Annotated in this window: 93 protein-coding genes and 1 other annotated feature (1 of these 94 running past the window's edge); of the genes, 27 read left to right on the forward strand and 66 right to left on the reverse strand. The window is 55.6% G+C overall.

Going from position 1 to position 115343, the window contains the following annotated elements; translation table 11 throughout:
- The 15 genes from ADN00_RS06950 to ADN00_RS07020 form a co-directional block, all read right to left on the reverse strand.
- Nucleotides 1-127 (reverse strand): GTP-binding protein (locus ADN00_RS06950; protein WP_236691495.1); only part of this gene is annotated, 127 nt, incomplete at its 3' end.
- A 38-nt stretch (nucleotides 128-165) separates the two neighbouring features.
- Nucleotides 166-2238, reverse strand: coding sequence for an elongation factor G (gene fusA / locus ADN00_RS06955; RefSeq protein ID WP_075062243.1), 2073 nt, complete (start codon nucleotides 2236-2238; stop codon nucleotides 166-168).
- Nucleotides 2239-2288: 50 nt separating this feature from the next.
- Complete coding sequence (rpsG, locus tag ADN00_RS06960; protein WP_075062244.1) at nucleotides 2289-2756, reverse strand: 30S ribosomal protein S7; 468 nt, start codon at nucleotides 2754-2756, stop codon at nucleotides 2289-2291.
- A gap of 36 nt (nucleotides 2757-2792) precedes the next feature.
- Nucleotides 2793-3212, reverse strand: coding sequence for a 30S ribosomal protein S12 (gene rpsL, locus ADN00_RS06965; protein ID WP_075062245.1), 420 nt, complete (start codon nucleotides 3210-3212; stop codon nucleotides 2793-2795).
- Nucleotides 3213-3420: 208 nt separating this feature from the next.
- Complete coding sequence (gene rpoB / locus ADN00_RS06970; RefSeq protein ID WP_075062246.1) at nucleotides 3421-7353, reverse strand: DNA-directed RNA polymerase subunit beta; 3933 nt, start codon at nucleotides 7351-7353, stop codon at nucleotides 3421-3423.
- 176 nt (nucleotides 7354-7529) lie between these two features.
- A complete protein-coding gene (locus tag ADN00_RS06975; protein WP_075062247.1) occupies nucleotides 7530-8153 on the reverse strand; it encodes a metallophosphoesterase family protein in 624 nt (207 codons plus the stop codon).
- Nucleotides 8146-8772, reverse strand: a complete 627-nt coding sequence (locus tag ADN00_RS06980; RefSeq protein WP_075062248.1) for an HAD family hydrolase — start codon at nucleotides 8770-8772, stop codon at nucleotides 8146-8148. The genes ADN00_RS06975 and ADN00_RS06980 overlap by 8 nt, the downstream gene beginning before the upstream one ends.
- A 63-nt stretch (nucleotides 8773-8835) precedes the next feature.
- A complete protein-coding gene (locus ADN00_RS06985) occupies nucleotides 8836-9837 on the reverse strand; it encodes a GNAT family N-acetyltransferase (RefSeq protein ID WP_075062249.1) in 1002 nt (333 codons plus the stop codon).
- A gap of 18 nt (nucleotides 9838-9855) precedes the next feature.
- Nucleotides 9856-10746 (reverse strand): GNAT family N-acetyltransferase, encoded by an 891-nt coding sequence (locus ADN00_RS06990; protein ID WP_075062250.1) that lies wholly within the window; start codon nucleotides 10744-10746, stop codon nucleotides 9856-9858.
- A 21-nt stretch (nucleotides 10747-10767) separates the two neighbouring features.
- Entirely contained in the window at nucleotides 10768-11595 is an 828-nt protein-coding gene (locus ADN00_RS06995; protein WP_075062251.1) for an ABC transporter permease, read from the reverse strand.
- 8 nt (nucleotides 11596-11603) lie between these two features.
- A complete protein-coding gene (locus ADN00_RS07000; protein ID WP_075062252.1) occupies nucleotides 11604-12161 on the reverse strand; it encodes a GNAT family N-acetyltransferase in 558 nt (185 codons plus the stop codon).
- On the reverse strand, nucleotides 12158-12700 hold the full coding sequence (locus ADN00_RS07005; RefSeq protein ID WP_075062253.1) for a GNAT family N-acetyltransferase: 543 nt from the start codon (nucleotides 12698-12700) through the stop codon (nucleotides 12158-12160). Before ADN00_RS07005 ends, ADN00_RS07000 begins: the two co-directional genes overlap by 4 nt.
- Nucleotides 12693-13259 carry a GNAT family N-acetyltransferase gene (locus ADN00_RS07010; RefSeq protein WP_075062254.1) on the reverse strand — a complete coding sequence of 189 codons (567 nt, stop codon included), beginning with the start codon at nucleotides 13257-13259 and terminating at the stop codon, nucleotides 12693-12695. The genes ADN00_RS07005 and ADN00_RS07010 overlap by 8 nt, the downstream gene beginning before the upstream one ends.
- The gene (locus tag ADN00_RS07015; RefSeq protein ID WP_201781159.1) at nucleotides 13259-14185 is read right to left on the reverse strand and encodes an ABC transporter ATP-binding protein; all 927 of its coding nucleotides are present in this window, start codon (nucleotides 14183-14185) and stop codon (nucleotides 13259-13261) included. The genes ADN00_RS07010 and ADN00_RS07015 overlap by 1 nt, the downstream gene beginning before the upstream one ends.
- 44 nt (nucleotides 14186-14229) lie before the next feature.
- On the reverse strand, nucleotides 14230-14637 hold the full coding sequence (locus ADN00_RS07020; protein WP_075062255.1) for a recombinase family protein: 408 nt from the start codon (nucleotides 14635-14637) through the stop codon (nucleotides 14230-14232).
- A gap of 478 nt (nucleotides 14638-15115) precedes the next feature.
- Here ADN00_RS07020 and rsmG point away from each other — a divergent pair, with 478 nt between their 5' ends.
- Nucleotides 15116-15835 (forward strand): 16S rRNA (guanine(527)-N(7))-methyltransferase RsmG, encoded by a 720-nt coding sequence (rsmG, locus tag ADN00_RS07025; protein ID WP_075062256.1) that lies wholly within the window; start codon nucleotides 15116-15118, stop codon nucleotides 15833-15835.
- Nucleotides 15836-15854: 19 nt separating this feature from the next.
- On the opposite strand, the gene recF is transcribed toward rsmG, so the two are convergent.
- The 4 genes from recF to ADN00_RS07045 form a co-directional block, all read right to left on the reverse strand.
- Complete coding sequence (gene recF, locus ADN00_RS07030) at nucleotides 15855-17063, reverse strand: DNA replication/repair protein RecF (RefSeq protein ID WP_075062257.1); 1209 nt, start codon at nucleotides 17061-17063, stop codon at nucleotides 15855-15857.
- Nucleotides 17064-17066: 3 nt separating this feature from the next.
- On the reverse strand, nucleotides 17067-17576 hold the full coding sequence (gene def / locus ADN00_RS07035; protein WP_075062258.1) for a peptide deformylase: 510 nt from the start codon (nucleotides 17574-17576) through the stop codon (nucleotides 17067-17069).
- 79 nt (nucleotides 17577-17655) lie between these two features.
- Nucleotides 17656-19356: a cyclic nucleotide-binding domain-containing protein gene (locus ADN00_RS07040; RefSeq protein WP_075062259.1), complete on the reverse strand. Its 1701-nt coding sequence runs from the start codon at nucleotides 19354-19356 to the stop codon at nucleotides 17656-17658.
- A 126-nt stretch (nucleotides 19357-19482) separates the two neighbouring features.
- Nucleotides 19483-21948 (reverse strand): ATP-dependent Clp protease ATP-binding subunit, encoded by a 2466-nt coding sequence (locus tag ADN00_RS07045; protein WP_075062420.1) that lies wholly within the window; start codon nucleotides 21946-21948, stop codon nucleotides 19483-19485.
- A 215-nt stretch (nucleotides 21949-22163) separates the two neighbouring features.
- On the opposite strand from ADN00_RS07045, the gene ADN00_RS07050 reads away from it, so the two are divergent.
- Nucleotides 22164-23156 (forward strand): GNAT family N-acetyltransferase, encoded by a 993-nt coding sequence (locus tag ADN00_RS07050; protein ID WP_075062260.1) that lies wholly within the window; start codon nucleotides 22164-22166, stop codon nucleotides 23154-23156.
- A 53-nt stretch (nucleotides 23157-23209) separates the two neighbouring features.
- On the forward strand, nucleotides 23210-23593 hold the full coding sequence (locus tag ADN00_RS07055) for a phage holin family protein (RefSeq protein ID WP_075062261.1): 384 nt from the start codon (nucleotides 23210-23212) through the stop codon (nucleotides 23591-23593).
- An 80-nt stretch (nucleotides 23594-23673) separates the two neighbouring features.
- Here ADN00_RS07055 and ADN00_RS07060 read toward each other — a convergent pair whose 3' ends face one another.
- Both ADN00_RS07060 and ADN00_RS07065 read right to left on the reverse strand, forming a co-directional pair.
- A complete protein-coding gene (locus ADN00_RS07060) occupies nucleotides 23674-27099 on the reverse strand; it encodes a glycosyltransferase family 39 protein (protein WP_075062262.1) in 3426 nt (1141 codons plus the stop codon).
- A gap of 240 nt (nucleotides 27100-27339) precedes the next feature.
- The gene (locus ADN00_RS07065) at nucleotides 27340-28011 is read right to left on the reverse strand and encodes an NBR1-Ig-like domain-containing protein (RefSeq protein WP_075062263.1); all 672 of its coding nucleotides are present in this window, start codon (nucleotides 28009-28011) and stop codon (nucleotides 27340-27342) included.
- A gap of 133 nt (nucleotides 28012-28144) precedes the next feature.
- On the opposite strand from ADN00_RS07065, the gene ADN00_RS07070 reads away from it, so the two are divergent.
- Entirely contained in the window at nucleotides 28145-29365 is a 1221-nt protein-coding gene (locus ADN00_RS07070; protein ID WP_075062264.1) for an MFS transporter, read from the forward strand.
- Between the two features lie 68 nt (nucleotides 29366-29433).
- Nucleotides 29434-30492, forward strand: a complete 1059-nt coding sequence (locus ADN00_RS07075; RefSeq protein WP_075062265.1) for an HAD hydrolase-like protein — start codon at nucleotides 29434-29436, stop codon at nucleotides 30490-30492.
- A gap of 86 nt (nucleotides 30493-30578) precedes the next feature.
- Here the strand turns inward: ADN00_RS07075 and ADN00_RS07080 are convergent, their stop codons facing one another.
- Entirely contained in the window at nucleotides 30579-32057 is a 1479-nt protein-coding gene (locus ADN00_RS07080) for a serine hydrolase (RefSeq protein ID WP_160317480.1), read from the reverse strand.
- Nucleotides 32058-32314: 257 nt separating this feature from the next.
- Here ADN00_RS07080 and gmd point away from each other — a divergent pair, with 257 nt between their 5' ends.
- Both gmd and ADN00_RS07090 read left to right on the forward strand, forming a co-directional pair.
- Nucleotides 32315-33382 (forward strand): GDP-mannose 4,6-dehydratase, encoded by a 1068-nt coding sequence (gene gmd / locus ADN00_RS07085; protein WP_075062267.1) that lies wholly within the window; start codon nucleotides 32315-32317, stop codon nucleotides 33380-33382.
- Between the two features lie 107 nt (nucleotides 33383-33489).
- Nucleotides 33490-34515 carry an SDR family oxidoreductase gene (locus ADN00_RS07090; RefSeq protein WP_075062268.1) on the forward strand — a complete coding sequence of 342 codons (1026 nt, stop codon included), beginning with the start codon at nucleotides 33490-33492 and terminating at the stop codon, nucleotides 34513-34515.
- Between the two features lie 15 nt (nucleotides 34516-34530).
- Here the strand turns inward: ADN00_RS07090 and mgrA are convergent, their stop codons facing one another.
- Both mgrA and ADN00_RS07100 read right to left on the reverse strand, forming a co-directional pair.
- Nucleotides 34531-35523, reverse strand: a complete 993-nt coding sequence (mgrA, locus tag ADN00_RS07095) for an L-glyceraldehyde 3-phosphate reductase (RefSeq protein ID WP_075062269.1) — start codon at nucleotides 35521-35523, stop codon at nucleotides 34531-34533.
- 121 nt (nucleotides 35524-35644) lie between these two features.
- The gene (locus ADN00_RS07100; protein WP_075062270.1) at nucleotides 35645-36211 is read right to left on the reverse strand and encodes a lytic transglycosylase domain-containing protein; all 567 of its coding nucleotides are present in this window, start codon (nucleotides 36209-36211) and stop codon (nucleotides 35645-35647) included.
- Nucleotides 36212-36343: 132 nt separating this feature from the next.
- Here ADN00_RS07100 and ADN00_RS07105 point away from each other — a divergent pair, with 132 nt between their 5' ends.
- Nucleotides 36344-36766: a cupredoxin domain-containing protein gene (locus tag ADN00_RS07105; RefSeq protein WP_152966284.1), complete on the forward strand. Its 423-nt coding sequence runs from the start codon at nucleotides 36344-36346 to the stop codon at nucleotides 36764-36766.
- A 64-nt stretch (nucleotides 36767-36830) separates the two neighbouring features.
- Here ADN00_RS07105 and ADN00_RS07110 read toward each other — a convergent pair whose 3' ends face one another.
- The 3 genes from ADN00_RS07110 to ADN00_RS07120 form a co-directional block, all read right to left on the reverse strand.
- Nucleotides 36831-37244, reverse strand: coding sequence for a Fur family transcriptional regulator (locus ADN00_RS07110; protein ID WP_075062272.1), 414 nt, complete (start codon nucleotides 37242-37244; stop codon nucleotides 36831-36833).
- A gap of 95 nt (nucleotides 37245-37339) precedes the next feature.
- The gene (locus ADN00_RS07115) at nucleotides 37340-38452 is read right to left on the reverse strand and encodes a M23 family metallopeptidase (RefSeq protein WP_160317481.1); all 1113 of its coding nucleotides are present in this window, start codon (nucleotides 38450-38452) and stop codon (nucleotides 37340-37342) included.
- Between the two features lie 165 nt (nucleotides 38453-38617).
- A complete protein-coding gene (locus tag ADN00_RS07120; protein WP_075062274.1) occupies nucleotides 38618-39070 on the reverse strand; it encodes a tetratricopeptide repeat protein in 453 nt (150 codons plus the stop codon).
- Nucleotides 39071-39335: 265 nt separating this feature from the next.
- On the opposite strand from ADN00_RS07120, the gene mtnP reads away from it, so the two are divergent.
- Both mtnP and ADN00_RS07130 read left to right on the forward strand, forming a co-directional pair.
- Nucleotides 39336-40202, forward strand: a complete 867-nt coding sequence (gene mtnP / locus ADN00_RS07125) for an S-methyl-5'-thioadenosine phosphorylase (RefSeq protein WP_075062275.1) — start codon at nucleotides 39336-39338, stop codon at nucleotides 40200-40202.
- Between the two features lie 17 nt (nucleotides 40203-40219).
- Complete coding sequence (locus ADN00_RS07130) at nucleotides 40220-42865, forward strand: FtsW/RodA/SpoVE family cell cycle protein (protein WP_075062276.1); 2646 nt, start codon at nucleotides 40220-40222, stop codon at nucleotides 42863-42865.
- A gap of 58 nt (nucleotides 42866-42923) precedes the next feature.
- Here ADN00_RS07130 and tyrS read toward each other — a convergent pair whose 3' ends face one another.
- On the reverse strand, nucleotides 42924-44141 hold the full coding sequence (gene tyrS, locus ADN00_RS07135) for a tyrosine--tRNA ligase (RefSeq protein WP_075062277.1): 1218 nt from the start codon (nucleotides 44139-44141) through the stop codon (nucleotides 42924-42926).
- 196 nt (nucleotides 44142-44337) lie between these two features.
- On the opposite strand from tyrS, the gene ADN00_RS07140 reads away from it, so the two are divergent.
- Nucleotides 44338-44841, forward strand: coding sequence for an HNH endonuclease (locus tag ADN00_RS07140; protein WP_075062278.1), 504 nt, complete (start codon nucleotides 44338-44340; stop codon nucleotides 44839-44841).
- Nucleotide 44842: 1 nt separating this feature from the next.
- Here ADN00_RS07140 and ADN00_RS07145 read toward each other — a convergent pair whose 3' ends face one another.
- From ADN00_RS07145 to ADN00_RS07275, 27 genes are all read right to left on the reverse strand, one after another.
- A complete protein-coding gene (locus ADN00_RS07145; protein WP_075062279.1) occupies nucleotides 44843-45598 on the reverse strand; it encodes an MBL fold metallo-hydrolase in 756 nt (251 codons plus the stop codon).
- A 22-nt stretch (nucleotides 45599-45620) separates the two neighbouring features.
- A complete protein-coding gene (locus tag ADN00_RS07150; protein WP_075062280.1) occupies nucleotides 45621-47042 on the reverse strand; it encodes a stage II sporulation protein M in 1422 nt (473 codons plus the stop codon).
- Nucleotides 47043-47046: 4 nt separating this feature from the next.
- Nucleotides 47047-47970, reverse strand: coding sequence for an ABC transporter ATP-binding protein (locus ADN00_RS07155; RefSeq protein ID WP_075062281.1), 924 nt, complete (start codon nucleotides 47968-47970; stop codon nucleotides 47047-47049).
- 70 nt (nucleotides 47971-48040) lie between these two features.
- Nucleotides 48041-48892, reverse strand: a complete 852-nt coding sequence (lgt, locus tag ADN00_RS07160; protein WP_075062282.1) for a prolipoprotein diacylglyceryl transferase — start codon at nucleotides 48890-48892, stop codon at nucleotides 48041-48043.
- 44 nt (nucleotides 48893-48936) lie between these two features.
- A complete protein-coding gene (locus ADN00_RS07165; protein ID WP_160317482.1) occupies nucleotides 48937-49560 on the reverse strand; it encodes a CDP-alcohol phosphatidyltransferase family protein in 624 nt (207 codons plus the stop codon).
- Nucleotides 49561-49622: 62 nt separating this feature from the next.
- The gene (locus ADN00_RS07170) at nucleotides 49623-51812 is read right to left on the reverse strand and encodes a DNA translocase FtsK (RefSeq protein ID WP_075062283.1); all 2190 of its coding nucleotides are present in this window, start codon (nucleotides 51810-51812) and stop codon (nucleotides 49623-49625) included.
- Nucleotides 51809-52756: a S1 RNA-binding domain-containing protein gene (locus tag ADN00_RS07175; RefSeq protein ID WP_075062284.1), complete on the reverse strand. Its 948-nt coding sequence runs from the start codon at nucleotides 52754-52756 to the stop codon at nucleotides 51809-51811. The genes ADN00_RS07170 and ADN00_RS07175 overlap by 4 nt, the downstream gene beginning before the upstream one ends.
- Nucleotides 52757-52850: 94 nt before the next feature.
- A complete protein-coding gene (locus ADN00_RS07180) occupies nucleotides 52851-54761 on the reverse strand; it encodes a histidine kinase N-terminal 7TM domain-containing protein (RefSeq protein WP_075062285.1) in 1911 nt (636 codons plus the stop codon).
- A gap of 14 nt (nucleotides 54762-54775) precedes the next feature.
- On the reverse strand, nucleotides 54776-55315 hold the full coding sequence (locus ADN00_RS07185; protein WP_075062286.1) for a GNAT family N-acetyltransferase: 540 nt from the start codon (nucleotides 55313-55315) through the stop codon (nucleotides 54776-54778).
- Nucleotides 55316-55331: 16 nt separating this feature from the next.
- Entirely contained in the window at nucleotides 55332-56024 is a 693-nt protein-coding gene (locus ADN00_RS07190) for a hypothetical protein (RefSeq protein ID WP_075062287.1), read from the reverse strand.
- Nucleotides 56025-56083: 59 nt separating this feature from the next.
- Nucleotides 56084-56920 (reverse strand): purine-nucleoside phosphorylase, encoded by an 837-nt coding sequence (locus ADN00_RS07195; RefSeq protein ID WP_075062288.1) that lies wholly within the window; start codon nucleotides 56918-56920, stop codon nucleotides 56084-56086.
- A 110-nt stretch (nucleotides 56921-57030) separates the two neighbouring features.
- Nucleotides 57031-58074: a low-specificity L-threonine aldolase gene (gene ltaE, locus ADN00_RS07200; protein ID WP_075062289.1), complete on the reverse strand. Its 1044-nt coding sequence runs from the start codon at nucleotides 58072-58074 to the stop codon at nucleotides 57031-57033.
- A 35-nt stretch (nucleotides 58075-58109) separates the two neighbouring features.
- Entirely contained in the window at nucleotides 58110-59039 is a 930-nt protein-coding gene (locus ADN00_RS07205; RefSeq protein ID WP_201781160.1) for an RluA family pseudouridine synthase, read from the reverse strand.
- Nucleotides 59029-59580, reverse strand: coding sequence for a signal peptidase II (lspA, locus tag ADN00_RS07210; protein WP_160317483.1), 552 nt, complete (start codon nucleotides 59578-59580; stop codon nucleotides 59029-59031). The genes ADN00_RS07205 and lspA overlap by 11 nt, the downstream gene beginning before the upstream one ends.
- A 96-nt stretch (nucleotides 59581-59676) precedes the next feature.
- On the reverse strand, nucleotides 59677-60123 hold the full coding sequence (locus ADN00_RS07215) for a GIY-YIG nuclease family protein (protein WP_160317484.1): 447 nt from the start codon (nucleotides 60121-60123) through the stop codon (nucleotides 59677-59679).
- Nucleotides 60124-60181: 58 nt separating this feature from the next.
- Entirely contained in the window at nucleotides 60182-61264 is a 1083-nt protein-coding gene (locus tag ADN00_RS07220; RefSeq protein ID WP_075062292.1) for a glycosyltransferase family 4 protein, read from the reverse strand.
- A 227-nt stretch (nucleotides 61265-61491) separates the two neighbouring features.
- A complete protein-coding gene (gene ileS / locus ADN00_RS07225; protein ID WP_075062293.1) occupies nucleotides 61492-64641 on the reverse strand; it encodes an isoleucine--tRNA ligase in 3150 nt (1049 codons plus the stop codon).
- Nucleotides 64642-64708: 67 nt separating this feature from the next.
- Nucleotides 64709-64966 (reverse strand) — a binding site (T-box leader).
- A 145-nt stretch (nucleotides 64967-65111) separates the two neighbouring features.
- Nucleotides 65112-66416, reverse strand: a complete 1305-nt coding sequence (locus ADN00_RS07230) for a pyrimidine-nucleoside phosphorylase (protein WP_075062294.1) — start codon at nucleotides 66414-66416, stop codon at nucleotides 65112-65114.
- A 404-nt stretch (nucleotides 66417-66820) separates the two neighbouring features.
- A complete protein-coding gene (gene jag, locus ADN00_RS07235; RefSeq protein ID WP_075062295.1) occupies nucleotides 66821-67576 on the reverse strand; it encodes an RNA-binding cell elongation regulator Jag/EloR in 756 nt (251 codons plus the stop codon).
- A gap of 22 nt (nucleotides 67577-67598) precedes the next feature.
- Nucleotides 67599-68399, reverse strand: coding sequence for a YidC/Oxa1 family membrane protein insertase (locus tag ADN00_RS07240; protein ID WP_075062296.1), 801 nt, complete (start codon nucleotides 68397-68399; stop codon nucleotides 67599-67601).
- A gap of 14 nt (nucleotides 68400-68413) precedes the next feature.
- Complete coding sequence (locus tag ADN00_RS07245) at nucleotides 68414-69478, reverse strand: PQQ-binding-like beta-propeller repeat protein (protein ID WP_082389966.1); 1065 nt, start codon at nucleotides 69476-69478, stop codon at nucleotides 68414-68416.
- A 16-nt stretch (nucleotides 69479-69494) separates the two neighbouring features.
- Nucleotides 69495-69860, reverse strand: a complete 366-nt coding sequence (gene yidD / locus ADN00_RS07250; RefSeq protein WP_201781161.1) for a membrane protein insertion efficiency factor YidD — start codon at nucleotides 69858-69860, stop codon at nucleotides 69495-69497.
- Complete coding sequence (rnpA, locus tag ADN00_RS07255) at nucleotides 69860-70201, reverse strand: ribonuclease P protein component (RefSeq protein ID WP_075062298.1); 342 nt, start codon at nucleotides 70199-70201, stop codon at nucleotides 69860-69862. The genes yidD and rnpA overlap by 1 nt, the downstream gene beginning before the upstream one ends.
- Nucleotides 70202-70264: 63 nt before the next feature.
- Nucleotides 70265-70435 (reverse strand): 50S ribosomal protein L34, encoded by a 171-nt coding sequence (gene rpmH, locus ADN00_RS07260; RefSeq protein WP_075062299.1) that lies wholly within the window; start codon nucleotides 70433-70435, stop codon nucleotides 70265-70267.
- A gap of 103 nt (nucleotides 70436-70538) precedes the next feature.
- A complete protein-coding gene (locus tag ADN00_RS07265; RefSeq protein WP_075062300.1) occupies nucleotides 70539-71213 on the reverse strand; it encodes a potassium channel family protein in 675 nt (224 codons plus the stop codon).
- Between the two features lies 1 nt (nucleotide 71214).
- Entirely contained in the window at nucleotides 71215-71883 is a 669-nt protein-coding gene (locus ADN00_RS07270; protein WP_075062301.1) for a potassium channel family protein, read from the reverse strand.
- Nucleotides 71884-71895: 12 nt separating this feature from the next.
- Nucleotides 71896-73839, reverse strand: a complete 1944-nt coding sequence (locus tag ADN00_RS07275) for an APC family permease (protein WP_082389967.1) — start codon at nucleotides 73837-73839, stop codon at nucleotides 71896-71898.
- A 213-nt stretch (nucleotides 73840-74052) separates the two neighbouring features.
- Here ADN00_RS07275 and ADN00_RS07280 point away from each other — a divergent pair, with 213 nt between their 5' ends.
- A complete protein-coding gene (locus ADN00_RS07280) occupies nucleotides 74053-75012 on the forward strand; it encodes an L-lactate dehydrogenase (RefSeq protein WP_075062302.1) in 960 nt (319 codons plus the stop codon).
- A gap of 72 nt (nucleotides 75013-75084) precedes the next feature.
- Here ADN00_RS07280 and mtaB read toward each other — a convergent pair whose 3' ends face one another.
- The 9 genes from mtaB to ADN00_RS07330 form a co-directional block, all read right to left on the reverse strand.
- Nucleotides 75085-76338 carry a tRNA (N(6)-L-threonylcarbamoyladenosine(37)-C(2))-methylthiotransferase MtaB gene (mtaB, locus tag ADN00_RS07285; protein WP_075062303.1) on the reverse strand — a complete coding sequence of 418 codons (1254 nt, stop codon included), beginning with the start codon at nucleotides 76336-76338 and terminating at the stop codon, nucleotides 75085-75087.
- Between the two features lie 69 nt (nucleotides 76339-76407).
- A complete protein-coding gene (locus ADN00_RS07290) occupies nucleotides 76408-77070 on the reverse strand; it encodes a hypothetical protein (protein ID WP_075062304.1) in 663 nt (220 codons plus the stop codon).
- 19 nt (nucleotides 77071-77089) lie between these two features.
- Nucleotides 77090-78487: a tetratricopeptide repeat protein gene (locus ADN00_RS07295; RefSeq protein WP_075062305.1), complete on the reverse strand. Its 1398-nt coding sequence runs from the start codon at nucleotides 78485-78487 to the stop codon at nucleotides 77090-77092.
- Between the two features lie 24 nt (nucleotides 78488-78511).
- A complete protein-coding gene (locus ADN00_RS07300) occupies nucleotides 78512-79189 on the reverse strand; it encodes a VOC family protein (RefSeq protein ID WP_075062306.1) in 678 nt (225 codons plus the stop codon).
- A 63-nt stretch (nucleotides 79190-79252) separates the two neighbouring features.
- The gene (locus ADN00_RS07305) at nucleotides 79253-79774 is read right to left on the reverse strand and encodes a nitroreductase family protein (protein ID WP_075062307.1); all 522 of its coding nucleotides are present in this window, start codon (nucleotides 79772-79774) and stop codon (nucleotides 79253-79255) included.
- Nucleotides 79775-79978: 204 nt separating this feature from the next.
- Nucleotides 79979-85126 carry a cadherin domain-containing protein gene (locus ADN00_RS07310; RefSeq protein WP_075062308.1) on the reverse strand — a complete coding sequence of 1716 codons (5148 nt, stop codon included), beginning with the start codon at nucleotides 85124-85126 and terminating at the stop codon, nucleotides 79979-79981.
- Between the two features lie 212 nt (nucleotides 85127-85338).
- Entirely contained in the window at nucleotides 85339-86745 is a 1407-nt protein-coding gene (locus tag ADN00_RS07315; protein WP_075062309.1) for a sodium-dependent transporter, read from the reverse strand.
- A 252-nt stretch (nucleotides 86746-86997) separates the two neighbouring features.
- On the reverse strand, nucleotides 86998-87840 hold the full coding sequence (gene proC / locus ADN00_RS07325; protein ID WP_075062311.1) for a pyrroline-5-carboxylate reductase: 843 nt from the start codon (nucleotides 87838-87840) through the stop codon (nucleotides 86998-87000).
- 6 nt (nucleotides 87841-87846) lie between these two features.
- Nucleotides 87847-88749, reverse strand: coding sequence for a class I SAM-dependent methyltransferase (locus ADN00_RS07330; protein WP_075062312.1), 903 nt, complete (start codon nucleotides 88747-88749; stop codon nucleotides 87847-87849).
- Between the two features lie 189 nt (nucleotides 88750-88938).
- Between ADN00_RS07330 and ADN00_RS07335 the strand changes: the two genes are divergently transcribed.
- The 5 genes from ADN00_RS07335 to ADN00_RS07355 all read left to right on the forward strand — a co-directional run bounded on the left by ADN00_RS07335 (nucleotide 88939) and on the right by ADN00_RS07355 (nucleotide 93167).
- Nucleotides 88939-90102, forward strand: a complete 1164-nt coding sequence (locus ADN00_RS07335; RefSeq protein WP_075062313.1) for a MalY/PatB family protein — start codon at nucleotides 88939-88941, stop codon at nucleotides 90100-90102.
- A gap of 30 nt (nucleotides 90103-90132) precedes the next feature.
- Complete coding sequence (locus tag ADN00_RS07340; RefSeq protein WP_075062314.1) at nucleotides 90133-90786, forward strand: YdcF family protein; 654 nt, start codon at nucleotides 90133-90135, stop codon at nucleotides 90784-90786.
- Nucleotides 90787-90908: 122 nt separating this feature from the next.
- On the forward strand, nucleotides 90909-91880 hold the full coding sequence (locus tag ADN00_RS07345; protein ID WP_075062424.1) for a DUF1028 domain-containing protein: 972 nt from the start codon (nucleotides 90909-90911) through the stop codon (nucleotides 91878-91880).
- Nucleotides 91881-91890: 10 nt separating this feature from the next.
- On the forward strand, nucleotides 91891-92895 hold the full coding sequence (locus tag ADN00_RS07350; RefSeq protein ID WP_075062315.1) for a chymotrypsin family serine protease: 1005 nt from the start codon (nucleotides 91891-91893) through the stop codon (nucleotides 92893-92895).
- Nucleotides 92892-93167, forward strand: coding sequence for a hypothetical protein (locus ADN00_RS07355; protein ID WP_075062316.1), 276 nt, complete (start codon nucleotides 92892-92894; stop codon nucleotides 93165-93167). Before ADN00_RS07350 ends, ADN00_RS07355 begins: the two co-directional genes overlap by 4 nt.
- Before the next feature lie 4 nt (nucleotides 93168-93171).
- Here ADN00_RS07355 and ADN00_RS07360 read toward each other — a convergent pair whose 3' ends face one another.
- Nucleotides 93172-93534, reverse strand: a complete 363-nt coding sequence (locus ADN00_RS07360) for an Mth938-like domain-containing protein (protein ID WP_075062317.1) — start codon at nucleotides 93532-93534, stop codon at nucleotides 93172-93174.
- Between the two features lie 123 nt (nucleotides 93535-93657).
- Between ADN00_RS07360 and ADN00_RS07365 the strand changes: the two genes are divergently transcribed.
- The 4 genes from ADN00_RS07365 (at nucleotide 93658) to ADN00_RS07380 (ending at nucleotide 100803) form a co-directional block, all read left to right on the forward strand.
- Nucleotides 93658-94464 carry a polyphosphate kinase 2 family protein gene (locus ADN00_RS07365; RefSeq protein WP_075062318.1) on the forward strand — a complete coding sequence of 269 codons (807 nt, stop codon included), beginning with the start codon at nucleotides 93658-93660 and terminating at the stop codon, nucleotides 94462-94464.
- 298 nt (nucleotides 94465-94762) lie between these two features.
- On the forward strand, nucleotides 94763-98215 hold the full coding sequence (locus ADN00_RS07370; RefSeq protein ID WP_075062319.1) for a response regulator: 3453 nt from the start codon (nucleotides 94763-94765) through the stop codon (nucleotides 98213-98215).
- Nucleotides 98216-98246: 31 nt separating this feature from the next.
- Entirely contained in the window at nucleotides 98247-99782 is a 1536-nt protein-coding gene (locus ADN00_RS07375; protein ID WP_075062320.1) for a YifB family Mg chelatase-like AAA ATPase, read from the forward strand.
- 73 nt (nucleotides 99783-99855) lie between these two features.
- On the forward strand, nucleotides 99856-100803 hold the full coding sequence (locus ADN00_RS07380; RefSeq protein ID WP_075062321.1) for a patatin-like phospholipase family protein: 948 nt from the start codon (nucleotides 99856-99858) through the stop codon (nucleotides 100801-100803).
- Nucleotides 100804-100825: 22 nt separating this feature from the next.
- Here the strand turns inward: ADN00_RS07380 and ADN00_RS07385 are convergent, their stop codons facing one another.
- The gene (locus tag ADN00_RS07385; protein WP_160317485.1) at nucleotides 100826-101044 is read right to left on the reverse strand and encodes a zinc ribbon domain-containing protein; all 219 of its coding nucleotides are present in this window, start codon (nucleotides 101042-101044) and stop codon (nucleotides 100826-100828) included.
- A 198-nt stretch (nucleotides 101045-101242) separates the two neighbouring features.
- On the opposite strand from ADN00_RS07385, the gene ADN00_RS07390 reads away from it, so the two are divergent.
- The 6 genes from ADN00_RS07390 to ADN00_RS07415 all read left to right on the forward strand — a co-directional run.
- Complete coding sequence (locus ADN00_RS07390) at nucleotides 101243-103279, forward strand: hypothetical protein (protein ID WP_075062323.1); 2037 nt, start codon at nucleotides 101243-101245, stop codon at nucleotides 103277-103279.
- A gap of 19 nt (nucleotides 103280-103298) precedes the next feature.
- Nucleotides 103299-105302: a sortase family protein gene (locus ADN00_RS07395; protein WP_075062324.1), complete on the forward strand. Its 2004-nt coding sequence runs from the start codon at nucleotides 103299-103301 to the stop codon at nucleotides 105300-105302.
- Nucleotides 105303-105437: 135 nt separating this feature from the next.
- Complete coding sequence (locus tag ADN00_RS07400) at nucleotides 105438-105923, forward strand: hypothetical protein (protein ID WP_075062325.1); 486 nt, start codon at nucleotides 105438-105440, stop codon at nucleotides 105921-105923.
- 189 nt (nucleotides 105924-106112) lie between these two features.
- Nucleotides 106113-106721 (forward strand): hypothetical protein, encoded by a 609-nt coding sequence (locus ADN00_RS19735; protein WP_152966285.1) that lies wholly within the window; start codon nucleotides 106113-106115, stop codon nucleotides 106719-106721.
- Between the two features lie 85 nt (nucleotides 106722-106806).
- Entirely contained in the window at nucleotides 106807-114204 is a 7398-nt protein-coding gene (locus ADN00_RS07410) for an Ig-like domain-containing protein (protein ID WP_075062327.1), read from the forward strand.
- A 206-nt stretch (nucleotides 114205-114410) separates the two neighbouring features.
- Nucleotides 114411-115343: the 5' portion of a universal stress protein gene (locus ADN00_RS07415; RefSeq protein WP_075062328.1), read on the forward strand. 837 nt of this gene lie beyond the right edge of the window; only the first 933 of its 1770 coding nucleotides appear in the window; its start codon is at nucleotides 114411-114413; its stop codon lies beyond the right edge, outside the window.

The following is a 115343-nucleotide window of genomic DNA, read 5'->3' on the forward strand; positions in this document are numbered from 1 at the left end:
CCGCGCCGCCCAGCATCGCGCAGTACTTGGTGATCGCCGCGGTCAAGGTCGTCTTGCCGTGGTCAATGTGGCCCATGGTGCCCACATTGAGGTGCGGTTTGTTCCGCTCAAATTTCTGCTTCGCCATATGCTCTTATTCTCCCTGAAAATTATTCCTGATAAGTTTTATCGATTGAGGACCTGCTTTGCCACAGCCTCAGATACAGGGGCATAATGATTAAATTCCATCGAGAATACCCCACGGCCCTGTGTTGCAGAGCGCAGCTCCGTTGTATATCCAAACAACTCGGCCAGCGGCACCAGCGCGCGGATCGCCTGGCTGTTACCCTGGCGCATATCCATGCCCTGAATCTCAGCTCGTCGCGAGCTCAACTGGCCTAACACATCCCCAAGATAATCCTGCGGGATGATTACTTCCACCTTCATAATCGGCTCCAGCAAAACCGGTTTGCCCTTCTCAAAACCTTCGCGGAAGGCAAACGCCGAAGCCATCTTAAAGGCCATTTCATTCGAATCAACTTCGTGGTAAGAACCGTCGGTCAGAGTTACCTTCACATCCGTCACCGGGTATCCGGCCAGAATACCGCTCTCAGCCGCTTCATTAATACCTTTTTCAATAGCCGGGATGTATTCCTTCGGAACCGTTCCACCCACAATTTTGTTTTCAAACTGCACGCCATTACCACGTTCCAGGGGCGTCATATCAAACACAACGTGTCCGTACATACCCCGCCCGCCCGATTGTTTAACATAACGGTAGCTGATCTTCTCTACCGGCCGGGTAATCGTTTCGCGGTACGACACGCGCGTGCGGCCAACATTCGCCTGTACGCGGAACTCGCGCAGCATGCGGTCAACCAAAACATCCAGGTGCAGCTCGCCCATGCCAGAAATTACGGTTTGGCCGGTGCTTTCATCCACGTGAACGCGAAAGGTGGGATCTTCTTGCGACAATTTGTACAAAGCGTCACCCATCTTATCCTGGTCGCCAGCCGTCTTCGGCTCAATCGCCACCGAAATCACCGGCTCGGGGAACGAAATGCTTTCCAGAACAATCGGCTTGTCCGAGTCACTGAGGGTGTCGCCCGTGAAGCTGTATTTCAGACCCAAAATGGCGGCAATGTCGCCCGCGCGCACTTCTTCAATATCCTCGCGGCGGTCAGCATACATGCGAATCAGACGTCCAACACGTTCCTTTTTGTCTTTGCCGGGGTTCAGCAATTGGCCGCCCTGTTTAACCACACCCGAGTAAACGCGAATATATGCCAGTCGGCCTACATACGGATCGGTAACAATTTTGAAAACCAGGGCGCTGGCGGGTGCGTCATCGTCAGGATGGCGCTCAATTTCCTCGCCGGTCTTCGCATGCGTGCCCTTCACAGCCGGAACATCCAGCGGCGACGGCAGATAATCCACCACCGCGTCAATCAGCGGCTGAACGCCTTTATTCTTCAAGGAAGAACCACAAAAAACCGCCGTTGCTTTACTGGCAATCACCGCGCGTCGCAGAGCAGCTTTCAGCTCCTCTTCACTGATCGGCTCGTTTTCCAGATATTTAACGATCAAGTCGTCATCCAGCTCAGCAACCTGCTCGATCATTTTTGCGCGCGCTTCTTCGGCTTCCTTCACTAGATCCGCCGGAATGTCGGTTACGATCGGTTCTTTGCCCAGCTCATCCTCAAATAAGATGGCCTTCATCGTCACCAGATCAACCGCACCCTTAAAGGCGGCTTCAAAACCGATGGGGAGCTGCATGGCAATCGGGTTAGCGCCTAAACGATCTTTGATCGACTGAATCGAACCTTCGAATGAAGCGCCAACCCGATCCATTTTGTTGATAAAACAAATACGCGGAACCTTATACCTGTCAGCCTGTCGCCAGACCGTTTCACTCTGTGGCTCCACACCCTGGGTAGCGTCAAAAACCACCACGCCACCATCCAGCACGCGCAGCGATCGCTGCACTTCTGCTGTAAAATCAATATGCCCTGGGGTATCAATCAGGTTAATCTGATACCCTTTCCATTCCGCGCTTACCGCCGCAGATACAATTGTGATGCCTCGCTCGCGCTCTTGCACCATCCAATCGGTTACGGTAGTGCCATCGTCCACCGATCCAATCCGATACGTTTTCCCAGCGTAAAACAAAATACGCTCGGTTGTTGTTGTTTTCCCTGCGTCAATGTGGGCGATAATTCCGATATTTCGGTAACGATCTAAAGCGTACTCTCGAGACATCTCAAACTACCTGTATCAACTTCCTGACTTACGACCTAAGCCTGCTAAGCCTACATGCGGTAATGCGAGAACGCGCGGTTGGCTTCCGCCATCTTGTGCGTTTCTTCGCGTTTTCGAATTGCTGAACCCTGGTTGCTAGCCGCATCCAGAATCTCGGCAGCCAACTTCTCAGCGAAGGATTTCCCGGAGCGTGCCCGTGAGGCATCCAGGATCCAACGCATAGCAAGCGTCATCCGGCGGTGAGAAGGGACTTCCATCGGGACCTGGTAAGTCGCACCGCCAACACGTCGGGGGCGAACTTCCATAATCGGGCCAACGTTCTTTAATGCCGTTTCAAGCACTTCCATCGGCTCTTTACCCGTTTTGGCTTTGACAATATCCATCGCTTCATACATCATAGATGTCGCGCCGCTTTTCTTTCCGTTTTTCATGATCCGATTGATCAAGAAAGAAACCGTCACGCTGTTGAAGCGCACATCGGGAGCAATTTCCCTTTTTTCTGGTTTAGTCCTGCGCATGAATAATTCTCCGTCAATTCCTATTTCACTTCAGGCTTATTTCTTTGCCCGTTTGGTGCCGTATTTCGACCGGGCCTGCTTGCGGTTGTTCACACCAGTGGTGTCCAACGTTCCGCGCACAATATGGTAACGCACGCCAGGCAGGTCTTTCACACGACCACCACGCACCATCACCACGGAGTGCTCCTGCAGGGAATGGCCTTCACCAGGGATGTAAGCCGTTACTTCAATGGTGTTTGACAGGCGCACACGAGCGATTTTCCGCAGAGCTGAGTTCGGTTTCTTGGGGGTCATGGTACGCACAACGGTGCATACACCACGCTTCTGGGGCGCGCCACCCGCCTGACGAACACGGCGCTGCTTCATCGAGTTGTAGGTAAATTGCAGAGCAGGCGCTTTGCTTTTTACCTTTTTGGTCTCACGACCTTTGCGGATCAATTGATTGATCGTTGGCACTTTCTTGCCTCCACTCTAAGATTTACAGCTGCGAATAAAACATTTTTTCCAATAAGTGAGGCCATCATTGTTCCGATGGCCTCGCCTTGGTTCCACATTCCAGGGCTTAACCTCGCCAATTAACGCGCGATGAGCCCACCCTTCTCAGGGCAACGAGAAACGATTATAACATGCGCGCAACCCATCGTCAAGATGCGCGCCTTCTGGCCTACACGACCTCGCCCAGGTCTTTTCCAAGCCCTAGCAAGCCGATATCAATCTTTGGAGGCCGCACTCGTTCTTCATCTTTACCGAAGCGGATCACTTCTCCGCTATCCATCACCGCTTCCACGGCCAGGCCCAGGCTTTGCAATTCTTTTACCAGCACGCGGAACGAAGCCGGCAGGCTGGGTTCTTCAATTTGCTCGCCTTTGACAATTGCCTCATAGGTATTGACACGCCCAACCACGTCGTCCGACTTCACCGTCAGCATTTCCTGTAGGGTGTAGGCCGCGCCGTAAGCTTCCAGCGCCCACACTTCCATTTCACCGAAGCGCTGACCACCAAACTGCGCTTTACCGCCCAGGGGCTGCTGCGTAACCAGGCTGTACGGGCCAGTGGAACGCGCGTGAACTTTATCCTCCACCAGGTGGTGCAGTTTGAGCATGGTCATCACACCCACCGTCACCGGGTTGTCATACGCCTCACCGGTCTTGCCGTCCCACAAAATTTGCTTGCCCAGCACCGGGGTGGGTTTGCCGGTCTCAGTCATATATTTCTCAGCGGCTTCGCGGATTTCATCCAGCGTGGTTCCTGTTACTTCCTGGCCTTCATTCTCCAGCCAAATTTTCAAGCACGCTTGAATCATATTCTGATCCACAGGGCGGATCTGCTCGGCGCCCGCCGGCACATTCTCAAAGTCAAGCATGCTATCCGCATCGTAGCCCTGGTCTTTTAACCATTCACGCAGCACCGAGCGGCGCGCCAGCGCGTCGTTGTCCTTCAGCTCGTACATATCGTAGCCGCGCTCACCTAGCCACTGCTCCACATACAGCATGCGGACTTCATCATCATCACGGAACGCCTCAGGAGTGTAGGCTTCCTGCTCCTTGATCCATTCCCAAGCTGTGTCGGCAACACGCGCCCAGGCATAATCAATCAGCCAGGCCCGCGCCAGTTCTGCTTCGATTTCCAATTCATTCGCGCCGTCAAACACCGGCGTCAGCGCACGGAAACCCAGCCGGTTAGCTGCCCAGCCTAAATGCGCTTCCAGAATCTGACCAATGTTCATACGGCCTGGCACACCCAACGGGTTAAGGATGATATCCACCGGAGTTCCATCTTCCAGGAACGGCATATCTTCCACCGGCACCACACGCGAGACCACACCTTTGTTCCCATGCCGTCCGGCCATCTTATCGCCCGCGGTGATCTTGCGGCGCTGTGCTACAGACACGCGCACCATCATATCCACGCCAGCCGATAGGTCGGCGTTGTCTTCACGCGTGAAAACTTTCACATCCACCACCTTACCGCGCTCGCCGTGCGGCATGCGCAGCGAAGTGTCTTTCACATCACGCGATTTCTCACCGAAAATGGCGCGCAACAGGCGCTCTTCGGGGGTCAGTTCCTTCTCGCCTTTCGGGGTGATCTTGCCGACCAGAATATCATTCGGGCCAACTTCGGCGCCCACACGGATGATACCGTGTTCGTCCAGGTCTTTGATCGCGTCTTCACCCACATTGGGAATGTCGCGGGTAATTTCTTCGGGGCCCAGCTTGGTGTCGCGCGCTTCCACTTCGTGTTTCTCAATGTGCACGGAAGTGAAGCGGTCATCTTGCACCAGACGCTCAGAGATCAAAATCGCGTCTTCAAAGTTGCCGCCTTCCCAGGAAACGAACGCGATGACCACATTCTGGCCCAGGGCCAGCTTGCCATCCACCGTCGAGGAAGAATCGGCCAGAACATCACCGCGTTTTACGCGCTGCCCTTTCACCACCGCCGGGCGCTGGTCAATGCAAGTACTCTGGTTCGAGCGCTGGTACTTGCGCAGTTGATAGGTGCGCAGATCGCCGTTTTCGGTCCGCACCACAATCTTGCGCCCAGTCACCGAGATCACCTCGCCGTCGCCTTCAGCTACCAGCACCTGGCCCGAATCGCGCGCCGCAAACGACTCCATACCCGTCGAAATCAACGGAATATCAGGAGTTACCAGCGGAACCGCCTGCGCCATCATGTTCGAACCCATCAGCGCGCGGTTGGCGTCATCGTGCTCCAGGAAGGGAATCAGCGCCGCGCTGACACCCACAACCTGGTGGGGAGCAATGTCCATATAGTTGATCGCATCTGGCGGGTGAATTTCAAAGTCGGAGTGAACACGGCAGGAAATACGCGTGCGCTCAAATTCGTTATTTCGGTTTAGAAGTGAGTTGGCCTGAGCGATGATGAACTTGTCTTCCGCGTCAGCCGAAAGATACTCTACCTCATCAGACACAAAGGGAACAACAAAGACAAAATCTTTACCCTGGGCTTTGTGCCATTGGACAATCGCCGAAAGAGTATCTTTGGTTACCCGCTCACCTTTTAAGTAGAGCACCTCGCCAGTCTCTTCGTCTTTGATTGTATCGCTGCGCAAAATGCGCCCAACTAAACGCGGGTCGTCAACAGACAATTGCTTGATCACCCGGCGGTAAGGGGTCTCGATGAAGCCATATTCATTCACCCGCGCGTAGTTGCCCAGACGTCCAATCAAACCAATGTTCGGGCCTTCCGGCGTCTCAATGGGGCAGATGCGGCCGTAGTGCGAATGGTGCACATCGCGCACATCGAAACCGGCGCGCTCGCGGCGCAAACCGCCCGGGCCCAGAGCCGAGAGCGTGCGTTTGTGGCGCAGCTCAGCCAGCGGGTTGGTCTGGTCCATAAACTGTGAAAGCTGGCTCGACCCGAAGAACTCGCGCAGCGCAGCTACTACCGGCCGGATGTTGATCAGGCTCACCGGGGTTACCTGGTCCTGATCGCGAATCGACATACGTTCTTTAATCACCCGCTCCATACGGCGCATGCCAATGCGCAGTTTGTTTTGAATCAACTCGCCCACGGTTTTCACGCGGCGGTTGCCCAGATGATCGATGTCGTCTTTGTCAGCCAGGTTGTTATTAATCATAATCATGCGCCGCACCAGGTACACCACATCGTACTTGGTTACATTGCGGCGCGCCATCGGCACTTTGTCCATCAGATCCAGGCGCTGGTTCAGCTTGTACCGGCCAACGTTATCCAGGTCATAATGGCGGTGATCGAACAACTGCTCTTCCAGGAATTCCTTGGCGTTTTCCAGCGTGGCCGGATCGCCTGGGCGCATGCGCTTGAAGAACTCAATCAACGCCGCTTCAGCAATCGTGGTTCCGCCGGTCAGGTCCCAGGGTGGTTCCTGGCGAATGCTCGAGGCGATAAACAGGCGATCCGGGTTGTTGTCCACATCCTGGAACAGCGCCATCAATTCTTCATCGCTGCCATCTTTAATTGGAGAATCGATCATGCCATCATCCACCGCCGCCAGGGCGCGCAAGAAAATGGTGATCGGTACTGTGCGCTTTCGATTGAACTTCAAAATGATGTAATCGTTTTTGCGGGTTTCAAATTCCATCCATGCCCCGCGGTCGGGGATCAACTTCGCCATGGACAGCTTATGACCGGTCGATCGGTCCACCGGCGCTTCAAAGTAAACGCCTGGCGAGCGGATCAACTGCGATACAACCACACGCTCGGTTCCATTGATGATAAACGTACCCTTGTCCGTCATCTCCGGGAAATCGCCCATGAAGATGTCTTGCTTGATCGGTTCGGGGACTTCGGGACCCGCCAGCAGCACCGATACATACAGCGGGCTGGCATAGGTCAGGTCTTTTTCAACGCACTCGTCAATCGAATGTTTCGGCTCCTCAAAGCGGTAAGACAGCCCTTCCGCTTCAGGGAGATCGCAGGGGAAATACAACTTCATTCCCTTGTTGTACGATTCAATGGGTGAAATTTCGTTGAAAAGATCTCGTAAATTATCTTTTTTCAGTCGCTCGAAGGATTCAATCTGGACTTCGATCAGGTCGGGGAGATTGTAAATAACGGGGATACGCGCGTAAGATTTTTCCTGCAATACAGACGCCATGAGCCTCTCCTGATAATAAAAAACCTGGCTGGATTAATAATACCTGACAACACACACAATACGGACAATCATAGCCTGATTGCGCAAAGAGTAATTATAACAAGCAGGAACATTAAGGTCAAGCACCAAAATGGAAAAATTAGGGGGAAATTGGGTTAAATTGTACTACCAAATTTCTATTTGTTGGTTTTCCAGTTTCTCCCTTCCAGAAAAGCGCCATCCAGAGTGATGATCTTCCCTTGGGGGGCCTTTCCCAGCTCAAATTGCAACACCCCTATCGAAGGCCCGCGCCGGTATTTAGGTGAGCTGGCGCAGCCGGGATTAAAGAACCAGCGACCATCCTCAACCATATTTTCAGCCCGGTGTGTGTGGCCAAAAATGAATAGGTCGCAGTCTGGCGCCATTTTCTCCAACGTCTTGCGATAGCGCGCAAAGCGATATCCCTCCAGCGTGTACCAAACCTTATCCCACCAATAATCCAAAAACGTTCCCTGGCCGTGCATTAGCACCCCCCGCGTGCCATTCACCTCAAAGCGATACACATGCGGCAGCTTGCGCCCGTAAAGCCAATCGCGGTTACCCAACACAGCGCGCACCGGCGCGACCTTTGACAACTGCGTTTCGATCTGCTCGTCGCAAATATCACCGGCGTGAAAAATATAATCCACCTTTTCTTGCTGCAGCGTGCTCAGCAAAGCTGGGTGCAATCCAACGACCCGGTCTGGCACATGCGTATCCGCTACGACGCCAATGCGCAGCACGCCTCCATCAGGCAGGTTCAGAATTTCAACATCACTCATCGGCCAGCATAGCTCGCAACTCAGAGATCGTCTGCTCATGGCTCGTAAAGCGAATCCCCCGCAAGCCAACCGCCCGTGCCCCCTCGATATTACCCGGCATATCATCAATGAACACCGCGCGTTTCGCCGGGCAGTTCAAGCGCTCCAGCACCAGCCGGTAAATCTCCGCCTGAGGTTTCATTAAGCCCACATCCGCAGAGAACACAGTGGTGTCAAACACATGGTCAAACGCGAAAGAATAAGCGCGCTCAACAATACTGCGGGTTTCAGACCAGGCGTTGCTCAATAGGCCGGTTTTCAAATCGGGACGCAAGTTTTTAATAAAGGAAATCAATTCCCAATCCATGCGGTCACCAGCCCAAAAAGCGCGCTCAAATGCCTCCAACGCCTGTGGTGAAAGCCGCAGCGCGCGGCTAATCTTCGCGAAGTGATCACGGTAGCTGATTTTACCCACCGAGGCCAGATCAGCGCTTTCACCAGTGAACACCAGATCTTCCAGTTCTAGACGCGTCATACCGAACTGCGCCGCCAGCGCCTCACGCGGGTGGTAGTCTTCCGTGCGCACCAGCACCCCGCCCATATCCCAGATCACCGCCTGGATCGAATGGTTTTCCATCATACGTGCTCCTCCAATCCCCCGATTCTACCCCATTCCATCCATCTGTCAAAGGCGCGCATATACTTATGGCAGCCCGGCTTTCAAATCCATTTCCATGATCTTCAACTGCGAAGTAACCACGAATCCGAGTGACTCATACAAATGCAGCGCGCCGGTAGGATTGCGTACGTTGACCCGCAGCGCCGCCTCGTTGCAGCCTTTTTGGTTAAGAAGCTTCAAGCTATGCCCAATCAGCGCCCGCGCCACGCCGCGCTTGCGCCACTCCCGTAGAGTGGCTATGCGCATCAAATACCCGCGCTCGCGCCTCATCTCGCGGTTTTCCACCGCATCGATGTGGTTGATCACCATTCCCACCATGCGCTCCCCTTCCCAGGCCGCTACACACAATTCCGGGTCAAAATAGCTGCTGCTTTCCCATTCAAGAAAATCCGCTTCATTTTGCCTAAAGAATCCCGGATGATCCAGAAACGCTTCATTGAACAAATTCCACAAGTCGCGCGCGTCGCTGCGCAGCACCGCGCGCGTTTGCAGCCCTTCTGGCAGATCGGTGATGGTAATCTCGTTCAGGTTTGTTCGCGTCATGCTGTACATAAATTCCACCGGCGAAAAACCCGCCGCCTCTAAAAACGCCAACCGCGCTGTCTGCGTGCCCCAAGCGTAGGTGTGCAGCCGGTGTCCCACCTCACTCTGGCCGCTTTCAGCCAAACCAGCGCAGACACCCCGCAGCTGCTCCAGCAGCGCGCTGCCAATCCCGTGCCCGCGCCAGTCTGGCCGCACCAGACCGTCTACGCGGTGTTGCCAGCTTCCACTTTCTTGTTGATAATAATGGCGTACCTCTCCAAACGCCACCAACCGGCCATCCCTTTCCACCAGCACGCTGTCGCGCTGCGGATCAAAATGCTCTCCCGGTTGGTATTCCTTGCTCATTTCCACCAGGTTGGTGACCCAATCGGCTTTATCCGCCTGGCTGGATGCATTAAACACGCTCACCAATTCCGGCAGATCCGCCTCGCCGGTATACGATCGGAAGACCAGCCCATCTTTGTTCGTTTTCCACGTTTCCATACCGATCTCCCAAGCCGCTCACAAGTTTTTTCGGTACATCAATAAGCGGTGGTCCAGTTGAAATCCCAATTCAACATACAGCCCGAAGTCAAACGCGTTTTCGGGCAGGTTTACATCCACATTCACCAACACCTGCTGCAGGCCCCGCGCATGAGAAGCCGCCAGGCCTCGCGAGAGGATCGCGCCCATCATCTCCGGGTCGAGGTGTGTTCCCTCAAGTGGCTCGATCTCCAGGTAACCAATTTCTTTGCCCGGTTGGCAGTGTTCCATCCCATCAGCAAAGAGATGCACCGTCGCGGCTGGAATACCGTTCTGGCGAATTTCCAACAGCTTTGCTTGCTCTCCCTGCTCGTCAGACACCTCCCATCCGGCTGGCATCTCTCGCGCCTGCACGCCGCTCAGGTTCGAATGAATAAACTCAAACCGGTAGCGCCAGATTATGAAGCCGCGGTCTTGCAGCAGCTGGCGGCGGCTGGTCATCACCCCACGCGCGCAGGCATCCAGGCGCGGCTCGGCTTTATGCTCAAGGCGTCGGCAAACTTCCTCAATGTGCTCGCTCAACGCGCTGCCAATTCCACAGCAGCGCCACTCCGGAAGCACATACCCATCCATTTGGTAAATCAGCCCGATCTGTCCCTCGCCTGCCATCGGGCGCAGCTCAGCGTAGGCCACCATGCGCCCGTTCAATTCTGCAGCCACTGATTCTCGGTGATCAACCGCCTGCGCGCCCGTAAGCGGGCGCCAGCCGCAGCTGCGCATCTGGCGTCCCACATCCATACCATCCGCACGGCAGCTGCGCGCGATCACCTCATCAATCTGGCACTTTTCTTCTTCGACGTTCACCGGTCGAAACGTCAGCCCCGGTAAACCCGGGTCTTCTCCTAGAAATTTCCAAATCCCGTTTTTCATAGGTCTCTCTTCCATCTTCCCTTATCCGTTGCGGTGCAGTTTTCCCTTCCGCTTGGCATAATATTCCGCCTGCCGGAAAATCCACAATCCTAATGGGATTAACCCCGCGCCAAACAACAACACCGGCCAGATATTCGGCCACAAGCCGGCTACATCCGTCCCTTCCAGCAGCGCCTTGCGCACGCCATCCAGCACATACGTTGCCGGGCTGAACACCGCCAGCTTTTGCAAGAATCCGGGCAGCACATTAATCGGGTAGTATACACCGGAAATCAGCAGTAGCAGAGCGATAATCACATGCGTCATCTGCGCCCCGCGCTCGGGGAACAGCAACGGCAGCACCGAGGCAATCACGCTGATCCCCACAAAAGAAAAGCTGCCCGCCATCAACATCACCGCGCCGCTGAACAGGTTGGCCTGGCTCAAATCCACGTCGAGGATCATTGAGACCACCGTCAGAATCACGCCGGTGAAAAACATCGCATACGCCATAGAAAAGAGGGTTTGCCCGGAGATATGCGTAATCCGTCGCACCGGCGCCATCAACGTGTACTCAATCGTTCCTTCCCAGCGCTCAACCGAGATCACATCCGTGATCCAATAGAAGATTGTGGAAAGAAAGCGCCACACCAGCGTTCCGATCAGAAGATACAGGACCAGGAAATCGGTGTCCACATTACTGCCTCCACCGATTTGCTCCATGCCCAGGCCAATAAAGCTCACCGCCAGGCTGTCGGCGATGGAATACACCATCCACACCATTTCCCACGACCAGTAACGCCGCACCAGATTGAGGTTGCGTTCCACAAAGGCATACGATGCTCGCAGTTGCAATACCAGAGTTGTCATCCTTCACCTCACACTAAAGCTGTCTGCCAGGAAGCCCACTCTTCTCGCAGCAGCCCGAAAAAGATTAAATCCCAACGCCGCCCATCGCGCTCTAAAAATCCGCGCAGGCGGCCTTCTTCCACAAAACCCATTTTTTCGTAGACATGCAAGGCGCGCAGATTATACTCAAACACGCTCAAGCTGATGCGCTGCAAGCCCAGCACCTCAAAACTGTAGCGCATCAGCACTTTCATCGCCTCGCTGCCGTAGCCGTTGTTCCAGTAAGCGCGATCCCCAATTCCAATGCCCAGCCAGGCGTTGCCAGCAACTGGATCGAACTCACTTAAGTCCACCTGGCCAATTACACGCCCGTCGTCGCGCAAGCAAATATTAAAGACCACGCACGACTGCATGCCATTTTCCAGAAATTCCTTCTGCACATCCGCGCTTAACGGAGTGGTTGGACCGGCCCCCCATAGGTGCATGAACTCACGGTCAAAACTCCAGCGTTCATACAGCCGATGATCTTTCTCATGGTCCGGCATGCGCAGCGTGATACGCCCGCCCTGCAAAAATTTATTGTTCATGCTTCCACCCAGTCATCTCGCAGCAACCCCATCAAGACCAGATCCCAGCGCTTTCCATCCCGGTCCAGCGCCTCACGCTGGCGGCCCTCTTCCACAAACCCGAACTTTTCATACACATGGATGGCGCGCTCGTTGAACGCCGCCACTGCCAGAGAAATCCGCTGCAGGTTCAGGAAAGCAAACCCATGGCGCAGCACCAGACGCGTGGCTTCAGTTCCATAACCGCAGTTCCAGTCTTTTGGATCGCCAATCTCGATGCTCAACCAGCCGTTGCAGGGAAAAGCCCCAAAATCTTCCAGCCCAACCCGCCCCACTAACCGGCCATCTTCCAGGGTATGGATCATCCAGTCCAGCGTGTCCTCTGCCTGGCCCTGCATCCACCCTTCCAATTGCTCTTTGGCAACAATGGTGCTGGCTGCCGCTGAGGAAAGCCGTTTGAAGGCTGTGTTGTAACACCAGCTCTGGTAAATGGGGGCATCCGCATCCAGGTCGGGCGTTGCCAGCCGAATACGCTCGCCCATCCATTGAAATTCAGACATGCTTTCCCTCGCTTTGGTTCCACTCGCTGCGCAGCATGCCGTATTGCAGCAGATCCCAGTACCGGTTAGCGAAAAATGCCATGCGCCGCTGCCGCACCTCTAAAGACATGCCCACTGCTTCGCAGGCCTGCACAGAGCGCGTGTCGTACCCCGGTGTTTCCACGCCAACGCGGTGGAGGTTAAGTTCATCAAAAGCATAGCGCAGACCCAGCCAATAGGCTTCTTGCAGCAGCCCATGGCTATCCGGGTCGCCAATCGCCGCTTCCAGCGCGCCCAGGCGGTGCAACCAGAACACATCATTGATGCGCACAAACCCCACCAATGAGTTGTCTTCGCGTTTTCGCAGCGAGAAGTGATATACCTTATTGCCTTCGCGCATTGCTTTCAACAGCTCTTCATGCCGCTTCTTGACCTCAAAGGCGGTCACCGGACGCAGGGGGAACCCGCGGTACCAGCGCGCGTAACACAAATCATAGCTCCAGGCGGCTTCCAAAACGGCTTCATTTTCCAATTCAAAACCGCCCATCTTCAAATGTTCGCTTTCAAACAGGCTTTCCATTATTCGTTCGCCTCTTCTTCTTTGTTGGCCAATTGCTTACCGGTCAGCGCCAGAAAGACATCCTCCAGGGTTGTTTCGCTTCCGTTTTCGTTGTGCACACGCTTCTTTAAGCCTTGCGGCGTGTCCATTGCCACAATCTTGCCCGCGTCCATAATCGCCACGCGCCCGCACAGGTTTTCCGCTTCCACCATATCGTGGGTCGTGAGCAGAATAGTGGTGCCGTGTTCCTGGCACAATTCGCGCACCACCGCCTGCACTTCGCGCTTCGAGCGGGGGTCCAGGCCGGTGGTTGGTTCATCCAGCAGCAGCAGGCGCGGGTGCGAGAGCAGCGCCCGCGCGATAGCCACTTTTTGCTGCATCCCGCGCGACATTTCTTCCATCGGGTTGTAAATGCTGCGCTTCTCCAACCCCAGGCGGGTCAGGATTTCAACCACCTGTTTGCGGGTTTCTTTGCCGGCCATGCCATACAGCCGTGCCCCATACAGCAGATTTTCCAGCGGGCTCAGTTTCTTAAAAAAGGACGCCTCCACCGAGACCCGGTTGATGAGTGGCTGCACCGCCATTGGCTTGCGCACCACGTCAATATCAAACACGGTGATCTGCCCGCTGTCGGGCAGCAGCAGCGTTGACATCAAACGGATCAAAGTCGACTTTCCGCCGCCGTTAGGCCCCAACACTCCGAAGATCTCACCCTTTTCCACATCAAAAGAAACATGGTCAACCGCCACAATTTCCTTGTCGTGGCTGGCTTTTCCGTTACCGTTTCCCTCCTGGGGCGCGGCTGCGTGGCCGTTACCGTTTCCATGACCATTGCCGTTATTTTCAGGCATTTGAACGTGCTTCAACAACGGCAGCCGCTTCCAGAACGGTTCACCAGGCTTGCCAAATTTCTTGCTTACATCCATTACACGAATCGCGTAGTCCATAAAAACATTCCTCATTAGCCCTTGTGGCTTTGCTCACGGTGGGGCTAAGCCATCACCGGAATAATCCGTTTTCCATCCAGCGGGGAGAGACACCCCCGGCCCAGCACACGCACATCCACATCGGGAAGGTCTTCCGGCAAAACATCCAACCGCACCACAAAGACCCGCTGGAACATTCCCCGGCGTGCGTCAGCTTTCATCTGCTCAAAGGCTTTGCGCTCCGCGCCGCGCTTCCCGCTCACGTCCAGGTACACCGCTGCCAGGTTCTGCCAACCGACCTCATTAGCCAGCAATGCCAGCCCCGCAAAAAGATCGCGCTTGGCTTGCTTGCTGTAAGGTTCGCCCTTTTTCAGCTCTCCACACACATAAAAAGCGAAGGAGTTTGGGGTGCGCGTATTGGGATTGAAATAATCCACTCGATATCCATTCGCTTGCATCAGTACTTCAAACATTCTCGGCCTCCTTGTATTCCACATCCATTCGGAGCCATTCGACGGCGCGTAATGCGCTTCTACAACAATTTCTTGGGTTCGATCCTGTCCAAACATACGCTCACCCTCAGAAAATAAAAAATCAGATTACGGAGGCCCCGCAACCTGATACAATGATCCATACAGAGATCAAAAAAGCCACGGGGCTGGAGTGCTCCCGTGGCTCAAACGTCTTTTACCGTTCTCTTACCAGCGAATAGGCGCACTCCGAGAAGGAATCAGCTGAACACCGCCGCAAACAGCTGCGGCACCAACGGAAGCGGTGTGAATGAAGTTATACATTTCCATCTTCTCGGATTTCCTTTCGTAAGAGTTTTATTAACGCTTTGAGTTTATCACGCATTTTTTAATTCTGTCAAGACCCCAATTTTCATCCAATTCTTAACTTTCCATGTTGATCATGCATGCCACGCGTCGATTCTCAGGTATAATCCACTCGATGATGGAAAATTTCCGCAAAAACATCAAAGACTTATTAGGCGTGCAGCTCTCCGACAGCCAGGTACAGGCCTTCATCACCTATGAGGAACAGCTGTTGGAATACAACGCGCAGTTTAACCTCACCGCCATTCGTGATTCGGAGGGCATCCGCCTCAAGCACTTCATCGATTCGCTATCCTGTCTGTTGGCTTTGCGCGAGAAACCAGTCCCTCCCAGCCGCCTGGTCGATATCGGTACCGGAGCGGGTTTCCCTGGCATTCCTCTCAAAATCCTTTTCCCGGCTATGCAGCTGACCCTGGTTGAATCGGTCGGCAAAAAAGCCCGTTTCTGTGAGCACATGGCGCGCGCCCTGAAACTGGAAAACGTTCTGGTTCTACAGTCCCGCGCCGAAGAGTTGGGGCAAGACCCTGCCCACCGCGAGAAATACGACTGGGCGGTTGCCCGCGCCGTGGCGCAGCTTCCCATCCTGGCCGAATATCTGCTCCCCCTGGTGCGGGTCGGCGGTGGAATGATTGCCCAAAAGGGTGAATCGGGGCCGGCTGAAACCCAATCCGCGCAGAACGCCATTCACATCCTTGGCGGCCGCCTGCATAAATTGATTCCTGTGCAAATTTCCGGGGTAGCCGAAGACCGCTATCTGGTGGTGGTGGATAAAGTAGCCGCCACACCCAAACACCTTCCCCGCCGGGTGGGCATTCCTTCCAAATCCCCCTTATAATCCCTGCTTGTCGGATAACCTAACTCAACACGCTGCCATTCAGATGACTCACCTGTCCCTCGCGGATCGTCCACACCGTGCTCTGACCCAAAAAATCATCCGAAAACAGGTGTAAATCAGTTGTGGTAAGCAGTGCCTGTTCACGCTCCAACAGAAATTCCTGCAGGTCAGTCCTCCGCCGCGGATCCAGCTCGGCCAGAATTTCATCCAGAAGCAGCACCGGCCAATCGCCCGTGCGCGCTTTCAACCATTCCATTTCGGCCAGCTTCAGCGAAAGCAGCAGCGTGCGGATCTGACCGCGCGATCCGTAATCCCCCAGGTCAACCCCGTTGCACAAAAAGCGCAGCTCGTCACGGTGCGGCCCAATGGTTGTTACTCCCCTGGCAATCTCTTCACGCCGCGCCTTCACCAGGCTGCGCCGAAAGCCCGCCTGAAGATCTTCCATTGAGACGTCTTTCAGTACGCCCTCGCCGTCCGGCACGCTTGCCGAGCGGTACGGGTCGTAAGCCGGTTGGAACGCCAGGTTTAACACTTCACTGCCGTTGGTCAGGTGATGGTGAATTTGCCGCGCCAGCCTGCCAATCTCTTCCACTGCCTGTAAGCGCGCCTGCAGCACCTGGCTGCCGTGCTGCACCAGCAAGGCGTCCCAATACGCCAGTTGATCCTGATCGCCGCCGCGCTCGGCCAACAGCTTAAGCAGCGCGTTGCGGCGGGTGATCACCTGCTGGTAATGGCTCAGTGACTGTGCGTACCCCGGAATGCCTTGTGACAGCGCCATATTCAAATAACGTCTGCGCTCATCCGGGCTGCCATCCACAATTTTCGACATCTGCGGCAAAAAGATAACTGCCGTAAAGTTGCCCAGCGCTTTCTGCGCGCTGCGTTTCACCCCGTCCAGCAAAATTTCCTTGCGTACCCGCGCCGCGCTGCCTGCCGTTTGATCCTGAATCACGCGCACTTCCAGGCGGTGCGTCTGGCCCAGTCGCTGGTATTCCGCCACCAGGCGCGCAACAGCCAATGGCTCTGCACCGGCCGATTGAAAATTGATCACCTGCCGGTCTGCGGAGGTCTGAAAAGAGGTAAACACCGCCAGGTAATACACCGCTTCCAGCAGTGTGGTTTTGCCCTGGGCGTTGTCCCCTACCAGCAAAAGAAGCCGCCGGGGTATTTCCATATCCAGGCGGGTAAAAGCGCGGAAATTGCTTAACGACAGGCGGGTTAGATACATAACCTAAACGTCTTCGAATTCTTCCTCTTCTTTGGGCTGCCAGACGCGTGTGGCACGGTCTGTGTATAAAACGCCGTCCAGGTGATCGATTTCATGCTGGAAGATTCTCGCCAACCAGCCCCTCGCTTTGATTTTGATTGGTTTGCCGTGACGGTTCAGCGCTTTGATTTCCACCGATTCATTGCGCTCCACATCACCCACCAAACCGGGAATGGAAAGGCAGCCTTCAATCCCCATAACCGTCTCTTCTGAGCGTTTCACAATTTCCGGGTTGACCACCACGAACAACTTCGGCTTGGCGTCCTCATTCTCTTCATCTTCCGCAAATTCCACCACCACCAGTTGCAGCGATTCAGCAATTTGCGGCGCGGCCAGCCCCACACCGGGAGCTTCGCGCATGGTTTCAACCATGTCATCAATCAGTTTTTGCGTCTCCGGGCCAAAATCGGTCAGTTTGCGCGCTTTGCGGCGTAAAACTGGCTCGGGCACCAGAGCAATCTCACGTATCGTCATCCTACACCTTCCAATACAATTCCATTAAATTTCGGCAGTCTGCCCCGTTGTTAATAAGACCTTCACCGTCGCCTTTATTTTACCGCGATTCTTGCTCTTCGCCACCCATTTGTCCAGCCCGATTTGCCCGCAGACGGTCATACACTTCAATCCAATCGCCAAACCGCTCCGACTCGCTTTGCAGGTCTAACTGGGCTTTCTTGTATTCCTGCTCGGCCATGCGCTTAAAAATCTCCTGCTGCACCTGCGAAGGATTGAACACCTTGTCAAAGGTCAAATCCGTTTCCCCCACCCGGATGGTGACCGTTCCAAAATTCAAAATCAAGCCGATTAAACCCAAGCGTTCAAAAGACACGCTCTGGATATTCCTGAGCGGCGCGGCGCGGCGTTCCTCTTTGCCCAGTGGTTTCTTTTCCACATCCACCACGCTCTCGTCCGTCAGCAGGTAATAATCGTAACGCCAGTCCAGATACTCATACACCCACCAACCGCTGGCGATTAAGCCCAGAAAAAACACCGTCAGCATCACCCCACTCACCGAAAACAAACTGAACGCCCCGGCAATCCGCGCGATCAGAATCGCCAGGAGTGCTAACAGCGCCAGGCTGGGCTTGCCCACTTGTTGAAGCAGAATAAACCAATGCTTGCGGTAGGTAATGGCCCCGCCGCTTTCAAAGCGCAGTTGAAACAGGTTTGCCAGAAAGCGTTGTGTCTCGCTCGGTTGAATCAGCGCTGGCTGCATTTCTTCCTCATCCGCGCCACCCGCTTTGGACTGCGCTGCCTGATCTTCCGGCAGCCCCACCCTCTGCCGCACCATGCCTTCCAAATTGCTCAGCCGCTCGGCTTTGGATGGCCCGGCGCGGTAGCGCGACCATTCAGCTTCCAACACATTCGCCACCAGGTCGGGGTACCGCAGGTCTGGCAGAACAATCAAACCGGCATAGGTGCGCACCACCACGTCCCCATACCCAAAAATCCGGCCTAATTGCGATGTTTTCGTGCTGATTGCCAGAATGGCCTTAATCGGCGACTCGCGCCGGCTGTCGTACAGCAGCACCACCTTTTCCTGGAACAGCACGCGCTGGCTGGTGATAATCGAATAATCATTGCGATAGTCAATCACAATCCAAAAAATCCAGAAGAGCAGCGCGGCAATGGAGCCCAGGCCCAAAATCCAGGCCAGCAACAGGTTTTGTGCGGAAGAAAGCAGCCCAACCACAATTGGCACCCCCAACATTAACCCGAGGCCCGGCAGGGCAAGGTAGAGCAGCATTTTCAACGGGTGTCGCCGCCCCACAAAATAAACCGGCTCGCCCGGATTCAGCCATTCAAAGTTTTTCTGCTGCCACAGGTCAAAACTCTCAGCCAGCAGCATCAGCCCTTCTTCAATCTCTCCTAGCTCTTCAAATAATACCTGCAAGTGATCTTGATCCAGAATCAGCACCTGCGCTTTGCGCACCGACTTCGCCCCCGTACTGAATTCTCTACCCAGCATGGTCTCCAGGCCAAAGACATTGCCCGTGTTCAGCGTCGCCACTAACTCTTCGCGCTCATCTTCGGGGTTCCACACCGTCAACCGCACCCGCCCTGAATAGACAATGCACACCACATCTCCCGGCTCATTTTCCTGGTAGATATAGTCTTCCTGCTCCAGTGACAAGAATCCGAGGTGGTCAATCACCACCTCAATCTGGTCATCGCTCAGCCCCCGAAAAGGGAAGCTGGTTTTTAGCACTTCGTGGATTTTCTCCCGCTCTTGCGCTTCAATTTCAGTCGACATGATATTAGTATATCCCAGCATGAAAAATTGTTAAGACAGTCTGCTTGTTGCAAATATCAGGCCAGCTCATTCACACAAAAAAAGCGCGGGGGGGGAATCCCGCGCTCTGGCTCACACTCAGGTAGACTAATTCTTTTCAGTTTTTTCTTTTCTTTTGCTTTTTTCGCCAGCCTTTGTAAATACGACCTGGTTCTCTTGAACATCCACCCGCACCACATCTCCGCTGTTGAATTCACCCGCCAGCAGTTTGATCGAAAGCGGGCTTTCTACATACTTTTGCAGCGCCCGGCGCAGCGGACGCGCCCCAAAGCTGGGATCGTAACCGGCATTGGCCAGCCAATCGCGGGCGTCTTCGGTCAGCTCCACTTTCAAGCCGTGCTCTTCCAGGCGGTCTTGCACTTCTTTCATCTGCAGGCTGACAATCTCTTTCATCTGGTCCACGCTCAGCGGCGAGAACATAATCGTCTCGTCGATGCGGTTCAAGAACTCCGGACGGAAGGTGCTCTTCAGCGCCTTGTCGATCTTCTCATGCGCCTCGCGGTCTTCATCAGATCCGCCGCGCTGTAAAAAGCCCAGCGTGCCGCCGCGCCGCACAAACTCGGTGCCCAGGTTGCTGGTCATAATCAGCACCGTGTTGCGGAAGTCAACCGTGCGGCCCTGGCCGTCCGTCAGGCGTCCGTCATCGAGAATTTGCAGCAGCGAGTTCCACACTTCGGGGTGCGCTTTTTCAATCTCATCAAACAGGATCACCCGGTACGGGCGCCGCCGCACCGCTTCGGTGAGCTGGCCGCCTTCTTCGTAGCCCACGTAGCCAGGAGGCGCGCCAAACATACGCGACACGGCGTGCTGCTCGCGATATTCGCTCATATCCAAGCGCACCAGCGCGTCTTCATCGCCGAACATAAACTCCGCCAGCGCCTTGGCCAGTTCAGTTTTACCTACGCCCGATGGGCCGATAAAGATGAATGAGCCAATCGGCCGCCGCGGATCTTTTAGCCCGGAGCGCGCGCGCCGGATCGCGTCGGCAATCGCGTTGATTGCTTCTTCCTGCCCGATGATGCGCTCGTGCAGGCGTTCTTCCATGTGCAGCAATCGGTCGGCCTCGGTTTCCATCATCTGGCTCACCGGGATGCCCGTCCACTGCGCCACCACCCGCGCGATATCGTCCACATCTACGAACTCATCCAGCTTGTGCTCCGCTTCCCAGGTATCGCGCTGCTTATTAAATTCTTCCTCAATGCGCAGGCGCTCGGCTTTCATGCGCGCGGCGCGCTCGTAATCACGTTCCAACCCAGCCTGCTCTTCTTCGGCTGCCAGGCGGTCAATTTCGGTTTTTTTGGTTTTCAAATCAGACGGCAGTGAATACAGCGCCACACGCAGCTTGGCTGCCGCCTCATCCATCAGATCAATCGCTTTGTCCGGCAGGTGACGGTCAGTTACATAGCGTGAAGACAGGCGAGCCGCGGCCACCAGCGCCTCATCCGAAAAATGGACTTTATGGTGCGCTTCATAGCGGTCGCGCAAGCCTTTCAGCATCTGGATTGTATCTTCAATCGTCGGTTCGTCCACATACACCGGCGCGAACCGCCGTTCCAGTGCCGAATCTTTCTCAATATATTTATGGTACTCGTCCAGGGTGGTCGCTCCCACGCACTGCAGCTCGCCGCGAGATAGGGCCGGCTTGAGCATATTCGAGGCGTCCATTGCGCCCTGCGCCGCGCCCGCCCCTACCACAGTATGCAATTCATCAATGAAGAGGATAATCTCTCCTTCCGATTTCTGCACCTCTTCCAGCGAGGCCTTCAGGCGCTCTTCAAACTCACCGCGAAAGCGCGAGCCGGCGATCATCGCCCCCAGGTCGAGGGAAATGACCTTCTTGCCGATCAGAATTTCAGGCACATCATTGGCCGCAATCTTTTGCGCCAGGCCTTCCACAATCGCGGTTTTACCCACACCCGCCTCGCCGATCAACACCGGGTTATTCTTTGTGCGCCGTGAAAGCACCTGCATTACGCGCAGAATCTCGGTATCGCGCCCGATCACCGGGTCCAGCTTGCCCTCGCGCGCCAATTTGGTTAAATCGCGCGAGTATTTCTCTAGCGTGCGGTAGCGCGACTCAGCCTGCGGATCGGTTACCCGCTGCCCGCCGCGCAGTTCCACCACCGCGTCATACACACGCTCACGCGTCAAACCCGCCCCCTCCAGCAGACGCGCCGCCGGGGTGTTGCGTTCGGTGAGAATCGCTAAAAAGATATGCTCGGTGGAGATGTATTCATCTTTTAGGCGGCTGGCCTCTTCGTTGGCCAGATCAATCACCCGCTTGACCCGCGGCGTGATGAATATCTGCCCGGCGCCACCGCCAAATATGCTCGCCTTGGGGCTGGTCTTTAATATGTAGTCCAGCCGCTCCGAAATTGCCACCGGGTCTACCTTTAACATTTCCAAAATCTGCGGGACCGCTCCCTGTGGCTGCTCGATTAATGCCAGAAGTATGTGTTCGGTGTCAATTTGATTGTGCCCGTAGCGTTGAATAATTTCTGCTGCGCGCTGAGCGGCTTCTTGGGCACGCTCGGTGAACCGATCAAATCGCATCATAAGAATCCATCCTTGTTGTAATAGACCATGACAGATGCTTATTATAGCATCATCACTCTTAACACTCTACCAGTCGCGCGTAAGAACCGTATTAGAAAGCTTCCCCTGTAGTATAGGCCATCTTCGCCTGCTCTGCCCGCGCCTTTACCGCTATCGTGAGTGATTTTCTTAAACCTGGTTTACAAATGGTAAATGCAAGGTAAAATTTAATAGTGCACATCACTTCCCCTGCAGCTGGCAAACTTCGCTCCTTAAACACCCGCAAAGACCTCTTGCCGGTGGCTGACCTGATTGAATTGTGCTTTGGCCGCCAGATGGATGCCGATGGGTGGAAATATGTCCATACCATCCGCCAGGCAGCCGCCGACCGCAACCAGATCCGCTGGATGCTTGGCGCGGGAGAGCGCATCGCCTACCCGCTTCACGGCTACGTTTGGGAAGAAGACAATCAGATTATTGGCAACCTCAGCATCATTCCCTTTTACAAAAAAGGCGTTTGGCGCTATCTGATCGCCAATGTGGCTGTTCACCCCGAATACCGCCGCCGCGGAATCGCCCGCCAGCTCACCTTGAAAGCCCTCGAACACATCCAATCTCTCGAAGTGGCTTCGGCCTGGCTGCAGGTGCGCGCCGATAACGCAGCTGCCATCCACCTGTACCAAGAACTTGGCTTTTTGGAACGCGCCGTGCGCACCACCTGGCAGCGCGACAGCCTGCTGACCCCCGAAGCGCCCGCTTACCCCGGTTATAAATTTACCGGCCGCGCCCCCCAGGACTGGGAACTTCAACGCCGCTGGCTGAACGAGACCTACCCCCCGGATGTGATCTGGAACCTGCCCCTCGAACCAGAACGCTTCGCCCCGTCGCTCTGGCAAAAATTTGTCCGCCTGCTTAATGCCGAAGATTACCGCCATTGGGCCGTCCGCGGCGGGGGCAAGTTGTTGGGCATTGCCACCTGGCAGGCCAGCACCCTGCATGCCGATTACCTTTGGCTGGCCACCGACCCGCATGAAGAGCAAGAAGCAATCGCCGCTCTGCTCCCCTACATCCGCGGGCATCTGCATAATTACCGGCCGCTCAGCATTAATTACCCGGCGTACCGCGCGGCCAAATCCTTCCAACAGGGCGGCTTTCGTGAATTAAACACCCTCATCTGGATGGAACATCCCCTCGCCTCTTCGTCGCCCTTCGCAACTCTTTCCTGATATTTTCCGTATATATACTAGACTTTAACCGTAGCGACAGGAGGTACGCGCGAATGAAACTGATTCTTCGTCTGGCAATCAATGCCATTGCTCTTTACACCGCCATCTACCTTGTGGACGGCATTGTTCCCCAATCAGAAAATTGGGTCTCTCTCATCTGGCTGGCTCTCATCTTTGGCCTGGTCAACGCCATTCTCAAGCCCGTTCTCACCGTCGCCGGATGCGGGTTCATCATCCTTACCCTCGGCCTGGGAACGCTGATCATCAACACCTTCCTCTTCTGGCTCGCCGGGGTAATTGGGCAGCAGTTTGGCGTGGGCTTCACCGTCACGGGCTTTGGCGCGGCCTTTCTGGGCGCGCTGATCACCAGCGTAGTCAGCTTCATCCTCAGCCAATTCCTCATAGATGACCGCGAGCGCAAGCACAAGCGCGACTGACCACCATAAACAGATGAAAAGCAAAAGGCGAAGCCAGCACAAAACCGGCTTCGCCTTTTCGTTTTGTCAAATTCTGATGATTATTCGGGCAACACAAACCGCAGCAGGCGGTTGTTGACCGCGTCGCTCACCCACACCCGGCCTTCCGCGTCCACCACCACACTGGCGGCCAGAGCGAAACCGTCCACATCCAGGCTGTATTGGCCCCAAGTCCGTTTGAATTCACCCTCCGGGCTGAACTGCACCACCCGGTATCCTTCGGGATCGACCACAAACACATCGCCACCCTTGCCCACTGTCAGATAGGGCTTGTTATCCAGCGACTCACCAAACCAGCCATACATATCAAATTCTTTCAATGGCGTGCTGAGCGTGCCATCGGCAGCCTCTCCAAACACCTGCACGCGCCGGTTCCAGGTATCCGCCAGGTATAAACGGCGCGCCTCGCGGTCAATGGCCAGGCCAACCGGCTCATCAAATTCGCCCAGAGCCAGCCCCTGCGCGCCAAACTGTGCAATGTACTTGCCATTTTGATCGAAAACCACAACGCGCTTGTTGCCCGTATCGGTGATATACACATAACCGTTTGCGTCCACCGCCACATCTCGCGGCCCCCAGAAGGCATCTGGGGCTTCAGCCGTGCCAAAGTAACCCCACATGGTTACAAACTCGCCCTCCGCGGTGAACTTCTGCACGCGGTGATTCCAGGTATCCGCCACATACACCGACCCGTCCGGGGCCACGTCCAGTCCCCACGGCTCATTGAACAAGCCACCCGGTGCTCCACCCGCCTGAATGGCATCGCCAAAACTGCCCCAGGCCTGCAAGAAATCGCCATTGGCATTAAAGCGCTGGATGCGGTGATTGCGCGAGTCGGCTACATACAGGCTGCCGTCCGGCCCAATCGCCATGTCGCGCGGCGCGTTCAGTTGGCCGGGCTCCGTGCCCGCGGTCCCGGCTACCCGGTCGGGGACCAGAGCCACTTGCCCGGCGGTGTATGGGTCTTCCACCACGCTGGGGGTAAATTCGGGCATCGCTCCGTAATTCCACATCTGCGCTAGAATATCCTTGCGTATATAGAAGCGCATCCGCGCGCTGGGCTGCCAGGTGGTAGCCGTCATGCTGGTATTGCCGGTCAAACGAGCATAATCCTTATAATCGCGGTTCAGCCAGATTTTGAAAATCGCCGCGCGCATTTCCGGGTTGCGTAAAGCGTCTCGAATGCGCTCCCAGGTCAGGCCGTAATAATCCTGGTTTGGCCACCAAAGCCGTATGTAATTGAAAGCCACGTAATTGTCTTTGACAATCGGCTCCATCTTATCCATAGAGGCGTCCCCCGCCACAATCAGCGGATAATCCGCAAGGTCGCGGGTTGGCTGATCCTGATACCAGCGGTGATTGGGATAATCGCGCAGATACCACCAGTATGGGTAGAGCATATCGTTGTCGTAGGCCACCATCACATCCAAGCCGCCCGTTGTGCGCTTGGAAATTTCCTCAATTTGCTTGAGAACTTCTTTGGGTCCGGGGGCGGCGTGCGCATATACCAGGTACTCGGTCGCGTAATCGTAATTGATGAACGAGGCCCGGTAGGCGGCCCGCGCGGTCAGCACCGCCAGCAGCGCGAAGAAGGCGTTCGCCGCCAGGCGCAGCACGTCTTTGCCCTGCCAATCCCGCAGCAAATAGGTGATCCCGCCGGCGCTCAACACCGTGCCGGCAAAAGCCAGTAAAAAGGTGTTGGTCGCCTCTAATTGAAACAGCTCATTCCCCTGGAACGGCGGCTGGCTGCCCAATAACTTGCCCATCAGCGCCGCGAAAGCCGCCGAAAATACCGGAATAAGCAATAGCGCCAGCAGACCCTCGCGTTTGAACAGTTGTTTCCACGGCGTCGTTTCGGTCAGATAGCCCAGTCCCCAGCCAGCCGCCAGTAGCAGCGGCAGCGCCACGTGTACAGTCAGCCAGGGCATTTTTTCGCCAGCCATACTGTAGGCCACCAGGCTGGTAACGCTCCAGAACAGCAGCAGGCTTAGGGTTGGCAGGCGCTTGCCAGGCAGGTCCGCGCCAAGAATGTCCGGATGATCCTCAACATTGGCCGCATCTTCGGTTGCTGGAGTCTCCCCAACAGCTTCTTCGACCGCGTCTTCAGAAATGCGCTCTCCCGGTCGGCCCGCGAAGCGGTTATGCCGCACGCCAAAATAAACCGCCAGCAGAGTTCCCAACGCGGCTAAAAATTCATATACCGGCACCTGAAGCGCCGCGTAGTAATACCAGGGCTGGCTGCCCCGTTGCACTTCCTGCTGCGAAAGCCAGTAACCCAGCGCGCCAATCAGACCGGTAAAGAATCCGTTTCCGTTGGTGAAGAAGGTGGTGTAAAAGACGGTGAAAATGGCATAAAACACCACCGCGTTTCCCACCCACAGGCGCGGGCGCCACCACAATCCGATGCCAATGGAAATCAGAGTCATCACCAGCAGCACCGCGCCGGTTTTCACCATCCCCGCCGAAGAGTAATCCAGCGGATCCCAGCCTATCATTTTCACCGGGAACGCGGCCAGTTGCGGCAGGATCAAGGTGCCAACCAGAATCATCAGGTCAAAGGCGCGCAAATCGCGGATGGGTTTCCAGCCCAACTTTTGAACCAGCAGCACCACCCCGATCACAGCCAGGGCCACCGCGCCAATAAACATCAGAATCTCAACGGTAAGACCAACCGCGCCCAGACCACCGGATGCCTCACCCCCCTCGACTGTCTTGACCAGCGAAGCGTTCCACGCCGCCAGACCCAGCGCGCCCAAGAAGAGCGTCAGGGCAATCACCATGAAGGTCAGAAAGCGGTTGCGCGCACGCGTGTCTTCCCAGCGGATGCGCGCCACCCCTTCCAGAAACAACACCCCCGTGAACAGCAGATATTGAGCGGTGTAAATGAAGGCGGTTTCTTTCGTCGCGAAATGCAGCGCGGTAACAATCGAAATCAGGTAGAGCGAGAATTTATCTCCCCGCTCCAGGTAACGCAAGATGCCATAAAGAATCAGCACCCCAAACAGCTCAATGAATGCTTCATTGCGGGTATAGCGCCCATAAAACAACATAAACGGAGAAATCAAGAACAACGCCCCGGCAATGATCGTACCATTCCGCCCCAAATAGCGCCGAAACCCGAACAGCACCGCGGCTACCGCTGCCACGCTGAATATCGCGGCGGGCACCCGCGCGCTGAAATCATTATCGCCCAGCAAGAAGTACGACAGCGTCACCAGGTGAAACTGCATCGGGCCGTGGGTTACCGGATCATGCCGATAACCATTTCCCGTAAACAGTTCCCAAGATGGCACCACATGATTGACTTCATCATGGCTCATCACCCGCGCGCCCAGGTCGTAGAAGCGGCTCACCAGTGCCAGAATCAAAATCAACGCGATCAAAACCGTTTCCACTTTGATTCGCGGCAAAAAAGATATGATCGGGCGGTCAAGCCAGGATGGTGTTTCTTGAATTTCAGTTTCCATGGATCTTTGTTCACTCTCCATTTCAATTAATGGAAATTGGCTGCTTGCAGGTTTGTTCTTCTGACTATACTTGAAAGGATGGGTTAAGGCAAGGTGACCCGCAGAACCTTCAGCAGCTTTTCCATCGCCGCTGCCCTCAACGCCCCTTTTAGCCTTCACCCGGCCTTGCAGCGCGACAAGTTAAAAAAGGCTGCCTGACCGTTGGACATTTCCAGCGGCAGGCAGCTCAGGTTTGAAACCCTATTTCTTAATTTTGAACGGGAAGTAGAATTCCTCAATGAATTGGCCCGAAGCATTATACAAATACCAGCGGGAGATGTAGGTTCCCTCTTCGCCTGGCAAAAAGGCGCGAATGTTGGCTTCCCATTTTTCACCCGGCTTAATTTCGCGGTCCAAAACCACTTCTTTCACCCCCGAAAGCGACTGGCCAGAGACAAACACCCACTTGTAACCCGGTTTCCAGGTAGTGGTGCCGGTGTTGGTAAAGCCCCAAGATAATAAAAATTCCTCGTTGGGCTTAAAGGTCTGGTTGTCACCCGGCTGGTTGTAACCCCAGGTAGCCGCGTCGCCGGTCTGTTTGCCGGGCGCAGGATTAGTGCTGCCAGCACTATAGGTGGGCGCGGAGGTGGCAGTCGCCACCGCGGTGGATTCTCCGCCTGAGCCAACTGGTGGCAGGGTTGGCAGAATTTCGGTTGGTGTAGCCGTTGGGGGAACCGGTGTGGCAGTCGGTTCCGGCGTTTGAGTGGCCGTCGGCATCGCCGCTGCTGTTTCTGTCAGTTGCGCCTGCACCGTTGATGCGGCTTGGGTATAAACTACATTCGGGTCAATTGTGGGTTCGGGCGTTCCAGCGCAGCCAGCTAAAACAAGGGCTGCGGCCATCACGCAAAAAGCGACAATCTTCTGTGTTTTCATCTCTAAAAAGTTTCCTTGCATCCAGTGGATATTCAATTGTAAAATTATACCAACTTTCCAATCTCTTGCGTGAAACCCGCCCGATCCTCCCCGGCATCCATCCCCATCTCGAAATTCGTAAGGAAACTGAACTATGAATCGCTCCAAAACCGCCCGTTACGCCATGTTTGGCATGCTTTACTTTGCCCAAGGAGCCATCCTCAGCTACTTTACCGCCCTTAATTCGCTTTACCTGCTCTCTTTCAATATCAGCATGAGCCAGATCGGACTGATGGGCACCATCGCTATGATCCCTTTTGTCATAAAAATTTTTCTGGGCATGCTCAGCGATAAGGTGAACTTCTTTCATCTCGGTTACCGCCGCCCGTATATCATCATCGGTTTGCTTGTTCAATCGCTCTGCCTTTTCATTGTTCCCTTCATCAACCCCGCCACCCATTTTGGCCTGTTCGCCCTCACCGCCTTCATTTTGATGACCGGTATGGCACTTTACGACACCTGCACCGACGGTCTGGCACTGGACACCACTCCCAAAGAAGAAGAAGGAGCCATTCAAGGCTTCATGGTTGGCGGGCGCGCCCTGGGAGTGGTGATCATCTCCGCCATCATCGGTATTGTTGCCGAGCGATCTTCCTGGACAACCGCATTCAACTCTCTGGCTGTCCTCACCTTGCTGCCGCTTCCGCTGGTTTTGATGGCCAGAGAAACTGAACGCTCCGCCGAGCGCAAGTTTGAATGGAAAGCATTTTCGGCCTTTACTCACCCCTCCGTCATCTCTCTCGCCCTCCTTGGCGCCTTGTATTCCCTCATCACTAACGCTGCCAATCAGATTGTCAACCCTTTCCTGCAAGCCGAGTTCGATATCAGCCTCTCTTCCGCCGGGTTTTTTACCACCATCTGGGGTGTGGGGGTAATCCTGGGCAGCCTGACCGGCGGGCGGCTGATCGACCGGATCGGGCAGCGCCGAGCCGTACATTGGGCCATCGGCATCTCGATTGGATCCATTGCGCTTCTGGCGCTCATTTTCAACCCCACCATGGCCTGGCCGCTGGTGGCCGCTTTTGGTCTGGCCTTCGGCTATTACGAAACAGTTTACTTTGCCATCTCAATGAACAAGAGCGATCCACGTATTGCCGCCTCCATGTTCTCTATCCTCATGGCTATTGCCAATATCGGAACTGGCATCGGACTTTCGCTCAGCGGATCTCTGGTTGATGCTCTCAATTACCGCTGGACGTTTTTCATCATCGCCGGACTGAACTTACTGGCACTACCACTTCTGGGGCTGATCTTTAAACCCGGAGAAGACCGCTCTGCGTCAGAATCACCCTCACCCGCCCACACCACGGAGTAAAAAGGATTCTTCGCTTCACGGATGACCCAAAGCTTGATCCAGTCTTACCCGGCAAAGGAGGCTTCGGCATGACCATTCTTGTCTTTGATTGGGGAAACACCCTGATGCGCGTCTTCCCCGAATACACCGGCCCCATGGTCCATTGGCCGGAAGTCGCTCTCATTCGCGGCGCAGATGACGCCCTTGCTTCTCTCTCTGGCCAATACCGCTTGGTCGTTGCCACCAATGCCCGCGAATCGTCCACTGAACAGGTGCGCGCCGCCTTACAGCGTGTGGACATTGACCGGTATTTCGAACAGGTATTCACCACCCACAACCTGAAGCAGAGCTGCAAACCTGACCCCGAATTCTTCAAAGCCATTGAGAATCAGCTCTCAGCCGCTCCCCACGACCTGCTCATGATCGGCGATGACTACTGCACGGACGTGCTGGGAGCAGTCCAGTGCGGCTGGCAGGCAGTGTGGTTCAATCCCAACCACCAATCCTCTGCCAGCCTTACTCCCTTCCACAGTATCGAAATCGATTCGCTCGCCCACCTGCCAGCCGCGCTCTCCAGGCCAACCCTGCCTTCCGTTCCAACCTGCCTTGGCTGGTTGCAAGAAGAAGGCTCTTCCTCCATGCTGCTCATTCATGTCCAAGTGGTTGCGGCCATCGCCTACCAGCTTGCCATCTGGCTGCGTGCCAACGGTCAAGTGGTCGATCCCATTCTGGCACACCGCGGCGGCCTATTGCATGACCTGGCAAAACTGCTCTCCCTGCGTACCGGCGCCTCCTCTGACGATCACGGACGGCTGGCGGCCCGCCTGCTGACCCAGCGCGAGCAACCAGAACTGGCCGAAATTGCGTACCGCCATCTGCTTTTCTGTCTGATTGATGAAGACCGCCGCCCACAGACCTGGGAGCAGAAAATTGTCTACTTTGCCGACAAGCTGGTAGAAAAATCGCAGCTGGCCTCTCTCGATGAGCGCCTTCAGGGTCTGCGCGAGCGCTATCCGCACCACCAGCAGCAAATAGACGCGGTTATTCCTGCCCTGCTTGAGCTGCAAGACGATATCTGCCAGGCTGCGGACATTCTCCCTTCCGAACTGCTGCCCTGCCTTAACAACGCCCTTCTCGGTGAAGAATAGTTGATAAGACCACAGCTCCCCCACCTCCGTTCAAAAAAGGAAATGGGGGAGCCGTGTTAGTTGTTATCGGAAACGTCGAAAATCCTTTACTCCAGATTGTAGTAATTATAGACCGCACGCGACAGGTTCGCGAAGAGCACATTCGCCGGGTCAAAAACCAACTGCACCGGCTGGTACATAAAGATCACCAGCACATAATCGCCCGCCGGCGAATAGACAATCGCCGCATTGCCCATCGTGTGCAAGTAACCATCATTCTCAATAATCCAGCCGTGCTTGTGCGCGATGCGCGTTCCTTCGGGGATGCCGGCTTTGATCAGCACCGCGATATCGTTCAGGGACAGAAAATCAAGCATTTGCTGGCATTCCGCCTGGCTGACCTGACCCGCGTATGCGGCTGTCAGGGTGCCTCCGCCATTGTTCGCGCACTGATATAAATCATCCATCAACATCCCGAGATCTGCCGGAGTGGTCTGGTTATATACATCCGGCTCGGTGTTGACGTCAGTGCGGGAGTTGGCCGGGGTTGTAAAACGCTGCAGCAGCGGCGCGCCAGGGTAAAAATAGCCCGCGATAAAGGTGTTTGCCAATCCGATCGCCTGCATATCTTCTGTTACCTGGAGCGGCCCCAGATTTAAATCCAAAACATTCTGCATTAATCGATCAGCCGGTCCATTCTCAGACTGCTCAATCATCAAAGCCATCTGATCCAGCACCGTTTGCGGCGTGGGCTCACTCACCCGCCGGAACGTGGAAGTCATTATCGGGATTTTCATTGTGCTGGCAGCCGTAAAGGCAATCCCCGGAGCCAGGTCTTCACCGTTCCGGTATGCGAAGTTCATTTCTTCGCGTGTCTTCAGATCCAGCATGTACATCTCAACCACACCGTCAAAGCCCGATACATCCACAATTTGCTTCAACAACACTTCCAGATTGACCAAAGACGGGCGCGGCGGCTTGACCTGGCTGTATGTAAGGTTAACCACTCGCGCATTTGGCGAGCGCAGCGCGTCTTCAATCAGCACCACCGCCCGGTCCATATCCAGAACAGTGCCGGGGTTGCCACTCTGAAAACTGGTTGTTCCCGGCAGCGGAATGGACGCCTCAGGCGGCTGGTCATAGCGCACCGCAATTTCATTTTTTAAATAGGTGCGCAGCCGCTCTTCCGAGATCGTCGCGCTCAACGGCACCGATTTGGGCGTCGGCAGTTGATTCCACAAATAGTCCCAAAAGGCGCTCCAGAAAGGTTGAGTGATGCGCTGCAAATCCGCGGCCGCCAGCATTTCGTCCAGCTTCAACTCGAACCCTACCACCTGCGGCTTCACTTGAATCACCGCGTCTCCATACCGCAGTTCCACTGGAACGCCATAGGCCTGCACCAGGCGTTCTGCCGCGCTTTCCTGGTTTAATCCGCCTACCGGCACGCCAGCAATCCTCATTCCAGGTGGAAAGGACGAGCGGATGCGACTATATTGCACCAGTTCAAAAACTGTCAAAACCAGCGCCATTAAGATCAGCGCCATAGATAGCCAGCGTAGAATTAAAAGTCCTAATCGACCTCTCACCATTTTCTCCATTTCGCGTTCGTTTGCGTTAGCCGATTCTACCAACAAAAAAGAGTTTCATCAAACCACCGCACTTCCAATTCCAGTCTCTACATGATCACGTGCTTCTCCCTTGAGAATGAGCGAAAACCGAATCGCTTCAAAAGGTTCGCTTGATTGACAGTTTTTTCTGCCGTGGTTATACTTACCTTTGCTTGATCATTGGTCATGCAATCAACTCTAAGGGGGAAGGGTTTGCCCCACATTGGGAGGTTTTTTTGAAAAAAGCGATTATTACCGGCATCACCGGGCAAGACGGTTCGTACCTGGCAGAGATGCTTCTATCCAAAGGATATGAAGTTCACGGCATGATCCGCCGCGCCAGCACGTTTAATACCGGCCGCATTGACCACCTGTATCACGACCCGCATGGTAACGGCGATAAGGTCAACCTTTACCTTCATTATGGTGATCTTTCTGCTCCTCAATCTCTAACCGACCTGGTTTACAACGTCCAGCCCGATGAAGTGTACCACCTTGCCGCCCAGAGCCACGTGCGCGTCAGTTTTGACATGCCCGAATATACCGGCGATGTGACCGGTCTGGGCACGACCCGCATCCTTGAAGCCCTGCGCCGCAGCGGCAGCAAAGCCCGGTTCTACCAGGCTTCCACCAGCGAATTGTTTGGCAGCGCCAACCCGCCCCAAAATGAAGATACGCCCTTCCTGCCGCGCAGTCCGTACGCCGCGGCTAAAATGTACGCCTATTGGATGGTGCGAAATTACCGTGAAGCCTACAACATGTTTGCGACCAACGGTATTCTCTTCAATCACGAATCTCCCCGCCGCGGCGAGACCTTTGTAACCCGCAAAATCACCCGCGCCGCCGCTTCCATTCTGGCCGGCCGCCAAAAAAACCTCTACTTGGGCAACCTCGACTCGAAACGCGACTGGGGATACGCCCCGGAATACGTTGAGGCCATGTATATGCTGATGCAAATCGACCAGCCCGGTGATTTTGTGATTGGCACCGGAGAAGCGCACACCGTCCGCGAGTTTCTGGATGAAGCGTTTGGCTACATCAACCTCGATTGGCACGACTACGTCCACATCGATCCGCGCTACTTCCGCCCCACCGAGGTTGATTACCTCTTGGCAGACCCGACCCGCGCCAACCAGATGGGCTGGAAGCCGCGCGTTACCTTCCGCGGTTTGGTTCGCATTATGATGGACGCCGACCTGGAAGCACTCGGTCTACCCAGCCCCGGCGAGGGTAAACGCATCATTAACGAGCAGTTTGGCGATTGGCACTGCTGGGAACACCAGATTATGACCATGGACCGCTGACCAGCGTGCTGATACGATCACAACCAAACAATCACCGCCTTACCCGGCGGTGATTGTTTACCAGCGGTGGGGTACCTATTCAGACAAAACCGTAAGGGAGATGGATAATGAAAGTTTTATTCATTGGTGGAACCGGCAACATCAGCGCCAGTGTCAGCCGTCTGGCCGTCGAACAGGGCATACAGCTCTACCTGCTCACGCGTGGACAAACCCCCGTCCATATTCCCGGCGCGCGCGTTCTCACCGGAGATATTCAAAACGTCAGCCATGTTCAAGAGCTGCTCTCCGGGCATCAATTTGACGCGGTCGTCAATTGGATCAATTACACCCAGGATCAGGTTGAGCGCGATGTTCATCTTTTTGCTGGCCGCACCCGCCAATACATCTTCATCAGCTCCGCCTCGGCGTACCAGAAGCCCGTTCTCAACCCCATCATCACCGAGCAGACGCCCCTAGAAAATCCTTATTGGGAATATTCGCGCAACAAAATTGCCTGCGAGAATTACCTCATGGACGCATTTCACAACGCGTCTTTCCCGGCTACCATCGTCCGCCCCTCTCACACTTACGACACCATTCTACCGCTTGTGCTGGGCGGAGGCGCTACCTTCACCCTCGCCGACCGCATCTTGCGCGGCCAACCGGTCATCCTCCACGGTGACGGCAGTTCCCTATGGACGCTTACCCACTCTCAAGACTTCGCCCGCGCCTTTCTACGTCTACTGGGCAACACCGCAGCTATCGGTGAGGCTTTTCACATCACTTCGGATGAAAGCCTGACCTGGAATCAAATTTACCTGGCCCTGTCAGAAGCTCTGGGTGTGAAAGCGCGCGTGGTGCATGTGCCGTCTGATTTCATCGCCCGCGTCGTTCCCGACCGCGGCCCCAGCCTGTTGGGCGATAAAGCCTGGAGCGTGATTTTTGATAACACCAAAATAAAACAGTTCGTGCCGGGCTGGCAAGCGGTGATTGCCTTCCGCGATGGCATCCGCGCTACCCTGAACTGGTTCCAAGCCGACGCACGCCGTATGGTCATCGACCCCAAAATCAATCAGGATACAGAGAAGATTCTCGCCGCTTACCGCCGGGCTTATGATGACCCCGAAGAAATCATCTCCGGCTGGCAGCCCTGATCTGAATCTGGCAGGTTAATCCTCCAGAATCCGATCTATCGCCGCCAGCTCTTCCTTACTGAAGATGATGTTTTCCAGGCAAGCCACCACATTATCAATTTGCTCTTTGCGCGACGCGCCGATCAGCGCTGAGGTAATCACCGGGTTTCGCAGCGTCCATGCAATGGCCATCTGCGCGGTTGATTGTCCCCGCGCGCGGGCGATTTCGCGCAGCTTTCTTACTTTTTCAACCTTCTGCTCGCTCACCTGATCCGGTTTCAAAAATCCGTGCGGTTTCGAGGCACGCGAACCTTCTGGAATTCCTTCCAGATATTTATCAGTCAGTAAACCCTGCGCCAGCGGACTGAAAACAATGCAGCCCATGCCTTCTTCTTCCAAGGCACTGGTCAGGCCGTCTTCAATCCAGCGATCAAACATATTGTAGCGCGGCTGGTGAATCAGGCAGGGTGTGCCTAAATCGCGTAAAATGGCCGCCGCTTTACGGGTGTCTTCGGGGGAATAAGAAGAGATGCCCGCGTAGAGCGCCCTTCCGCTGCGCACAATAAAATCCAGCGCGCCCATCGTTTCTTCCAGCGGCGTGTCGAGGTCCGGCCGGTGGGAATAGAAAATATCCACATAGTCCAGGCCCATGCGCTTCAAGCTTTGGTCGGCGCTCGCCACCAGATATTTGCGCGAGCCCCATTCGCCGTACGGGCCGGGCCACATGCGGTATCCGGCCTTGGAAGAGATGATCAACTCATCTCGAAATGGTTTCAAATCCTTCTGCATGATGATGCCAAAAGTCTCCTCAGCCGATCCAGGCGGCGGGCCGTAGTTGTTCGCCAGATCAAAATGGGTAATTCCCAGGTCAAAAGCGCGCAGCACCATGTCCCTGGAGTTTTCAAACGTATCCACACCGCCAAAATTGTGCCACAGACCCAGGCTGATCATCGGCAGCATCAGGCCGCGCTTGCCGCAGCGCCGGTATTCCATCATCGCGTAGCGGTTTTCTTCCGGTTGGTAAACCATGTTTTCCGACCTCCTATTAATAAAGATGGGTTTGAAGTAATTCTATTGTAACCACAAAGCCCTCAGATACAAAAAACCCGGCCGCTAATCATCGGCCGGGCAAACATCGATTCTGGCTTACCTATTGGTAAGAATGGTAAATATTCAGCACGATGTCGGCGTAATAATATCCCACATCTTTGGGGCCGTAGGCTTTTAAGGCATCGCGCTCGTTGCCGTGCTTTTGAATTAACCCAGCCAGCATGCGCGTTCCATAGATGATATTAAATTCAGGCTGAAACAATTCGTCCATCGGTGGGCGGTTGGCAAAACACGGTCCGTTGACACACTGAAAACCAGCCGCAATGCCATCTCGCGGCATCACCTGCATCAGCCCCACCGCCCCACTCTTCGAGTAAGCATCGGCGCTGCCCCCGCTCTCCTGCAAAATGACGGCCGCGATCAGCCGGGCGTCCAGGCCGTGATTGGCCGCTTCGCGCTCAATCCAACCGCACCACTGCCGCACCGACTCCGGGTAGCGCGCAGGCAGGCCACATTCCAAAGTAGATGCTTGCTGCACCTCAGCGGCTGGCTCAGCCTCCGGGGCAGCCTGAACCACATCAGAGGTGTTGAACAGGCTGGCGAACAGCGCCACGCCCAGACACCCCAGCAAAAACCCCGGAATGATCGCCCATCGAATTGAAGTCATACGCACCTACCATTTCTCAACAATAAGGTTGTTCTTATTATAGCATATTTGTTCTATTTTTCAAGAGTTAGTTTCCGGAAAGCCGGTTTGGATGACCTTGCTTATCGTCTCCGCCCTGATTACAATACCTCTATGCCAAACAAAAAACGATTGGGCTTGTTTTGCCTTCTCCTTCTTCTCCTGGCATCCGCCTGCGCGCGTGATCCATACGAACAGGTATCCACCCGCCAGCGAGTATCCATTCAAGACGCCTCCTTCTCCCCGCGCCAGTGGAAAGTGCCTGCCGGGAAGGAGATCAGCTTTGAGGCGCAGAACTTTTCCAGTCGCGACTTGGAATTCTCGATCCTCACCGCCAATATTGAACCACCTCTTCGCCCTCAAGATACGGAAATAATCTGGTTCAGCACTTCTCTGCCTTCTGATCAGAAGGTTCAGTTTTCCTTCCAATCGCCGTCCATGCCCGGCGAATATGATGTGCTTCTCGACTCAACTGCCGCTTCTGGCCAGGAATGGTTGGGGAAACTGGTCGTATATTCCCCCGAAGTACTTCCATAAAAAAAGCCCTTTACGTTGGGCTTTTTCTCATACAAATTCTACGGAGCAGCTGCTTTCCTGTTTTTTAAGAATAGCCCTGCCTGCGGCAGGTGCTGCACACCCCAAAAACCTGCATCCAGTGTTCCTCAATCTGGTAATCTTTCTCGATGCCAATTTGTGCAAAAAAAGACTCCAGATTCTCCCCTTGAAAATACTCATACCGCCCGCAAACGCTGCAAAGCAGCAAATGATGATGTCCCTCTTTGGCAGCAACAAAAGCCTGGCAGCCTTGGTGCTGGTGCACCCGTTGGATCATTCCCAATTCTTCGAGTTTCTCCAGCGTGCGATATACGCTCACCAGCCCCAATTTTCCATAATGCGCCCGCGCAAGGTCAAAAACCTCACACGGCTTCAACACCCGGTCACTGTTAATCACAACCTCCACCACTGCTTCGCGCGCGTCTGTCAACCGGTACCCGTTATCGCGTAGCTTTTGCATCCATACGTCTTTACGCTCGTCCAATTTTTTCCTCAATTATTTTTCGTCATCTGCCATTTCAAAACGCAACCCCACGATGGTCTCAGCAGCCAACCTTATTGCAAAAAATTCCACGGGTTAACCTTGCCGTACTCATCGCTCAGCATTTCAAAATGCAGGTGCGGCCCGCTGGAATTCCCTGTGCTGCCCATTCCGCCGATCAGGTCACCCTGGGTAACGGGTGAGCCGCAGCCCACGGTCAGCGAATCCAGGTGGGCATACAGCGTTTGCCAGCCGTTGCCGTGATCAATCACAATCACATTACCATAACCCCAATCATTCCAGCCCGCGTATACCACCACGCCTGAATCTGCGGCGTAGATTGCGTTTCCACTGCTGCCAGCAATATCAATCCCATAATGATTGGTCTCTGGCGCGTAATCATAGCCCGAGAGATAGCGCTCTACCGATGGCCAGATGAAGGTTCCTCCACCCACCGGCCCATCCATAATCGCGCCGCACGCGCCCGGCCCCATAATGCTGGCCACAGCCGGGTCGCTGCGCGTGATGCGCGGCGCGCTCCATGAGATAAACTCGCGCCGGCCGCCCGGCACAACCAGCCAGGTTCCCGGCTCAATATTGGGGTTCGCCAGGTCGCCCAGGGTTTCCACGTTGAGCTGGTTGCCCGGCCAGTTCAGAATCGCATCAGGAGTAACCCCGTAGAAAGCGGCCACACCGTTTAGGCCGTCTCCACTGTGCCATTCATAATACACCCCATCCACCGGCAGAATATTCAACATCTGCCCGGGGGTCAGCCGGTGCGGATCGTCAGCGAGAATATAATAATTTCCCCACAAAATTGTTTCAGGGCGCAAATTGAACTTTTGGGCAATGCCAAAAATCGTATCGCCTTTTTGCACTTCATATTGAGTTACACTCGAGCGCGGTTTGGCTGGGATATTGGTATGCAAAAGAGTCAGGCGCTCCACTCCCCCAGCCGAAAGCGCTGCGGGCGCGTTCAGGTTCACCGCGATGACCGGCGTGGGCTCTGCCAGCGGGGCTGCCTGCGCCGACCCGCTGATCGATCTCATTTGCCCCTGCAGGTAGAAGTTACGCATTACCCACACAACTAACAAAATCATCACCACCGAGGCCAGGCCGCTGCCCAACCGCAGCGCGGCTTCGCCCAGGCCCATGCGCAGCACACCATCCCAAATGTCGCGCCACATCCGCCTGGGACGCGCGGTTAATTCAGGATCTTCCTTGGAAACTTGGCGATCAATATCTTTAAAAGATGCGGGGGATTCCTGCATACGGTTAAACCTCGCTTGCCATCATAACATAAGCGAGAAAGTCGGTCAAGAAACCTTGATTCTACACGGTCTGCGCTGTGATCACAGCATTCCAATTACCGTAACAATGATCAAAACCACCAGCGCCGCGACCAGCGCGATAAATTTTTTATCGTCCTCCAAAAATCCCGCGACCAGGTCTTTTCCCCGCGCAATCGCGTTGGCTTTCGCCTTCTTTGGCGGCTCGCTCAATGCCAGATAATCACCGTCTTCCTGGCTGCCCCCTCGCAATCCCCCCAGCGCCGCCTCATACGGGTGTGCCTGCTCCGCTTCCATCTCTTCCAGTCTTTGCGTCGCCGCCTCATCTTGTGGCGACAAGATCAAAATTTGCCGCAGGCAGCGCACCTTTTCCTTTTCATCCTGATACGCGTCTGCCAGCATACGCCAGGCTTCCAGATTCTGCGGCTCTTCCAGAACAATCTTCTCTAAAGATTCCACGGCTGTATCAAAATCACCCACCTGCACCAAACGTCTGATTAACTCCAAATCTGCCATCGATACCCCTCTCTTTTTCCGGTCGGCCTGCCGCCGCTCGGGCAAATTGGTTAAGCTAATAAAGATATACAATGATTATAGGCCAATCCCCACCAGCGCAACCCATTTATTAACCATATTTTCGTTTGACTGCGATCATCTGATTCCTGTCAACTTGTTCAGACCCTTTTTTACGTGCCTCGCCGCTCAATTAGAATTGTCGCGCCTACCATCCTGTGCTATGATTCAAAACGAACTAACCTGAAGGAAAAGAACGGAGAAAATCATGACCGCTCAACCCATCCTGGCTGTCATCGGTGGTTCAGGCCTTTATCAATTTGAAGGTCTGCAAGACGTTGAAACCATCGAAGTGGATACCCCCTACGGGAAACCCAGCTCCCCCATCGTCATGGGCACCCTGGCCGGAAAAACGGTTGCGTTTTTGGCCCGCCACGGCATCGGCCATTTCATCTCCCCTACCGAGGTCAACTACCGCGCCAACATTTACGCCCTCAAGTCCATTGGCGCCCGCCGGATTGTCAGCATCAGCGCCTGCGGCTCCCTGCGCGAAGATTACGCCCCCGGGCACATCGTCATCCCCGACCAGCTCATCGACTTCACCCGCGACCGCAAGCGCTCTTTCTTTGAGAACGGCCTGGTTGCCCACATCAGCCCCGCGGATCCCTTCTGTAATGAAATCTCCACCGAAATCTACCAGGCGGTCATTCAGACCAGCGCCGTCTGCCACCTGGGCGGATCATTCATCACCATTGAAGGGCCGCGTTTTTCCACCAAAGGCGAGTCCAACCTCTTCCGTGCCTGGGGCATCTCCATCATCGGCATGACCACCTCACCCGAGGCTTTCCTCGCCCGCGAAGCCGAAATGTGTTACGGTGTTTTGGCCCATGTAACCGACTATGACGTCTGGCATACTTCCGAAGCCCCTGTTTCGGTGGAAATGGTTGTCCGCACCCTGCAAGAGAATACTCATCACGCCCAGGAAGCCATCCACAACCTGGTCAGCGCCCTGCCTGAAGATTTTGACTGCAAATGCTCGCGCGCCCTGGCCAACGCCCTGATGACCAATCCTCCGGCTATTCCCGCTGGCACGCGCCAGCAGTTGGGCTGGCTGATAGATAAATACCTCGCCTGAGAAAAGCGCCGGTTACTTTGAATCCCATTTTTCCCGCGTCTCTGTCTCCCAAAGACCGCCAGCAAAGCCGTTTGCTCTCGCTGACAGCGCTATTCTTGCTGCTCTATGCGGCCATCCTCACCCTTTCTCCAGCGGTCCGCCAGCGCCAGTGGCCGGCCGACCTGCACTGGCAGCATTGGGCCGGTGTGGCCATCTGGTTGCTCGGTTTCGCGCTCACCCACCGCCAGGTTTGCCGCCACCTACCCGACCGCGATCCTTACCTTTTGCCAGTCGTTGCCACCCTCAGCGGATGGGGGCTGCTAACCATTTACCGGCTCATCCCCTCTTTTGGCTACCGCCAGACCATCTGGCTGGCCATCGCCCTGGGCTTGCTCAACTTTGCCTTGCGCGTCCCCAACCTCCTGGATATGCTGCGCCGCTACAAATACGTCTGGCTGGTCAGCGGGCTGCTGCTGACGGCCTTCACCATCCTGATCGGCACCTATCCCTCCGGCGAAGGCCCAACCTTGTGGCTGAACTTCCAGCTTTTCTTCATACAGCCCTCCGAACCGCTGAAGCTGCTGGTGGTCATTTACCTGGCCGCCTACCTGGCCGATAACCTGCCGGTGAGCTTCAGTCTGGCACGGCTGCTCGCCCCCACAACCGTGCTGGTTGGCGCGGCGCTGGCCATTTTTTCCGTCCAGCGCGACCTCGGCACAGCCTCCCTATTCATCTTGCTTTACTTCGGTGTCATTTTTCTGGCCTCTGGCCGCCGCCGCATTCTGCTCGCCGGAGCAGCGATCCTTTTGATCGCGGCTATTGCCGGTTATTTCATCTTTGATGTCATCCGCTTACGGTTCGACGCCTGGCTCAATCCCTGGCTCGACCCCACCGGCCGATCCTATCAAATCGTGCAGTCTATCCTCGGCATTGCCGCCGGCGGTTTGATCGGCCGCGGACCCGGACTGGGCAGCCCTTCGGTGATCCCCGTAGCCATCTCCGATTTTATCTTCGCCGCCATCGCTGAAGAAACCGGACTGCTCGGCATCATCGCCCTCCTTACCCTGATTGGTCTTCTGGTCAGCCGCGGATTTCGCGTTGCCTTACGCGCCCGCAGCCTTTGGCTGCGTTACCTCTCAGCCGGTCTTGTGATCGAGCTGGCTCTCCAGTCAATTCTGATTATTGGCGGCAACACCCGCCTGCTGCCCCTCACCGGGGTTACCTTGCCCTTCGTCTCGTATGGCGGATCTTCCCTCATATCTTCCTTCGCGGCTCTTTTCCTCCTCCTCTTGATCAGCAATGAGGACGAAGATTTCGATCCCGCCCCCGTGCAAGACCCGTTCGCCTACCAGCTCATCTTCGGTGGGCTTCTCGCCTCACTGGCTTTGCTGGCGCTCATCAGCGGATGGTGGGCTGTCATTCGCCGCACAGATTTACTCACCCGCGCCGACAATCCCCGCCCGGCCATCGACGATTATTACGTTCCGCGTGGCAAAATGCTCGACCGCAATAACCGCGTCATTGTCTCCACCGCTGGAAAAGCGGGCGCCTACACCCGTCAAGTCTCCATTTCTTCGCTGGGCCCGGTGGTTGGGTATTCTCATCCCCTGCTGGGGCAAGCCGGCCTCGAGGCCTCGCTTAATGATTACCTGCGCGGCTTGCAGGGCAGTCCCGCCGCCCTGATTTTCAAAGATGATCTGCTCTACGGACAGCATCCCGCCGGTCTGGACGTGCGTCTGACCCTAGACCAGGAGCTGCAGCGAAGCGCGGACGAATCCCTGCAGGGGCATGTGGGCAGCCTGGTGCTGCTCAACGCGCACAGCGGCGAAGTGCTCGCTTTGTCTTCATCCCCCAACTACGACCCCAACCGCATTGAAGAAGATCTGCAATCCTGGCTGGCCGATTCTAACGCGCCCCTGCTCAACCGCGCCGTGCAAGGCCAATACCCGCCCGGAACCGCTCTGGCGCCCTTCCTCTACGCCCACGCCATCCAAAAAAACCTGCTTCCCGATCTGCCGTTTTCACAGGCGGTGTCTTTCAACCAGCAGTCCTGGATGTGCTCCTTGCCAGTAACGCCCCCGCTCACCTGGCCCAAAGCGGTTGCAGCCGGCTGCCCGGCCGCCATACAGGCGCTCGGGCAGACCTTCAACCCCTCCGATTGGCTCGCCTTGTACCAATCGGCCGGATTTGGCGAAACGCCTGATCTGCGCCTGCCAGCCGCGCCGACAGCCAGTCTGTCTGTGGATTCATTTTCCAACACCGATCCGGCACAGATCGCCCTCGGGCAAAGCGGCATCAACGTCAGCCCGATGCAGATGGCCCTGGCAGTCGCAGCCTTCTCCACCGACGGTCCCCGTCCCATCCCGCTGATTGCCGCCGCGGTCAACACCCCCGCTCAGGGCTGGGTGGTTCTAACTTCAGACACCCCCACCGTCACCTTGCCGCAGTCCTCGCGCGCCGCCGTCCGGGACCTGACCGTAGAGAGCAAGCCCTATTGGCAGGTAGTTGCCTCTGCCCAGGCCGCGAAAAAGAAGCTCACCTGGTACCTGGCGGGCACCACCCCCGAATGGCCCAACACCTCCCTGGCCCTGGTCATCTTGTTGGAAGAAGACAACCCGCGTCTGGCAAAAACCATTGGCGAGCAGCTCATCGAGAAAACCCTCAATCTCACCCAAACGGAATAAAAAAACAGGCGGCCCGTGTAGGGCTGCCTGTTCATGTTGTCATCGCTCGCTGCGCGGGCTATTTTTCGATAATGCGCACATAATTGCGCTTGCCAACCTGCAACACGCCCGCATGCGGCACTGCCGCGCGCGCGTCGGTCAGCACTTCGCCGTCCAGTTTCACACCTTTCTGATCAATCAAGCGGCGCGCCTGGCTTTTGCTCTCCGCCATACCCGTCGCCACCAGCAAGTCAGCCAGCGGCATGGCAGCGTCCAGGCCAAATTCCGCCATTTCTTCTGGAACGTCGCCTTTCTGGAACAAGCGCACAAACGCCTCTTGCGCGTCGTTGGCCGCCTCGTCGCTGTAGAACGCCGAGGTGATTTCCCATGCCAGCTTCATCTTCGCGTCTCGCGGGTGCAGCGTGCCTTCTTTGAGCGCGCTTTCCATCGCGTGGATCACATCCGGCGTCCAGCGGGTCACCAGGCGCGAATACTGCGGCATGGCAGCATCTGGAATGCTCATCACCTTTCCATACATATCCTCTGGTCCGGTCAAAATCGGAATATGGTTCCCCAGCGATTTGCTCATCTTGACCGTTCCATCGGTGCCTGGCAAAATGCCCAGAATGATGGCAATATTCGGTTTGGCGTCCAGGTAGGTCATAATCTTGCGCGCGGCAGTAACAATATTGAACAACTGGTCCGTACCGCCGATCTGCACGTCTGCTTTCAGCGCATAAGCATCATACCCCTGCATAATCGAATAGAACAGCTCGTGCATGTACAACGCGTCGCCTTTATCCCAGCGCTTGCGGAAGTTCTCGCGGGTTAAAAACTGCTGGATGGTAAAGTTGGAAGACAGCTTGATTAAGTCTTCAAACGTCAGCTTAGAGAGCCATTCCGCGTTAAAGGCAATTCTGGTTTTGTCCTTCTCTAGAATGCGGTAGGCCTGTTCGGCGTAAGTGCGCGCGTTTTCAGCTACCTGCTCGGCGGTGAGTTGCGGGCGTAAAACATCTTTGTCCGACGGATCGCCGATCAGTGAGGTGAAATTCCCCACCAGGAAAACCACATCGTGTCCCAATTCCTGGAACTGGCGCATCTTGCGCATGGGAACGGTGTGCCCCAGGTGCAGGTCCGCGGTGCGGGGATCAAACCCGCAGTAAACGCGCAGCGGGCGTCCTTCTTTTTGCGCTTCCACCAGCCGCTCGCGTAGCTCGCGCGTCATTGCCGTTTTCAGGTTGTCGTCACCGTATTCGGTACCCTGCATCAAGTATTCGACTTGCTCATCAATATTCATACATGCCTCCACAATGATCCGGCAGGTTCAACCGCGAACAGGCCATCCGCTGCCTCCCCGAATTATACTGGAAAAACGCCATCCCCGTGCCTGGCTTGCAGAGCAGATTTTCTCCCATTTTGATTAACCGCGCTCTAACCCGCTGTTAATTCCTCAGGGGACAATTATTTGCTATAATCCTACCAATGGAGTAGGTATGCACGAATCAGTGCTGGTTTTGAATGCCAATTTTGAGCCGATCAATATTTGCTCCACCCGCCGGGCGGTCAGCCTGATGCTCGCCGAAAAAGCTTCGCTGATCGCCAATGGCCGCGGTTATATTCGCACGGCCCGCCTCAAAATCCCCGCTCCGTCCGTCATCCGCCTCGCCCACATGGTTCACCGCCCGCGCCCTCATCTCCGGCTGACCCGCCGTGAGGTGTTGCGCCGCGACAATTTCACCTGCCAGTACTGCGGCCGGCGCGCCGAGGAACTGACCATCGATCACATCATCCCGCGCCGCCTGGGCGGGCGCCTGACCTGGGACAATGTGGTTACCGCCTGCGCTCCCTGCAACCATAAAAAGGGCGGCAAAACCCTTGAAGAAGCCGGTATGCGCCTCCTGCGGCAGCCCAAAGAGCCCCCATCCAGCGCGGAATATCGCTTTGGGCGCAGTGGAGCCTCTTTTGTTGAATGGGAACCGTTTTTACAGGGCTGGTAGCTCAGTCCGCGAAAAGGATCTCTTCCCGCTCTTTGGCCAGACGCACTTCCCCGCTGAAATATTGACTGGCTTTCTCAACCCACTCTTGCTCGCTCACATCCGGGTAATGGACCAGGTACAGACGCTTAACCCCCGCTTTTTGTGCTGTTTCACCCGCTTTTTCCGGCGAGGTGTGCCCCACGCCATACCCGCCAGCCTCGTGCAGCAGCACGTCTGCGCGCGCTGCCAGCCGCGCAACTTCCTCGCATGGCTGCGTATCGCACGAATAGGCGAACGAAGCCCCGCTTTTCAAGAAGTCCACCCGCAGCCCCATGGTTGGGATCAGGTGCCGCACCGGTGAGGCCGTAACGCGCAAATGGTCATCTCCCAGCACCGGCGCGTTCTCCCGCTCGCTCACCGCGATAAACTCCACCGGGTAAAAATTCGGCCAGCTTTCCCAATCGAAGAGCTGCAGCAGGCGCTTGAACTTCTCCAGCGTATCTTCCAACCCATAAACCCGCAGACGATCTTTTCGACCTTTCAACCACATCACCATCAGCAAATATGGCGCGCCCGAGACATGGTCGGGGTGAAAGTGTGTCAGCACCAGGTCGGTTAAGGTCATAAAATCGAGTCCCACCCGCGGCAGGTGCGCCACCGGGTTGGTGGCGCAGTCGATTAACATTCTGCGCTCCCCGCACTCCAGCCAGAAATGCGTATTTTCACGATCATGGTCTGGCACGGCAGCCGCCGTCCCCAACAGGATCAGTTTCCCCATCCTTTACCTCGTATCTCACACCTTATAAGAATGCCTTCAAAATTTGCGGAGTCACCCAGGACTCTACCGCCGCGGCAATCAACAGCAAGGGCGCTACCACCCCCACCATTACCCGCAGCCAGCGCGCCAGGCTGATCAGCCACACCTCGCCCACCGTTTTCTCCGCGTTGGGTGTGGCCTGAAGAATGCCCATTTGCAGCACAGCCGCGCTGCCAATGATCACCGCCGGAATCTCCAACACCCCATGCGGAATCAGAAACATCAGGTACGTCTCTAGCGGCAAGCCGTTCATGGTCAGCAGAGCGCCCAAATAGCCTGCCACACCCAGCGAAGCCAGCAGCGGCAGCGTTCCCAAAATCCCCACCGAGAACACCCCCAGCAGCATGGCCAGGATCATCACGCGCACATTTTGCCACCAGATGCCCATCACCGGCCCAAAGCCAAACAACGGGAAGATCTCTGTCAGCAGTTCCATCCTGTCCGGAAGATCGGTGAACGTCTCGCCGCCCAAAGAAATATAAAAAGTATTCACCATTCGCGCGCCGACCCACACCCCAGCCGCTCCGATGACCAGCATGGCCAGCATCGAAAAGCGCAGTTCGCGCAAGCTTTCTGGGATCACACGCCCGAACCATTCCCAGACAGTCCTGGCGTTCCCGCCAAACGCATTCCAAAACGTTCGCCACATCCATTTGACGTTGAGAACATCAATCTCCCTGCCGAGCAGTTCCTCACGCTGGAAGTGCGCCAGTCCCACCCGCATCAACAGAAAGGTCAGAATAACCAGCCCTCCAACCACCCACCACAATGCGGTGTAATCTCCCCAGAACATCACCACGCTTTCCCCCTGGATTAAGAACGCCACCGGTATGACGATGAAGCTGGCCAATAGATTGGTTGCCCGCACCGAGGTAGCCTGTGAAGACACCACCACCGCCCCGCTCACCATCACCACTGCCTGCACTGTGGTCAGCGCAAAGATTTGGATCAGCATCGGCAGTTCGGGCAGTGGCACTCCTTTGCTGGCCAACCCGATCAGGTAAACCGCCATCCCCAAAAAACTGGCCGTCAGTGGCGGAACCACCGACGAGAGCAGTTTGCCAAGGTAAAGCTGCCAGTCTTCCAGCGGAGTGTTGAGCAGCGGCTCAATGCTGCCGCGTTCTTTTTCACCCACAAACGTTTCGAGGGCAATCACCAGCGAAACTGAAATGGGAAAGAAACCCACAATCATCAGCAGAAACGGCACCAGCCGCTCGCCAATCACCGAGGCTCCGTATTGGCTGACAAAATCCAGCATTTGTTGGGCGGTGAAATTCATCAGAAATGGAAAAAAGACGGTCAAAAACAGCACCGGCAGAATAATGCGCCAGTCACGCAGTTGATCGCGCACTTCACGGCGCGTGATCACCAGAGCCGGCCGAATTTTCTGCAGCAGTTCTTGCATGGTTCTAATCCTCTTTTGCCAGCCGCACAGCTTCAATATAGGCGCTTTCCAGGCTGTGCGGCACCTCCTGGAAGGAGATCACGTCCAACTGGTCCGCCAACAGACTACGCAGCAAGGCCGGGTTGGTGTTTTGCGGATCGCGAATTTGAAACCGCAGCCGGTATCCTTCCCGCAGGGTCAAGCTCACCCCTTCCGGCAAGCTGCCCTGCCAGCCGTCCACATGCCTGGAAAGCATCGCTTCAAATTGGGTCGGCCCCAGAAGCTGCTGCTTCAACTCGTTCAATTCCCCCCAGCGGATAATTCTCCCCTTACGGATGATTGCCACCTGGTCCGCCAATTCCTCAGCTTCAGCCAGGTTGTGCGTGCATAACACAATGGTGCGGTCTGCCGAGCGCAGGCTGCTGATCGCGTCGCGCACCATGCGCGCGCTTTCCGGGTCCATCGCCGAGGTGGGCTCATCCAGCAGTAAAACCGGTGGTTGGTGTAAAAGCGCGCGCGCCAGAGATAATTTCTGGCGCATGCCTTTGGAATAACTGCTTAATCGCTTTTTTCGGTCTTCGGCTAGCCCAAACCGCTCCAACAATTCCAGGCTTCGCCGGCCACTGTGATTGCGTTCCAACCCATACAACTGTCCAAAAAAATCCAGGTATTCATCGGCGTTCATCCGCCCGTACAAGCCGTGCTGCTCGGTCAGAACTCCCACCACCGAGCGCACCTGACGCGCTTCTTTCACCACATCGTATCCCGCTACCCGCGCCATGCCGCGCGTGGGCCGCAGAATGGACGTCAGCATGCGCACCGTGGTGGTTTTCCCGGCCCCGTTAGGGCCTAGCAATACCAGCACGTTTCCCTGCGGTACGTCCAGGTTCACCCCATCCACCGCGACAAATTGGTCAAACTGCTTGGTCAGGTTTTCAGCAAAGATCATGACCTGTTGTCCTTCCCGGGTGTTTGCCGCCCGGGGTTTTTACTCCAGCCTGACAACACTGCAAAAAGGGTCAGGCCTCTGCCTGCGATTCTTCTTCACTGCCGCCCGACTTCTCTGCCGATGTTTTGCCGCCCAGGCGATGCCGCAAGAACAGCGCCAGCGCGCTCCCCAACGCCACAACCGCCATCAGCGTCTGGTTGGCGTTGATTGTGCCAATGCTTGAGGCATCCAGCCGCAGATATTCCAGCAGAAAGCGCCCCACCGGGTAGACAATCAGGTACGTCAGCAAAATATCGCCCGGCTTCAACCGTCCGGCAAATTTTTTGCCAATCCACAGCAGCAGGCCCATATTCATCAAGTTCCAGAGGAATTCATACAGAAACAGCGGATGATAGCGCGCCACATCCATATACTCCGGCAGGCGGTGGGCCTCATCAATGGATATCGCCCACGGCAAATTGGAAGGGGCGCCGTACAGTTCCTGGTTCACAAAGTTTCCCCAGCGGCCAATCGCCTGAGCCAGCGCCAGTCCGGGCGCCACAATATCGCCAAAATCACCAAAGCGGATATTGTGCCGCTTGCAGTAAACATACACGGCTACCATTCCCCCCATCACCGCCCCAGGGATTCCCAGTCCACCTCTCCAGATTTTCAGAATCTCAATCGGGTTTTGGAAATAATAGGAGGTGGTCAGCCCAGCTGCCTGCATCGAATCGGGCGGCGTGAAAACGTGCCACAACCGCGCTCCGATGATCCCAGTGATCAAAATGTAAGGCAGCGCGTCCCAAATAAATTCAGAATCCATGTTGCGCTTTTTGGCCTCGCGCTCGGCCATAAAGGCCGCCAGCACCGTGCCAAACATGATGATCACACCGTACCAATGAACAAATAATGGACCGATGGAAAAACCTTCTCTAACCATAATGATTGAATAATTCCTTTCAAAAAGAGGGTTCTGTTACTCGCCTAGAGATTCATCGTCTCATGCGCCTGTTTGCGCACCGACCAGATGCGCTGCACCGCCGTGAAATTGGCCAGAACAGCGATAATTCCCAGACCGTATATCGAAAGATTGAAGATCAAGGAAGGGATAAGGATAATATAGCGTTCCACCCGAGAAAGCAAACCGATCTTGCCGTCAAAACCCAGCGTCTCAGCCCGCGCCCGCGTGTACGACACCATCACCGACCCGGCCGCCGCCAGGTATACCAGCCCGCAGCCCAGCCAGTTATTCTGGTTCAAAAAGTAAACCAGCAGCCCGCCAAACAAAACCAGTTCCGAGTATCGGTCCGTTACCGAGTCGATGAACGCCCCAAATTTGCTCGGCTCGCCGCGCAGGCGCGCCATCGCGCCGTCCAGCGCGTCTACCGGCGCCATCACCAGAATCAGCAGCCCGCCCCAGGTAACCTCTCCCTGCGCGATGAGATACGCCGCTGCCGTGTGGCCAATCAACCCGGAAAGGGTTACCGTGTTCGGCTTCAGTCCCAACCGGTTCAAGAAGGCAGCGATTGGATCGATCACATTCTTAAACACTACTCTTAAGAAATCCGTAAACGTCTTTACTTTTGCGTCTTTGATTGCTTGTTCCACGATGCGCACCAATTATTCAAAATAGAAATGGATGAATTCAACGACACGATGACTGTGGTTTTTTATTCGGGGTCTTCTTCGATTTCATCTTCATTGTAATCGATATTTCTCTGTTCTTCGCCATCATCTTTGCTCACCAGCACTTCCCGCTCGCGGCCGCCTCCCTGGCTGGGGCCTACCACACCCAGTTCTTCCAGTTCGTCGATCAAACGCGCCGCGCGTGGGTAGCCCACCCGCAGCCGCCGCTGCAGCATCGACGCGCTCGCCCGCCGTTCTTCTTTAACAATTCGGATCGCCCGCTCCACCAGGTCGTCCTGGCCTTCGCTCTGCGCCGCGGATTCAATCATTTCCTCCCACGGAGCCGGTTCCACCTCGCCATTCATGTGCTGCTGCCAGTACTCAATCACCTTCTCAATCTCGTTGTCAGACACCATCACACCTTGCGCGCGCAGCGGCGTACCCGCCTCAGGGTCCAGGAAAAGCATATCGCCGTTGCCCAGCAGGCTTTCTGCGCCGTTGGCGTCCAGAATCACCCGCGAATCAATCGAAGAGGCCACATTAAACGCGATGCGCGCCGGGAAGTTGGCCTTGATCAGGCCGGTGACCACGTCTGTGCTGGGTCGCTGGGTAGCCACAATCAGGTGAATACCTGTGGCGCGTGCCAGCTGCGCCAGGCGCACCAGCGCGTGTTCGGTCTGGTCGGGCGCAGACATCATCAGGTCTGCCAACTCATCAATCAGAATCACCACCCGCGGCAGAGCGTTCTCGCCGCGCCGGGCGGCTCTTTCATTGTACGAATCAATATCGCGCGTCTTGGCGGCTTCCAGCAGGCGGTAGCGCCGGTCCATCTCAGCCAGCGCCCATTTTAACACGCCCAGCATGCGTTCGGGTTCCGTTTCCACCTTATTGTACAAGTGTGGAAGCCCATTGAAACGCACCAATTCCACCATCTTGGGGTCCAGCATCGCCAGTTTCAAGGTTTCCGGCGAATTGTTCATCACCAAACAGACCGTGATAGCCGCGATGCACACCGATTTGCCCGACCCGGTTGTTCCGGCGATCAGCAAATGCGGCATGCGCGACAGATCGCCAACTACCGGCTGTCCGGAGACATCTCTACCCAGCGCCAGCGCCAACGGCGAGCGCATCTTCAAGAACGGGCGCGACTCAAGCAAGTTGCGCAGCCGCACGATGCTCGGATCGGCATTCGGCACTTCCACCCCAACAAAAGCCTGCCCGGGAACCGGCGCTTCAATTCGCAGCCGCTCCGCCGAAAGCGCCAGCGCCAGATCGCGGTGCAGGTTGGCAATCTGCGCCACACGCACCTTCTGCCGCACCATCTCGCCATCCGGGTTGGTTTTTTCCACAAAACCCGGCTCCACCGCGAACTGGGTGACCGTCGGTCCCTGCCGGAAACCCACCACCCGCGCCGGAATTCCAAAATCGGCCAGCGCTTTTTCAATCCGCCGCGCCGTATCGTGAATATTGGTTTCGTCAGCTTTTACGGTCTTGTCCGGCAGCACCAGGTCCAACGGCGGCAGACCGTCACCGCGTTTCAATTCAGCGTGGCCTTTTGGCTCAGGGGATTTTCTGGCTTTGCGCGCCGGCGTGCCCTTTTGATCCATAGGAGCAGAAGCCACAGATTCGGCGGCCTGCCCTTCGCTTTCCAACGGTTCATCCTCCAGCAAGCGGTCCAGCAGGTTTCCAACCAGGCCGGTTAATCCCAATCCGCTCACCGCCAGCACCACGGTGATGCCACCCCACAAAATGGTGCTGATTGGCGCAGGCAGAAAACGGTCCACAATTTCCGCCAATCCCCAGCCAATGAATCCACCGTCCAGTCCCTGTGATGCCCGCTGCAGCGATTGACCACCCAACGCAGAAAAGAACGCCATCAGGCTGAACATCAGACCTTCCAGCACAATAATCCGCTTCAGCGGAAAGGCCACCGATTTCTCGTTATTGGCCAGAATCAGCAAAACGCCCGCCAATCCCAGGAAAAACACCACCGCGAAGGCACCCCAGCCCATCCAGGTACGGATGAATCTCACCCACACCGAGACCAGCGTGCCTTCGGTAAAGTCCAGCAGCGCCATGAAGGTGATGATAGCCGCCACAACAAGCAAAAGTCCAATCGTGTCTGCCGTGTAGCGGCGTCCGCGAATGGACTGATCACTCTTCTTCGGATGGGAATGCCCCGCCTCTGGCGAGAAGGAATGATATGAATTCGATTTTCTGGAGTTACCGCTCATTCAATATCCACCAGACCCAACCCCAGCCTTCTGCGTTCAGAATCAATATGCAGGATTTCAACCCGCACCACCTGACCCGGCCGGAAGGCGTGATTGAGGTCCTTATGATCCGTTCCCAGATTCATGGAAGAGATGTGCACCAGGCCCTCAACGCCCTCATCCAGCCGGGCGAAAACGCCGTAGCGCTTGATCGCGGTGATGGTGGCGCGCACTTCATCTCCAGAATGGTAGTTTTCCACCAGCTTTTCCCACGGGTTGGGGCACAGGCGCTTCAAGCTGAGTGCCACACGCACGTTCTCTTCAGATACCTGTAACACCAGCGCGCTGACGGTCTGGTTGACCTTCAACACTTCTGAGGGATGATTAACCCGCCCCCAGGAGAGTTCGGACACATGAATCAAACCTTCCACACCGCCCAGGTCTACAAACGCGCCAAAGTCGGTTACGTTGGTTACCGTGCCAGTCACCACATCATCCGCTTTCAGTGACTTGAACAACTGCTTGCGCTGGCCTTCCCCTGCCAATGCTGCCCGCTCCGAGAAGACAATGCGTTCCATCGTCGGCTCGCATTCAATAATTTTCAACTGCATCGAACAGCCTAAATAATGCGCCAGCCGTTCGCGGCGTTCGCTTTCATCATCAATGGAGGCCATTTCTACCAGATGCGATACCGGAACAAAGCCTTGAATCCCCTGCCCATTGACCAGCAAGCCCCCTCGATTGAAGGCGTAAACCTTCAGCACGACAATCTCATCATTGTCGTAGATTTTTTTCGCCTTTATCCAATCTACACTCGTCTCTTCAACCGGTGTCAGCTCTGCCGCTGCGGTACTTTCATGGCTATGGTTATGATCCTGCTCATCATCGGCTAATACGGAAGCCCACCATCCTTCATCTACTTGTGAGAAGTTCTTGTCGACCGAGCTTTCATCTTTTACCACCATTCGATATCCTCCCCTGCTGAGACGATAATGCTTACGGGTAATTCACCATTTGTATATTATCTCAATTAATGAAAAATTAATCAAGAACTACCTGTTAATCCGCTGTCAAGCCATCCTGGTGGGCTTCATCTTCCATCTCCAGGATCGCTTTGGCCACCTCTTCAACTGCCACGCGTTGCTTTCGATATAAGTCCGCTTCCGACATCGCCAATCGCATGGCGACTTCTCGAACTTTCTTTCCTTCCAAAAATTTCAGCTCAAGTATATTATACAGAATCCACTCACCGGTAAACCTGCGTTCTCCCTCAGGTTTCAGTCTTTCGATGGCGGTCTTTAAAATGGATCGCAAAGCGTTGGCCGCGTTGCCGTCATGTTCTTGCAGTGCCGACTCAACAATCTTCAACTTCAGCAAGGGATTTTCGGTCAGTTTTGGGCCGCCCCAATAGTGGGTCAGGGCGTCCTTCACCCACTGGCTCATATCAGCCGGCACCTGAGAATCATTTTCCATCAGCATATCCGGCTCCACCGAATATCGGCCCACGGCCCGCACGGCCTGTAAATAATCCATTTCAGGCCGCAAAAGCTGCAGGCTTTGCAAATACCCTTCCTGGGCTTTGCGGTCTTTCAACGCCAATTCCGCACGGTGCGTCAGCCTGCTAATCGAGGTGATTTGTTCTGGCTCCAACACCTGTCCGCCAGTGCGAGAAATGCCGATTAACCCGATGAGATGGAAACTGCCATCCCCATCTTCCACAATCGGGATCAGCGTATCGCCGCCCCATTGGAACCACTCGTTATGATTACCGTTCTCCGCCAGCACTTGGTAAAGCTGCCGCGGGGCAGCTTCACCCACATCTGTTTTACCTACAGAAACAAACTGGTCCACTTCCGCGCCGCTAAATACGGCCGCGTACGCCCCTGGTGATTGAAGCTGGTCACAAACCGCCGCCAGCAACATCTCCAAAAATTGCTTTAAATCGCTACGCGTCATCAGGCGGTCTTCCAAAGCCCGCAGCATGTTCATCTCGCGATCATCCTGATCGAGAAACAACCATTTCGCCCCAAACGGCCCAAAAATGGTGATCAGGTGCTCAAGCAGCAGGATCGAAGCCGCCATCACCACCGGCACAAAGCCTGTGTAGGTCGCGCCAAACGCCTCACCAACCCGCCGGGTCACCGTCACCAGGCCCAGGGTAATGCTGGCAGTGATCGGGCCGCGCATAATCCACTTGATCAGCCGTTCTTTGATCACCCGGTCTGGCCAGGAGACGCCAAAAAACGCCACCGCGTACGCCATCAGAATAATCAAAACGCCCACCAGCGCCGCGATAAAAATCGTAACACTCCAAAAAATCACCGGGTGCCGCGCAGCTATATCGGAGCCAAACAGAAGGAAGGGAAACGAGCCAATCGCCGGGGCTGCCGAACCAATCATCAGATAGCGGATACGCCGCCGGCTGGTGGGGGTTTTGGTGCGCTGGTAAGCCCGCACCAGCAGCCATAAAGAAATCACCATCATCCCCAGGTAATACAGCGAAAACAAGTCGGTCAACACGTTGGCCTGGAAGAAGGGCGCCGGCTGCGCGGTGAGATTGATGTCTCCAAACAGTAGATTAAAGGGCAGGGTCATCAGGCAAGCCAGCGAAATGGAATACACCACCACGATCATCAGGCGCCGCCGCCCCCGGCTCGGCTTGCCGGTGGTGGCCAGCAGCGCGTCAGAAAATTGCAGGTATGCCGCCGGCAGCAGAATAATGCCAACCCACTGCAGTTTCAGCCAAAAAGAGATGATTTCGGGTGTTCCGGCCTGCATGCCAATTGCCTCAGCCGTAAACACAATCACCACGCACAGCATGATGATCGCGAAAGACCGGGCAACGCGGTCTCGCAGGTTAAAAGAAAGCGCATACAGCAGCAGCGAAAATGCGGTAATAGCGACGCCAGCGGTTAGAATCTCGCTGACAGCCTTGAGAATGGACAATACCCCCTGAAAACTACCCGACATGCAACCGGTCCTCTTTAGCGCGCATACCGCGCGAAAAACAACGCGATGTCTTGGTTGGCGTAGTAATGATCATTAAATCCACAGAATTCATACCCCAGCTTATTCGCCATTTGAATTGCCGGATGATTCTTTGACTGCATCGCCAGCACCACGCGGCGCAAATTGCGCTGCACTGCCCAGTGCTGGGCTGCCAGGAGCAAGGCGCTGGCAATTCCTTTTCGGCGCACCTTTTCTTTCACCACCACATCGGTAATCCACACCGTGCTGGCCGAGAACTGGTCTTCCAGGCGCATGTACCCCACCGGCACGCTTTCCATCGTTGCCGTTAGCCAGGTTTGTTTCTGCGGCCACAACTGCTGGGTCAGCTCTGCCGCGCGCGGATATTCCACCCGCACCGAGCGGGGCAGCCGCACCTCGCGAAAGCCAATCGAAATCTGCCCTTCTTCGATCAGGCGTTCCATTTGCCAGACGTATTGGGTTGTGTAGCTGTGTTCTAAATGCAATAAGACCGGTAAATCGGCCGCCACGGTTGGACGAATTTCAATTTCAGGCATACTCTGCTCCCAAAGATTACGGTAATACAATCCTCACGGAGGTAACACATACTGGCTGGGGATTGTTTTGTCCATCCATCACAACCAGACGCAAAAAATAATCACCCGGCACCAACTGATCGGTGTTCCAGGTAGCTGTCTGCTCGGTTTCGCTGCTCTGGTTTCCCGCCGCAATGGTCGTCCAAACATCACTTCCCGGCTGCCCATATTCGTATTTATAAAACCCCAGGTTATCCAGGTTGACAATAAACTTCAGCGTAACAGAGCCGGAGAGCACTTCCGCCCCCTCCAGCGGCTCAATCCATTCAATCCGACCTGCCTGGCAGCCCTCGGTCAGCGGAAGGTTGGCCATATTGGGAACCAGCGTTGCTTGCGCCGCGCCTTCCGCCACTGCTTCAGACGGCAAGGTTGGGGTGGCAGTCGCCAGCAGATCCAGGGTGGGCGTGGGCAGTAAGCTGGTAGCGGGCAGCGCCGGGCTGACAAACGAGATCAGCACAAACTCGCTCAACGCCAGCAGCGCCGCCAGCGCCAAAACGCTCAACGCCGTGCCCAGCCGCCGCTGAGACGCCTCACGCTCCATACCAAAAACAGACGTGCGCCATTCATTCCAGGCCACAATCACTTTGCGGATATACAGCAGCCCCACGCCCCCCAGCATTGCGTAGATCCAGATCTCAAATTTTTCAAGAAAAGCGATTAATTCTTTCATGCCACGCACACAGCATCAGGCCGCCCGGCTACAAAGGCCAGGTTTTGTGCCAAACCGGCTTACAGATTTTCAAGCACACCCAGGAAGATATCTTTGATCTTGGGAGCAATGATGTGGCCGGCCTCCAAAACCTCTTCATGCGTGGTCATGGTACTGCCATCCAGGTTGGCTTTATTGCTAATTCCAGAAATACCCAACACCCGCATTTTACCGTGTCTGGCAACGATCACTTCAGGAACGGTGGACATTCCCACCGCGTCGGTTCCAATCCCCTTCAGATAGCGCAGCTCGGCCGGCGACTCAAACGAAGGCCCGGCTAAAATTGTGTATACGCCCTCATGCAGGCGGATGCCGTTCTTCTTTGCCGCGCCGCGCGCCAGGTCACACAATTCCCGGTCATAGGGCTGGCTCATATCGGGGAAGCGCTCGCCAAACACATCCAGGTTCGGTCCGCGCAGCGGGCTCAACCCGCCCATCCCGATCAGGTTAATGTGATCCACAATCAACATCACATCACCGGGCGCGTAGTCCTGGTTCACCGCCCCGGCGGCGTTGGTAACAAAAAGCGTGTTCACGCCCATGCGATTCATCACCCGCACCGGAAAGGTTACCTGGGCCATACTATAGCCCTCGTAATAGTGCGAGCGGCCTTGCATCACCAACACTTCTTTACCCGCCAGCGTGCCAATCACCAGCCGGCCCATGTGCCCCTGCACCGTGGATTTCGGCCAGTTGGGAATTTCCTCGGCCGGGATAATATCCGCGTTATCAATCGCGTTCGCCAGGTCGTTCAGGCCGGAGCCTAAAATCATCGCCAGTTTCGGGCGGTATTGGGTGCGCGCCTCGATGGTCTTTACGGCTTCGTCAATCTGCTCTAAAGTGATATATTCGGACATGGTTTCCTCCATCGAGCCAGGTTTTTATTAATAATATTCAGGAAAAAGAGCCTTCCAATTCAACCCAAAATTGCGTTCGGAAAGCATCTACCAACATTATATCAGAACTGTTAAACAGAAAGCGCCTGGCGGAACGCCTGAGCGGTGGCCTTCACGTCCGCGTCGCTGATCCAATAATGCAGCACCAGGCGGAACTGCCGCGCCCCGGTGGGGCTGGCCAGCACACCCAGCGATTTCAGCCGTCCGGCAATTTCACCTGCCGATCCTTGAATCGACTCATCCAGGTTCACAAATACCATATTGGTCGCGTGCGCTTTCTTTTCCACCCGCAGTCCATCCACGCTCGCCAGTAGATCGCCTAACTCCGCCGCCCGCCGGTGATCCTCCCCCAGGCGCAGGGTCATCTTTTCCAGCGCGATGATCCCCGCCGCCGCCAGAATGCCGGCCTGCCGCATACCGCCGCCCAGCATTTTTCGCAGCCGCAGAGCCTGCTGGATGAACGGTTTGCTGCCGCACAGCACCGAACCCACTGGCGCGCAAAGACCCTTGCTCAGGCAAAACGTAACCGAATCGAACGGCTGTGCCAGTTCGGCCGCCGCCACACCCAATTCGGTCTCGGCATTAAAAATCCGCGCCCCATCCAGGTGCATTTTTAGGCCGTTGGCATCCGCGATCTCTTTCACCGCCAGCATAAACTCCACCGGCACGGCTACCCCGCCGCAGCGATTATGCGTGTTCTCCAGCACAATCAGGCGGCTGGTTGGGTAATGCGGGTTATTCGCATCGCGAACTGCCAGGCGAATATCTTCCAGCGCGATGGTGCCGTCTGGCAGGTTAGGCAGGGTGTGCGGGTGCACGCCCCCCAGCGCCGCCACACCACCCGCCTCAAACAGAAAGGTGTGCGCCAGGCTGCCCATGATCACTTCATCGCCGCGCCCGCAGTGCGCCAGCACGCCGATCAGGTTGCCCATTGTGCCCGAAGGCACAAACAAACCGGCTTCTTTGCCCAATCGCTCCGCCGACATCGCCTGCAGGCGTTGCACAGTCGGGTCTTCACCATAAACATCATCACCCACCACGGCCTCAACCATCACGGCGCGCATTTCAGCTGTAGGCTGGGTTACCGTGTCTGAACGTAAATCAATCCATTGCATGGCTATACTTCCTCTTTTCATCGGAAATGGGATTTCTATCGCTCCGCGTGCAGCAGATCCAACACTTTTTGCAAATCAGCCGGCAGTGGTGCCTCAAAGGTCCGCTGGCTTTTTTCACCCGGCAGTTGGATCGTGAGCCGCTGGGCGTGTAAGAACTGGCGGCGGATGGGCAGCGATACCTTGCGGTGACCATAAATACCATCGCCCACAATCGGACAGCCCAAAAAGGCCATATGCAGGCGAATCTGGTGCGTGCGCCCGGTCAGCAGGTTCACTTCCAGCAACGTGTGTTTCTCAAAACTCTCCAGGGTGCGGTACTCGGTGAACGCTTCGCGCCCTTTTCCCGGGGGCAGAATGGCCATTTGCTTGCGGTGCGCAGGGTCACGCCCAATCGGCGCTTCGATTCGCCCGCTTGGAGTTGGCGGCGCCCCATCCACCAGCGCCAAATAGACCTTCTTCAGCGAGCGCTGTTTGAAACGGCTTTGCAGCCATTGATGAGCCTTATCATTTTTGGCGATCAACAACAAACCGGACGTGTCTTTATCCAAGCGGTGAACAATCCCCGGGCGCTGCACCCCGCCCACGCCTTCCATTTCTGGCGCGTGCGCCAGGGCCGCGTGCACCACCGTGCCGCTGCTGTGCCCCGCTGCCGGGTGCACCACCATGCCCGCTGGTTTATTAATCACCAGCAGGTCATCGTTTTCAAAAATAACGTCCAAGGGAATCGATTCAGGAATCAAATTGCTCGGTTCTGGGGCTGGCACACGCATGTTCACCTGCTGGCCGCGCTCCAGCGCGTAGCCGGTTTTCGTGATCACTTTGTCATCCACCGTAACCAGGCCGCCTTCAATCAAGGCCTGGATGCGCGAGCGCGAGAGTTCGGTATGGCTGCGCGCCAGAAATTTATCCAGGCGTTCGCTTTCCTCTTCATCGAAGCGAAAGATCACTTCAATCTCATTGTTCAATGGACGCATCTCCCTGAACAGCCGCGTCCGCCGGGTCCTCTTGTTTCACCTGGCCTGCGGATTGTTTTTGCGCGGCGCGCTCCTGCAGATACATACTCAACAGCAGCACACCCACGCCCACGGTAATACTCGAATCGGCCACGTTAAACACCGGGAAGGTGCCTACGGAGACGAAATCGGTTACATGCCCAATCGTCAGGCGGTCAATTAAATTGCCCATCGCTCCGCCCAATTGCAAACCCAGCGCCAGCCGCAGACCCCACTCCTCGCGTGGAACCCGCGGGTAATAGAAAATTATCGCCCCGGCAATGACAAACGCCAGCACGGTGAAAACCATTCCCAGGCCCTGAAACATACCGAACGCCGAGCCGGTGTTGTACCAGTGCACGATTCTGGCATAAGGCGTTAGCCACGGCCAGGGCGACCACATTTCCCCCAATTCCAGCGAGGCGCGCACCAACGACTTGGTCCATTGGTCCAGTCCGATCACACTGCCGGAAATCAGTAACAAAACCAGATAATCTCTGATACTTCGCTTCAAAACAGCCTCCAGTCAACTTTCTATCCCCCAATTCTACCCGATATTTCTTAAATCATTCAAAAACCCGGCATCCAACCGACTTTATCGGTCTGTAGCCTACAAGTTTGAGAGAAGAAACATCACCGTCATGCGGGCATCCAAATCTTCCAGCACGATAACTTTTTCTCCACAGAAAAACAAATGCGCCGGGCACCCCGCCCGGCAGTCGCTGGCCCCCAAACCAGCCGCGGGAACGTCCCACCCCCTTTCTTCGGACGCGCGCCGGCTCCAGATGCACTCGTATGGTTCTTCCCCCTCCGCATACCCCACCGCGATCACCCGCATCCCTTGCAGCACGGCGTCAATATGCCAGTGCGCCTTTTTCTCGCTGCGCAAATGCCGGCCTACCCGCCCGCGGATGCCCCCACTGCCTTTCGCGCTGCCAAAATAGACATAATACCCCGCCGGGAAGTTCACCCACCCCAGCTTTCCCACCCGCAGGTTGGCGTCTGCCGGGTTTTCAAACAATAGGACATAACTGCCGCGCGCGGGCGGCAGATTCATGGTTACTTCCACTGTGGTTCTGGCTTTTTTCGCCTCATCCGCCCCCATCCGGCAGCCCTCATTCCTCGCTCAATGCCTGCAAGAACTGGCGGATCTTTTCCGCGCCGGTTTGCCAGGTGGGAAAGGCGTCAAAATGAGCACGCGCCGCCAGGCTCACCTGCTCCAGGCGGTGGCGGTTTTCTGCCAGACCCTCAATCAAAGAGGCCAGCGCGCCCTGGTTATCCGGCTGGATCAAATACCCATTTTCGCCATGCTGAATAATCTCGCTCGCAGCCCCGGCGGTGGTCGCCACCGGAATTACGCCGTACCCCATTGCCTCCAGATAAATAATGCCAAACCCTTCATAACTGGAAGGCACCACCATCAGGTGACTTGTCCGCAGCGTCTCCATCACATCCCCGTCGTCCACCTGCCCGCGGAAGAGAACCCGCTTGGTCAACCCCAGCGTGCGCGACAAATGCTGCATCTCACCCGAATAGAGCGGGTCAGCATCCAGCCGGCCAATCACGTCCAGCGTCCAGTTGGTTTCTTTGATGCTCGCCACCGCGTGCAACAGCGTGTGCAGCCCCTTACGCGGAATCAGATTGCCCAAAAACACAATCCGCAGCGGACCGGGCGTATGCGCGCGCTGCGAAATCTCTTCCAGGCGAATGCCTTTCCCAAGCCGGTCCCCGCCCGGATAAGCGATTACATGCCGGGTTGGCCCGCCCATTAACGCCTGCACCGCCACACTGGTGGTGCGGCTGTTGTATACAAACGCATCCACCGACTTCAAATAAGCGCGCTCCACCCGCTGGTAGACCCAGTGCTCCAGCGTGGAATGAACTTCATTGCTGCGCAGGTGATGCACTATGGAAACAATCGGATAGCAGGCCTGTTTCTTTATCCAGCGGTTGACCAGAAACAGCGAAGGGTGATTCAGCTCGTCTTGCAGCAGCACATCCACTTCCAGATTGGCCAACCTCTGGATCAGTTTGCGGTCCAGATTCTCTAACAACCGCAGCGGATAATCCCGCCACGGCATCGAGATCACCTCCACCACATCACCCTGGGCAGTTAAATAGTCCACCAACTGGCGGTCATAAATGTACCCACCCGATAAATTGGCCAGCTCTCCATAAATCATTAATCCAATGCGCACAGCAGCTCTCCGTTATACCCGTATCCATCTCACCCGGCGATCAGCACCTCCCAAATCGCGCGGTTCTACTTCCATTCTAGCGGCATCCATTCCCCATCACAAGCCGCCCATCCAAGCATGCAGACCGAATCCTGCTTCCAACCACTCCGGAATACCCATTGGGCAAGAGACAATAATCCCCTGCCGCGCAGAAACCTCGGCAGGGGACTAACCGTTCACAAAACCAGTCAGGCTTTCTTGAGCGCCACGGTCAGCTTTTGCTGGTCAAACTGGTCTTCCATCACAGGCGTGCCTTCCGGCAAGCTGCCGGCGCGCAGGTTCACGGCCAGCGTTTCGGCCATGATGTACTCTTTGAAAGCTTCCACGGCGGTTTGCAGGCCGGGCGAAGCCTGGTAAACGACTTCAATCCGGTCTGAAATTTCCAACTCAGCCTTCTTGCGCAGGTCTTGCACACGGCGCACAAATTCGCGCGCCAGGCCTTCATTCACCAGATCGGGCGTCAGGTCGGTAACCAGAGCGGCCAGGTACGCGCCCTCGTTGGCCACTGTGTAGCCTTCCCGCGCCATGGCGCGCACTTCCACTTCTTCCGGCAGCAGATCAAACGTCTGGCCGTCCACTTCAACAGTGACCGGCAGGTTATCCAGCAGACTGCGCGCCGCGTCGTCCGCGCGTAGAGCCATCACCGCCTGCCGGATGGCCGGGAACAACTTGCCGTATTTCTGCCCCAACTGCTTGGGCAGCGGGTTCAGCGTGTAAGAAACCGCCTCGGCGGCTGCATCCAGCACTCGCACGGCTTTCACGTTCAGCTCGTCCATCAACAAATCGGCATGCTGCATCACCGCGTTGCGTTCGTCCGCGCTACCCAGCGAGAACGCCGCTTCGGCCAGCGGCTGGCGCACCTTCATATTGGCCTTGTTGCGTGCCGCGTGCCCCACCGACACCAGCTTCATCACCAGGGTCATTTCCCGGTTCAACTTCTCGTCCACCCAATCCGGGTTGTATTCCGGCCAGGCAGCCAGATGAACTGAAGCGGGCGCGCCGCTTTCCACGCTGCGCACCAAATTCTGGTAAAGTTCCTCCGCCATAAACGGCATAGTCGGGGCCAGCAGCTTGCTGATCGTAGCCAGCGCCTCATACAGTGTGGCGTACGCTGCGTATTTATCCCCATCCGACTCGCTCTTCCAGAAACGGCGGCGCGAGCGGCGCAGGTACCAATTGGAAAGCTGGTCAACAAAGGTTTCAATCGGCCGGGTTGCGCCCAGCACATCATAATTTTCCAGCGCGTTGCTCACATCGCGGGTCAGGGTGTGCAGCGCCGAAAGCAGCCAGCGATCCAGCGCGCTGTACTCTGGCGTTACTCCGGCCTGCGGCTGCCAGCCGTCCAGATTGGCGTACGTTACAAAGAAGGAATACGTATTCCACAACGTAAGCGTGAAATTGCGCACCACTTCCGACACCAAATCCGCCGAGAAGCGCCGCTCCTGCCCTGGCGGGCTGGCGGTGTACAGATACCAACGCATTGCGTCCGCGCCGTTCTGGTTGATCACATCCCACGGCTCCACCACATTCCCGCGCGATTTGGACATCTTCTGTCCTTCCGCGTCCAAAATCAGGCCCAGGCAGATGACGTTTTTGAAGCACTCCGAGTCGAACAGCAGCGTGCTGATGGCGTGCAGCGAATAGAACCAGCCGCGTGTCTGATCCACGGCCTCACAGATGAAGTCAGCCGGGAACTGGTTCTTGAAGGTTTCCATATTTTCAAACGGGTAGTGCCATTGGCTCACCGGCATCGCGCCAGAATCAAACCACACATCAATCAGCTCCGGCACACGCCGCATCGTTCCGCCACACTCGGCACATTTCCAGCTCAGCCGGTCCACATGTGGGCGGTGCAGGTCGGATTTGCTCAAATCATAACCGACCTTCTCCGAAAGCTCGGCCACCGAGCCAATGCAGTGTTGTGAATGGCAATTGTCGCATTCCCACACGGGCAGCGGCGTTCCCCAGTAGCGCTCGCGCCCCAGCGCCCAGTCGATATTGTTCTCCAGCCAATTGCCAAAACGGCCGTTCTTAATATGTCCGGGGTACCAGTTGATCTTCTCATTCAGCGCCACCAGGCGGTCTTTCAACTGGCTGGTGCGGATGTACCAGGTAGGCCGCGCGTAGTACAGCAGCGGGGTGTCGCAGCGCCAGCAGAACGGGTAGGTGTGGGTGATGCGCCCCACCCGGAACATCAGCCCGCGCTGCACCAGATCCTCGATGATCAACGGATCGGCGTCTTTGACAAACAGGCCCGCCCACGGGCGCACTTCCGAGCGGAAGGTGCCGTCGTCGGTAACGGTCATAATCACCGGCAGGTCCCATTCCAACGCCAGTGACATATCTTCAGCGCCAAACGCGGGCGCAGTATGTACCAGGCCGGTGCCGTCTTCCACCGACACATAATCGGCTAAAGCCACAAAGTGCGCCGGTTTATCGGAGGGGATGAAGGTAAAGAGCGGTTTGTACTTTAACCCTTTCAGGTCTTTGCCCTTCATTTCCTTCAGCACCGTCACCGGCTCCTCGCCAAACACCTTTTCCACCAGGTTCTTGGCCAGGATCAGCTTCTCACTCCCGCCTTCTTCCAGCGCGCGCTCCACCTGCACATAGTCCACTTCCGGGCCAGCCGCCACCGCCACATTGGCCGGCAGCGTCCAGGGTGTGGTCGTCCACACCAGCAGCGACGTGTCTGGATAATCAACCAGCGGCATGCGCACATAGATCGAGGGATCTTCGGCTTCATCGTAGCCTTGCGCCACCTCATGGTCAGAGAGCGGCGTGCCGCAGCGCGGGCAATAAGGCACCACTTTGAAACCCTGGTACAGCAGACCCTTCTCCCAGAAGTTTTTCAGAATCCACCAGTTGGTTTCGATATATTCGTTTTTGTAGGTGATGTAGGCTGTATCCAGGTCTACCCAAAAAGCGATGCGCTCCGTCAACCGCTCCCACTCTTTAATGTAATGAAAAGCCGACTCGCGGCACAGCTCGTTAAAGCGGTCGATGCCGTAATCTTCGATTTGCTGTTTGTTGGTGAATCCCAGGCTTTTTTCCACGCCAATCTCCACTGGCAGGCCGTGCGTATCCCAGCCTCCCCGCCGCGAGACGTGATACCCTTTCATCGTCTTGTAGCGTGGGAAGATATCCTTAAACGCGCGCGCCAGCACATGGTGCACACCGGGCTTGCCGTTGGCGGTTGGTGGCCCTTCAAAAAACACATACTCCGGCCCGCCTTCCCGCTGCCGCATTGATTCATGGAAAATATCATGCGACTTCCAGAAGCGCAGCACGCCCTCTTCCATCAAGTTCACGTTGAGCTTTGAAGAAACTGGTTTGAACATCCTACCTCCTCCATCAATAACGAATCATGGCGTTAACTGATCGGTTAAAAACAAAATTCTCGTCCCGGTCAGGGACGAGAGAAATTCTCCCGCGGTACCACCCTGGTTCTCAGACAATCTGAGCGCTCTGTCGGGCGCATCGTTTATGGCGATAGGCCCGCGCCCTGCTAACGGAAGGCGCATCCGGCGCACCTACTGACAGTTCCCTGTGTTCAGCTTGCGGCTCCGGAAGGATTTTCAGCCTGTCGCTTCGACCCGGCTCACACCAACCCCGGGCTCGCTGGCGAAACAGAGTAGGCTTACTCGTTTCCATCATCGCTTTTGATGGCCCGATTATCCCATAAAAACCGCAAAAAATCAACGCGTCAGGATATTCTGCCTACACAGCTCAGGCGTAAGGAAGATGAAGGGTGGGGTTAGCCGCGTCACCTTCTTCGGCATACAACCCCACCCCACGATTTTGCCTATGATTACTCAATCACGCCGTAAAACAGCGGCAGCGGCTCGCACGCTTCACTGCCAACCACAAACGCGCCCTTCACCCGCTCCACCGCCGCGGAGAGCTTCGCCTCATCATTGGCGTGAACGCTGGCCAGCTCCTCACCTTGCTTCACCGCGTCGCCCACCTTGCAATGCACCACAATCCCCACCGCGTGATCCACCGGGTCACCCTTTCGGGCGCGCCCCGCGCCCAGCTCCACCGACGTCTCACCGATCTCCCGCGCGTTGATCTGCTGCACAAAACCATCCTGGCTGGCTGTGATTGTCTCCACCAGGCTGGCCTGGGGCAGCTTTTCCGGGTGATCCACATAACTCACGTCTCCGCCCTGCGCCGCTACCAGTTTTTTGAACATCTCCAACGCGCTGCCATCGGCAATCGAACGCTCGCACATCTCCCGCGCATCATCCAGCGTCTCGGCCCGCTTCGCCATCAGCAGCATGTAACTGGAAACCACCAGGCAGTGCTCCATAAAGTCATCCGGCCCCTCGCCGTGCAGCGCGTCAATCGCCTCTTTCACTTCCAGCGCATTGCCCACCGCGAATCCTAGCGGCTGGTTCATGTCCGAAATCATGCCAATCACTTTGCGCCCGCTCAGCTTGCCGATCGCCACCATCAGTTCAGCCAGTTTGCGCGCGTCTTCCTCGGTCTCCATAAACGCGCCCACGCCGGTTTTCACATCCAGCAGAATGGCGTTCGCCCCCGCGGCGATCTTCTTGCTCATCACCGACGAAGCAATCAGCGGCATCGAAGGCACCGTGCCGGTTACATCTCGCAGCGCGTACAGCTTGCCATCGGCCGGGGCCAGGTCCGCGCTCTGGCCAGAAAGCACAATGCCCACCTCTTTCAACTGGCGCACAAACTCATCACGCGTCAGGTCTACACGGTAACCGGGAATCGATTCCATCTTGTCCAGCGTGCCCCCGCTGAATCCCAATCCCCGACCAGACATTTTTCCCACCGGCAGCCCGCAAGCCGCCACAATCGGGGCTACCACCAGGGTGGTTTTATCCCCCACCCCACCGGTCGAGTGCTTGTCTACCACCGTGTCGACCACATGACTGAAATCCAGCATCTCACCCGAGCGCACCATAGCCAGCGTCAGGTCAGTGGTTTCCTGATCCGTCATGCCGTTGAGCAAAACTGCCATCGCCCAGGCGGCTACCTGGTAATCGGGAATTTCATTCTTACTGAACCCGCTCACAAAAAAATCGATTTCCTCGCGGGTTAATACTTCGTGGTCGCGCTTCTTGATAATGATGTCCACAGCTCGCATGGTTTCACCTCTTCAATGTTTGCCACCTTCTTCACAAAAAGGTGGAAAAAGTAGATTCATCACCCCTTCGGCTGACTTGACCGCGCCCCCCCTTTACTTCTCTGGTCCATTAAGAAGCGGCGTCACAACAAAGCAGTCAGCGGAACGGATTAACGAAATTATACCTGACTCCCCCTTAAGAACACCATTTCTCCATCCCGAATCTGGCCGCTGATCGTGGTGCGCGCAGCACACTCCGAAATTTTCAGGTTTTGAAGCGGATTGGGCGTTTCCTTGCCTGATCCGCGCTTTTTCTTCCATCAAAAAGCAGCCGGACCATCTCTCCTTAAAGGCATGAGGCGTTCTTTCCAGCTTTGTCTAGAAAGAACGCCTCAACCTCTCTTGCGAGATGTCCTGCGGAATGATTAGTTCTTTTTGATGAAGATCGACACCTTGCGGTAAGGCTCTTCACCCACGCTTTGCGTGGTAACCTTCGGATGATTGCGCAGTTCCAGGTGAATCAGCCGGCGCTCATTCGCGGGCATCGGCTCCAGAATCTGCCGCCGGTTGGTATGAATGGCCTGGTCGGCCATCCGGCGCGCCAGCTGGCGCAGCTGCCGCTCGCGGCGGCTGCGGTAGCCCTGAATGTCAATTACTAACGGCACCCAGCGTCCCAACTGCTTGCCAACAATCAGGTTGGCGATATACTGCAAGGCATTCAAAGTTTCTGAGCGTCGGCCGATCAGGATGCTCAGATCCTTTCCTTGCACATCCACCAGCAGCACGGGCTCTTCGCCTTCTTCCTGCTCCTGGTACATCGCCTTCACCTGAGCGTGGACTTTCATCCTCGTCAACAGGTCTTCCACTACCTTCTTGGAAACAGCAAGGGCCTCGTCGGTAACTTCCGATTCTGGTTCTTCGTACTCATCTTCCTCGATTTCCGGTTCGGCGGCAGGTTTGCTTTTGACCGGCTGTGCGGCTTTGGGCTCTTGCTCCAAAACCTTTATGCTCAAACGCACGCGCGCCTGCCTTCCGCCCAACCCGAAGATGCCCTTACTGCCCGCGTCAAGAACTTCAACCTCCATCGATTCGACGGGCAAACCCAATTGGGCCGCCCCGTTTTGAACAGCTTCTTCAACGGTTGGTGCAATGATCTCCAGAGTGGTTTTTTCTTGACTCATTTTTTTGCCTCTACTTGTCGAATTAAGACCGGCCTTTTGTTTGATTTGCAGCCGCCGTGGCTTTTTGCCCCGGAAGAATGTTCTTCCAGTTGGCTTTTCCCATCAACGCGTACTGCAAAATACCAATCAAATTGGAAACAACAAAGTACAGTGCCAGCCCCGATGCCAGCGTCAGCGCCAGGTAACCCATCAAGAAAGGCATATACAGCGACATCATGTTCGACATCATCGCTGCCTGGTCATTTTGACCGGGGGTTGTCGGTGGCTGCAAAACTTTCGACTGGATATACGTGGTCACGACCACAATAACTGCCAGCACCGGAATACCGAAATTCAGGCCCGGAATCAGCAGCCGCTCGGGTTGGCCCAGGTCCATCCATAAGAACGTGTTGTTCAACGGAACAATTTCAGACACCTTCAACAGCGCCGGGCTGATCAGTTTGGTCAGATTCAGCAGCTCAATCGGCGTGTTGGCCAGCGCGCGGATCACGGCCTGGTACAAACCAATGATGATCGGGAACTGGATCAGCGTCGGCAGACAGGAGGCCATCGGGTTGACACCCAGCTCTTTGTACAGCTTCATCTGTTCCTGCGCCAGCTTTTCTTTATCATTGGCGTATTTTTTCTGCGCTTCCTGCCAGCGTTTGTCTTCATTCAATTTCGTCATCGCCGTCGAGCCTTTGATCTGCTGAACTGTCAAAGGATGCGTCAGCAAGCGAATCAAAATCGTGAAGAGCATGATGGCAACGCCAAAGTTGCCCACCAGCTGGTAAATAAAGAGCAGCACATTAATAAAAGGGCTGATAATTAACGTATCCCACATATCTCAAATCCTCGCTATTTCTTCTCCGGCTGGAATGCCCACCGTTGATTGCCCCCAAAATCAACTGCAACCACAATCGCGTCGCCTTCATTCACACCCACCAGGATATACTGGTCAGTTATTTTTGGGCTGCCATAAAGTTTACCATTAATCAACAGCGACCACAGCGGGCTGCCGTCAAAACCAAAAGCTTTCAGGCCGGATTGTTCCGTAGCAAACACCACCCCGTTCTCCAATATGCCTGCCGCTCCAATCACCTGGCCGGCGTTTTCCACCTTCCAGAACTGCGCGCCGGTTTTCGCGTCCAAGCCGTACAGGGTGCCTCTTAAGTCGCCAAAAAAGACCACGCCGTCATGCACCACCGGCTGCGCCCAGACCTCGCCAGTGGTGGCGAATCGCCACAGGTCTTTTCCAGTTTCCGCATCGACAGCCACCACTTCACTGCCAATGGTGCCAACATACAAAACACCATCAGCCAGGGTGGGGCTGCCAACTATCGAACCGCCCATATCGCTTTCCCATTTCAGACTGCCGTCATTCAGCGCCAGCGCGTACAGGTAATGGTCCATGGAAGCCAGGTAAACCACATCGCCATCGCTGATGGGCTGAGACCATAAAGCCTGCCGTGCCTCAAACTTCCACTTCAGCGCGCCCTGCAAATCCAGCGCGTAGAGGTTATGATCAGCGTTAGGGGCCAGGATCATATCGTCCAGCAGCAGCGGGCTGCCCACATAGCGGCTCTTGGCTCCATTGAAAGCCCATTTAATCGCAGCGGTGTCAGGGCTGAGCGCGGTGAGCGAATTGGCATAATCGCCTGCCAGCAGCAAGCCCTCTGCGTATGCCGGTGCGGCAAAAAATGCCCGGCGGGCATTGGGTTCTTCCGGGTACCGCCAGATCAGGCTGCCATCAGCTTCTTTCAGCGCATACACCTCGGTATTATAGGCCACAAAGATGGTATCCTCATCTATCGAAACCCCCGGCCAACTGGTAGCGCCGATCACTCGTCCGCCTCCACAGCCGCTCAACAGCGCCCCTATCATCAGGATGGAAATTACGATCAGTAGTTTCTTTGGTTTCATTCTTACTCTTTACTCTTCATGATTCATGAATTTTGTGTTCCGGGCAGCGATCGAATTTGCTCAGCACCGGAAACGCCTCACAGGCGCTATCGGGCACCGGATCGTATCCTCCGGCGTTAAATGGATTACAGCGCAACACCCGCCACACTGCCATCAACCCTCCCACAATCGCCCCATGCTTATAGATCGATTGGTATCCATAATGCGAGCAAGATGGGTAAAAACGGCAGGTATTGGCCGGCAGCGCGGGTGAGATCAATTTCTGATACCCACGTATGAAGGCGAGCGCAACCCACCTCAAACTTGTCTTGAGGTTAAACGGCAAATCCCTCAAACGGGGCTCGTTCGGGTAATCAGAAGGCAAATAATTGAAACTGCCCATTAATTTCTTGTCAACAATCCGGCACGCATCAGAAGCTCTGAAACCGCCTTGCGCAAATCGTCAAAACTGGCGTCAACAATGGGTTTTCGTGCCAACAAAATCACATCGGTATTAGCCTGAAGTGCAGGCAGCAGTTCGTCCATCACTGCCCGCAAACGCCGCTTCACCCGGTTGCGGTTGACCGCATTCCCTACGGTGTGGCTGGCTGAAATCCCGATTTTAATACCGCCTTGTTCAACCGGGTCAACAATCAATACAATAAGCGGGTGGGCATAGGATTTACCTGTCCGCCTCACCCGCTTAAAATCAGTAGATCGTCTCAGGCGAAACTCTCGCTTCACCTTTCATCCCGTCTCACAATCATATTGCGGTACGATTCCCAACCTACCATCTGGCGATACAGGCTACCAGCGCAGACGTTTTGTGTGGTTGTTGGACTTAGTCGTCAGATGATGGCGACCTTTCAGGCGGCGGCGTTTCAATACGTCACGCCCCTCAGACGTGGCCATACGCGCGCGGAAGCCGTGAACGCGAATGCGGCGTCGAATTTTGGGTTGGTAAGTCCGTTTCGGCATACTTCATCCTTTCAATCAATAGATTGATAATAAACTCTGTAATTGAGACACCAAATTATATCAGCATCATCCGGTGTGGTCAATCGTCAATCCGTTTAATTTTTTACTCATCTTCGCGTGCGCGCAGCAGTTCGGCCAGGCGGTTTGCCCCAGCCTGGTCGGTGATTGCCAAAATTTCATCACCGGCTTCCAGAACCGTTACCCCGCGCGGAACCGTTACCTCACCTTTGCGAATCACTGCCGCGATGACGCAGTGATCGGTCAGCCCTAGGTTCATAATTGAAACCCCCACGGCTTGCGCCCGCGGCGGGATCTTTTCTTCAATCAGCGAATAGTTGCCGCGCCGCAGCTTCATCAGCGTGATCATGTCTCCCATCGACATCTCTTCCTGCAAAATCTTCGACATGATGTCGGCCTGGTTGATCGCTACATCCACTTTGAACATATCATTAAACAGCCACGCATGGTTGGGGTCGTTCACCCGCGCCACCGTGCGCGGCACATGATAGCGCGTGCGCGCCTCATAACACATTGCCAGGTTCAGCTCATCCATCGCAGTGCAGGCAGCCACCACATTTGCCTTTTGAATACCGGCTGCTTCCAGCACCTTCGGGTCAAGCACTTTTCCCTCAAAAATGGTTTCCGTTGGCAGTTCGCGATGCAGGCGCGAGAGTACTGCAGGCCGGTCTTCCACAACATGCACTTGATAATCTTGCGCCAGTAAAGAGCGCGTCAATTGCGCCCCCAGGCGTCCGCCGCCAGCAACGATAACGAACATCTTACGCCTCCACTTTCTTCAGGCTTTCCACCCGGTTTCGGAAAGCGCTGATCCCATCAAAACTCGCGCTGAGCAGCAACACATCCCCACTCTCCAGGCGAAAATCCTGCTCAGGGTGCGACGCTTTGCCCGCCCGCGTGACCGAGACAATCATCGCGCCCTCAATGTCCTGCATCAACTCCAACAGACACCGCCCGGCAATTTCACGCGGCACCGCGAACTCATACACCTCAATTTCGCCGTTCCCGGCCGAAAACACGGTGCGAATTTCCGAATGGTAAAGCATCTCCTCCACCCGCTGCGCACCCCAACTGGTCGAGCTGATCACCTGGATGCCAAAGTCTTCAAACAGGCCGCGCAGATCGGGGTCATAATTCCGAGCAACCACAGTATCAATATGATAAACCTCTCGGGTGGTGTGCCCAACCACCAGGTTCAGCGCGTCGCAATTGGTGACCAGCGCTACCGCCGAAGCCTTTTCCAGCCCCGCGCGGTAGAGCACATCTTCATTCAGCGCGTCGCCTTCCACCATGCGCCCCTCAAAACCGGCGGGCAGGTTTTCAAAAGACGCGCCTACTTTATCCACCACCGTTACTTCGTGATGGCGCTGGTACAGGCGGTTTGCCAGTTCCGCGCCTAATCGCCCGCATCCTACCACTACGACTTTCATCGTTTCCTCGCTTTATTCACCTAATTGATATGGAACTTCTGTGATCACGATATTTTTCTGAAATAATAGTTCTTTTCGCAAAGTATCCGCGGTCCGTTGATGCAATAATTGCGTCGCTTTTCCCCTTGCTATAAACTGGGGAACCACTATGGTCAATAATTCATTCGGCTGCATATTTTTTGCAATCTCTTCAATATATTCCAAAAGTGGTTCAACAAACAGCCGATATGGAGAATCCAGCACCACAAGTCGCACTCCATCCCCCCAAATTTCCCACTTCTTCTGGATCCGTTGAGATTCTTCTGGATCTATGGTGACATGGACAGCGGTAACATCATCCGTTATCATCCGCGCATATCGAAGCGCAGTTAATGAACCTCGGTGAACGCCTCCCACTGTCAAAATCACTCTGTGCCTGCGTATTTTTGGTGGAACATTATAATTTGTAAGGGAAAGCCTGCTGGCAACTCTTTTATAATGAAAGTGAATTGCATAGAAAATACTAACCAATATGGGGGTAAGAATGATAACAATCCAGGCCCCATCGAGAAATTTCGTAATTCCAAATACCATCATTACCAAAAAGGTAACGAGAGCTCCAAAACCATTGATGACCAGCTTATATTGCCAGCCGTTTTCAAAGCGAAGAGTTGAACCCTTTTCGACCCGTTCTTCTCCAGGCTGCAGATGTCCGACTTTCCACCACCGCCTCGCCATGCCAAACTGGGACAAAGTAAAACTAAGGAACACACCAATCGCATACAACGGGATCAAATTTGTAACGCTCGCCTGGAAGATGATGATCAGCAGACTGGCGATCACAGAAAGCGACACGATACCGTATGAATAAACCAACCTGCTTCCGCGAAATGTCATTTGGCGCGGCAGGAAACCATCTCCAGCATGCAACGCGCTCAATCGAGGGAAATCAGCAAAGGCTGTGTTTGCTGCCATGACAAGGATAACGGTCGTAGCCACGATACCGGCAATATACATCACGCCACGCCCTTCATAAATCGTCCGCATCATTTGGGAAATAACAGTTTCCGATTCAGAGGGCAAAGCGCCGATATTGTAGGATAAAAAGGTGATACCTAATAACAAACTTCCCAAGATAAATGCCATGATAATCAACGTCTGACCGGCATTTTTGCTTCTCGGCTCTCTAAATGCTGTAATCCCATTAGAAATCGCTTCCACACCCGTTACCGCAGCCGTTCCATTGGAGAATGCGCGCAAGATTAAAAAGAAAGTAATCGGATGTGCCGCGTGTATCATTTCAATCTCAGGAGGGTTAATTACTGGCATTAAGGAACCGGTAAAATACTTGAGCAGCCCAAGAATGACCGTGGTGTACATCATGATGATAAAAAAGTAGGTCGGAATAGAGAAAACGATACCCGATTCCTTCACACCGCGTAAATTAATAACCATAATGAACATCACCAATGCCACCGCAATCCAAACCCGATATGGAAACAATGTTGGCGCTGCTGACACAATTTGAGCCACACCAGAGGAAATCGAAACGGCTACGGTGAGAATATAATCCATGAGCAGAGCGGCCCCTGCAGTTTGAGCAGGCAATTCGCCCAGATTGTCTCGTGCAACAATATAAGCGCCGCCACCGCCGGGATAAGCATGGATGGTTTGCTCATATGAAAAAGTCAGAATTGTTAATAAAATAACAATTCCGAATGAAAGGGGAATGGAAAAATGGAAAGCCCCAGCGCCCGCCAGCGCCAGAATGACCATCATCTCCTGGGTCGCGTAAGCCGTTGAGCTCAACGCGTCGGAGGCAAACACAGCCAGGCCAATCGCTTTGCCAATCGTCTGGTGCGGAGCATCCGCGGTTGGCAAAGGCCGCCCAATCAGCCAGGTGCGCCAATCGCGCTTGGGCTCATGCCCTGATGCGCGATGCACCACCGTACTGCCACTATTCTCATTAATATTCATAAGATTTCACCACCAATACGAACGGATCGTTCCACGAACGATTTCGCCATTTCCGATCATAAATACTATTATAATAAATTCACTGGTCAGGAATCCAAAACCTGGAAAAAATCGACCTGAAATATACACCTAATCGGCTCGTTTTGGAAGGTGGATCAGACCAACGGTTGTGAAATACCGGCTGGAATCAAACAACAAACAGGAGAACATCAGATGAATGTATCCACTCACAATCCCACCCGTGTCGCGATCATTGGCACGGGCAACGTGGGGGCAACGTTTGCCTATGCCCTGATGTTAAGCGGCCTGGCCGCCGAAATCGTCCTCATCGACGTGAATAAATCCAAGGCCCAGGGTGAGGCCATGGACCTCAATCACGCGGTCCCGCTCGCCCACCCCACCCGCATCTGGTCGGGAACCTACGAAGACTGCGCCGGCGCTGTCCTCACGGTGGTCACAGCCGGCGCCGCTCAAAAACCGGGCGAAACCCGCCTGGACCTGGTTCAGCGCAACACAGCGATCTTCCGCTCCATCATCCCCGAAATTGTCAAATACAACCCCGATGGCCTGATTCTCATCGCCACCAACCCGGTGGATATTCTCACTTACGTTTCCTGGAAGCTCTCTGGCCTGCCCAAAAAGCGCGTGATCGGGTCAGGAACCATTCTGGACACCGCCCGCTTCCGCTACCTGTTGAGCGAGCACTTTGACGTCGATCCGCGCAGCGTGCACGCCTATATCGTCGGTGAGCACGGCGACAGCGAAGTGCCGGTCTGGTCGCTGGCCAACATTGCCGGCATGCGCCTGCCCATGTTCTGCGCGGCCAACGGCATGTCCTGTCAGGACGATGCCCTCGACCATATTTTCCAGCAAACCCGCGACGCCGCCTACGAAATCATCGAGCGCAAAGGTTCCACGTATTATGCCATCGGGACTGGCCTGGTGCGCATCGCTGAGGCGATCATTCGCGATCAGAGCACCGTTCTCTCCATTTCCTCTTACATTGAAGACTATTACGGCATTGACGACGTGTACATTTCGCTGCCCACCATTGTAGACCGCGGCGGCGCCGAGCGCACCCTGCGATTGGAACTCAGCAACGAAGAAATCGCCGGGCTTCAAAATTCAGCCAAGGTGCTCAAAGAGATTATCAGCCAGTTGAATTTGGGTTAAGGTTTATCACCCCCATCGCGAAAAATAAAGACCTCCATAATAAGAGGAGGTCTTTTGCATTTCTATCTTTGATTACTCAATCTCGCCGTATAAGTCCCCGCCGTTCTTACGAATAATCTTCACCCGCGAAACCTCATTCCACAAATTTTGAGATGAAGCCGAGCATACCTTCAAATAGTTCCCCGACAACCCCTTGAGGCTGCCGTCCTCACTCTGATCTTCCCACAGCACATCCAGGCTGCGCCCGATGAACTGCTGCGCGTACGCGCCTTCCATCTCCGCGAACAGCTTGCGCAGCCGCTGGCTGCGTTCCTTTTTCACCTGGCTCTCGATCTGATCGGGATAGTTGGCAGCTGGTGTACCCGCCCGCGGCGAAAAGGCGAAAACGTGCCCGCCCGCGAAGCTCATCTCCCGCGCGAAGGCCAGGCTCTCCTCAAAATCCTCATCCGTCTCACCCGGAAAGCCTACAATCATATCGGTTGTGATCGCCATCTCCGGCGCGTATCGCCGCGCGTTATTGACCAACAGGCGAAAATTATCCGGGGTAATCTTGCGCGCCATGCGTTTTAGCGTGCGCGCGCAGCCCGACTGCAAGGGCAAATGCAAATGCGCGCACAACCGCGGATTTTGCCACAACCGAAAAAACTCCTCATCCAGGTCCCACGGCTCCAGCGAAGACAGTCTCAGCCGCGCAATGGATGTCTCCTGCAAGATCAATTCAACCAGGTCTTTCAGGTGTTGCTGTTCGGCGAAGTCTTGCCCCCAAGAGCCCAAATGCACCCCCGTCAGCACGGCTTCTTTCGCGCCCCCAGCTGCCGCCGCGCGGACTTCTGCCAACACTTCCTCAGAGGTCACACTGCGCGCAGCTCCGCGCGCGATGCGCGTAACGCAGTACGTGCAGAAGTTATTGCAGCCGTCCTGAACTTTGATAAACGCCCGCGTGCGCCTTCGCCCGCCGGGCAGCGGTTGGCGCGATTCGGGTTCAAACACATGCTCGCGCCCCACCACCAGCGACACTAACTGGTCTTTCTGCAAATTGCTCACCACCCGGCTCACACCCGGCATGGCCGCGGCTTCATCCGGTGAGAGCGTTGCCCAACAGCCGGTTACCACCAGCTGGGCGTTGCCCGCGTGCGTGGCGTGGCGGATGGCCTTGCGCGAATCCGCGGACGCCCTGGCGGTGACTGCGCAGGTATTCACCACCACCAGGTCAGCCTCGCTGACCTCACCGGTAATTTCATAGCCCTCCGCCCGGAATTGAGCGGCAATTTTTTCGATTTCACTCTGGTTCAGCCGGCAGCCGACCGTATCCACAAACACTTTCATGCTTAACCATTAATCCATTTCTGTCTGGCGTTGCGCCTCTATTGTACCGCCAATTTGTGCCGCGTCGGCTCAGGGCTGTAGCGCCTTAAAATCGTCAAAGAAAATCTCCACGCCCCCCTCCTCATACCCCCCGGCAATCAGCCCCACGTCACCCTTGCTGAAATCGGCGTCCTCCGCCACCAACAGAATGGTGTCATTAACAAACAACGCCAATGAAGAGCCCAGGCACACCGCGCGCAGTCGATTTCCCGCCGTTCCCTGCTTAATCAAATCGCTGTACTGCATCGTTTCCCCGCTGATCAGGCTCCGCGCGCCGTCTTTCACTTTGATAATGCCCGCGTAGCCGTCGCTGCTCACCAGCAGTGCGTAGAAATTTTCCGCGTCCTGGTAGCGGCAAACCATGCCAAAATCATTGTTATCGGTCCCGCTCAATTTGACCGCGCTGACGTACAGGTCCACGTCCTGAAATGAACGGTGTGCCCGCGTGATGTAATCCCGGTTGGCGTCTTTCACTCGCAGCAACAGTCCCCCTCCGGTATAAGCCGCAGAGGAAGTTTCCTTTTCCCAGGTGTCCCAACCGCTGCGCGGATCAGAAAAGTCGTCTGCCAGCAGCTCGCCGCCGCGCTCAACCGGCTCTTTGGAGGCCATGCCAAACCCAAGCGGCTGGCAGGCAGCAAGCACGACTCCCAGTATGATAAAAACCCCAATAAGAGCCAGTTTTCGTCGCGTCATCACATCCGGGTTTCCCTTTCTATGGTTTCAAGAGTCTCTCGGCGTTCGCGCGCATGTCCTCCCCCTCTGGCAGCTCCTCGATCACAAGCATCAGGTGATAGGCAGCATCTGCGCGCCGGTTTAACAGCAAGTATAACTGCCCCAGGTGGTAATGTGCAGGCAAATAATCGGCCTGCAGCCGCAGCGCCTGGTGAAAAAACCGCTCCGCGCTGGTGGTATCACCCTGCTTCATCAACAGCCAGCCCATTAAGTCCTGCGATTCGGGGTCTTGTTCATCCAGCAGAATCAAATTGCGCGCCGCCGGGATACCCACAGTCTGAATTCCAACCGAGGTATTCCCCGTGAAGCGCACCAGCGATTTGGCAATCTCGGAGTCGCGCGGAGCGATAGCCACAGCTTGCGTGTAATGCTCCAACGCCGAGCTGATCCGCCCCAGGTCGGCCAGCGTTTCGGCAATTTCCACCTGCCAACGCCCCTCGTAGGGCTGCAGGCGGGCTGCTTCTTGCAGGTATCCCAGCGCGATCTCAGGCTGTCCGGACTGCCGGTAACGCAGCCCCAGCAGCACCTTAATCTCCGCCGAGGTGGGGTTCAACGCCTGCGCCCGCTCAAACGCATCCCAACCATCTCCGCCGGTCTGAAATATCGCTTCACCCAGCAGCGCCCACGCCTCAGCAGACGCCCCCTCCAGCTCCACCGCCTGTTCCAGCAGCCCTCGCGCTGCGTCCCACTCGCCGAATCTGGCCAGCACGCTGGCCAGGCGCATCTTCTGGTAGGCGAGGTCGCGCTCCGCGGGCAGCGCCTGAATGGCTGCCGTCAGCGCGTCAGCCGCCTGCGGTGAGTAACTGCGCCCGGTTTGCAGGCTGTCCAGCAGATTGGCCGGCTCTTCCCCGGCCCCCAGGCGCAGCACCGCCCAGGTGTAGGCCGCTTCCGCGCTTTCAGGGCGCGCCTGCCGCCAGTCCTCCACAAGCTGCAGCGCCTCATCGAAGCGGCCCTCTTCGCGCAGCAGGCCAACCGCCTGCCGAAAAGCGCTCTCAGATGCACGTCCCCGATGAATTTCATCCAACCACAAAGCCAGCGCCTTCTCGCGGTTTCCCAACCTTAAATACGAAGCAGCCAGCGCTTCTTTCCCCCTTGCCGAAAGGAACGTGCTTTTTTCCCAGGCTTCCACAGCCCGCTGGTCATCGCCGGTTTGCGCCCGCAAAAACCCTACCTGCTCCCAAAGTTGGGCGCGCCAGGGTTCACGCGCCAGCGCTTGTTCCAGGCCGTATGCCTGATCCTGTGGGCTGGCGTCGGGCTGCGTCTGCGCGGCGAGGCTCTGCTGAATCGCGACCGGTGTTGGCTGGATTTGCAGCGCCACAAGCAGACAAAGCGGTAAGATAATCCGCGCTGCCAGGGCAAAAGAGATTCGTTCTTGCATCAGGGTAAACCGACCATCCGGTCTCTAGGTGTGTGAATCGAGAATATAGGGCAGCCCGTTGGGAATCCAGCGCCGGTTCACGTTCCCCTTCATCCGAAGAATAATCGTGTGCGGCCGAGCCGGCAGGTTGATCGGAATCCAACCCCGCCCGCTCACGCTCACAATCAACAGGCCTTCTTCATCTCCCATTGCCGCAAAATCCTCGCTGGGCTCCTGGTAATAAGGAATCTCCATTAACACATTCAACTGCTCGCAAAAACGCTTGACACTGGGGACCACCAGCCCCACTTCGCTCACGCGCAGCAGGGAAGTCTGGTTAAACGCTTTCTTGCGCGCACTCTTCACCGCCGCCCCGCGCGCGATTAATTCCACCACGTTACCGCCCGCGTCGGTGAAGTAATAGGCCTTCGCGTTCCAGGCCTGATGCTCGACCAATGTCTTCCCCTGAAACGGCAAAATAGGCACGCGGCTCGCCAGCCATGCACCCGCTTCGTAAATCTGGTTGGGGGGAATTTCAATCGCGAAATGGTAGCTGGAAGCTTGATCGCCCGTGAACTGTTTGAAGGTGAGTTCAGTGGCCCCGATTTGAAAGCTGGTCTGCTCACTTTCAGCGCGCGTGGCCACCAGACCCATAATCTCAGTGTAAAAGGTGGTGATCGCCTGTACATCCCGTGTTTCCAGCGTTAAGGATTCAAACCGCATGCTAATTTACCGTTTCTTCCAAACCGTTCATCACCCGGCTGGCTAAGATTGTTGACCGAACCATCACGATGCTTTCGGATTGCCATATTTCTGCCAGTGCACCTTGCTCTCATCATACTGGGTGCGCGGTTCTTTTTCTTCCGCCGGGTATCCAAAGTACGCCATTCCCATGGGTGTTACGTCTTTGGGCAGGCCTAAAATTTTGGCCACCCCCTGCTCAAACAGGTGAACGGGATGAATACCCACCCAAACGCTGCCCAGGCCCATCTCCACCGCGGCCACCAGCATATTTTCCATCGCCGCGCTGCAATCTTGCACCCAGAACCGTCGCGCGGCAATCGAGTTGGGCTTTCCACACACAATCACCGCGGCCGGCGCGTTAAACCGGGCCAGGATCAACACTCGCTTCAGTTCAGCCAGCACCTGCGCGTCGGTAACGACAACAAACTCCCACGGGCGCGCGTTCGTCGCCGAGGGAGCTGCCATGGCCGCTTTCAGCAGATGCAGCAAATCCGCATCGCTGACCGGCTGCTCTGTAAATTTGCGAATGCTGCGCCGTTTCAAAATCGCTTCAAATGCATTCATTCACGCACCAGCATCCTTTCAGTTGCTCAATTTTACCAGCACTGATCTTCACTATTATATGGCTTTCTATGGCAAAAATTACTTTTCAGGCCCGCCCAACCCTGTTAAAACTCCGCTTGTTAACCAATATTTAACATAATACCGCCACCATTTACGGGAGCGGTATGGGGGGCATATCCTTTTTCTCCGCGATGAAGTCTGCGGTTACTCGGCTTCCACAGCGGCCAACGCAGCCCTCACCACGCTTCGCCACCGGTATTCATCCCGGTTGGGGTCATACCCCTGGCAGGTGATTAACGTCAACCAGGCGCTGTCTTCATGCCGGAGAACAGACAGGTTTTTTGGCGAAACAAAAGCTTCAACCGACTGCACCATGTAGGTATAGCGCATTCCAAAGGCGTGAACGACAATCGTATCGCCCCATTTCAGCCCGCTCAGCCCCACCAGCACACCCGGTTTTCCGTTCGCGTCGTAAACGTGCCCGGTGAGCACGCTGTTGCCTTCCAGCCCAGGGAACGCGCTGCCTTCCAGCCAGCCCAACTGATTCGCCAGCCAGCTTACATCCCAGGTTCCATCTGACGTGGGTACGCCTAACACGGCCGTCTTGACCTTAAGAGCTGGAATTTCCACCCACACCTGGTCCAATTCTGAGTAGGCCTTCAGTGCCGGCTGCGGCCCTGGCTGACTGAGACGATCGGGGGGAAAACCGGTGGAGGGCAGAATTTGCACATCGGTTTCCTCCTGATCGCGGATAAACAGCTCAAACAGGGAAAACTGGACAGAGTTGGCACAAATTTGGTTTGGCTGGCTGCCAGGATAGGTTTGCAGCAATTGCCAGGGGCCGCCAGCGTGCGAAGTTCCGATCACAAACTTCGAAAGGTCACCCCCAACCAGCTCCAATTCCGCCGGACCAACCAGAAAACAAACCGGAATGCCGTCGCCGGTCAATTCGCTGACTGGTTGATTATCGTATTGAATTTCCAGGTCAATGGCCGCGTACAGGCGCACCGAAGTGTTGGGCGGCAGGGCTGGCCCGGCAGTGGGCGCGTTGTTGATGACAACCAGGCTGCCTGAGGGAAAATCGCTGTCATTGGTCTGCGCCACCCACGGGCTGAAGCGGAAGACATCCACCGCGCTGACTGAGGGCGTTCCCGAAGTCGCCGTCACGCGCACATCATAAACGAAATCCGATACATCCACCGGCGGAACACCGCTGAAGGTGCGCGTGTCCGGGTCAAACATCATCCAACCCGGCAGCGCCGATCCGTCTGCCAGGTCTGCGCTGTAGGTAATTGGATCACCGTTGGAGTCAATGAAGGTGTTCTCGGCAAACTGGAAGATCCACGGCTCACCTCGCCGGCCTGCCTGGTCGGGAATGAAATTCGCCACAGACGGAGCTACGTCCTGGTCAATTCCCAAATGAAACACCGTGGAAGCCTCGCCGCCTTTCCCATCCAGCGCGGTCACCCGCACGTTGATCAGGCCAACATCCCCGGCGCCCGGCGTGCCAGAAAAAGTACGGCTGTCCGCGTCAAAGCTCAACCATGAGGGCAGCGCGCCGCCCCCGTCCAGGCTGGCCTGGTAAGCCAATCCATCACCGTCGCGATCGGCGAAAGTGTCCCGTGAAAAAGTGGTACTAAAGGAGAAACCCGCTCGCCCGCTGCTGTTCGGAATGGGGTTCACCACAACCGGGTTATGATTCTCTGGCAAAGCCTGAATAACCAGTTGGTACACATCCGCAACCGACCCGCCATGACCGTCGCTGGCGGTCACGCGCACATCCAGCGTCCCGGCTTGCATCAACGTTCCCGAAAGTGTATTGGTTGCGGGGTCAAAACTTAACCAACCCGGCAGCGCCGTGCCACCCAATAAATCCACCGCAAGGGTCAGCTCGTCTCCATCGGGGTCGCTGAACGTGCCCGCCGGAACGACAAACTCATACACCTCACCCGCATTGCGTTCCTGGTCGGAGAGAGGGCTGTCTACAATGGGAGCGTCATTGGCATTGGCCACCGAAATGCTGAACGAGCCTACCACACTGGCAGCCGGCGATCCGTTGTCTGTGGCTTGAATACAAATAGGGTAATTGGCCTTTTCTTCATAATTCAAAACGACCGCGGTGCGCAGTTCATTCCCGCTGATCGTAAACGCCTCCAGATCGCTGTCTGAGCATGCGCCGCCATCCGTGGTCAGCGCGTAAGTCACCGTCTGACCGGCGTCACTTTCCGTGGTGGAAATCAGTCCAACCAGGCTTCCCGCGGCAAGGTTTTCCGCGACGGTGGTGGAAGAGAGCGCCAGATCCGCAGGCGCTTCATTCACATCTAAAACTTCAATGGTAAAGGGCCGGTCAGTGCTGGTTGCCGGAGATCCGTCATCGCTGACCCGCACGCAAATGGAATAGGACGATTTGCTCTCAAAATTGAACACATTCGCCGATTTCAACCGGTCTCCAGCAATGGTGAACGCGCCGTTATCCACGCCGCTGCACGCGCCGCCCGCATCCACCAGCGAAAAGCCAAGCGTCTGTCCGCTGTCCACATCCGCGGCGCTGAAAACCCCGATCTCTGTTCCGGCAGGCTGATTCTCAGATATCGACGCCGCGGAAAGGCTCAGATCATACGGGGTTTCATTCACATCCAAAACAGAGATGGTGAACTGCCGGTCGAAAGATAAACTGCCGCTGTCCGTACTCCGCACGCAGATGGTATAGCTATTCTTTACTTCGTAATTAAAGGACAGCGTTGTTTTCAGGCTGGCGCCGGTGATGGTGAAAGCCGCGTTATCCGCCCCGCTGCACGCGCCCCCAGGGTTTTCCAAAGTATATGTGTGTGCATCCCCATCATCGGGATCGCTGGTTGAAAGGCTGCCAATTGTGGCGCCAACTGGTTGGTTTTCATTCAAACTGGCTGCCGATAGCGTCAGGTTGGTTGGCGCTTCGTTTACGTCTCCAACGCTAATGGTGAAAGATTGTTCCCGGCTTAACACCGGATCACCGTTATCGGTGGCGCGCACGCAAACCGCATAGCTGCTCTGGACTTCATGGTCAAACACTTCTGAGGAGAATAAATCATCCCCGCTGACCGTAAAAGAACCGTTCCCACTGCCATCACATCCGCTGACCGCATCAGCCAGCACAAATTGGTGCGTTTGACCTTCGTCCGGGTCATTGGCCGAAAGGCTACCAACCAGCGAATTGGCTGCGCTGTTTTCCGCAAGCGAGTCATTGGAAAGCACGATTGCGCTGGCAACCTCATTCACATCTTCCACCTGAATGGAAAACGCCTGGTATACGCTGCCGCCTCCACTGTCCTGACTTTTCACGCAAATTGAATAACTGTTTTTCACCTCATAGTTGAATACCGCGTTAGAGAACAACCCACCCGCGTTGATCGTGAATGAAGCATTATCGCTGCCGGCACATTCTGTGCCCGAAGCGGCCAGCGAGTAGGTAAAGGTTTCGCCCGCATCCGGGTCCGTCGTGGAAAAGATACCCACCGCCGTTCCACTGGCCTGGTTCTCGTCAATCGTGGCAGCCGATAGGCCGATGGCTGTCGGGCTTTCATTGGTGTTGGTGATGGCAATGGTCAATTGCTGGTCCAGGCTCATTGCTGGCGAACCGTTGTCCGTGGAGCGCACGCAAATCGTGTAACTGCTCTTCGTTTCATAATCAAACACCGCCGCCGAGCGCAGTGAACTCCCTGTCAGCGAAAAAGAGGTGTTATCCACTCCGCTGCAAGCCCCGCCCGGGTTCACCAGGGTATAGGTGTGTGTCTGCGCGCCATCCGGGTCGCTGGTGGTCAAACTGCCTACCAGCGTTCCCGCTGCGGCTCCTTCCTGCAGGCTGGCCGGCGTCAGGGTAACGCCAGAAGGCGCGTCATTGCCATTAATGATCGAAACTGTGATCGCCTTTTCGAACCACAGGTTGTGCGAGTCCGTTGTTCTCACCCGCACCTGGTAAGTGCTTTTCGTCTCATAATCCAGCACCGCCGCAGTGATCAGGTTGCTTCCAGAGATAGAGAAAGAAGCGTTATCCTCGCTCCCCGTGCCGGTCACCAGCGAATAGGTGAACGTGTCGCCCGCGTCCAGATCGCTGCTGGATAAGGCGCCTGCCACAGATCCAGCCGCGCTGTTTTCACTCAGGCTGGCTGGCGTAAAGGTAATATTCGTTGGCCGGTTGAAAAACACCGCGCACGAAGTATTGTTCGAATAATCATAATAACCAGGGGTTGTATCGGCTCCCGTGCCTGGCGCTGCCGGGCCGGGGCAGTCTCCGGGGCCAAAACCGCATTTTCCGCTTCCAGCCGCGCCGCCGGTGGCAGTGTTGCCGCTGAACGTAACTCCCGTGTCGATGCACAGTTCGCCGCCATTAAAGATGGCGCTACCCAACCCGGCACCGCCGCCGCCCCCCGCGCCTCCAAAAATGGTCGCGGCAGAACCGCCCGCGCCGCCTGTAACGCTGTTATTGGTCAAGGTGACGTTTTTCAAGCCCAGTGCCCCGCCTTCGGCGATGAACACCGCGTCGCCCAGCGCGCCGCCCCCGCCGCCACCGCTGAAGCCATACTCTTTCGGCCCGGAACCACCGTTTCCTCCGCCAAAGCCGGCCACACCCCCGGCAGCCGTTCCGGAGCTACCCCCGCCGCCGCCGCCAAAACCGCCCGTGCCGCCCTGGTCAGAATCGGCTCCTCCGCCAACGCCGCCGCCGCCGAACTGCGCGCTCACGCCAGAGGCGCCGCCCGCGCCGCCGCCCGCACCGCCGTAGTATCCATCACCTTCAACCGAGTTGCCACCATTTCCCCCGCTGGCCTGGTTATTATTGAAAACCACGTTCGTGGCGGTCACGCCGGCTCCACTGGCAATATAAACCGCACCGCCCAAGCCAGAAACCGTACCGGGCGTCTGGCCTGCCGCGTTGGAACCCTGAATCTTGCCATTGGCGATGGTCAAATTATTCAGGCGCAGCTTGCCCGCCGAAACATAGAAGATTCGCGTGGTCCCTCCCCCACTGATGGTCAGGTTCGCCGTACCCGGCCCATTAAGGGTTACCTCTTTGGTGATCTCAATCTGGCTGGTCAGGGTGATGGTTGCCGGAGTTGTGAGGCTGAAGCTGATCGTGTCTCCGTCAGCCGCGTCGGCAATCGCCTGGCGCAGTGTGCCCGCCCCGCTGTTAGCTGTGGAGGTAACCGTCAGGGTGGCGGCTTGCGCCTCCCCGTTGGGGATCAAGCCAATACTGCCGGCCGCCATCACCACCGCGAGAAGAATTCGCAGTCCATTAAATTGGTAGATCAATCCAAAAAATGAGGGGGGCGCAGCCGGTTTTTTCGCTGCTGCGCGTTGCGGATTGGAGTAAGCCATCGGTAACGCTCCTTGTTGCAAACTTCAAAGAACCAAAATGAGAAACGGCTAATCTATTATATAAATAACTGATCCAGAATAAACTCTTCTTATGGGTCGATTTCGCGTTATTTAACTTTTCAATTCTGTAATTGCATCCATGTCAGGCAGTCATAAAACGAAACGCCCCCGCAGTTTCGCGGGGGCGTTGATCTTTCCACATTTCTGTCAGGCTAAATAATCGACAGCCCGCGCAGCAGAACCAGGATGAGCAGAACGGGGGTTACAAATTTAATGACCACGTAGAAAGCCTTCACAACCCACTCATTCTTCAAGGCGCCAGAATTAGTCAACGCGTCCACAATCCTGTCTTTGCCCCACACCCAACCGGCAAAGAGAGCGATGAACAGACCGCCCACCGGCAGCAGAATATTCGAGGTGGTGTAATCGAACAGATCAAAGAACGTGAAGCCAAAGACTTTCACATCTGCCAGGGTGCTGCTCGAAAGTGCTGCGGTTGAACCGATCAGCGCCAGCAGAACCACGGTGATCACCGTCGCTACCGGGCGCGAGATATGCATCTTCTCATTGATGAATGCCACCGGCACTTCCAACAGGGAAAGCATCGCGCCTGTGGCCGCGATCCCAGCCAGAATGAAGAACAATACCATAAAGATATTGCCCAACGGCATCGAAGCAAACACCGCCGGAATGGTGATGAACAGCAGCGAAGGGCCCGCGTCCACTTCAAAGCCAAACGCGAAGACCGCCGGGAAAATCGCGATGCCCGCAAGCATCGAGACCAGCAGGTCGGCCAGCATCACTTTGGTGGCCGTACCGGGAATATTCTGCTCCTCACGGAAATAAGAACCGTAGGTAATCATCGTGCCCATGCCAGTCGACAGTTTGAAGAAAGCCAGTCCCATCGCCACCAGCACGGTGGTCCAGGTTACTTTGCTGAAGTCGGGCTGCAGCAAGAAGCGCAAACCTTCTCCCGCGCCTTCCAGCGTCAGGCTGCGAATGCCAATCGCCACCAGCAGCAAAAACAGAATGGGCATCAGGCGTTTGGTCGTCGCTTCAATGCCTTTGGATACACCCATCATCAAAATCGCGCCGATCACAACCAGCACAACCCACTGCCACAATAGGGACTGCATCGGATTCGTAATCAGGTCAACGAAAGCCTGCGAAGTGACCGCCGGGTCCGTCGATAAAAACCCGCCAACCACCGATTTATAAATATAAGCGAAAACCCAGCCCGCCACTTCGGTATAAAAAGCCATAATCAAAAAGGCAGCCAATACACCCGCCGCGCCGGCCAGCCACCAGGGTTGTTTCTTGGGGGCCAGTTCGCGCAGCGTTGAAATTGCGTCTTTTCGCGCCTTGCGGCCCAGCATTTGCTCGGTGATCATCACCGGCAAACCCACCAACAGCGTGCTGATTAAATAAACAATGATAAATGCCGCACCGCCATTTTGACCGGTGATCGAAGGGAACTTCCAGATATTCCCCAACCCCACCGCCGAGCCGAGGGTAGCCGCGATGACACCCAGGGCTGTGGTAAAGCCGTCGCGCTGTTTTCCGCCAGACGCGGCAGCATCTTTTGCTTTACCACTTTCCAATTCATGCTCCAATTCCATTGAATACTTCCTCCATTCCTTCCTTTTTTGTTGAGGCAGCCTGCCTGGCTGCCCACTGGCATGACTTTGCCTGAAGAACAGGCAATAAATACACGTGAAAGCTGACGCGATCCCACGCGCCAGCCTGCTCATCCGGCATTATAATCCAAACCTGAACATCCGTGAACATCTCAGTTAATAAATCATTAATAATAATGACTCCCACGAACAGCTAATGGGAGTCATCCTGTCAATTTGCGTCTACCAGTGATCTTACATATTTTCGGGCATCTGGCTGTTGCGGCCTTTGCCCAATTCCACACAGCGCTCATACGCCGCCCAAACCGCCCGAGAAATCGCTGTGCGGAACCCCGCCTTCTCCAGGTAATACAGCGCCGCCGCAGATGTTCCCGCCGGTGAGGTGACTTCATTGCGCAGTTCGGCGGGGTGATGCCGCTTTTTATCAAAATAATTCACCGACCCGCGGATCGTTTGCATCACCAGCTCTTCTGAGATGCGCCGCGAAAAACCCAGGTGAACACCCGCGTCAATCATCGCTTCCATAAATAAGAACACATACGCCGGCCCCGATCCAGAGAGCGCCGTGGCCATATCCAGGTAGCTTTCGTCATCCACATACACTTCTTCTCCCAGCGCCGAAAGCACCATGCGGGCCAGCTCACGCTGCCGGTCATTCACCGCCGCCGAATCGGTCCACACCGTGATTCCTTCGCCAATCTGCGCCGGTGTGTTGGGCATTGCCCGTACTACAGCATCGTGCGCCAACCCTCGGCTGATCATTTCAATCGTCACCCCGGCGACAATGGAGAAAACCAGTGCGTCTTGCGGAATGCAGCCGTGCAGATCGGCCAGCACCTGGTTAATCGTCTGCGGTTTGACGGAAAGGATCACTACACCCGCGCTTTTGACCGCTTCTTTATTGTCATGGATGGAATGAACCCCATATCGTTCGCCAATTTCCTTGCCCCGATCAATCAGCGGACCCGAAGCGTAAATTTGCTTTGGCGTTTTCAACCCGTTGCGCAGCAATCCCGCGATGATCGCCTCGCCCATTGCGCCTGGTCCGATGACTGCGATATTCGGATATTCATTCATCTTCCTTTACCTGCCTTCTTTATAAGAGTTATTCCGCCAGCGGGCAAACATCGCCGTCGAAAGCAGCCTGCCCGCGCTCTTTTCTTCTAATACAACTTCACCTGCGCTGGTCTGCCCTTCCCAGGCCTTCATCATTTCATCCACCGCGTAATGCAGGGTCAGCGCCGAGGCTTTCACCGAATACGCCGTCAGCACCACAAACAACGCCTCTTTCGACATCACCTGCTGACAGGCTGCCAGCAGCTCTGGGATCAGTTTGTAAAACTCCCACACCTCTCCCTTCGGCCCGCGGCCAAACTTCGGCGGATCCAGAATCAACCCCTCATACGCGCTCCCACGCCGCGCTTCACGCTGCACAAATTTCAGCGCATCATCCACCAGCCAGCGCACCGGAAAATGCTCCAAACCGCTTAGGGTCTGATTTTCTTTCGCCCATAAAATCGCCTTGCGCGAGGCGTCCACGTGCGTTACGTCTGCCCCCGCTCTGGCCGCGCTGAGGGTTGCCATGCCAGTGTAACCAAACAGGTTCAACACCCGCACCGGCCGCCGCGCCGCTTTGATCTGATCTTCAACCCAGTCCCACTGGCTGGCCTGCTCCGGGAACAAGCCCAGATGCCGCGATCCGCTCAACTGCGCCCAGCACTTCAATCCCTTATAGTCCACTTGCCAGCGCTCCGGCAGGTTTTTTAACGCCTTCCAGTGCCCGCCGTGCTCCTCACCCGTGCTGATGAAAAGCCCATCCGCCTGTTCCCAGGCTTTTTCGGGCAGGGCTTTTTTCCAAATGGCCTCGGCTTCCGGGCGCGCCAGCACCACCTTACCAAAACGTTCCAGCTTCATTCCATCGCCGCTGTCCAACAGCTCATAAGAGCGCCAATCTGGCGATGCGCAAATTTCAATCACAGGTTTCATTCTTAAATTTAACCATTCTTTTGGGGAACTTGCACTCTATATTGTGGTAAGTATATCAGTTTTCAGGCGAACTGGTTCCGGCCAATTCTTCACCTTCTGAGGATGACAGCGCAAAGCGCTCTATGAACCGGCCTTGACAGATGGGGTTATAATGGGCGGAACAACACTTCAGTTCATAAAGGATTCAACATGCCTGGATATTTCGACAACACCCCCGAACGCCGCTCAACCAACAGCATTAAATGGAAAGCCTACGACAAAGATGTTTTGCCACTATGGGTTGCCGATATGGACTTTCTCTCTCCCCCCGCGGTGATTGAAGCCCTGCGCCAGCGTGTTGAACACGGCATCTTTGGTTACACCTACGAACCCCAGGAACTCCGCGACCTGATCGTTGCCCGCCTGAAAAACCTTTATAACTGGGAAATCAAACCCGAAGATATCGTCTTCCTGCCCGGTGTGATTAATGGCTTCAACCTGGCCTGCCGCATGATCGCCCGCCAGCATCCCAACAGCCAGGTTATCGTCCAGCCGCCCATTTACCCGCCCTTCCTGGTTGCCGCCGAGCATAACGACTTACACCGTCTCGACATCCCCCTTGTGGATACCGGCAGCGGTTATTACGAAATCGACTTTGAGGCTTTTGAACAGGCCATCACTCCCCAGGCAAAGCTCTTCATCCTCTGCAATCCTCACAACCCGGTTGGGCGCGTTTTCACCCGCGCCGAGCTTACCCGCCTGGCCGAGATTTGCGAGCGGCACGATGTCCTTATTTGCTCCGATGAAATCCACTGCGACCTGATCTTCAGCGGCCAGCAGCATATTCCGGTTGCCTCACTCAGCCCCGAGATCGCCAGCCGCACCATCACCCTCATGGCTCCCAGCAAAACCTACAACATCGCCGGTCTCGAAGGCTCCTTCGCCGTCATTTCTGACCCCGAAACGCGCCACGCTTATGAGAAAGCCCGCGCCGGTCTCACCGGGCATATTAATTTATTAGGCGTTACCGCGGCCATTGCCGCCTACCAGGACGGGCAAAGCTGGCTCAGCGAACTTCTCGCCTACCTTGAATCCAACCGCGACTTCCTGGCCAGCTATATTCAGCAAAACCTGCCCGGCATCAGCATGTTCTCACCCGAGGGCACCTACCTGGCATGGATCAACTGCCGCGAGGCGCGCATTCCCGGCAATCCGCAAAGATTCTTCCTGGAAAACGCCCGCGTTGCCATGAACAACGGTGATGACTTTGGGATTGGCGGCCAGGGCTTTGTGCGCCTCAATTTTGGCACCTCGCAGGCCATTTTGCGGGATGCTCTGGAGAGAATGCGAACCGCGTTGTCGCAGCTTGACTAGCTCTGGGCAACACACAAAAGAAAGGAAAACATGCACCCTACCCCTCCTGCCAAAGGGAACGGCTCTGCCAAATCTTGTTTTAAACTGGTCGGCACAGGCAGTCTGCTCCTGGCCCTGCCCTTCCTTATTTACGCAGTCCTTTGGGCAGCCGGCGCGCTCCTCGTCGTAGCAGACCCGCAGAAAAAAGTGGATGCCGCCGTGGCTTTGAGCGGCGGCGAGTTGGACCGCATAAGCGAAGCGGCCCGCCTGTATACCGACCAGACAGTGCGCTGGGTAATCATCACCGACACCGGCGAAGAGCTGCCCCAGCTCGGCTCCGATTACACCACCTTGCTCAAAAACGAAGCCCGAAAATTGGGCGTCCCCGAAGACGCCATCCTCGTCACCGAAAAGCAGGTCGCCAGCACCATTGACGAAGCCGCCGCCGTGCGCCAGCTTCTGCAGAAAAATGACTTCGATTCATGCATCGTCATTACCGATCCCTTCCATACCTTCCGCACCCGCCTCAAATTCCGCCAGGCCTTCGATGAAACCGGGCTTACCGTGCGCGTCCGTCCCGTGCGCGGACACTGGTACCACGCCACCACCTGGATGTTCTCAGCCCGCGGTTGGCAGGCAACCGTTACCGAGTACATCAAAATCTTTGGCTACGCCCTCGGCTTCACCGACAACATTCTCCAATAGCCCGCGCCATTTCCATTTCACTCTGCATAAAAAATGTGGGCAAACACTTGCCCCGTAGCCATTGTCTTCATACAATGAAGGTAGATTTATCCATCATTCAATTCCCCAAGCGAGGCCAGTTCATGAACAACCGCAAATCAGGATCCCCCTCCCCCGCTTACCCGCGTTTTCCCTTCGCGCACACCTTCTCCATCGTCGCCCGCGACCCCGAAACCGGAGAAATGGGCGCGGCGGTTCAATCGCATTGGTTCTCTACCGGATCACTGGTCATATGGGCTGAAGCAGGCGTTGGGGCGGTAGCCACACAAGCCATGGTCGATCCCTCTTACGGCCCCCTGGGATTGGAGTTGATGTTCACCGGAATCTCCGCTCCCACCGCCCTCGCCAACCTGCTCGCGCAAGACGTCCGCAAAGAGATTCGCCAGGTTGCCATGGTCGATGCGCGTGGAAGAGTTGGGGCGCATACCGGCATTCAATGCATTGCTGAAGCCGGGCACGTTACCGGAGACGGTTTTTCTGTTCAAGCCAACATGATGCTCAACAACACTGTCTGGCATGCCATGGCCGAAGCCTTCCGCGCCTCCACCGGCCGCCTTGCAGATCGCATGATCCTCGCCCTGCAGGCCGCCCAGGAAGCTGGCGGTGATATCCGCGGGCAACAAAGCGCTGCCATGATCGTGGTCAAAGCCCAGTCCAGCAGCAAACCCTGGAACGACACCCTCATCGACCTGCGCGTTGAAGACCATCCCCGGCCGATTGAAGAACTGCAGCGGCTGCTCACGGTTCAAGACGCGTATGAATGGATGAATAAGGGCGATGAGTTTATGGCCAGAAATGAGGTCGACAAAGCCTTAAGCGCCTATCAAAAAGCCAACTCCATGGCCCCTCATCTGATTGAGCTGCCCTTCTGGAACGCTGTTACCCTGGCCGATATGGACCGGGTCGAAGAAGCCTTACCGTTATTCGAGCAAGTATTTAACGCGGACCCCAACTGGGCTGAACTATTGAAACGACTGCCCCCTGCCGGGTTGCTCAAAGACGATCCTATCATGCTCGCCCGCATCCTTTCGGTTCTCTCTAAAAACACAAGTTGAAAGGTGACCCATGGAACAGGCTGAAATTCTTCAAATTCAGGAAACATATAAAGAATCGCTGCTCTCGTTCCCGCAAGTTGTAGGTGTTGGCACCGGTTACAAAGTAACCCGCGGCCAGCTCACCGACCGGTTGTGCATTGTCGCTTTGGTAAAGACCAAACTTCCCAAATCTAGCCTTCTCCCCCAGCAAATCATTCCTCGCGAAATTGACGGCGCGGCCACCGACGTGTTGGAAGTCGGCGAGATCCGCGCTTTTCAAAACCGCACCGACATGTGGCGGCCCGCCCCCGGTGGCGTCAGTATCGGACACTTCCGCATCACTGCTGGCACATTGGGCTGTGTGGTGCGTGACCGCCAGACCGGAACCCGTCTGATCCTATCCAACAATCATGTTCTGGCCAACAGCAATTCGGCTGAACTGGGCGACCCCATTTTGCAGCCCGGCCCCGCCGATGGTGGCACCGTGAAAGACCACACCATCGCTGAATTGGCGCGCTTCATCCCCATTCAATTCAATGAAAGCGACAGCACCTGCTCCTTTGCCAACGCCGTTACCGATATTCTGAACGGCTTGGCCGGATTGTTTGGGTCGCATCACCGCCTTACTGCCCGCAAATACGATACGGAAGCGCGCAACCTGGTGGATGCCGCTCTGGCCCGCCCGCTCAATGACGCTGACATTCTCGATACCATCCTGGAAATCGGTGAAATTGACGGCACCCTCGTCCCCGAATTGGGCATGCCGGTGCGGAAATCCGGCCGCACCACCGGGTTCACCACCGGCCAGATCACTGTGGTCAATGCCACCGTGTCTGTCAATTACATGGAAAACCGTATCGCCCGCTTTGAAGAACAGATTGTTACCACCCCCTTCTCACAGGGCGGCGATTCCGGCTCATTGGTAGTGCACGGCGACCAGCCAAAAGCGGTTGGGCTGCTTTTCGCCGGCTCCAACCAGACGACAATTTTTAACCCCATTCAGCACGTTCTGGATTTACTTGAGATAGATTTATGACCGCTCAAACAGACCTGGAAGAGGCTCGCCAGCGCGCCGAAAAAGTCAAACAGCAGTTTGAAGACCAACTGATGAGCAAAGCCAATGTGGTCGGCGTTGGCGTCGGTTTCCGGCGCCAACGTTCCACCTGGACGCATGAAATTGCCATTGTTGTCATGGTTTCACAAAAAATCCCCCTTCACCTGCTCCCCGCCAACGACCGCCTGCCCACCGAAATTGACGGTGTGCCGGTAGACGTGCAAGAAGTTGGCAGCTTCCAAATCCAATCCTGATGGACTAACAGGTCAGGTGAAAAACACCGATCACCTTGCCATCCATCTGATTCCACAGTTCTATTGCCGCACCAATGGGCACCATAGTTACGTCGCAGCCTTTGCTCTTGAAGTAATCAATCGCGTCATCAGATAAGCGACACTTGCCAAACTGCCCGCCGCCAAACAGGACTTGTTCCGCCCCTTGTTCGTAGATGAATTCCGCTTCTGCTAGAGAGAGAAGATGGGATGTGCCATAGACAGCCTTGGAAAGATGCTTTCTGCGCCGTTCTATTGAGCCATCCAGCCGGATGATGATATCGTGCGTGTACTGCGTCCCACCCACAACAATTTCACCAAAAGCAGCCGAGTCAATCTTCGGTTTCATACCTCTCCTTCCCGGTTATTGGATTGCAGAAAAAAATAACCTGTTCGTATTCATACTGTACGATACTTTAATTGACAGTACAATAACAACAAGCCTGTCTCAAAACCAGAAAGAGGAGGAGTGATGCCAACATTTAATCCCGTGAAGCCCGGCGAGAAAATTGACCTGTCCAAACTCGATCCCGCGGATTCAAGTTTTTTTGAAGAGGGAAAGAAAGAAGGCAAAAAACAGCTTACCAAGCTCACCGAAAAATTGGAAATCTTGCAAGAATTATTTTACGCGCATGGCAAACACCGGCTGCTGATCGTGCTGCAGGCCATGGATACCGGCGGCAAAGATGGGGTTATCCGCCATGTTTTTGAGGGCGTAAATCCGCAGGGCGTTTCGGTGGCTAACTTTAAAGTGCCCACCCCCGAAGAACTCTCCCACGACTATCTGTGGCGCATCCACAAACAAACACCCTCGGCCGGCGAGATCGTCATCTTCAACCGCAGCCATTATGAAGACGTTCTGGTGGTGCGGGTGAAGAATATGGTCGACAAACACGTCTGGTCGCGCCGCTTTGATCAAATCAATGCCTTTGAAAAAATGCTCAGCGAAGAAGGTACCATCATTCTAAAATTCTTTTTGCACATCAGCAAAGATGAGCAAAAACAGCGCCTCCAGGAACGCCTCGACGACCCCTCCAAACATTGGAAATTCAACCCCGGCGATCTGAAAGACCGCGCGCTGTGGGATGAATACATGCACGCCTATGAGGATGTGCTTAGCCGCACCAGCACCGCCTGGGCACCCTGGTATATCATCCCTTCGGACCGCAAATGGCTGCGCAGTCTCATTATCGCGGACATTCTGGTCAAAACACTCGAAGGCCTCAACATGACCTTGCCAGACCGTACCGAAGAGTTAAGCCATATCACCATCGAATGAATCGGATCACCCGGGCGGCCGCATAAACCGCCCGGTTTTTATACCTCCACCCTAGTCTCCAGGATTGCCCGGTATATAAATAGTCTATTTATGGTTGAAATAATCTAATTTGATTTTAAGTACAAAACCACACAATCGGGTAGAATCATGCCTGCGCCTGCGCGCCTTCTTTTTATGGCTGATTTCACTTTCAATTTACGCTTGTTTTATTGAGTATGGCGCGCATTTTATTGATAATGGAAGTGTTCGTGTTCTACGCGCTTTCTTCCTACCAAAATAACACGACCTGGAATTTACAGTGAAACAACAGTGGAAAACGTTCTTAACCTGGTTAATTCCCCTGACGCTATTATTAGTACTGATCATGGGGGCATTTTCCATTTTACAATCCCAGAATAATCAGCAATTAATCAAGAATGAAGAGCTTAATCTGGTAAAAGCCCAGGTCAGCACCATTCAGAGCGATTTTTCCACCGTCCTGTCAGACCTTCAATTTTTAGCTGAAAGAACGGAAGTGCATTTGCGCCGCCGCCCGGCCATCCCCGAATTTCTCACCGATATGGCTCTTGAGTACCAGTCCTTTGTGCAGTACAAAGGCACATACAGTCAGGTGCGGTACATTAACGAAGAAGGCCGAGAAATTGTTCATATCGCTTTTATCGATGGCAAACCCAAAGTTATCCCCTCCGAAAACCTGCAGGATATGCACGGCCGCTATTTCTTTGCCGAATCGCTCAGTATGGAGCGCGGCCAGGTGTTTATCTCATCATTTGACTTGTATCAGGATAAAGACCCCAACGGCTCCTCCGCTGACCCCGCCATGCGCTTTGGCACCCCCATCTTCGACAAATTTGGGGTGAAACGCGGAGTCATCGTGATGGATTACATTGGAGATTCCTTGCTCAAAGAGCATAACCGCCTTGACCAATCTTCTGGCAGTAATTTGATGCTCGTCGATTCACACGGCTATTGGATCATCAATCCGGAAGAGCATAATCGCTGGGGCGGATCGCTCACCGGCCAGCAGGCATACACCTTTTCCACCAAATACCCTACAGCCTGGGCGCAGATTAAAGAGCAGCCCAACGGTCAAATTTCCACGTCCGATGGTCTGTTTACCTTTCAGCGCATCTATCCCCTCCGCCCTGCCGCCTCGAGCCGTCCTTCCTCAGACGAATCGGCGTCATCAGATGAAGAATTCTATTGGATCTCCATCAGTTTCATCCCCAAAGAGAATTTGACCCAGCGCGCCAGCCTTCCTTTACAGAAATTGGCTTACAGCTTTATCGGCCTTTGGGCAGCGGTGATTTTGTTTTCGGGTATGGTTACGTTCTTCACGAAGGAACGGGAAAGACTGGTGGTGGAACTCAACCAGCTTTCGCGCAGCAACCAGCTCCTGCTCGAATCAGCCGGACAGGGCATCTTTGGAATGGACGCCAGCGGAAAAATTACCTTTGTCAACCCCACGGCTGCATGCCTGCTCCAGCGCGAGCCTGAAGAGCTGATCGGCAAGAACCCACACGAAGTCTTCCATTTCCAATCGCAATTTGGCGATTTGTACAACAATGAACTGTGCAGCATGTGCATTACCCGCCTCGACGGCACGCCAACCTCCGGCGAAAACGAACACTTCTGGAGAAAAGACGGCTCGCGTTTCCCCATTCAATTTAGCAGCAATCCGGTGTGGGACGCCGATTTTATCACCGGGTCCGTGGTGGTTTTTGATGATATCACCGCGCGCAAGCGGGTAGAGGCCGAGCTGCGCGCCGCGAAAGATGAAGCCGAATCGGCCGTTCGCGCCAAGTCCGAATTCCTGGCCACCATGAGCCATGAGATCCGCACGCCCATGAACGGCGTCATCGGCATGACCAGCCTGCTGGCTCAAACTCAGCTCAGCAAAGAGCAGCAGGAATATGTCGACACCATTCGCGTCAGCGGTGAAACTCTGCTCACGCTCATCAACGACATCCTCGACTTCTCCAAAATCGATTCCGGCAAGCTCGACCTGGAAAATCAGCCCTTTGACCTGGTCGCCTGCGTGGAAGAAGTGATTGACCTCCTGGCCCCCAAAGCCAGCTCGAAAGACCTGGAAGTCATCTCGTATATCGAACCCGACGTCCCCCATTTCATCTTTGGCGATGTTACCCGCTTGCGTCAGGTTTTGGTCAACCTCATCTCCAACGCCATTAAATTCACAGACAGCGGTGAGGTCTTCATCTCGGTGGAACAGCTTAAAGACAACCCGGATATGCTCCACTTCTCAGTGCGCGACACCGGCATTGGCATCTCTACCGAACAACGCAAGCGCCTGTTCAAATCCTTCTCCCAGGCCGACAGTTCCACAACCCGCAAATATGGCGGCACGGGGTTGGGCCTTGTCATTTCCCAGCGCCTCACTCACCTCATGGGCGGCAGCATGTGGGTGGAAAGCAATATTGGCGAAGGTTCCATCTTCCACTTCACCATCCACGCCAAAGCCGTCGACCCCAAATCAATGCCCGGCGAATCGATGAAATCGATCCTGCCTGGCAAACACGTTCTCATCGTGGATGATAACCAGACCAATCGCCGCATTCTTGAGCTGCAATGCAAAAACTGGGGTCTCATTCCCACCTCGGTCTCCTCCGCAGAAGAAGCACTCAAACTGGTCGAAAAATCCGTCCACTTTGATATTGGCCTGATCGACATGTCGATGCCGGGCATGGACGGTGTTCAGCTTGCCCATCAAATCCGCATGCGCCTCAAAGACGCTGTCTTCCCGCTGGTGATGATCAGCTCGCTGGGCCGCAATCAAGAAAGCAAAACCATCCCGCTCAATCTCTTTACCACTTTCTTGAGCAAACCAGTGAAACAATCGGTGCTCTACAACGCCATCCTGCAGAGCGTATCCGAAACACACATCCCGGTCCATCACATACACAACACCACTTCCAGCGAACTGGATGCCAACCTGGCAGAGAAGATTCCCCTGCGCATTCTGGTCGCCGAAGACAATCCCGTCAACCAGAAGCTCGCCCAACGGATTTTGGAGAAAATGGGTTATCAATCGGACCTGGTTGCCAACGGGTTGGAGGCCATTGAAGCTGTGCACCGCCAGCACTATGACCTCATCCTCATGGACGTGCAAATGCCCGAAATGGACGGCCTGGACGCCACCCGAGAAATTATCCGCGAGTTTGGCCAGCAACACCGCCCGCGCATCGTCGCCATGACGGCCAACGCCATGCGAGGAGACCGCGAAGCCTGCCTCACCGCCGGCATGGATGACTATATCAGCAAGCCCATCCGCCTCGCCGAATTGCAAGAAATTCTCATCCGCTGGGGAGATCAAAACTTCATCGATACAACCCCTTCAGAAACGCAATCTGCTATGGTCCCTCCCGACGTATTCAACCCCGACACCCTGCAAATGCTGCAAAAGTTGGGTCATTCGGCTTATCAGGAGCTGATTAAGATCTACCTCAGCGAATCCAATCTGCTGGTTGAGCGCATTCACTCCGCTCTGGCCGAACAAGATCTGCTTACCATCAGCCGGTTGGCGCACAATCTCCACGGCTCCAGCATCAATATGGGGCTGGATCAGGTTGCCGGCATCGCCCGCGGCCTGGAAAATGCCGCCGCCCATGCCCAGTCTGCCGATCTCGAATCATTTATCAAGGACCTGGATTTTCACTACCGTAAAGCCGCACAATTCCTCCTGCAGGAAATCGAACCCTCAGGCGCCCCGTCTTCTTCTCTGTCTTTGAATTGACATTTCTCTCTCGCGCCTCTATACTAAAACCATGCTCGCCCGCGTCAACTCCTGCGCCGTCATCGGATTGGAAGGCACCATCATCGAAGTCGAGGTCGACACCAACCCCGGGCTGCCTGTGATGGTCATTGTCGGCCTACCCGATACCGCCGTGCAAGAAAGCCGCGAGCGCGTTCAATCGGCCATTAAAAACGCCGGGCTGGTCTATCCGCGCAAGCGCGTAACCGTCAACCTGGCGCCCGCCTCAGTCCGCAAAGAAGGCCCCTCTTACGACCTTCCCATTGCCCTGGGCGTGCTGGCAGCCACCCAACAAATACCCCTCCCCGCCCTGGAAAATACCCTCGTCATCGGCGAATTATCGCTCGACGGCAGCCTTCGCCATGTGCGCGGCGTGCTGCCCATGGCAGCCATTGCCCGCGAGCAGGGCTTTCAGCGTGTCATCGTCCCCGAAATGGACGCCCGCGAAGCCGCTCTTATTCCTGGGCTCAGCGTCATCCCGGCCGCCTCCCTCGGCGATATCGTCCGCTTTCTCACCAACCAGACCCCCATTGCCCCCTTTCCGCCGGTCGACCTGTCTGAAGTGCCGCCTGGCCTGGTGCAAACCGACTTTTCCGAAATCAAAGGTCAGGAGCACGTCAAGCGCGCCCTCGAAATTGCCGCTGCTGGCGGGCACAACTTATTGATGGTTGGGCCGCCCGGCGCCGGCAAAACCCTGCTAGCCCGCGCCCTGCCAGCCATCTTACCGGGCATGAGCATTGAAGAGGCGCTGGATGTAACCCGCGTCTATTCTGTTGCCGACCAGCTCCCCGGTGACCTGCCGCTCATCCGCACGCGACCTTTCCGCGCCCCCCACCACACCATTTCTCACGCGGGGTTGATCGGCGGCGGCAACTGGCCCCACCCCGGCGAAGTCTCGCTGGCCCACCGCGGCGTGCTCTTTCTCGACGAGCTGCCTGAGTTCAACCGCCGCGTTCTCGAGGTGATGCGCCAGCCGCTGGAGGATAAAGTGGTAACCATCAGTCGCGCCCAGGGATCGCTCACCTTCCCGGCCAGCTTCATGCTCATCGCGGCCATGAACCCCTGCCCGTGCGGCTACTATGGCGACAACCTCAAGCCCTGCACCTGTTCTCCGTCTACCATCACCAAGTACCAGAAGCGCATCTCCGGCCCGCTGCTCGACCGGATTGATATTCACATCACCGTACCCCGTGTGGAATTTGATAAACTCTCCGCCAACCGCCAGAGCGAATCCTCCAGCACCGTTCGCCAGCGCGTAGAGAGTGCCCGCGCCTTGCAAACCCGCCGCTTCGCCGGCAGCGACGGCGTCACCCCCATCTACTGCAACGCCGACATGCGCCCTGCCGAAGTGCGCCAGCACTGCGCCCTCGATGAAACCGGCCAAAACCTCATGCGCACCGCCATGAGCCAGCTCCAGCTTTCTGCCCGCGCCTTTCACCGCGTGCTCAAACTCGCCCGCACCATCGCCGACCTGGCAGCCAGCCCCAGCATCTTACCCCAGCACCTCGCCGAAGCCCTTCAATACCGGCCGCGCCTCGAAGACCAGTAGTCTGCGTAACAAAAAATTCCCAAATTCGTCTACAATAGAGAAACGACAAAAATCCTCACTCATCCGAGAAAATATGAAACCGTTTCGCAAGCATGTTGCCATCGCCATCGATGGTGGCGGAATCCGTGGATTGATTGTTACCAAGGCCCTCGCCGTGCTCGAGGCCGAGTTGGGCCGCCCCTTGCACGAAATCATTGAAATGGCCGTCGGCACCTCCACCGGGTCCATTATCTCTGCCGGTCTGGGCGCGGGTATGAGCGCCAGCCGCATGGTAGAGCTTTACCTGCAAATGGGCAGCACCATCTTTCCCCGCTCCTGGCGCAGCCGCCTCTGGCCGCTTACCCGCTGCCGCTACCCCGCCGAACCGTTGCAGTCCTCCCTTGAGCAAACCTTCGGTGCGTTTCAAATGTCCGACTTTTGGAATCACCGCCCGCCAATTGACGTGGTCATCACCACCTTCGATCTGGTAACCAACCACACCTGTTTTGTCAAACCGTGGAAACCCGAATACGCCAGCTGGCCTGTGGTGAAGGCCGTGCAGGCTTCTTGCACGGTGCCCACCTACTTCCCTGTGGTAGAGAACCGGTACATAGACGGCGGCGTGGGAGCCTATTCCAACCCCTGCTACCTCGCGGCCTATGAAGCGCTGATTTGCCTGGGATGGAATCCTGCCGAGACTACCCTCATCAGCCTGGGCACCGGTCGCGAACCGCGCTCATTCCAAACCCACACAGCCAGGCGCTTTTGGCCCTGGCAGTGGCTTAACCCCATTCTGGGCGCCTTTTTGCAGTCAGCCGACGACCAGCAGGTGCACCTGGTGCAAACCTTTTTTGATCAGATCGATTTTCGCCGTTTTCAGGTTGATCTGCTAACCCCCTTCCCCATGGATGACACTTCCCGTCCCGAAGAGCTTCTGCGCTACGGGGAAACCCTCGGCAGAATGATCCTCGCGGACCAGATCGACGACGCCCAAAAAATCATCCCGCAAAAACTAATTTCCACCGGCAGCCCGCGACCTTAGCGCCGCTAACGGACGGCCAGGATTAATGGAGCAATTGAAACATCACGAAAAGGATCACCGCCGCGCCGCCGAAAACACCAATCAAAGTAAGCCAGAGCGGCCAGTGGTTCTTTTCAGTTTGCATTGGCCGTTCCGGGCGGGCAATCAGCTCGCGCCCGCAATAATAACAAAACGGCGCGCCGCTTGGAATGGGCCTTCCGCAGTATTTGCAAGGTTGGTTGTCGGGCTGTTGTTCATCCATGCCCGCCATTATAGAACAGTTACTTTTTTTATGCGTTAATTACTGAAATTAAACCTGAATTAAATGGCGGCCCCGCAAGCATGGAATATCATTTATGATAAGTTCATTCTTTCTTGCGATCATTACAGGTTCTGAGAGTATAATTATGCGTAGGTATTTTTTCCTATCATTCTTATCGGGTGCGTCATTGGGGGGCTTGTGAGTCTGCACAACCGTACCACCGCTCGTCCGGTCTGGAAATATCTCTTCGCGGCCTTTTGGGTATGGGTCTTTTTTTCATTGACCATAGTCGGTCTCAACCCCGTCCTCGCACAGGATGGCGGCGGGGATGGTGAAGGCCAGGGCGAAGGCGACCGTGTAAAAACCATCGAGCGCGTTTTCACGCAGTATACCTGGCAAATGAGCAATAAAGACGGTAAAGCGGTCTGCCGGGTTGTCATCACGCACGACGGCATACCCACCCGAATGGAAGCCCTCGGCCAGTGCGAAAAAGAACTCTTCCCTGCAACCGCAACCCCAACCGCCATTCAGCCTACAACCACAGCCACACCCGGCGCTTTCGCCACCCCGACCTTGCCGCCTTCCACTGAGCCGGTAGATATTGACGAACTGCTTGAAGACGTCTATTGGACGCTGCTCAAGACCGAAACGATCAAGCGCGTTGAAAAAGTGGTCATTCCGCCCATTATCATCGATCTCCAGGCGCCCAACCAGCCCGTCACCGAGCCCTATGTAACCATCCGCGCCTTCGAGCCCAACCGCGATTACGAGATCACCGGCATTCAGGGCATGGTCGATGGCAATCCATTTTCTTGCAGCCAGGCGGCCTGCGATATCTACCTCTTGCGCGATTCGCAAATCACCTATTGGGCCACTTCCACCTTCGGAGACGAAAGCCCGCACATCTCCGCCACCGTCCGCCTCAGCAAAATTCAAGATTTTTACAGCGTGGCCGTCACCAGCCGCAGCCTGTATTACCGCTATATCGATGTCGGCCTGGACGCCTGGAAAGGCGTCTCGCAGGGCAGCGCTCCTTCGTGGACCTTCCTGCCGCAAAGCCCGGCACAACTCTATATCAATAAAGCGCTGCACCTGCTTGCCTCAAAATTAATCGCCATCGGCATTGTCGACACCCGTGACTGCCCCAACGGCGGCCTGATGTACAATGGCGCGCCCAACGCCTGTGGGATCGAAAAAGCCCAGCTCAACTCCGAAACCTGGCAGAACCGCTTCGACAACGTGATCTGGAATGCTTCCCGCGACACCGGCGTGCCCGCCCGGCTGATCAAGGCTATTGTCGAGCAGGAAACCCAGTTTTGGCCGGAGCGCTCGCGCCCCAATATTTATGACGAATTTGGCCTGGCACAGCTCAACGAACTCGGCGCCGATGTCTCTTTGCGCTGGAATCAGGACCTTTACAAGCGCGTTTGCTCTGCCATTTTTGTCGACTGCCCCGAATATTACGCCAGTCTTTCCACTTTTTCACAGGCCATGGTGCGCGGCGCCTTGCTGCAACTGGTTGATTCCAACTGCCCCACCTGCCAATACGGGATCGACCTTAACAAGGCCGAGGAAAGCATTTACATTCTGGCCGACTCGTTGAAAGCCAATGCCTACCAGACCGGCTATATTTTTACAGAACGCGGCCTGCAAGCATCCTATGAAGACATGTGGCGCTTCACCGTACTCTCTTATCACGCCGGGTATAACTGTCTGGAATATGGTGTCGCCACCTCCTCCCTCTACCAGGAGCCCATTACCTGGCCCAACGTTTCCCGCCATGTATATTGTGAAGGTGCTAGCGAATATGTGGACAGCGTCTGGCAAAAACTGGCCGCTTTCGACCAGTTCCACCCCCCCGCCGTCGAGTCAAACGCCAAAATCTACTTCCCCACACAAACGCCCATGCCCACCGCCACCGCCAACCCCGGCCTGGTCAACGGCGGCATTCATGTCATTCTTTTTGTGGACAAAAACAACAATCTCCGTATGGATGAAGGCGAGCGCGTCTCAGGCGAATCCATTCAGGTGGAGCTGGATGATGGAGAGAAATATTCGGCCAGAACCGAAAATGGAGAAGCGCATTTCTACTTCCAAAATAAACTGGTTGGCCAAACAGGCACCGCCAGCGCCACAAGCCTTTACCAGAGCTTTAACTTCGTCATTCCCAAATCCGGTGAAGTGCTCATCGTCTTCCGCATTCAACCGCCTCCCGTGCCCAACCGGTTACCCTAATTAAGGAGGAAAACTTGTCATGGCTTCTGACAATCCTTCCACTGAAGACGAATGGATCGAAGACAGTAATTCTTCATTTGATATGCTCGACCCGCAGCCGCTGATCGACGACCATGATTCCGATTCCGAAAATCCCTATCAGATTCCAGACGAAGAACCTGCTTTTCGCGCTGGGTTTGAGTGGCAAGAAGAAGACTCTCCCCAGGTCGCCCCGCCAGTTGTGGAGAATCCGCTCAAAAGAGCCTTCAAATCCCTGACCAATCTCTTGTTCAAAGACACAGAAGACATTGGCCGCCAATCCTCCCCCTCAACCCTTTCAATCGAAGAAATAAACTCCACTCCTGACGCAGGTTTTGAGCAACACGCAGAGGATGAAGAAACCCTGGACCGCTTATCGTCTTCAGTCCAGATTCCCGCCAGCAGTTCTGAAACCGATTTCTGGAACATGAAGCGGAAAACCGGCCAGCTGACCCTTGAAGACACACCCCTCGATGATGCTGGCATTCCCATTTCAGAAATGCAGCGCCGGCTCACCGGCGAGCTGCCCGATGTGGAAGATCTGCCCGCGGTATCCTCACAGGCTTCCGACAGCGGTGTTCCCCAGGGTGATGATCTGCGCCAGTTTCTTGCACAATTGGAATCTGAATCTGCGCCTGAGCAGCCCCCATCCCCCCTGCCGGCCAGTCGTTGGGGGCAAATTGAGCCGCCCGCAGCTGTTCCCTTCAGGCAGCCAGAGCCAAATGAAGCAGAAAGCGATGTGGATGACCTTCTCTTTGGAACCGCCCTGCGCTTTGGCAACGTTCCGGATTTTTCCGAAGAGCATGCAGACCTGCATCAGCCATCGGAAGAAGCATCCAATCCTTATGCAGTCGATGATGACCTCACCGATTCAACAGTCTTCTTATCCGATGCCGAAACCATCCCCCCAGAGCCTTTCAAAGAGGATGAACAAGACGATCCCGGAAGCCGGTTGAGAGACCTGCGCTCGCATTTCGGATCAGCAGATTCATCCGAAGAGTCTGCCGAAGATCTTTTTGGTTTCTTCCCCGGTGAACTGCAAAGCCATTCCCCTGTTTTTTCGTTTCTCGAAGAAGAGCCTCAGCCCGCCGATTCCGCGCCAAAAGAAGAGCAAGACGATTATTACCCGCCCTTTGCTGGAGATGAGGACGCCAAAGACAATTTCTTTGATAACATTCGCCGGCGGGCTTTATTTGAACCCGAAGAAGAACCCGCCTCGGTCTTTAATCAATATGTAGAAGATCAACCACCCGGCTTTGCTGAACCCCCGGTAAATGATGAGCCAACTTTATATTTCTACCCAGAACAGGAGGAATCTCCATCACCCCTCGACCTGGAAATGGACACCCGCCAGTTCCTCATGGGGGACCAGACCGCTCACCAGAACACCACCCGCTTCCTTGAAGACCTGGCTGCCGCAGACCGTGAAGACGCGCCGCAAATTCAACCCGAAGAAATTAAGGTTTCTGAAATCAAGCCCAAACATGGGCTGGGTCGCATAGATCTCAACTCGCGCGAGTTTCTCATCGTCGCGGCCAGCCTGGTTGGCATCATCATCATCGCCGTGGCCACAATTTTGTTGACTCGCAATCTTACCCAGATTCGCTTGCCAGTCTTTTCTCTCCCCGCGGCCGCGCAAGCAGATGGCGTGTACCCGGTGGGCATGAAACTGCCTGGCGGTTGGTATTTTGACCTGCAGCCCTCTTATATGGAGAACGGCGAATGGAAACCCCAGGCCGCCGAATGGCTGGAAGGCAGCGCCATCCGCCGCGTTATCGCTGTCCCCTGGAATGCCCAGACCGAAGCTGTTGTTAAGACGTTCACAACTGATGATAAAATCCAGTTGTTCATGAGCAATGAGGACATCTTTGCCTACAGGGTATCCGAGGTAAAACAGGTGCCAGAAGACGACACCAGCGTGCTTACAGCAACCAAGCCTTCCATTGTCATCATTCTTTACCAGCCCAAAGCTCAGCAGCGATGGGTTGTCATCGCCGAGCAGTGATCAATTACGGGAAGATCAAGGAAATCCATTCTTATCGGTTATGTTACCTTTAAGGTACAATAGGAGCAGACGCTTGAAATTTACAGATTAGTGATCAATTTGGTGATCAACGCAGCCGCTTAGAGGATAGCCTTTATGACAGACATGTTGGTCAAGCTTTACCGTTTGCGTTACGACTATGGGTTTATCGAAAAATTGGAAGCAGAGGATATTCGAATTAGCAAACCCGATCATAACCAGGTAAAGCCACTTCTCCAATGGATTAGCGGTAATTTTTGCCAGGAAGCAGCTGAACAAGCCAGCCTGGCTTTTTTGTCATCCCCTGCATGCGGTTTTGTTGCCAGCCAAATAACAACCGATGACCCGCTTGGATACGCTTGTTACGACGCCACCGGCCTGGGATTCTTTGGTCCCATCGGCATTTTGCCTGGCTACCGCGACCGCGGGATCAGTCGCGCCTTGGTTCTCTCTTGCCTTTTCGACATGAAAATGCGCGGTTATGGCTACGCCATCATCGGCAATGTGGGCCCCACACGTTTCTACGAAGACATCATTAAAGAAGTCGCCGTTCCAGATAACAACCCCCATAACACGCTGGGCGACGCGCTTTCTCTCAATTAAATTTTATTTCCCAAAAAATACTGTTTCCAATCCAAATCAGCAATTAGCTGATTATTCTGTTTTTATACTGGTAATTTTATTATAACCATATCGCTTATTGATAAACACCTGCGACCCTTCTATAATACAAACAAGGGAGGATCCGATGAATTTCTTCGCACTCAAAAAAGATAGTAAAGTAGAGCCGCTATGAAAAATCGAAATATTCTGTTTGGCGGTATTTTGGGGATCCTGGCCGGATTATTTGCCGTCTTTATCGTCAATGCACTGGCTTCCAATCCCACAGGGCAGATGAGAGAATTTGTTACCCGTACCCCTACCCTTATCTCCTCGGCCACACAACAATCCGTTGCTGTCATTGCCACATCAGACGGACAGCCGCTTGAATCGGGTGGGCTGATCGCCACGCCACGCTTCTTCCACCCAACCAATACACCAGGGGGTTCTTTGTTTAATCCTACGCCTACACGTTTCAAAACCTTTACCCCCACCTGGCGCCCTGGCAGCACATTAGTGGTCGACAACCTGACTGCCACAGCGCCCATCCCCGTCAGTGGATCTTCAAGCACGCCGGTCAAACCGCCCACCAGCGCGCCCACTTCGCGCCCAACGCAGCCGCCTGCGCCCACCAATCCGCCGCCTACCCAGGCCCCACCTCCCAAGCCAACCCCGGTGCCGACCAAACCCCCCGTCATGCCTACTGCGGTTCCAACGGCACCTCCACCACCACCTCCTCCGCCAGAGCCTACCTCCGAGCCAGAGGGGCCTCCATCTCCGCAGCCCACACCCGAAGGGTAATTGGATCTGGCAGGTCGATGATCACCCGACTAACCCCACTGCAATCGAGATTGCAGTGGCTGTATGTTTTGATAGGGGAACACGAATGATGAAAACTCTATTGTTATATTTCAAGCCTATATTCGCAATCTGGTTAGCGGTTGGTCCTCTGGTCAATCCAATCGGTTACAACCCGCAGCCTACCGCCGGCTGTTTGCTGTGCCTGAAAACCAACAACGCCCCCCTTTTTGCCGCACCCACAGTCCAACCCGATGCCTACACTGCTGGTGAAAATACCCAATTGGTGGTAGATGTTTCCAGCGGGGTGCTCTCCAATGATTCAGATGAAGATGTTGATCCTTTATCCGCCGTCCTGGGAACGGATGTCACCCACGGCGTCCTCAACCTGACCTCTGACGGCTCTTTCACATACGACCCAGACACCGATTTTACGGGAAGTGATTCGTTTACTTATTTTGCGTTTGACGGATTTGATTATTCGGCAGAAACCACAGTGACTATCACTGTGAACGCTACACCATCCGCCGATGCTGACACGTACACCGTCCTTGAAAATGTTACCCTCAATCAATCCGCGCCCGGCGTGCTTTCCAACGACACTGATCCCGAATCAGACTCGCTAACCGCCACACTGGTTGATGATGTGACCCAGGGTTCCCTGACCTTCAATGAAGACGGTTCCTTTTCCTACACTCCCCCGGCCAACACCCATGGATCAGCCACGTTTACCTACTCCGTCACCGACAGCTACAGCACTTCGGACAGCGCGTTGGTAACGCTTAATATCAACGGCGCCCCCGACACAACCGCCGATTCGTACGAAACTGATGAAGACCAGCCGTTAACCGTCAGCGCACCGGGGGTGCTTTCCAATGATACCGATCCGGAATCTGAGCCGCTGACGGCCGTGCTAAATCAGAATGTTCAGCATGGCACACTTAGCCTGAATGCCAATGGCTCGTTCACCTACACCCCTACCAGCGGCTACAGCGGCTCTGACCAGTTCAGTTACTATGCCAATGATGGTCATCAAAACTCCCCCAGCACCACAGTGACCATCACCGTCACCGCCGCCAATGACGCGCTGGTGGCCGTCAATGACGCGTATACCACCGCCGAGGACACCCTGCTCTCCGTCACCGCTCCCGGGGTGCTGACCAATGATACCGATGTGGACGGCAACCCGCTCACCGCCATCCTGGTCGATGACGCTCTTCACGGCACGCTGAGTCTGAATGCCAACGGTTCCTTCACCTACGACCCGGACGACAACTATACCGGCGCGGACTCCTTCACCTACAAGGCCAACGACGGCGCTCTTGACTCTGCCGCCGCCACGGTAACCATCACCGTCACCGCTGCCAACGACGCGCCCGTGGCCGTGAATGATTCCCACTCTACCGCCGAGGACACTCTGCTCTCCGTCGCCGCTCCTGGCGTGCTGTCCAATGACACCGATATTGACGGCAACCCGCTCACTGCCATCCTGGTCGATGACGCTCTTCACGGCACGCTAAGTTTGAATGCCAACGGTTCCTTCACCTACGACCCGGACGACAACTATACCGGCTCGGACTCCTTCACCTACAAGGCCAACGACGGCGCTCTTGACTCCAACACCGCAACAGTGACCATCACCGTCACCGCTGCCAACGACGCGCCCGTGGCGGTCAACGACTCGCATACCACCCCCGAAGACACGCTGCTCTCCGTCGCCGCTCCTGGCGTGCTGTCCAATGACACCGATATTGACGGCAACCCGCTCACCGCCATCCTGGTCGATGACGCTCTTCACGGCACGCTAAGTCTGAATGCCAACGGTTCCTTCACCTACGACCCGGACGACAATTACACCGGCTCGGATTCCTTCACCTACAAGGCCAACGATGGCACGCTTGACTCCAACACCGCAACCGTAACCATCACCGTCACCGCCGCCAACGACGCGCCCGTGGCGGTGAATGACAGCTATTCAACTCCAGAAGACACCACCTTGAATGTGTTGGTTGCCAACAGTATTCTCAAGAATGACAGCGACCCCGACGGCGATGAACTCAGTGCGATTCTGGTCAGCGATGTCTCCAACGGCACGCTAAGTCTGAATGCCAACGGTTCCTTCACCTACGACCCCGACGACAACTACACCGGCTCGGATTCCTTCACCTACAAGGCCAACGATGGCGCTCTTGACTCTGCCGCCGCCACGGTAACCATCACCATCACCGCCGCCAACGACGCGCCCGTGGCCGTGAATGATTCCCACTCTACCGCCGAGGACACGCTGCTCTCCGTCGCCGCTCCTGGCGTGCTGTCCAATGACACCGATCCTGACGGCGACAGCCTTACCGCCATCCTGGTCGATGACGCTCTTCACGGCACGCTGGCCCTAAGCTCGAACGGCTCTTTCACCTACGACCCCGACGACAACTATACCGGCTCGGATTCCTTCACCTACAAGGCCAACGACGGCGCCACTGATTCTGCAAACGCAACTGTTACCATCACCATCACCGCCGCCAACGACGCGCCGGTGGCCGTCAATGACAACTATTCAACTCCAGAAGACACCACCTTGAATGTGCTGGTGGCGAACAGTGTTTTGAAGAACGACACCGATATTGACGGCAACCCGCTTACCGCCATCCTGGTCGATGACGCTCTTCACGGCACGCTAAGTCTGAATGCCAACGGTTCCTTCACCTACGACCCCGACGACAACTACACCGGCTCGGATTCCTTCACCTACAAGGCCAACGATGGCACGCTTGACTCCAACATCGCCACGGTGACCATCACCGTCACTGCCGCCAATGACGCGCCCGTGGCGGTGAATGATTCCCACTCTACCGCCGAGGACACCCTGCTCTCCGTCACCGCTCCCGGGGTGCTGACCAACGACACCGATCCTGACGGCGACAGCCTTACCGCCATCCTGGTCGATGACGCTCTTCACGGTACGCTAAGTCTGAATGCCAACGGTTCCTTCACCTACGACCCGGACGACAATTACACCGGCGCGGACTCCTTCACCTACAAGGCCAACGATGGCACGCTTGACTCCAACATCGCCACGGTGACCATCACCGTCACTGCCGCCAATGACGCGCCCGTGGCGGTGAATGATTCCCACTCTACCGCCGAGGACACGCTGCTCTCCGTCGCCGCTCCTGGCGTGCTGTCCAATGACACCGATATTGACGGCAACCCGCTTACCGCCATCCTGGTCGATGACGCTCTTCACGGCACGCTAAGTCTGAATGCCAACGGTTCCTTCACCTACAACCCCGACGACAATTACACCGGCGCGGACTCCTTCACCTACAAGGCCAACGACGGCGCTCTTGACTCTGCCGCCGCCACGGTGACCATCACCGTCACCGCTGCTAATGACGCGCCGGTGGCCGTCAATGACAGCTATTCAACTCCAGAAGACACCACCTTGAATGTGTTGGTTGCCAACAGTATTTTGAAGAACGACACCGACCCCGACGGCGATGAACTCAGTGCGATTCTGGTCAGCGATGTTTCCAACGGCACGCTGACTCTCAATGCGGACGGTTCCTTCACCTACGACCCGGACGACAACTACACCGGCTCGGATTCCTTCACCTACAAGGCCAACGACGGCACTCTTGACTCTGCCGCCGCCACGGTGACCATCACCGTCACCGCGGCCAATGACGCGCCGGTGGCCGTCAATGACAGCTATTCAACTCCAGAAGACACCACCTTGAATGTGCTGGTGGCGAACAGTGTTTTGAAGAACGACACCGATCCTGACGGCGACAGCCTTACCGCCATCCTGGTCGATGACGCTCTTCACGGTACGCTAAGTCTGAATGCCAACGGTTCCTTCACCTACGACCCCGACGACAACTATACCGGCTCGGATTCCTTCACCTACAAGGCTAACGACGGCGCTCTTGACTCTGCCGCCACCACGGTAACCATCACCGTCACCGCCGCCAACGACGCGCCCGTGGCCGTCAATGACAGCTATTCAACTCCAGAAGACACCACCTTGAATGTGTTGGTTGCCAACAGTATTCTCAAGAATGACAGCGACCCCGACGGCGATGAACTCAGTGCGATTCTGGTCAGCGATGTTTCCAACGGCACGCTGACTCTCAATGCGGACGGTTCCTTCACCTACGACCCGGACGACAATTACACCGGCTCGGATTCCTTCACCTACAAGGCCAACGACGGCACGCTTGACTCCAACACCGCAACAGTGACCATCACCGTCACCGCCGCCAACGACGCGCCCGTGGCCGTCAATGACAGCTATTCAACTCCAGAAGACACCACCCTGAATGTGTTGGTTGCCAACAGTATTTTGAAGAACGACAGCGACCCCGACGGCGATGAACTCAGTGCGATTCTGGTCAGCGATGTTTCCAACGGCACGCTGACTCTCAACGCCAATGGCTCCTTCACCTACGACCCCGACGACAATTACACCGGCTCGGATTCCTTCACCTACAAGGCCAACGACGGCGCTCTTGACTCCACGCCTGCCACGGTAACCATCACCGTCACCGCCGCTAACGACGCACCGGTGGCCGTCAACGACTCGCATACCACCGCCGAGGACACTCTGCTCACCGTCGCCGCTCCCGGGGTGCTGACCAATGACACCGATGTGGACGGCGACCCGCTCACTGCTATCCTGGTCTCGGATGTCTCCAACGGCACGCTGACCCTCAATGCCAACGGCTCCTTCACCTACGACCCGGATGACAACTATAACGGCTCCGACTCCTTCACCTACAAGGCCAACGACGGCGCTCTTGACTCCAACATCGCCACGGTAACCATCACCGTCACCGCCGCCAACGACGCGCCCGTGGCCGTCAATGACAGCTATTCAACTCCAGAAGACACCACCTTGAATGTGTTGGTTGCCAACAGTATTCTCAAGAATGACAGCGACCCCGACGGCGATGAACTCAGTGCGATTCTGGTCGATGACGCTGCGCACGGTACGCTGGCCCTAAGCTCGAACGGCTCTTTCACCTACGACCCCGACGACAATTACACCGGCTCGGATTCCTTCACCTACAAGGCCAACGACGGCGCTCTTGACTCTGCCGCCGCCACGGTGACCATCACCGTCACCGCTGCCAACGACGCGCCCGTGGCCGTCAATGACAGCTATTCAACTCCAGAAGACACCACCTTGAATGTGCTGGTGGCGAACAGTGTTTTGAAGAACGACACCGATCCTGACGGCGACAGCCTCACCGCCATCCTGGTCGATGACGCTGCCCACGGCACGCTGAGTCTGAATGCCAACGGTTCCTTCACCTACGACCCCGACGACAACTATAACGGCTCCGACTCCTTCACCTACAAGGCCAACGACGGCGCTCTTGACTCCAACATCGCCACGGTAACCATCACCGTCACCGCCGCCAATGATGCGCCCGTGGCCGTGAATGATTCCCACTCTACCGCCGAGGACACTCTGCTCTCCGTCGCCGCTCCTGGCGTGCTGTCCAATGACACCGATATTGACGGCAACCCGCTCACTGCCATCCTGGTCGATGACGCTCTTCACGGCACGCTAAGTCTGAATGCCAACGGTTCCTTCACCTACGACCCGGACGACAATTACACCGGCTCGGATTCCTTCACCTACAAGGCCAACGACGGCGCTCTTGACTCTGCCGCCGCCACGGTAACCATTACGGTTACGGCAGTGAATGACGCGCCGGTGGCCGTCAATGATTCGCATTCCACTCCCGAGGACACCCTGCTCTCCGTCGCCGCTCCTGGCGTGCTGTCCAATGACACCGATATTGACGGCAACCCGCTCACTGCCATCCTGGTCTCAAATGTCTCCCACGGCACGCTGACCCTCAATGCGGATGGTTCTTTCACCTACGACCCGGACGACAACTACACCGGCTCGGATTCCTTCACCTACAAGGCCAACGACGGCACCGCTGATTCTACAAACGCAACCGTTACGATCACCACCACAGCGGTAAATGACCCGCCGGCGGCGGTTGACGACAGTTTTACAACAGCGGAAGACTCAGCATTAATCGTCACCGAACCGGGTGTATTACAAAATGATTCGGACATCGATTTAGATCCATTGATGGTTGTACTCGACATCACAACCGCTCACGGCACCCTGGCGCTGGATACAGATGGGTCCTTTATCTACATGCCCGCCAGCGATTACAACGGCACCGACACCTTTACCTATCATGTCAATGACGGCACCGCGAACTCTGCCATCGCCACCGTCACAATTACGATTACTCCGGTGAACGACGCCCCCAAAGCCTACAACGAAGCATTTAGCACCCTGGAAGATACGATCCTTGAGGTTGCCGCGCCAGGCATTCTGACCAATGACACCGACGTAGACGAAAATCCACTTACCGCCATATTGGGGACAACAACTACCAATGGAACACTTACCCTCAATCCGAACGGCAGTTTCACGTATCAACCCAATCTGAATTACACTGGCACCGATTCCTTTACCTACACCGTCAGCGATGGAACGGTCAGCTCTACTACGGCCACAGCCACCATCACCATCACCCCCGTCAACGACGCCCCGGTTGGCGTTGCCGACAGCCATGTCCTGCTTGAAGATAATACGCTCACGGTTGCTGCCCCGGGCATTCTCGGAAATGACACCGATACTGAGGGCAACACCCTCACTGCGATACTCAACCAAAGCGTCAATCACGGCACACTGACCCTCAACGCCAATGGATCATTTAGCTACACACCCACCGCTAATTACAACGGCAGCGATTCTTTCTCATACCGCGCTTATGACGGAGCCTTATACAGCGCCATTACCACGGTGAGCCTTACCATTACCGCGGTCAATGACGCTCCTGTCGCGAGCGCCGATTCGTATGTTGCCAGTCTCGGCAGTGTTCTCACCATAGATGCCCCCGGCGTACTGGATAATGACACCGACGTTGAGAATGACAACCTCACAGCCCGCCTGCTCACTCCTCCCGCCAAAGGCGAACTGGAATTCCATTCTGATGGCTCCTTCGTCTACACTACCGACCCCAACTCCTTCACCCCCGCTACCTTTACCTATGAGGCTTTCGACGGAGATAAGGCCTCCACCAGCACCACGGTCACCATCCAGATCATTTCCGGCGCGGTGATTGGTGTCAATTGGATTCAGCCCACCACCAACTCCCAAGTTTATTCAGCTGAAGATGAACTCATTCAACTCGAGGTTGAAATCACCAACTGCACCAGCGGCTGCAGCGCACGCTTCTTCCGCTGGGACCCGCAAGTGAGCAATTTTGTGGATATCCACATCGACGACACCGCGCCTTACCAGGCCACCATCCATTCCAAAAATATCTCGCCTGGCTGGAATGAATTTGATGTGGTTGCCTTTGATGGTGAAGGACACGCCTCCCAACGCCGCCATATCTGGATCTGGCGAGACTACTGGAATTATATGCCCATGCCCACCATGCAGTAATGTGTTCCCCCATTGCTGCTCGCGGCGGCCGCTATTCTGGCGACCGCCGCGATCTTTTTATGCCAGTTTCTATATTCCACGTAACAGTCCACAAGAAGTTACCGCCATCCGAACATTTGGTTAAAAAACATTCCCATCCCGGCTTTTTCGCATAAAATAACAAATGGACTCTATTTCGCTCTACAGGTTATTTGCAAGGAACAGCCGTGACCAACTCAACCAGCCTCAAGCAAAACATGGACCATTCCAGCGCCTATTCCGACTTTATCCGCGCTCATCGCAAAGCCGGCCTGCAATCGATTCTCTCTTCCCTCACTGGCCGCTCCAATGAGCTGCTTGCTTATAACGAAGTACTCGGCAAGCTGCAAACCCAGGGGCAGGTCGACCGCGGTTTGAAAGAAATCCCCCTGGCGGCGATCATTGGGAGCGTGGGGCGCTATAACGATTTCGACCGCAATTTTCTCCCCCGCCACATCTCCGACCAGAGCCGCTGGTCTAAAGTCAGAATGGCGATGGAATCCATGGAAGGCGTGCCTCCCATTGACGTGTATCAAATTGGCAACGCGTATTTCGTCAAAGACGGCAACCACCGCGTTTCGGTGGCCCGCGAATTGGGGCACGAATTCATTGAGGCGTATGTGGTTGAAGTTAGAACCCGTGTGCCCCTCAACGCCGACACTCGCCCGGATGATCTCATTCTCAAAGCCGAATATGCCTCCTTTCTCGAAAAAACCGGGGTTGATCGTATTGTCCCTGAGACGGACTTCAACGTTACAGTTCCAGGCGGGTATAACCAACTGGCCGAACATATTTCGGTGCATCAATATTTCATGGGTATCGACCTGCAGCGTCCTGTCTCCCTGGAAGAAGCCGTCCGCCACTGGTATGAGACGCTCTACTCTCCCGTAATCGACGTCATTAAAGGGGAAGGCATCCTGCGTGAATTTCCCAACCGCACCGAGACTGACCTTTACCTCTGGCTGACCCAATACCAGGCTGAACTGCAAGAAGAACTTGGCTGGCGGGTTGACCAGCAAAAAGCCGCTCTCACCCTGAAAGAACGCTTTAGCAGCGGCTTTCAGAAAACGCGAAGCCGGATCTGGTCGCGTCTTCGCGCCTGGCTCGTCCCTATGGGTTTC

This window comes from Ornatilinea apprima (assembly GCF_001306115.1).
In the GTDB taxonomy this organism is placed as follows: domain Bacteria; phylum Chloroflexota; class Anaerolineae; order Anaerolineales; family Anaerolineaceae; genus Ornatilinea; species Ornatilinea apprima.

What these genes read in the sequence shown, in the direction of transcription:
- ADN00_RS07365 (WP_075062318.1), top strand. Translation starts at nt 93,658, where the DNA reads ATGCCAACATTTAATCCCGTGAAGCCCGGCGAGAAAATTGACCTGTCC.
- ADN00_RS07290 (WP_075062304.1), bottom strand. Translation starts at nt 77,070, where the DNA reads ATGACGCGACGAAAACTGGCTCTTATTGGGGTTTTTATCATACTGGGA.
- yidD (WP_201781161.1), bottom strand. Translation starts at nt 69,860, where the DNA reads ATGGGCAGTTTCAATTATTTGCCTTCTGATTACCCGAACGAGCCCCGT.
- rsmG (WP_075062256.1), top strand. Translation starts at nt 15,116, where the DNA reads ATGATGGAAAATTTCCGCAAAAACATCAAAGACTTATTAGGCGTGCAG.
- ADN00_RS19735 (WP_152966285.1), top strand. Translation starts at nt 106,113, where the DNA reads ATGAAAAATCGAAATATTCTGTTTGGCGGTATTTTGGGGATCCTGGCC.
- ADN00_RS07305 (WP_075062307.1), bottom strand. Translation starts at nt 79,774, where the DNA reads ATGAATGCATTTGAAGCGATTTTGAAACGGCGCAGCATTCGCAAATTT.
- recF (WP_075062257.1), bottom strand. Translation starts at nt 17,063, where the DNA reads ATGTATCTAACCCGCCTGTCGTTAAGCAATTTCCGCGCTTTTACCCGC.
- mgrA (WP_075062269.1), bottom strand. Translation starts at nt 35,523, where the DNA reads ATGGTTTACCAACCGGAAGAAAACCGCTACGCGATGATGGAATACCGG.
- ADN00_RS07005 (WP_075062253.1), bottom strand. Translation starts at nt 12,700, where the DNA reads ATGTCTGAATTTCAATGGATGGGCGAGCGTATTCGGCTGGCAACGCCC.
- ADN00_RS07060 (WP_075062262.1), bottom strand. Translation starts at nt 27,099, where the DNA reads ATGGAAACTGAAATTCAAGAAACACCATCCTGGCTTGACCGCCCGATC.
- ADN00_RS07075 (WP_075062265.1), top strand. Translation starts at nt 29,434, where the DNA reads ATGACCATTCTTGTCTTTGATTGGGGAAACACCCTGATGCGCGTCTTC.
- ADN00_RS06975 (WP_075062247.1), bottom strand. Translation starts at nt 8,153, where the DNA reads ATGAGTGATGTTGAAATTCTGAACCTGCCTGATGGAGGCGTGCTGCGC.
- ADN00_RS07015 (WP_201781159.1), bottom strand. Translation starts at nt 14,185, where the DNA reads ATGGACTACGCGATTCGTGTAATGGATGTAAGCAAGAAATTTGGCAAG.
- ADN00_RS07170 (WP_075062283.1), bottom strand. Translation starts at nt 51,812, where the DNA reads ATGAGCGGTAACTCCAGAAAATCGAATTCATATCATTCCTTCTCGCCA.
- ADN00_RS07105 (WP_152966284.1), top strand. Translation starts at nt 36,344, where the DNA reads ATGCCAAACAAAAAACGATTGGGCTTGTTTTGCCTTCTCCTTCTTCTC.
- ADN00_RS07375 (WP_075062320.1), top strand. Translation starts at nt 98,247, where the DNA reads ATGCTCGCCCGCGTCAACTCCTGCGCCGTCATCGGATTGGAAGGCACC.
- ADN00_RS07155 (WP_075062281.1), bottom strand. Translation starts at nt 47,970, where the DNA reads ATGATCTTTGCTGAAAACCTGACCAAGCAGTTTGACCAATTTGTCGCG.
- ADN00_RS07385 (WP_160317485.1), bottom strand. Translation starts at nt 101,044, where the DNA reads ATGGATGAACAACAGCCCGACAACCAACCTTGCAAATACTGCGGAAGG.
- rpsG (WP_075062244.1), bottom strand. Translation starts at nt 2,756, where the DNA reads ATGCGCAGGACTAAACCAGAAAAAAGGGAAATTGCTCCCGATGTGCGC.
- mtnP (WP_075062275.1), top strand. Translation starts at nt 39,336, where the DNA reads ATGACCGCTCAACCCATCCTGGCTGTCATCGGTGGTTCAGGCCTTTAT.
- ADN00_RS06995 (WP_075062251.1), bottom strand. Translation starts at nt 11,595, where the DNA reads ATGACAACTCTGGTATTGCAACTGCGAGCATCGTATGCCTTTGTGGAA.
- ADN00_RS07340 (WP_075062314.1), top strand. Translation starts at nt 90,133, where the DNA reads ATGCACCCTACCCCTCCTGCCAAAGGGAACGGCTCTGCCAAATCTTGT.
- ADN00_RS07335 (WP_075062313.1), top strand. Translation starts at nt 88,939, where the DNA reads ATGCCTGGATATTTCGACAACACCCCCGAACGCCGCTCAACCAACAGC.
- ADN00_RS07300 (WP_075062306.1), bottom strand. Translation starts at nt 79,189, where the DNA reads ATGCGGTTTGAATCCTTAACGCTGGAAACACGGGATGTACAGGCGATC.
- jag (WP_075062295.1), bottom strand. Translation starts at nt 67,576, where the DNA reads ATGAGTCAAGAAAAAACCACTCTGGAGATCATTGCACCAACCGTTGAA.
- ADN00_RS07090 (WP_075062268.1), top strand. Translation starts at nt 33,490, where the DNA reads ATGAAAGTTTTATTCATTGGTGGAACCGGCAACATCAGCGCCAGTGTC.
- ADN00_RS07040 (WP_075062259.1), bottom strand. Translation starts at nt 19,356, where the DNA reads ATGTCGACTGAAATTGAAGCGCAAGAGCGGGAGAAAATCCACGAAGTG.
- ADN00_RS07185 (WP_075062286.1), bottom strand. Translation starts at nt 55,315, where the DNA reads ATGCCTGAAATTGAAATTCGTCCAACCGTGGCGGCCGATTTACCGGTC.
- ADN00_RS07175 (WP_075062284.1), bottom strand. Translation starts at nt 52,756, where the DNA reads ATGGTGGTAAAAGATGAAAGCTCGGTCGACAAGAACTTCTCACAAGTA.
- ADN00_RS07180 (WP_075062285.1), bottom strand. Translation starts at nt 54,761, where the DNA reads ATGTCGGGTAGTTTTCAGGGGGTATTGTCCATTCTCAAGGCTGTCAGC.
- ADN00_RS07120 (WP_075062274.1), bottom strand. Translation starts at nt 39,070, where the DNA reads ATGGCAGATTTGGAGTTAATCAGACGTTTGGTGCAGGTGGGTGATTTT.
- ADN00_RS07400 (WP_075062325.1), top strand. Translation starts at nt 105,438, where the DNA reads ATGACAGACATGTTGGTCAAGCTTTACCGTTTGCGTTACGACTATGGG.
- ADN00_RS07010 (WP_075062254.1), bottom strand. Translation starts at nt 13,259, where the DNA reads ATGGAAAGCCTGTTTGAAAGCGAACATTTGAAGATGGGCGGTTTTGAA.
- ADN00_RS06990 (WP_075062250.1), bottom strand. Translation starts at nt 10,746, where the DNA reads ATGAAAAACGGGATTTGGAAATTTCTAGGAGAAGACCCGGGTTTACCG.
- ADN00_RS07360 (WP_075062317.1), bottom strand. Translation starts at nt 93,534, where the DNA reads ATGAAACCGAAGATTGACTCGGCTGCTTTTGGTGAAATTGTTGTGGGT.
- ADN00_RS07380 (WP_075062321.1), top strand. Translation starts at nt 99,856, where the DNA reads ATGAAACCGTTTCGCAAGCATGTTGCCATCGCCATCGATGGTGGCGGA.
- tyrS (WP_075062277.1), bottom strand. Translation starts at nt 44,141, where the DNA reads ATGAATATTGATGAGCAAGTCGAATACTTGATGCAGGGTACCGAATAC.
- ADN00_RS07355 (WP_075062316.1), top strand. Translation starts at nt 92,892, where the DNA reads ATGACCGCTCAAACAGACCTGGAAGAGGCTCGCCAGCGCGCCGAAAAA.
- ADN00_RS07245 (WP_082389966.1), bottom strand. Translation starts at nt 69,478, where the DNA reads ATGAAACCAAAGAAACTACTGATCGTAATTTCCATCCTGATGATAGGG.
- ADN00_RS07265 (WP_075062300.1), bottom strand. Translation starts at nt 71,213, where the DNA reads ATGTTCGTTATCGTTGCTGGCGGCGGACGCCTGGGGGCGCAATTGACG.
- ADN00_RS07395 (WP_075062324.1), top strand. Translation starts at nt 103,299, where the DNA reads ATGGCTTCTGACAATCCTTCCACTGAAGACGAATGGATCGAAGACAGT.
- ADN00_RS07345 (WP_075062424.1), top strand. Translation starts at nt 90,909, where the DNA reads ATGAACAACCGCAAATCAGGATCCCCCTCCCCCGCTTACCCGCGTTTT.
- fusA (WP_075062243.1), bottom strand. Translation starts at nt 2,238, where the DNA reads ATGTCTCGAGAGTACGCTTTAGATCGTTACCGAAATATCGGAATTATC.
- ADN00_RS07020 (WP_075062255.1), bottom strand. Translation starts at nt 14,637, where the DNA reads ATGTTTGAAGTACTGATGCAAGCGAATGGATATCGAGTGGATTATTTC.
- ADN00_RS07330 (WP_075062312.1), bottom strand. Translation starts at nt 88,749, where the DNA reads ATGAAACCTGTGATTGAAATTTGCGCATCGCCAGATTGGCGCTCTTAT.
- ADN00_RS07295 (WP_075062305.1), bottom strand. Translation starts at nt 78,487, where the DNA reads ATGCAAGAACGAATCTCTTTTGCCCTGGCAGCGCGGATTATCTTACCG.
- ADN00_RS07100 (WP_075062270.1), bottom strand. Translation starts at nt 36,211, where the DNA reads ATGACTTCAATTCGATGGGCGATCATTCCGGGGTTTTTGCTGGGGTGT.
- ADN00_RS07045 (WP_075062420.1), bottom strand. Translation starts at nt 21,948, where the DNA reads ATGCGATTTGATCGGTTCACCGAGCGTGCCCAAGAAGCCGCTCAGCGC.
- ADN00_RS07065 (WP_075062263.1), bottom strand. Translation starts at nt 28,011, where the DNA reads ATGAAAACACAGAAGATTGTCGCTTTTTGCGTGATGGCCGCAGCCCTT.
- ADN00_RS07310 (WP_075062308.1), bottom strand. Translation starts at nt 85,126, where the DNA reads ATGGCTTACTCCAATCCGCAACGCGCAGCAGCGAAAAAACCGGCTGCG.
- ADN00_RS07055 (WP_075062261.1), top strand. Translation starts at nt 23,210, where the DNA reads ATGAAACTGATTCTTCGTCTGGCAATCAATGCCATTGCTCTTTACACC.
- ADN00_RS07115 (WP_160317481.1), bottom strand. Translation starts at nt 38,452, where the DNA reads ATGTGGCGCGACATTTGGGATGGTGTGCTGCGCATGGGCCTGGGCGAA.
- ADN00_RS07215 (WP_160317484.1), bottom strand. Translation starts at nt 60,123, where the DNA reads ATGAATCTGCCGCCCGCGCGCGGCAGTTATGTCCTATTGTTTGAAAAC.
- ADN00_RS06980 (WP_075062248.1), bottom strand. Translation starts at nt 8,772, where the DNA reads ATGATGGAAAACCATTCGATCCAGGCGGTGATCTGGGATATGGGCGGG.
- ADN00_RS07070 (WP_075062264.1), top strand. Translation starts at nt 28,145, where the DNA reads ATGAATCGCTCCAAAACCGCCCGTTACGCCATGTTTGGCATGCTTTAC.
- ADN00_RS07190 (WP_075062287.1), bottom strand. Translation starts at nt 56,024, where the DNA reads ATGAAAGAATTAATCGCTTTTCTTGAAAAATTTGAGATCTGGATCTAC.
- ADN00_RS07350 (WP_075062315.1), top strand. Translation starts at nt 91,891, where the DNA reads ATGGAACAGGCTGAAATTCTTCAAATTCAGGAAACATATAAAGAATCG.
- ADN00_RS06985 (WP_075062249.1), bottom strand. Translation starts at nt 9,837, where the DNA reads ATGGAAACGTGGAAAACGAACAAAGATGGGCTGGTCTTCCGATCGTAT.
- ADN00_RS07000 (WP_075062252.1), bottom strand. Translation starts at nt 12,161, where the DNA reads ATGAACAATAAATTTTTGCAGGGCGGGCGTATCACGCTGCGCATGCCG.
- ADN00_RS07145 (WP_075062279.1), bottom strand. Translation starts at nt 45,598, where the DNA reads ATGGGGAAACTGATCCTGTTGGGGACGGCGGCTGCCGTGCCAGACCAT.
- ADN00_RS07315 (WP_075062309.1), bottom strand. Translation starts at nt 86,745, where the DNA reads ATGGAATTGGAGCATGAATTGGAAAGTGGTAAAGCAAAAGATGCTGCC.
- ADN00_RS07150 (WP_075062280.1), bottom strand. Translation starts at nt 47,042, where the DNA reads ATGCAAGAACTGCTGCAGAAAATTCGGCCGGCTCTGGTGATCACGCGC.
- ADN00_RS07195 (WP_075062288.1), bottom strand. Translation starts at nt 56,920, where the DNA reads ATGTCCGAATATATCACTTTAGAGCAGATTGACGAAGCCGTAAAGACC.
- proC (WP_075062311.1), bottom strand. Translation starts at nt 87,840, where the DNA reads ATGAATGAATATCCGAATATCGCAGTCATCGGACCAGGCGCAATGGGC.
- ADN00_RS07230 (WP_075062294.1), bottom strand. Translation starts at nt 66,416, where the DNA reads ATGCGAGCTGTGGACATCATTATCAAGAAGCGCGACCACGAAGTATTA.
- lgt (WP_075062282.1), bottom strand. Translation starts at nt 48,892, where the DNA reads ATGGTTAGAGAAGGTTTTTCCATCGGTCCATTATTTGTTCATTGGTAC.
- ADN00_RS07270 (WP_075062301.1), bottom strand. Translation starts at nt 71,883, where the DNA reads ATGAAAGTCGTAGTGGTAGGATGCGGGCGATTAGGCGCGGAACTGGCA.
- ADN00_RS07280 (WP_075062302.1), top strand. Translation starts at nt 74,053, where the DNA reads ATGAATGTATCCACTCACAATCCCACCCGTGTCGCGATCATTGGCACG.
- ADN00_RS07240 (WP_075062296.1), bottom strand. Translation starts at nt 68,399, where the DNA reads ATGTGGGATACGTTAATTATCAGCCCTTTTATTAATGTGCTGCTCTTT.
- ltaE (WP_075062289.1), bottom strand. Translation starts at nt 58,074, where the DNA reads ATGCAATGGATTGATTTACGTTCAGACACGGTAACCCAGCCTACAGCT.
- ADN00_RS07275 (WP_082389967.1), bottom strand. Translation starts at nt 73,839, where the DNA reads ATGAATATTAATGAGAATAGTGGCAGTACGGTGGTGCATCGCGCATCA.
- ADN00_RS07410 (WP_075062327.1), top strand. Translation starts at nt 106,807, where the DNA reads ATGATGAAAACTCTATTGTTATATTTCAAGCCTATATTCGCAATCTGG.
- def (WP_075062258.1), bottom strand. Translation starts at nt 17,576, where the DNA reads ATGACGATACGTGAGATTGCTCTGGTGCCCGAGCCAGTTTTACGCCGC.
- ADN00_RS07140 (WP_075062278.1), top strand. Translation starts at nt 44,338, where the DNA reads ATGCACGAATCAGTGCTGGTTTTGAATGCCAATTTTGAGCCGATCAAT.
- rpoB (WP_075062246.1), bottom strand. Translation starts at nt 7,353, where the DNA reads ATGGCGTCTGTATTGCAGGAAAAATCTTACGCGCGTATCCCCGTTATT.
- ileS (WP_075062293.1), bottom strand. Translation starts at nt 64,641, where the DNA reads ATGTTCAAACCAGTTTCTTCAAAGCTCAACGTGAACTTGATGGAAGAG.
- ADN00_RS07110 (WP_075062272.1), bottom strand. Translation starts at nt 37,244, where the DNA reads ATGCAAAAGCTACGCGATAACGGGTACCGGTTGACAGACGCGCGCGAA.
- rpmH (WP_075062299.1), bottom strand. Translation starts at nt 70,435, where the DNA reads ATGCCGAAACGGACTTACCAACCCAAAATTCGACGCCGCATTCGCGTT.
- mtaB (WP_075062303.1), bottom strand. Translation starts at nt 76,338, where the DNA reads ATGAAAGTGTTTGTGGATACGGTCGGCTGCCGGCTGAACCAGAGTGAA.